Annotated in this window: 97 protein-coding genes and 1 pseudogene (2 of these 98 running past the window's edge); 26 read left to right on the top strand and 72 right to left on the bottom strand. The window is 35.3% G+C overall.

The window, feature by feature from the left end:
• The 5 genes from E4Z98_RS02395 to E4Z98_RS02375 all read right to left on the bottom strand — a co-directional run.
• Nucleotides 1-638 carry the 5' end (the start) of an APC family permease gene (locus E4Z98_RS02395; protein ID WP_135254261.1) on the bottom strand. 715 nt of this gene lie to the left of the window's left edge, so the window shows 638 of its 1353 coding nt (coding positions 1-638); the start codon lies at nt 636-638; its stop codon lies off the left edge, out of view.
• A gap of 126 nt (nt 639-764) precedes the next feature.
• A complete protein-coding gene (locus E4Z98_RS02390; protein WP_135254260.1) occupies nt 765-1712 on the bottom strand; it encodes an L-threonine 3-dehydrogenase in 948 nt (315 codons plus the stop codon).
• 43 nt (nt 1713-1755) lie between these two features.
• Complete coding sequence (locus E4Z98_RS02385; RefSeq protein ID WP_135254259.1) at nt 1756-2946, bottom strand: glycine C-acetyltransferase; 1191 nt, start codon at nt 2944-2946, stop codon at nt 1756-1758.
• A gap of 415 nt (nt 2947-3361) precedes the next feature.
• A complete protein-coding gene (tnpA, locus tag E4Z98_RS02380) occupies nt 3362-3835 on the bottom strand; it encodes an IS200/IS605 family transposase (RefSeq protein WP_135961157.1) in 474 nt (157 codons plus the stop codon).
• A 199-nt stretch (nt 3836-4034) separates the two neighbouring features.
• Nucleotides 4035-5342: an APC family permease gene (locus tag E4Z98_RS02375; RefSeq protein ID WP_135253967.1), complete on the bottom strand. Its 1308-nt coding sequence runs from the start codon at nt 5340-5342 to the stop codon at nt 4035-4037.
• A 345-nt stretch (nt 5343-5687) separates the two neighbouring features.
• Between E4Z98_RS02375 and E4Z98_RS02370 the strand changes: the two genes are divergently transcribed.
• Nucleotides 5688-7211, top strand: coding sequence for a class I adenylate-forming enzyme family protein (locus E4Z98_RS02370; protein WP_135253965.1), 1524 nt, complete (start codon nt 5688-5690; stop codon nt 7209-7211).
• A 184-nt stretch (nt 7212-7395) separates the two neighbouring features.
• Here E4Z98_RS02370 and E4Z98_RS02365 read toward each other — a convergent pair whose 3' ends face one another.
• Nucleotides 7396-8904, bottom strand: coding sequence for a flavocytochrome c (locus tag E4Z98_RS02365; protein ID WP_135253964.1), 1509 nt, complete (start codon nt 8902-8904; stop codon nt 7396-7398).
• A gap of 114 nt (nt 8905-9018) precedes the next feature.
• Nucleotides 9019-9387: a PaaI family thioesterase gene (locus E4Z98_RS02360; RefSeq protein ID WP_135253962.1), complete on the bottom strand. Its 369-nt coding sequence runs from the start codon at nt 9385-9387 to the stop codon at nt 9019-9021.
• A 119-nt stretch (nt 9388-9506) separates the two neighbouring features.
• On the opposite strand from E4Z98_RS02360, the gene menB reads away from it, so the two are divergent.
• The 6 genes from menB to menC are packed head-to-tail and all read left to right on the top strand — an operon-like array spanning nt 9507 to nt 16838.
• Entirely contained in the window at nt 9507-10322 is an 816-nt protein-coding gene (gene menB, locus E4Z98_RS02355; protein WP_135253960.1) for a 1,4-dihydroxy-2-naphthoyl-CoA synthase, read from the top strand.
• A gap of 11 nt (nt 10323-10333) precedes the next feature.
• On the top strand, nt 10334-11806 hold the full coding sequence (locus E4Z98_RS02350; RefSeq protein WP_135253958.1) for an o-succinylbenzoate--CoA ligase: 1473 nt from the start codon (nt 10334-10336) through the stop codon (nt 11804-11806).
• On the top strand, nt 11790-13172 hold the full coding sequence (locus E4Z98_RS02345; protein WP_167790887.1) for an isochorismate synthase: 1383 nt from the start codon (nt 11790-11792) through the stop codon (nt 13170-13172). Before E4Z98_RS02350 ends, E4Z98_RS02345 begins: the two co-directional genes overlap by 17 nt.
• Nucleotides 13156-14877, top strand: coding sequence for a 2-succinyl-5-enolpyruvyl-6-hydroxy-3-cyclohexene-1-carboxylic-acid synthase (gene menD / locus E4Z98_RS02340; protein ID WP_135253955.1), 1722 nt, complete (start codon nt 13156-13158; stop codon nt 14875-14877). The genes E4Z98_RS02345 and menD overlap by 17 nt, the downstream gene beginning before the upstream one ends.
• Nucleotide 14878: 1 nt before the next feature.
• A complete protein-coding gene (gene menH / locus E4Z98_RS02335) occupies nt 14879-15739 on the top strand; it encodes a 2-succinyl-6-hydroxy-2,4-cyclohexadiene-1-carboxylate synthase (RefSeq protein WP_135253953.1) in 861 nt (286 codons plus the stop codon).
• The gene (menC, locus tag E4Z98_RS02330; RefSeq protein ID WP_135253951.1) at nt 15729-16838 is read left to right on the top strand and encodes an o-succinylbenzoate synthase; all 1110 of its coding nucleotides are present in this window, start codon (nt 15729-15731) and stop codon (nt 16836-16838) included. The genes menH and menC overlap by 11 nt, the downstream gene beginning before the upstream one ends.
• 71 nt (nt 16839-16909) lie before the next feature.
• On the opposite strand, the gene E4Z98_RS02325 is transcribed toward menC, so the two are convergent.
• Nucleotides 16910-17110, bottom strand: a complete 201-nt coding sequence (locus E4Z98_RS02325) for a cold-shock protein (RefSeq protein ID WP_135253950.1) — start codon at nt 17108-17110, stop codon at nt 16910-16912.
• Between the two features lie 129 nt (nt 17111-17239).
• Nucleotides 17240-18496 (bottom strand): hypothetical protein, encoded by a 1257-nt coding sequence (locus E4Z98_RS02320; RefSeq protein WP_135253948.1) that lies wholly within the window; start codon nt 18494-18496, stop codon nt 17240-17242.
• A gap of 150 nt (nt 18497-18646) precedes the next feature.
• On the opposite strand from E4Z98_RS02320, the gene E4Z98_RS02315 reads away from it, so the two are divergent.
• Both E4Z98_RS02315 and E4Z98_RS02310 read left to right on the top strand, forming a co-directional pair.
• Nucleotides 18647-19651: a DUF1002 domain-containing protein gene (locus E4Z98_RS02315; RefSeq protein ID WP_135253946.1), complete on the top strand. Its 1005-nt coding sequence runs from the start codon at nt 18647-18649 to the stop codon at nt 19649-19651.
• A gap of 139 nt (nt 19652-19790) precedes the next feature.
• Nucleotides 19791-20396, top strand: coding sequence for a DsbA family oxidoreductase (locus E4Z98_RS02310; RefSeq protein WP_167790886.1), 606 nt, complete (start codon nt 19791-19793; stop codon nt 20394-20396).
• A 117-nt stretch (nt 20397-20513) separates the two neighbouring features.
• Here the strand turns inward: E4Z98_RS02310 and E4Z98_RS02305 are convergent, their stop codons facing one another.
• The 3 genes from E4Z98_RS02305 to E4Z98_RS02295 form a co-directional block, all read right to left on the bottom strand.
• Nucleotides 20514-20753 (bottom strand): type B 50S ribosomal protein L31, encoded by a 240-nt coding sequence (locus tag E4Z98_RS02305; RefSeq protein ID WP_135253944.1) that lies wholly within the window; start codon nt 20751-20753, stop codon nt 20514-20516.
• Between the two features lie 109 nt (nt 20754-20862).
• A complete protein-coding gene (gene rho, locus E4Z98_RS02300; protein ID WP_135253942.1) occupies nt 20863-22143 on the bottom strand; it encodes a transcription termination factor Rho in 1281 nt (426 codons plus the stop codon).
• A 16-nt stretch (nt 22144-22159) separates the two neighbouring features.
• Complete coding sequence (locus E4Z98_RS02295) at nt 22160-23422, bottom strand: UDP-N-acetylglucosamine 1-carboxyvinyltransferase (RefSeq protein ID WP_135253940.1); 1263 nt, start codon at nt 23420-23422, stop codon at nt 22160-22162.
• A 295-nt stretch (nt 23423-23717) separates the two neighbouring features.
• Between E4Z98_RS02295 and E4Z98_RS02290 the strand changes: the two genes are divergently transcribed.
• Nucleotides 23718-25022: an ISL3 family transposase gene (locus E4Z98_RS02290; protein ID WP_135961155.1), complete on the top strand. Its 1305-nt coding sequence runs from the start codon at nt 23718-23720 to the stop codon at nt 25020-25022.
• Between the two features lie 115 nt (nt 25023-25137).
• Here the strand turns inward: E4Z98_RS02290 and E4Z98_RS02285 are convergent, their stop codons facing one another.
• The 12 genes from E4Z98_RS02285 to uvrC form a co-directional block, all read right to left on the bottom strand.
• Nucleotides 25138-25998, bottom strand: a complete 861-nt coding sequence (locus tag E4Z98_RS02285; protein ID WP_167790885.1) for a VOC family protein — start codon at nt 25996-25998, stop codon at nt 25138-25140.
• A 98-nt stretch (nt 25999-26096) separates the two neighbouring features.
• Nucleotides 26097-26708, bottom strand: coding sequence for a DUF1054 domain-containing protein (locus E4Z98_RS02280; RefSeq protein WP_135253937.1), 612 nt, complete (start codon nt 26706-26708; stop codon nt 26097-26099).
• Between the two features lie 307 nt (nt 26709-27015).
• Complete coding sequence (gene rlmD, locus E4Z98_RS02270) at nt 27016-28380, bottom strand: 23S rRNA (uracil(1939)-C(5))-methyltransferase RlmD (protein WP_135253935.1); 1365 nt, start codon at nt 28378-28380, stop codon at nt 27016-27018.
• A 156-nt stretch (nt 28381-28536) separates the two neighbouring features.
• Entirely contained in the window at nt 28537-29556 is a 1020-nt protein-coding gene (locus E4Z98_RS02265; protein ID WP_135253933.1) for a diacylglycerol kinase, read from the bottom strand.
• Nucleotides 29557-29573: 17 nt separating this feature from the next.
• Entirely contained in the window at nt 29574-31004 is a 1431-nt protein-coding gene (gatB, locus tag E4Z98_RS02260) for an Asp-tRNA(Asn)/Glu-tRNA(Gln) amidotransferase subunit GatB (RefSeq protein WP_135253931.1), read from the bottom strand.
• Nucleotide 31005: 1 nt separating this feature from the next.
• Complete coding sequence (gene gatA, locus E4Z98_RS02255; protein WP_135253930.1) at nt 31006-32472, bottom strand: Asp-tRNA(Asn)/Glu-tRNA(Gln) amidotransferase subunit GatA; 1467 nt, start codon at nt 32470-32472, stop codon at nt 31006-31008.
• Nucleotides 32472-32777, bottom strand: a complete 306-nt coding sequence (gene gatC, locus E4Z98_RS02250) for an Asp-tRNA(Asn)/Glu-tRNA(Gln) amidotransferase subunit GatC (protein ID WP_135253928.1) — start codon at nt 32775-32777, stop codon at nt 32472-32474. The genes gatA and gatC overlap by 1 nt, the downstream gene beginning before the upstream one ends.
• Nucleotides 32778-32800: 23 nt before the next feature.
• Nucleotides 32801-33886 carry a CamS family sex pheromone protein gene (locus tag E4Z98_RS02245; protein WP_135253926.1) on the bottom strand — a complete coding sequence of 362 codons (1086 nt, stop codon included), beginning with the start codon at nt 33884-33886 and terminating at the stop codon, nt 32801-32803.
• A gap of 2 nt (nt 33887-33888) precedes the next feature.
• Nucleotides 33889-35898 carry an NAD-dependent DNA ligase LigA gene (gene ligA, locus E4Z98_RS02240; protein WP_135253925.1) on the bottom strand — a complete coding sequence of 670 codons (2010 nt, stop codon included), beginning with the start codon at nt 35896-35898 and terminating at the stop codon, nt 33889-33891.
• 14 nt (nt 35899-35912) lie between these two features.
• Complete coding sequence (gene pcrA, locus E4Z98_RS02235) at nt 35913-38210, bottom strand: DNA helicase PcrA (protein ID WP_135253923.1); 2298 nt, start codon at nt 38208-38210, stop codon at nt 35913-35915.
• A gap of 188 nt (nt 38211-38398) precedes the next feature.
• On the bottom strand, nt 38399-38683 hold the full coding sequence (locus E4Z98_RS02230; protein ID WP_135253921.1) for a hypothetical protein: 285 nt from the start codon (nt 38681-38683) through the stop codon (nt 38399-38401).
• Between the two features lie 146 nt (nt 38684-38829).
• Nucleotides 38830-40617, bottom strand: a complete 1788-nt coding sequence (uvrC, locus tag E4Z98_RS02225) for an excinuclease ABC subunit UvrC (protein ID WP_135253920.1) — start codon at nt 40615-40617, stop codon at nt 38830-38832.
• A gap of 108 nt (nt 40618-40725) precedes the next feature.
• On the opposite strand from uvrC, the gene E4Z98_RS02220 reads away from it, so the two are divergent.
• Together E4Z98_RS02220 and E4Z98_RS02215 are read left to right on the top strand one after the other, a co-directional pair.
• Nucleotides 40726-41298, top strand: a complete 573-nt coding sequence (locus tag E4Z98_RS02220) for an A24 family peptidase (RefSeq protein ID WP_135253918.1) — start codon at nt 40726-40728, stop codon at nt 41296-41298.
• A 95-nt stretch (nt 41299-41393) separates the two neighbouring features.
• Nucleotides 41394-41864 carry an arginine repressor gene (locus E4Z98_RS02215; protein ID WP_135253916.1) on the top strand — a complete coding sequence of 157 codons (471 nt, stop codon included), beginning with the start codon at nt 41394-41396 and terminating at the stop codon, nt 41862-41864.
• 47 nt (nt 41865-41911) lie between these two features.
• Here E4Z98_RS02215 and E4Z98_RS02210 read toward each other — a convergent pair whose 3' ends face one another.
• The 25 genes from E4Z98_RS02210 to E4Z98_RS02090 all read right to left on the bottom strand — a co-directional run bounded on the left by E4Z98_RS02210 (nt 41912) and on the right by E4Z98_RS02090 (nt 69400).
• The gene (locus tag E4Z98_RS02210; RefSeq protein WP_135253915.1) at nt 41912-43363 is read right to left on the bottom strand and encodes a YfcC family protein; all 1452 of its coding nucleotides are present in this window, start codon (nt 43361-43363) and stop codon (nt 41912-41914) included.
• 46 nt (nt 43364-43409) lie between these two features.
• Nucleotides 43410-44105, bottom strand: coding sequence for a Crp/Fnr family transcriptional regulator (locus tag E4Z98_RS02205; RefSeq protein WP_135253913.1), 696 nt, complete (start codon nt 44103-44105; stop codon nt 43410-43412).
• A 19-nt stretch (nt 44106-44124) separates the two neighbouring features.
• On the bottom strand, nt 44125-45057 hold the full coding sequence (arcC, locus tag E4Z98_RS02200; protein WP_135253911.1) for a carbamate kinase: 933 nt from the start codon (nt 45055-45057) through the stop codon (nt 44125-44127).
• A 140-nt stretch (nt 45058-45197) separates the two neighbouring features.
• The gene (argF, locus tag E4Z98_RS02195; RefSeq protein WP_135253909.1) at nt 45198-46220 is read right to left on the bottom strand and encodes an ornithine carbamoyltransferase; all 1023 of its coding nucleotides are present in this window, start codon (nt 46218-46220) and stop codon (nt 45198-45200) included.
• A 32-nt stretch (nt 46221-46252) separates the two neighbouring features.
• Nucleotides 46253-47476: an arginine deiminase gene (arcA, locus tag E4Z98_RS02190; RefSeq protein WP_135253907.1), complete on the bottom strand. Its 1224-nt coding sequence runs from the start codon at nt 47474-47476 to the stop codon at nt 46253-46255.
• A gap of 324 nt (nt 47477-47800) precedes the next feature.
• Entirely contained in the window at nt 47801-49510 is a 1710-nt protein-coding gene (locus E4Z98_RS02185; protein WP_135253905.1) for a proline--tRNA ligase, read from the bottom strand.
• 23 nt (nt 49511-49533) lie between these two features.
• Nucleotides 49534-50817 (bottom strand): RIP metalloprotease RseP, encoded by a 1284-nt coding sequence (rseP, locus tag E4Z98_RS02180; RefSeq protein ID WP_135253903.1) that lies wholly within the window; start codon nt 50815-50817, stop codon nt 49534-49536.
• Nucleotides 50818-50857: 40 nt separating this feature from the next.
• Entirely contained in the window at nt 50858-51667 is an 810-nt protein-coding gene (locus E4Z98_RS02175) for a phosphatidate cytidylyltransferase (protein ID WP_135253901.1), read from the bottom strand.
• A complete protein-coding gene (locus E4Z98_RS02170; protein ID WP_135253899.1) occupies nt 51668-52465 on the bottom strand; it encodes an undecaprenyl pyrophosphate synthase in 798 nt (265 codons plus the stop codon).
• Nucleotides 52466-52686: 221 nt separating this feature from the next.
• Nucleotides 52687-53691, bottom strand: a complete 1005-nt coding sequence (gene tdcB, locus E4Z98_RS02165) for a bifunctional threonine ammonia-lyase/L-serine ammonia-lyase TdcB (protein ID WP_135253897.1) — start codon at nt 53689-53691, stop codon at nt 52687-52689.
• The gene (ald, locus tag E4Z98_RS02160) at nt 53691-54800 is read right to left on the bottom strand and encodes an alanine dehydrogenase (RefSeq protein WP_135253895.1); all 1110 of its coding nucleotides are present in this window, start codon (nt 54798-54800) and stop codon (nt 53691-53693) included. Before ald ends, tdcB begins: the two co-directional genes overlap by 1 nt.
• Nucleotides 54801-55052: 252 nt before the next feature.
• The gene (locus tag E4Z98_RS02155) at nt 55053-55865 is read right to left on the bottom strand and encodes a WxL domain-containing protein (protein ID WP_135253893.1); all 813 of its coding nucleotides are present in this window, start codon (nt 55863-55865) and stop codon (nt 55053-55055) included.
• Between the two features lie 57 nt (nt 55866-55922).
• Nucleotides 55923-56657, bottom strand: coding sequence for a WxL domain-containing protein (locus tag E4Z98_RS02150; protein WP_135253892.1), 735 nt, complete (start codon nt 56655-56657; stop codon nt 55923-55925).
• Nucleotides 56644-57072, bottom strand: a complete 429-nt coding sequence (locus E4Z98_RS02145; RefSeq protein WP_135253890.1) for a hypothetical protein — start codon at nt 57070-57072, stop codon at nt 56644-56646. Before E4Z98_RS02145 ends, E4Z98_RS02150 begins: the two co-directional genes overlap by 14 nt.
• An 11-nt stretch (nt 57073-57083) precedes the next feature.
• Nucleotides 57084-57509 carry a hypothetical protein gene (locus tag E4Z98_RS02140; RefSeq protein ID WP_135961166.1) on the bottom strand — a complete coding sequence of 142 codons (426 nt, stop codon included), beginning with the start codon at nt 57507-57509 and terminating at the stop codon, nt 57084-57086.
• Nucleotides 57497-60355: a leucine-rich repeat domain-containing protein gene (locus E4Z98_RS02135; RefSeq protein WP_168182761.1), complete on the bottom strand. Its 2859-nt coding sequence runs from the start codon at nt 60353-60355 to the stop codon at nt 57497-57499. Before E4Z98_RS02135 ends, E4Z98_RS02140 begins: the two co-directional genes overlap by 13 nt.
• Nucleotides 60339-61358 (bottom strand): WxLIP family cell surface protein, encoded by a 1020-nt coding sequence (locus E4Z98_RS02130; RefSeq protein WP_135253886.1) that lies wholly within the window; start codon nt 61356-61358, stop codon nt 60339-60341. Before E4Z98_RS02130 ends, E4Z98_RS02135 begins: the two co-directional genes overlap by 17 nt.
• A 284-nt stretch (nt 61359-61642) precedes the next feature.
• On the bottom strand, nt 61643-63085 hold the full coding sequence (locus tag E4Z98_RS02125) for a helix-turn-helix domain-containing protein (protein ID WP_135253885.1): 1443 nt from the start codon (nt 63083-63085) through the stop codon (nt 61643-61645).
• A 148-nt stretch (nt 63086-63233) separates the two neighbouring features.
• Nucleotides 63234-64682: a helix-turn-helix domain-containing protein gene (locus E4Z98_RS02120; RefSeq protein ID WP_135253883.1), complete on the bottom strand. Its 1449-nt coding sequence runs from the start codon at nt 64680-64682 to the stop codon at nt 63234-63236.
• A 157-nt stretch (nt 64683-64839) separates the two neighbouring features.
• Nucleotides 64840-65397 (bottom strand): ribosome recycling factor, encoded by a 558-nt coding sequence (gene frr, locus E4Z98_RS02115; RefSeq protein ID WP_135253882.1) that lies wholly within the window; start codon nt 65395-65397, stop codon nt 64840-64842.
• Nucleotides 65397-66122 (bottom strand): UMP kinase, encoded by a 726-nt coding sequence (gene pyrH / locus E4Z98_RS02110; RefSeq protein WP_135253880.1) that lies wholly within the window; start codon nt 66120-66122, stop codon nt 65397-65399. Before pyrH ends, frr begins: the two co-directional genes overlap by 1 nt.
• A gap of 131 nt (nt 66123-66253) precedes the next feature.
• Nucleotides 66254-67132, bottom strand: coding sequence for a translation elongation factor Ts (tsf, locus tag E4Z98_RS02105; RefSeq protein ID WP_135253878.1), 879 nt, complete (start codon nt 67130-67132; stop codon nt 66254-66256).
• A gap of 118 nt (nt 67133-67250) precedes the next feature.
• The gene (gene rpsB, locus E4Z98_RS02100) at nt 67251-68033 is read right to left on the bottom strand and encodes a 30S ribosomal protein S2 (protein WP_135253876.1); all 783 of its coding nucleotides are present in this window, start codon (nt 68031-68033) and stop codon (nt 67251-67253) included.
• Nucleotides 68034-68225: 192 nt separating this feature from the next.
• A complete protein-coding gene (locus E4Z98_RS02095; RefSeq protein ID WP_135253874.1) occupies nt 68226-68831 on the bottom strand; it encodes a class I SAM-dependent methyltransferase in 606 nt (201 codons plus the stop codon).
• Nucleotides 68828-69400 carry an SGNH/GDSL hydrolase family protein gene (locus E4Z98_RS02090; protein WP_135253873.1) on the bottom strand — a complete coding sequence of 191 codons (573 nt, stop codon included), beginning with the start codon at nt 69398-69400 and terminating at the stop codon, nt 68828-68830. The genes E4Z98_RS02095 and E4Z98_RS02090 overlap by 4 nt, the downstream gene beginning before the upstream one ends.
• 92 nt (nt 69401-69492) lie before the next feature.
• On the opposite strand from E4Z98_RS02090, the gene E4Z98_RS02085 reads away from it, so the two are divergent.
• The 3 genes from E4Z98_RS02085 (at nt 69493) to guaA (ending at nt 72598) form a co-directional block, all read left to right on the top strand.
• Entirely contained in the window at nt 69493-70017 is a 525-nt protein-coding gene (locus E4Z98_RS02085) for an acyl-CoA thioesterase (protein ID WP_135253871.1), read from the top strand.
• 82 nt (nt 70018-70099) lie between these two features.
• Nucleotides 70100-71029 (top strand): type I pantothenate kinase, encoded by a 930-nt coding sequence (gene coaA, locus E4Z98_RS02080; RefSeq protein WP_135253869.1) that lies wholly within the window; start codon nt 70100-70102, stop codon nt 71027-71029.
• Between the two features lie 21 nt (nt 71030-71050).
• Nucleotides 71051-72598, top strand: coding sequence for a glutamine-hydrolyzing GMP synthase (gene guaA / locus E4Z98_RS02075; protein WP_135253867.1), 1548 nt, complete (start codon nt 71051-71053; stop codon nt 72596-72598).
• Nucleotides 72599-72659: 61 nt separating this feature from the next.
• On the opposite strand, the gene E4Z98_RS02070 is transcribed toward guaA, so the two are convergent.
• Nucleotides 72660-78989, bottom strand: a complete 6330-nt coding sequence (locus E4Z98_RS02070; protein WP_135961164.1) for a Cna B-type domain-containing protein — start codon at nt 78987-78989, stop codon at nt 72660-72662.
• A 552-nt stretch (nt 78990-79541) separates the two neighbouring features.
• On the bottom strand, nt 79542-79742 hold the full coding sequence (locus E4Z98_RS10110) for a hypothetical protein (protein ID WP_135961163.1): 201 nt from the start codon (nt 79740-79742) through the stop codon (nt 79542-79544).
• A 577-nt stretch (nt 79743-80319) separates the two neighbouring features.
• On the opposite strand from E4Z98_RS10110, the gene E4Z98_RS02060 reads away from it, so the two are divergent.
• Entirely contained in the window at nt 80320-81147 is an 828-nt protein-coding gene (locus tag E4Z98_RS02060; RefSeq protein WP_135255026.1) for a CPBP family intramembrane glutamic endopeptidase, read from the top strand.
• A 71-nt stretch (nt 81148-81218) separates the two neighbouring features.
• On the opposite strand, the gene E4Z98_RS02055 is transcribed toward E4Z98_RS02060, so the two are convergent.
• From E4Z98_RS02055 to E4Z98_RS02045, 3 genes are all read right to left on the bottom strand, one after another.
• On the bottom strand, nt 81219-82427 hold the full coding sequence (locus E4Z98_RS02055; RefSeq protein ID WP_135255027.1) for a M20 metallopeptidase family protein: 1209 nt from the start codon (nt 82425-82427) through the stop codon (nt 81219-81221).
• 25 nt (nt 82428-82452) lie between these two features.
• The gene (locus E4Z98_RS02050; RefSeq protein WP_135255028.1) at nt 82453-83661 is read right to left on the bottom strand and encodes an MFS transporter; all 1209 of its coding nucleotides are present in this window, start codon (nt 83659-83661) and stop codon (nt 82453-82455) included.
• 164 nt (nt 83662-83825) lie between these two features.
• On the bottom strand, nt 83826-84563 hold the full coding sequence (locus tag E4Z98_RS02045) for an NADPH-dependent oxidoreductase (protein WP_135255029.1): 738 nt from the start codon (nt 84561-84563) through the stop codon (nt 83826-83828).
• Between the two features lie 204 nt (nt 84564-84767).
• Between E4Z98_RS02045 and E4Z98_RS02040 the strand changes: the two genes are divergently transcribed.
• Nucleotides 84768-85757 (top strand): hypothetical protein, encoded by a 990-nt coding sequence (locus tag E4Z98_RS02040; protein ID WP_135255030.1) that lies wholly within the window; start codon nt 84768-84770, stop codon nt 85755-85757.
• A 58-nt stretch (nt 85758-85815) separates the two neighbouring features.
• Here the strand turns inward: E4Z98_RS02040 and E4Z98_RS02035 are convergent, their stop codons facing one another.
• From E4Z98_RS02035 to gdhA, 8 genes are all read right to left on the bottom strand, one after another.
• Entirely contained in the window at nt 85816-86466 is a 651-nt protein-coding gene (locus tag E4Z98_RS02035) for an NAD(P)-dependent oxidoreductase (protein WP_135255031.1), read from the bottom strand.
• A gap of 60 nt (nt 86467-86526) precedes the next feature.
• Entirely contained in the window at nt 86527-87417 is an 891-nt protein-coding gene (locus E4Z98_RS02030; RefSeq protein WP_135255032.1) for a DegV family protein, read from the bottom strand.
• 93 nt (nt 87418-87510) lie between these two features.
• Complete coding sequence (locus E4Z98_RS02025; RefSeq protein ID WP_135255033.1) at nt 87511-88719, bottom strand: NAD(P)/FAD-dependent oxidoreductase; 1209 nt, start codon at nt 88717-88719, stop codon at nt 87511-87513.
• Between the two features lie 471 nt (nt 88720-89190).
• Nucleotides 89191-89625, bottom strand: a complete 435-nt coding sequence (locus tag E4Z98_RS02020; RefSeq protein ID WP_135255034.1) for a hypothetical protein — start codon at nt 89623-89625, stop codon at nt 89191-89193.
• 155 nt (nt 89626-89780) lie between these two features.
• Nucleotides 89781-90551 (bottom strand): ABC transporter ATP-binding protein, encoded by a 771-nt coding sequence (locus E4Z98_RS02015; RefSeq protein WP_135255035.1) that lies wholly within the window; start codon nt 90549-90551, stop codon nt 89781-89783.
• Complete coding sequence (locus E4Z98_RS02010) at nt 90552-91559, bottom strand: FecCD family ABC transporter permease (RefSeq protein ID WP_135255036.1); 1008 nt, start codon at nt 91557-91559, stop codon at nt 90552-90554. It abuts the gene before it with no gap.
• On the bottom strand, nt 91552-92526 hold the full coding sequence (locus tag E4Z98_RS02005) for an ABC transporter substrate-binding protein (protein ID WP_135255037.1): 975 nt from the start codon (nt 92524-92526) through the stop codon (nt 91552-91554). The genes E4Z98_RS02010 and E4Z98_RS02005 overlap by 8 nt, the downstream gene beginning before the upstream one ends.
• A 69-nt stretch (nt 92527-92595) precedes the next feature.
• Entirely contained in the window at nt 92596-93945 is a 1350-nt protein-coding gene (gene gdhA / locus E4Z98_RS02000) for an NADP-specific glutamate dehydrogenase (protein ID WP_135961162.1), read from the bottom strand.
• 124 nt (nt 93946-94069) lie between these two features.
• Between gdhA and E4Z98_RS01995 the strand changes: the two genes are divergently transcribed.
• Nucleotides 94070-95344 (top strand): BaiN/RdsA family NAD(P)/FAD-dependent oxidoreductase, encoded by a 1275-nt coding sequence (locus E4Z98_RS01995; RefSeq protein WP_135255038.1) that lies wholly within the window; start codon nt 94070-94072, stop codon nt 95342-95344.
• 70 nt (nt 95345-95414) lie between these two features.
• A complete protein-coding gene (locus E4Z98_RS01990) occupies nt 95415-95948 on the top strand; it encodes a hypothetical protein (RefSeq protein ID WP_135255039.1) in 534 nt (177 codons plus the stop codon).
• A gap of 24 nt (nt 95949-95972) precedes the next feature.
• Here the strand turns inward: E4Z98_RS01990 and E4Z98_RS01985 are convergent, their stop codons facing one another.
• Nucleotides 95973-96497 carry a TetR/AcrR family transcriptional regulator C-terminal domain-containing protein gene (locus E4Z98_RS01985; RefSeq protein WP_167790954.1) on the bottom strand — a complete coding sequence of 175 codons (525 nt, stop codon included), beginning with the start codon at nt 96495-96497 and terminating at the stop codon, nt 95973-95975.
• 140 nt (nt 96498-96637) lie between these two features.
• On the opposite strand from E4Z98_RS01985, the gene E4Z98_RS01980 reads away from it, so the two are divergent.
• Nucleotides 96638-98407 (top strand): oleate hydratase, encoded by a 1770-nt coding sequence (locus E4Z98_RS01980; protein ID WP_135255041.1) that lies wholly within the window; start codon nt 96638-96640, stop codon nt 98405-98407.
• Between the two features lie 40 nt (nt 98408-98447).
• Here the strand turns inward: E4Z98_RS01980 and ybaK are convergent, their stop codons facing one another.
• Together ybaK and E4Z98_RS01970 are read right to left on the bottom strand one after the other, a co-directional pair.
• Complete coding sequence (gene ybaK / locus E4Z98_RS01975) at nt 98448-98936, bottom strand: Cys-tRNA(Pro) deacylase (RefSeq protein WP_135255042.1); 489 nt, start codon at nt 98934-98936, stop codon at nt 98448-98450.
• A 20-nt stretch (nt 98937-98956) separates the two neighbouring features.
• Nucleotides 98957-100132, bottom strand: a complete 1176-nt coding sequence (locus E4Z98_RS01970; RefSeq protein WP_135255043.1) for a class I SAM-dependent rRNA methyltransferase — start codon at nt 100130-100132, stop codon at nt 98957-98959.
• Between the two features lie 223 nt (nt 100133-100355).
• Here E4Z98_RS01970 and E4Z98_RS01965 point away from each other — a divergent pair, with 223 nt between their 5' ends.
• Nucleotides 100356-102443 (top strand): LTA synthase family protein, encoded by a 2088-nt coding sequence (locus E4Z98_RS01965; protein WP_167790955.1) that lies wholly within the window; start codon nt 100356-100358, stop codon nt 102441-102443.
• A 153-nt stretch (nt 102444-102596) separates the two neighbouring features.
• On the opposite strand, the gene E4Z98_RS01960 is transcribed toward E4Z98_RS01965, so the two are convergent.
• The 3 genes from E4Z98_RS01960 to E4Z98_RS01950 all read right to left on the bottom strand — a co-directional run bounded on the left by E4Z98_RS01960 (nt 102597) and on the right by E4Z98_RS01950 (nt 107212).
• Nucleotides 102597-103886, bottom strand: coding sequence for an ISL3 family transposase (locus E4Z98_RS01960; protein WP_135961161.1), 1290 nt, complete (start codon nt 103884-103886; stop codon nt 102597-102599).
• 194 nt (nt 103887-104080) lie between these two features.
• On the bottom strand, nt 104081-106282 hold the full coding sequence (locus E4Z98_RS01955; protein ID WP_135961160.1) for a glucosaminidase domain-containing protein: 2202 nt from the start codon (nt 106280-106282) through the stop codon (nt 104081-104083).
• Between the two features lie 375 nt (nt 106283-106657).
• Complete coding sequence (locus E4Z98_RS01950; RefSeq protein WP_135254988.1) at nt 106658-107212, bottom strand: recombinase family protein; 555 nt, start codon at nt 107210-107212, stop codon at nt 106658-106660.
• Between the two features lie 272 nt (nt 107213-107484).
• On the opposite strand from E4Z98_RS01950, the gene E4Z98_RS01945 reads away from it, so the two are divergent.
• Nucleotides 107485-108105, top strand: coding sequence for an FMN-dependent NADH-azoreductase (locus tag E4Z98_RS01945; protein ID WP_135254987.1), 621 nt, complete (start codon nt 107485-107487; stop codon nt 108103-108105).
• A gap of 28 nt (nt 108106-108133) precedes the next feature.
• Here E4Z98_RS01945 and E4Z98_RS01940 read toward each other — a convergent pair whose 3' ends face one another.
• Nucleotides 108134-109315, bottom strand: coding sequence for an AI-2E family transporter (locus E4Z98_RS01940; RefSeq protein WP_425330218.1), 1182 nt, complete (start codon nt 109313-109315; stop codon nt 108134-108136).
• 10 nt (nt 109316-109325) lie between these two features.
• Nucleotides 109326-109682, bottom strand: coding sequence for a PTS glucitol/sorbitol transporter subunit IIA (locus tag E4Z98_RS01935; protein WP_135254985.1), 357 nt, complete (start codon nt 109680-109682; stop codon nt 109326-109328).
• Between the two features lie 127 nt (nt 109683-109809).
• Between E4Z98_RS01935 and E4Z98_RS01930 the strand changes: the two genes are divergently transcribed.
• The 4 genes and pseudogenes from E4Z98_RS01930 (at nt 109810) to E4Z98_RS01915 (ending at nt 114627) form a co-directional block, all read left to right on the top strand.
• Nucleotides 109810-110832, top strand: a complete 1023-nt coding sequence (locus tag E4Z98_RS01930) for a lactonase family protein (protein ID WP_135254984.1) — start codon at nt 109810-109812, stop codon at nt 110830-110832.
• Between the two features lie 137 nt (nt 110833-110969).
• The gene (locus E4Z98_RS01925; protein WP_135254983.1) at nt 110970-112136 is read left to right on the top strand and encodes a galactokinase; all 1167 of its coding nucleotides are present in this window, start codon (nt 110970-110972) and stop codon (nt 112134-112136) included.
• A 14-nt stretch (nt 112137-112150) separates the two neighbouring features.
• Nucleotides 112151-113628: pseudogene (gene galT / locus E4Z98_RS01920) on the top strand (UDP-glucose--hexose-1-phosphate uridylyltransferase).
• Nucleotides 113629-113646: 18 nt separating this feature from the next.
• Nucleotides 113647-114627, top strand: a complete 981-nt coding sequence (locus E4Z98_RS01915; protein WP_135254981.1) for a LacI family DNA-binding transcriptional regulator — start codon at nt 113647-113649, stop codon at nt 114625-114627.
• 34 nt (nt 114628-114661) lie between these two features.
• Here E4Z98_RS01915 and E4Z98_RS01910 read toward each other — a convergent pair whose 3' ends face one another.
• Both E4Z98_RS01910 and E4Z98_RS01905 read right to left on the bottom strand, forming a co-directional pair.
• Nucleotides 114662-115018 carry an iron-sulfur cluster biosynthesis family protein gene (locus E4Z98_RS01910; RefSeq protein ID WP_135254980.1) on the bottom strand — a complete coding sequence of 119 codons (357 nt, stop codon included), beginning with the start codon at nt 115016-115018 and terminating at the stop codon, nt 114662-114664.
• A gap of 26 nt (nt 115019-115044) precedes the next feature.
• Nucleotides 115045-115343: the end of a DUF3114 domain-containing protein gene (locus E4Z98_RS01905; RefSeq protein ID WP_135254979.1), read on the bottom strand. The gene runs 754 nt beyond the window's last position; 299 of the gene's 1053 nt are visible here — the last part of the coding sequence; its start codon lies beyond the right edge, outside the window; it ends in the stop codon at nt 115045-115047.

Here is a 115343-nt window from a genome sequence, read left to right as displayed (position 1 = left end):
CCTGCTCCTAACGCTGGGAAAAAGCCGCCTGAAATATTTTTTCCTGCCTCAATTGGAATTAAGCTAACATCTACATCTCCTTGACGTAATAAACCAAAAATAACAATTAAAGCTAATGGAATTAACTTACATACTAACGAAATTGATTGAATTCGTCCGCCTGCTTTTGAACCTAAGAAATTTAATAGCATTATAGAAACTGCTGAAATAATACCAATCGGTAAAACTAATTTACTATCTAGAGCAAATAAATTAACAAATTGTGTTCCAAAAATAATTGCCAACGCTGCAACATTTGCTGGGAAATAAATAATAACCTGTGCCCAACCTAACAAGAAAGCTGCAAATTTTCCATAAGCACGTTCAATATACTTAATCATTCCACCAGTCTCAGGAATAGCTGCGGCTAATTCTGCGGCTGTTAATCCCGCACATACACTAATTAGTCCTCCTAAGAACCAACTAAACATATGTAAGCTTGAGTCTCCTGTTACAGCAGCAACACTAGCTGCTTTAAAGAATACCCCAGCTCCAATTACGGTTCCCATTACCGTAGATAAAGCCGGGAAAAACGTCATTGTACGTTCAAGTTGTTCATTGTTTTGTACTTCTTGTGACATATTTATATTCGCCTCCATTATTAATAAAAAGCGATTGAGCTAAATAACCCTAACTCAAAAGTTTTTAACTAAAAGAGTTATCATAAAATTGGGTAAACTCAATCGCTTAGTAATTAGTATTTTAAGATCTACTTAAAATAAATATTATAATTTTTCAGATAGTTTTTCAATCATATCACGAGTCATTGCATCTAAATCATATTTAGGTGCAAATCCCCATTCATTTTTAGCACACGTTGAGTCGATAGAATTTGGCCATGAGTTAGCAATACCTTGTCTTACAGGATCTACATCGTATGTCATAGTGAAATCTGGGAATACTTTTTGAATAGATTCTTTAATTTGTTCAGGTTCAAAGGCCATTGCTGAAATATTAAAGGCATTTCTATGTACTAGTTTTTCTGGATCAGCATTTAATAATTTAACGATAGCATCAATAGCATCTGGCATATACATCATATCCATGTATGTTCCTTCACCGATAAAGCTTGAGTAGCTACCTTTTTTAATTGCTTCATAATAAATATCCACAGCGTAGTCTGTTGTACCGCCACCAGGTAATGTTTTATATGAAATTAAGCCTGGGAAACGTACGCCACGAGTATCTACACCAAATTTAGTATGGTAATAATCACATAATAATTCTCCAGATACTTTCGTCACACCATACATAGTTGTAGGACGTTGAATCGTATCTTGAGGTGTATTATCTTTAGGTGTGTTTGGACCGAATGCACCAATAGAACTCGGCGTGAAGAATTTTAAGTTAAATTCTCTTGCTACTTCTAATGCATTAACTAATCCTCCCATATTTAATTCCCAACCTAATTGTGGTTTTGCTTCTGCTACAGCTGATAATAAAGCAGCTAGATGAATTAAGGTATCCACTTCATATTTGCTAGCTAATGTTTTCATTGCTTCATAATCCATAACATCTAATGTTTCAAAAATACCATTTTCTACAGTAGGATTTCCTTCAGGTTTACGAATATCTGTTGCAATAACATTTTCTACGCCTAAATCATTACGTAAACGTTCCACTAATTCCGATCCAATTTGGCCTAAGCAGCCTGTTACTAATACTTTCTTCATAAAATAATCCCTCTATTCCTTTTTATTTTATCTATTTTTATTTTTAGATGATACCTAGATTTTTACCAACTTTTTCATACACTTCAATAGCTTGATCAATCATTTCTTTCGTATGACCCGCATTTGGCATATTTCTAACTCTTCCTGTGCCAAGTGGAACAGTTGGGTAAACAATTGGTTTTGCATAAACACCATGAGCGATTAATTCTTGAGAGAATTTTTGTGCTAATGATTCATCACCAACGATAACTGGTGTAATTGGTGTTTCAGAAACCCCAATATCATAGCCAATTTCTTGTAATTTTTCTTTGAAGTAATTAGCATTTTCCCATAATTTATCCACGTAGTTCGGATTTTCTTGCATTAATTCAATTGATTTCAAAGCTGCTGCTGCTGCTCCTGGAGTCAATGATGTTGAGAATAAGAATGGACGTGCTTGTGATTTTAACCATGTAATAAGTTGTTCAGAACCGGCTACGTAACCACCTACAACACCAATTGCTTTAGATAATGTTCCCATTTGGAAGTCAATATGATCTTGCATATGGAAATGCTTCACTGTTCCAGCTCCGCCTCCCATAACACCAGAACCATGTGCATCATCAACATATGTAATTAAGTTATATTTTTCAGCAATTTTTACAATTTCTTCAATTTTAGCTACATCGCCATCCATAGAGAATACACCATCTGTAATATACATTACTTTGTTGTACTCGCCACTTTCAGTTACTTCTTTAGCTTTTGCTTCCAAATCTTCCATATCTTGATGCTTCACTCTAATAACTTTAGCACCAGATAAACGACAACCATCGATAATTGATGCATGGTTTAACTCATCTGAAAGGATAGCGTCACCTTTTTTCATGACAGCAGAGATTGCTCCCATATTACAGTTGAATCCTGATTGAAAGGCAATAGCAGCTTCAGTTCCTTTAAATTCAGCAATTTTTTTCTCAAGGCTACGGTGAATATCAAGTGTTCCGTTAATCGTTCTAACCGCTCCTGCACCAACCCCGTATTTGTGTGCTGCTTCAACTTCAGCTTCAATTAATTCTGGATGTGTAGCAAATCCAAGATAGTTATTTGAAGCGAAATTAATTAACTTTTTACCGTTTATTGTAATTTCTGGCCCATTTGCACCTTCGATCACATCAATTGTATTTAGTAAGCCTTTCTCACTAAGATCTTCAAGATTATTGGTTAAAAAATCATTTAAAACTTTATTACTCATTGTCTTCCTCCTTTAAATCTTTGTTTTATAAACGTAAGACTTGAACATCTTTATTATAAACCTTTTTGGTAACCGTTTTCAACACTATTAAAATAACAATTTGATTGATTTTAGATGAGTTTTTTCTCATAATATTAGAATCTAATCTTAATCCATACCTTTTCAACGAATTATCGACCTATATATAACAAGCTATCATTTTTACCACTTATTATATATAGACTGACTTTATAGACTAATTAAAAACAATTCCATATCACTAATATTTTCTCATTCAATATAAATCAAAACCTCCAGTGTGAACTGGAGGTTTGCTCTGCGGCTGAAAGCCTCTTTTACCGGCCTGGGCCTAAAAGGCCTACCGATTGGTCTCCCTTTTGCACCACACTTACTCACTGATTCTTAAAGAATCACTTTATTTTCTCTTATTTTTTTGTCCTGTAAACGGATCGTATTCTTCGAATAAGGTTAATTGATCCGCTACATAATCTTCCGTTATTTGATTTCTAATATATTCTTCTATCTGTTTTTTATTTCGACCTACCGTATCTACATAATATCCTCTACACCAAAATTTTCTATTCCCATAACGATATTTCAACTCGGCATGTCTATCGAATATCATTAAACTACTTTTTCCTTTTAAATATCCTATAAATTCCGAGACACTCGTTTTTGGTGGAATACTTACCAACATATGGATATGATCTTTACATGCGTTAGCTTCAATAATTTCTACACCTTTTCTGTCACATAATGCTCTTAATATTTCTCCGATACTTTTTTTATACTTCCCATATATGATTTGGCGTCGATATTTCGGTGCAAATACTATATGATACTTACATTTCCAGGTTCTATGTGATAAACTTTGATTGTCTTTTCTCATAAAAGACACCTCCTAAATGATTTGATGTTGTGGTCGGGAAACCAACTTTATCTTATCATTTTAGGAGTTTTTTTTGTTACCACGCTGGAAGCTCCCTGAACCACCCGCATAGCAGGTGGTTTTCAAAACATATAAAAAAAAAGGAGTTGTGACAAACGTTTGTCACAACTCCCTAATACCGAATAAACAAGATTAACACTTAAGATTTAAAATAATAAACTGGGGCACCAATAAGCGTCAAACCTAAACCAACCATTGCTAATGAGAACTGATTAATTAACATCATTGTAATAATAAATATCCCACCTAGTATCGAAATGATTGGTAAAAGTGGATATAAAGGCACACGATAAGGTCTTGGTAAATGAGGTTCTGTTTTACGCAATTTAATTACTGCCATAAATACTAACGTATAAAAAATCCAAATCACAAACACCAGCATGTCCGTTAGAAGATCAAAACCACCTGTAAACATCATAATCACAGCAATTCCTGTCATAAAAACCCCTGAAACATAAGGCACTTTATATTTATTTAATTTAATTAAATAATTAGAAAAAGGTAGCTCGTTATTCAATCCCATTGCATAAGGTAAACGCATACCTGTCATAATATAGCCATTAATCGCACCATAAACTGAAATCAAAATACCTATAGTGACTAACTTGCCACCCATTTCCCCAAATATCTTTTGTGCAACAATCATTGACGCATTTTCATTTCCAGCCAATTCAGAGATACTTAGATTTTTTAAAAACACAAAATTAACAAATAAATAAACAAACATGATGCCAATAATTCCTAGTGAAATAGTACGTGGCAAATCTTTTGATGGATTTTTTAATTCTCCAGCTAAATTTCCAACATGAATCCAGCCATCATAAGCATACATCGTCGCTAATAGACCTGCGCCTAACGCTGGGAAAAAGCCACCTACATGTTCTCCAGACTTAATCGGAAACAAACTCACTTCCACCGTTGTATGACGCAATAAACCAAAAACGACAATAATGGCAAGTGGAATTAGTTTTCCAATCAACGAAACAGACTGAAGAGAGCCTGCAACTTTTGATCCTAATAAATTTAAACATAATATAGATAAAACGGAAATAATTGCTACAGGAATTATTAATGTCTCGGATAAACCAAATAAGTTTTTTATTTGTGTTGAAAAAACGATAGATAATGCTGCGACACTTGCAGGAAAATAAATAATAACTTGTGCCCAACCTAATAAAAAGGAAGCAAATTTTCCATAAGATCGTTCAATATATTTTAACATACCGCCTGTTTCTGGGATTGCCGCTGCTAACTCTGCCGTGGTCAAGCCTGCACACACGCTAATTATACCTCCTAATACCCAGCTAACCATGTGCAAACTAGAATGGCCTGTTACAGCCGACACACTAGCTGCTTTGAAGAAAACCCCACCTCCGATAACGGTCCCCATTACCGTAGATAATGCTGGAAAAAACGTCATCGTTCTTTCTAATTCACGATGTTCCATCTTTTTTGATACTTGTTTCACTTCTGCTTCCAAATAATCGCCTCCAGAAAATTAGTTTTCTACCAATACCCCACTAATTTTTTATTTATCCTTTAGCTCGTAAATATTTCGGTTGATTTCTCACTTTCATTATTATACATAATAATGACTTATTGTGAACTGGCTTTTATGAAAAAAAATCATGTTTTTTCATATTATTTAATACTTTAAAAAAACAAATTGTATACGTTTACTAATTATATATTTTCAATTTCGCTAATACACCATCATTTATTCATGTTATAATACTTGTTAGTTATTTCACATTATTATGTGTTATAAATTATTTATGAAAGAAGGATTAAGATGAACGTGTTAGAATATCAACCATTAAACTTATATAGCAACTATGAATTATCTGCTAAAAACTACCCTAATACACCCATTATTTTTGATGCTGTCTTACGCTCATTTCCTGAATTAGGAACTGAAACAACTTATCAAGAAAGCTTAGATATCATTAAAAAACGTGCCTATCAATTAGCGAGTCTAGGCGTAAAAAAAGATGATAAAATAATCATCTTTAAAAGTCCTAAATTTGATACTTACTTACTAGCAGTTGCTGCTTCGTATCTTGGGGCAATTCCTGTGATGATTTCTTATCATTTTCCTAAAGAAACAATGGAAGTTTTTGTTGAGCGATTAGAAAATCCCTTTATTTTATTCGATGAAGAAACGAAAGCAGTCGTTGAATCAATCAGTAATAGTGCTTCAGATCGTAAAATTGCTGTCGACTACTTACTAGAACAACCTGCAACACCTGTTGAGCCATCATGTTTAGCCTTAGATCAAATCAGCTATATGACACATACTTCTGGTACAACAGGCATTCCTAAACTCATTTGTCATTCGGCTAATTCAATGGGATGGCGTACATTATGGCAACGCACGATTTTTACACGTATTCAAGAAAAACGTTTAGTTGCTTTCCATATTTCTCCTGTTCACTCACGTTTTAATATTGGCGTTTCTTCTTTAATGGCAATGGGATTTCCTATGATGCCAATTAGTAGTTCTGACAGCCAAATAGTCGCTGATATGGTTGAAAAACATCAACCGATTGCTATGGAGACACATCCTAACAACTTTGTTCAATGGACCTTTACTGCAAAAGAGCGACCTGAAGCTTTTGCTAGCTTAAAATATTTCCATTCAACCTTTGATGCTATCAATAACGGTACCATGAAAACATTCTTAACTGCGGCAAAAAATAATGATCCTATTTTCTTACAAGTATATGGACAAAGTGAATGCGGTCCAATGATTTTGAAAGCTCATACTTTAGAGACAATCGATTCAAACAATGCCAGAAATATGGGTGTTGGACTAGAAGGATTAACTCGAGCACGCATTACTGATCCAGAAGGTAATGAATTACCAGCTAATACCGATGGACATATTCATTTCTTATCTAAAGGTCGCGCATTAACTTACTACAAAGAAGACGACCGCTTCCAATCAACTGTTCATGGTGAATGGTGGGATAGTGGCGATTGGGGCATGATTGATGATGATGGTCAACTTTACTTAAAGGATCGTCAAGTGGATTTGATTAAAAATATCAATAGTAACTTAGCATTAGAAGACTTATTATTAGATAATTTGGATTTCTTAGCTGAGGTGGTCATTGTGAGAGATAAAGACAATTTACCACAACCAATTATTGCCTTAGGCCCTGATGAAGAAATGGACTGGGATTCATGGTGGAAACAAATTGAAGACCTTCCACACCTAAACCACCCGATTATCAAACCGTTTGATGAAATCCCTAGAACCGCTACTATGAAAGTCCAACGATTACAAATTGAAAAAGCATTTAAAAATCAATAAGACTACATATTAAAAATGAGCTGTGACAAATGTTTGTCACAGCTCATTTTTTCCGATTAAACGGTGTTTCAAAAGCAGAAGCTTTGGAATTAAATCAAAATATACCAAACAATTAAAGCAATAATTTTTTGGCATTTCTTCTCACTTCTTGATGCTAAACACTTTTGTACAACTTCTTTTAATACTATTTGTTTACATATTTAGCCGATTGTTCTCCTGCTTGACGACCAAATACAATAATATCGGCCACTGCATTCCCACCGATACGATTTTTTCCGTGAACACCACCAGTTACTTCCCCTGCAGCGAACAATCCTGGAATAGCTTTTCCATCTTTGTCTAACACTTGTGTGTTTGCATTAATTTTCAGTCCACCCATTGTGTGATGAATACCTGGCGCAATTTTAATAGCATAAAACTCACCAGTTGATAAATCGTGTTTCATTCCTGTTTCGCGACCAAATGCTTTATCTGTTTGATCTGCGACACTTTGATTCCACTCTTTAACAGTTTCTTCTAATGTTGATTTATTTAGGCCGATAGCTGAAGCTAATGCTGCTACAGATTTAGCTTTAGTTGTTAAGCCTGCTTCTTCGTAGAAGTTAATAGCTGTCACACGTTCTTTAACTCCCCCATCAAAAATAAGATACGCACTTGGCTGAGCCAATTCTAAAATAGCTGCCGATACATTATCACGTGTCTCCATTTCATTAACAAATCGTTTGCCTTCATCTGAAACTAAAATTGCGCCTTCTCCTCGAACAGCTTCTGTAATTAACATTGCCGTATCTTGTTCTACAGTCGGGTGAATTTGAATTTCGGCCATATCAACTACATCCGCACCATCAGCTTGTGCCATCTTAATACCGTCACCTGTACTACCTGGCTGATTAGTTGTAACAAATTTACCTAATGATTTATTATAACCGGTTAACATATCAAAATTAGCTCCGAACCCTCCAGTTGCTACTATAACAGCATCGGCTTTTATTTCTTTGTCTTCCTTTTCATTCAAGTTTACTTCAACGCCTGAAACTTTACCGTCTTTCATTGTAATTTCTTTTACATCTGAATAGGTATATAGTGGAATGGCACGTTCTTCAAGGTTTCTCAATAGTCCAGCAACTAAATATTGACCAACTGCTGAACCATCTGCTGGTCGATGTGTACGCTCAACACTCATTCCACCAGTTGTTGTTATATTGCTAAGTGTAATACCCATTGAATCTAACCAATCAATTGCAGATGCTGAATGATCTACTAAATAATGAACAAGCGTTTCATCATTTGTTTCTTTACCACCTTTCATTGTATCTTTAAAGAAGGTTTCGTTTTTATCTTCAATTCCTGCTTGTTTTTGGAATTTTGTCTCTGAAGCGTTCATACCTGCTGATGCCTTTAGTGTATTACCACCAGCTACTGGCATTTTTTCAAAAATAACCGGGTCTAATCCTTTTTCTTTTGCTTCAATTGCGGCAGACATACCACCACCACCTGCTCCAATAATTACGACGTCATATTTGTCCTTTAGTCCTTCGAAATTAGCTGTACCAGTTGCTGAAGCGCCTGACGTGACCTCTGTTGATTCTTTTGTTGTGCTACTTTCACTCGCTGTTTCTTTATCTTGTGATCCACATGCCCCCAACAATAATATGGTTGATAAAGATAATATTCCCAATAATGTTTTTTTCATTTTATTTCCCCTTTTTTATATCTTTTTTCTAACAAGTGAATAATATCACAATAACAATAATAAATGAACCTTTTTTCATCAAAAAAAACATAGCTGCATAGCTATGTTTCTCTTTTAACTCAACACTTTGTTTAATAACGTACATCTTCCTGTACTAGTTAATTGTTCCTCTTGATAAATATCGGCTTGCCAAACTTGTGTCTGTTTACCTATATGAATGGGCGTTGCTAGAATGCGTAATTCACCTTGTGTTACACTTTTCAAGTGATTCACTTGTAAATCAATACCTACTGCCACTACTTTTGGGGGATCCAAATGTTCAAGTGCCCCAATACTACACGCAGTTTCAATCAAAACACCATTCATACCACCATGCATGATACCAAATGGTTGTTTATGGTAATCACTGATGGGCATCACTAGCTCAACTTGTTTTTTATTTTTAGACACCACGCTAATATTTAAATACGATAGTAAATCCATCTCAAGCCCTCCACCACTCTATTATTTTGTAAAAAGTATAACATATTTAAAACAAATTTTAGCCATTTAAGCCTGTTTTTATGTATAATAGGTGTAATGAATTTGAGGAGGTCTCGTAAATGAGAAACTGGGTAACAATCAAAGAATATCAAGAAATTTTATTTGAACAAGAAGGTAAAGTAGCAAAAATTACAATTAATCGTCCTGAAGTACGTAATGCATTCACACCATTAACTGTCATGGAAATGATTGATGCATTTTCAATCGCTCGTGATGACATGTCTATCGGACTAATTATTTTAACAGGTGCTGGCGACTTAGCATTCTGTTCTGGTGGTGACCAAAAAGTTCGTGGTCACGGTGGTTATGTTGGTTCTGATAATATTCCTCGTCTAAATGTTTTAGACTTACAACGCTTAATTCGTGTTATTCCAAAACCCGTTATTGCGATGGTTAAAGGTTACTCAATCGGAGGCGGTAACGTTCTACAATTAGTTTGTGATTTAACGATTGCCGCGGACAACGCAATTTTTGGGCAAACAGGTCCTAAAGTAGGTAGCTTCGATGGTGGTTACGGTTCTGGTTACTTAGCTAGAGTAGTTGGTCATAAAAAAGCCAAAGAAGTATGGTTCATGTGTAAACAATACAGCGCACAAGAAGCATTAGATATGGGATGGGTTAACACCGTGGTTCCTCTTGAAGATGTGGAAGACGTGACAATGGAATGGGCCGAACAAATCTTAACGATGAGCCCATTAGCTCTACGTATGGTAAAAGCATCAATGAATGCTGATACTGACGGATTAGCTGGTATTCAACAATTAGCCGGTGATGCAACATTACTTTATTACACAATGGATGAAGCAAAAGAAGGACGCGACTCATTTAAAGAAAAACGTCAACCAGACTTTGATCAATTTCCAAAATTCCCATAGGAGTGAGTTAAATGTTACGTTTATTAAATGAAAAAATAAACGAAATGCCAAATAAACCTGCTCTCTACTGGAACAATCAAACCATTAGTTTTAAAGAAGTTGGTGAAGAAGTTACTAAATGGATGGACTATTTAGCAACTTCTCTTCCATCAACCGAACAAACCATCGGGCTAATGAGCCAAAATTCTGATGAAATGTATTACGTCATTTTAGCATTGTGGTCACTTGAAAAAGATATCTTGTTCCTGAACACTCATTTGAGTCAACATGAACTACTTTTTCAATTACAAGATGCTAAAGTGGCGTTCGTTGTGTCTGAGAACAAATTTCATCATAAATTAGACGCTATCAGCCATATTGTTCCCCTAGACGGCACCTTACGAACATCTCGTATGAAAATTACACCCTTGGTAGATGAACGCCAGTTGACCTCTATCATGTATACATCTGGCACAACCGGTCGTCCAAAAGGCGTCGTCCAACGTTTCACCAATCATCAAGCAAGCGTCAAAGCTGCCCAAATCAATATGGGATTAACAGCCGATGATTGCTGGGCATGTGCCGTTCCGCTTTTTCATATTAGTGGACTATCTATTATATTGCGTCAACTCATAACAGGTTGTAGCATTAGCCTCTACCCTAAATTTGATGCTGACCAACTGACAGCCGATATTATCTCTAAGCGTGTGACAATTGCTTCTGTCGTAACCTATATGTTAGAAAAAATGATTGAAAAATTCCCAACTGAAACGAATTATCCGACCACCTTCAAAACTTATTTATTAGGGGGTGGCCCCATTGCTAAAGATACCTTGATCATTTGTCGTGACTTAAAGATTCCTGTCATTCAATCTTACGGTATGACAGAAACTTGCTCACAAGTTGTTGCCCTTTCAGCAAACGATGCGTTGACAAAAATTGGAGCAAGTGGCGTCCCTCTATATGGCATGTCTTTACGAATTGTCGATGAACACAATCAGCTACTACCTGCTAGTCAAACTGGAGAAATCCAGCTCAAAGGCCCACAAGTTATTTCGCATTACTTAAATGAAACAGCTAGCCATTTAGCTAAATGGACGCACGATGGCTGGTTCAAAACGGGGGACTTGGGCTATCTTGATGAGGAAGGTTACTTATTTGTTATCAGTCGGTTAAGCGAATTAATTATATCGGGTGGTGAAAATATTTATCCTCCTGAAGTGGAAAGTATTTTAAAACAACACCCTGCTATAACTGAAGTTGCAGTAATTGGCGAAGTGGATATAAAATGGGGGCAAATCCCTGTCGCCTATGCTGTAGTCAATCAACCTATTACACTAGAAGCATTACAACTATTTACAACCAAACAATTAGCCAAATATAAAGTACCTAAAAAACTCTATTTATGTAAAAACTTACCTAAAACCGCCAGTGGCAAACTAGCCAAACATCGTTTATTAACCAATGAAAGAGAAGTGTTTATTCACCATGATGATACCAAGTGAACTTTTAACCACTACTAAACATGATTATTATAGTTGGATCATGCCACTTGACTGCACAGACACACCCTTTACTTTTTACCAAAAAGTTAGCAAGAAGAAACTAACGCCAAACATGTATTGGGAAACCCCTGACCAAGCAACACAATTTTGTGCTTGGGGCACTGAAATATTTATGAGTGAAGAACAAGCCAGTCTGACGGCGATAAAAGAATTTTCCGAGCGCTTGTCTATTTACCAAAGCACAACTGAGGGGTTATTGCCTGAAGCAACAGGCTGTCTTTTAGTCGGTGGTTCGGCGTTTGATCAAACAGATAATGAACCATCTGAAACGTGGGGCAACTTAGCGCAAGGCTATTTCTTCGTGCCTACCATTATTTTAACGAAAACACACGGCCAAACTTATTTAACGATTAACATCAAGCATGATGACCACCTAGATTTAGCAACAGCTTTTGAAAAACGTTTTTCTCAATTTGAAGCATTACAAAAGCACCCTATTCCTAGTTATCAAACGGATAGCACGTTAGAAACGGAGGAAGTGTCTACCCAAAATTGGATGTCATTAGTGAACGAAACAGTCGCTAAAATCAAAGCACAACCTGATTTAACAAAAGTAGTCTTAGCTCGTGAAACAGCTGTCAAACAAGCACAGGCATTTGAGCCGGGGAAAATAATTAAGCAATTAAAACAGCAACAAGCTTCGACTTACTTCTTCGGTCTAAGTTCGGGTGACTACACGTTTATTGGCGCTACACCTGAACGTCTATTAAAGGCAACCGAAAATGAATTAGTCACTGCCAGCATCGCGGGGTCAACACCACGTGGGGCAACAGAACTAGAAGATCAAAAATTAGGTAACGCCCTACTTCATGATCAAAAAAATCGCGAAGAACACTTAATTGTTGTGAAGCGAATAATTCAAGAGTTAGAGCAAATCACTCAAACTGAAATTCATGCTCAGGACCCCGTCTTACTAAAAAATCGTGACATTCAACATTTACATTTGCCAATTGTCGCTAAAAGAACCAACGCCATTCATTTCTTAGAAGTCGTCAACCAACTTCATCCAACACCTGCCTTAGGCGGTGAACCAAAAGCGTTAGCTTTAGAATGGCTCCGTCAAAAAGAACCGCTACAACGTGGTTTATATGGTGCCCCAATTGGTTGGTATCAGCTCACAACCGATCAAGGAGAATTTGCCGTGGGGATTCGTTCAGGTGTCTTTCATGGTGAAACAGGCCGGTTATTTGCAGGTTGTGGGATTGTCGCAGACTCGCAAGCTGAGTTAGAACGCATTGAAACAAAAGTAAAATTTAGACCTATGTTAAGAGGAATTGGAGGACAGCTAGATGACATATCAAAGTGACATGACAAATTATTTGCAATCATTTATTGAAGGATTAGTGGTAGGTAACGTTAACTATGCAGTAATTAGCCCTGGTTCACGTTCCACTCCCCTAGCTTTACTACTCCATCGTGAAGCAGACATCAAAACATTCGTAGAAGTCGATGAACGTTCGGCAGCTTTCTTTGCTTTAGGATTAGCCAAAGCAACCTTAAAACCCGTTGTCCTTGTTTGTACGTCCGGAACAGCCGCTGCGAACTACTTTCCCGCTATATGTGAAGCGCAAGCTAGTGGTATCCCCTTAATTGTGTTAACGACGGATCGCCCACATGAATTACGCCAAGTTGCAGCGTCACAAACGATGGATCAATTGAATTTATTTAATCAACAAGTGAAATTTTTTGCCGAAATGGCCTTACCGGAAGCGAGCGAATCAATGCGTCAATATGCTTTTTGGCAAGGACGTCGCATGCCTGAAATTGCGACCCAAACACCAAGTGGCCCGGTTCATTTGAATTTTCCATTACGCGAACCTTTGTTACCTGATTTATCACAAAAAAAACATCATCATCCGCACTATATAAGTCACTTAAAAGGACAAATGAAACTTGACGATAACGACTTAGAATACTTAGCCGATATGCTCGATCAGCAAACCGGCGTCTTTGTTTTAGGAGGCGGCTTAACCGTTGAAGAAACTGCGCTATGGGTAAAATTAGCCATCAAACTAAACTGGCCAATAATGGGTGACCCGTTGTCTAACCTGGATAATTGTGGCGTTCAATCTGATTTGATTATGTCACAAGCCGATTTATTCATTAATGAATTAAATGATGATGAACCCACCTCTGTTTTCCGTGTTGGACGTTTACCAGTTTCTAAAAACATTATGTTGTGGTTAAAAAGGTTATCACTTGAAGAAACGATTGTGATTGAAGTTGATGAAAAAGGTTACTGGGAAGATTCATTGCGCCAAGGTCGCTTAATGATTACAAGTAACTCACGCACATTGGTGGAGCAATTAATTACCAACCCTTATCCATCAGAAGCAGCAATGGATTTTTGGACTGATAGTTGGATTAATGCTCAAAAGCAAGCGCAAAAAATCGTCAAAGAACACCTTCAATCCAAAGACTTATCTGAAATAACAGCTAGTCGTCTCGTTCATGAAGCGATGACGAAAGATGGCAACTTGTTCTTATCAAATAGTATGGCGATTCGTCATGTCGAGCGTTTTAGCCAACCTGCTAAAAAAGCCTTCAATGTTTATGGTAACCGTGGTGTCAACGGTATTGACGGCATAATTTCAACCGCACTCGGCATTTGCGCAGCTCATCCTGATAAACAAAATGTCTTGTTAATTGGTGATTTAGCCACTTACCACGATATGAACGGATTACAGCTCGCAAAAGCATACAACTTGCCATTAACGATTGTGCTTTTAAATAATAACGGCGGTGGTATCTTCTCATATTTATCACAAAATCAATTAGAAGCAAGTGACTTTGAGCCATTATTTGGCACACCGCTTGAAATGGACTTTCGTTTAGTCGCGCAACTCTATGGAGCTGATTACTATTTAGCTGATTCATACAACGAATTAAAAAAACGTTTAATAAGTACTCAACACACGCCACGTTTCCAAATTATAGAAGTCCAAGATGACCGCGAACGCAATGTGCAACTACTTGAAGAGATTACTCAAGCAATTAAAGGAAGTCTCTAATATGAAACAATTAATAAACGGGGTAGCCTATCATTACGAATGGCTAGCCCCTTTCGTTCAAACACAACCGACACTCGTCTGTCTCCACGGCTTTACAGGAACGGGTGAAACGTTCCGCTTTTTAGCTGATGACAAAAAAGACACCGAACTTCTCCAAGTGGCTCCCAGTTATAATTATTTACTGGTTGATATTATTGGCCATGGACAATCAAGTGTTTACGTTCATCCATATCACTATCAATTCAAACAAGTGTTACATGATTTAGAGCAATTACTCGATAGATTAGCCTTGCAACGAGTAAGTTTACTCGGTTATTCCATGGGCGCTCGTTTAGCACTCGGCTTAACGATTCAAATTCCTAGTCGAATCGAGCACTTAATTTTAGAAAGTGGTTCGCCTGGTTTAAGAACTGAGGAAGAACGCAAGGTGCGCCAAATGAGCGACCAACGTTTAGCTGGACGCTTAATGAATCAACCTTTAGCTGATTTTGTTGACTTTTGGCAAGACATTCCATTGTTTAATACTCAAAAGCAACTATCGCTTGATGTACAACAAGCCGTACGTAGCGAACGATTAAGTCAGCAAAATTTTGGCTTAGCTTGTAGCTTGCAGTATATGGGGACTGGACGTCAGCCTTCATACTGGGAGGCCTTATCAAATTTATATGAACCAAACATTCATGTTATTGTCGGAGCGTTAGACAGCAAGTTTGGGAAGATGGCTAATGAGATGAAACATATCCAACCACAACTACAAGTTACAACAGTTGCTGATACTGGACATTGTGTTCACCTTGAACGTCCAAAAGTATTCAAAAAAATCATCCGCCAATTACTTCAGGAGGGGCCTCATGAAAATTAAACAAATTGATTGGTATCAACTCGCGCTTCCTCTAAAATCTCCTTTCAAAACAAGTTACGGGGAGATAAAAGAAAAAGCCTTTGATTTGGTAGTTTTAACCGATGAACTTGGCACACAAGGCTACGGAGAATTAGTCACCCTTGCCACGCCTGAGTATACTTACGAATCCCTTGTCAGTTCAAGACTAGTCGCCCAACAGTTTTTAGTTCCCTTGTTAAAAAAGACCTCGCTTGATCATCCAAGTGACGTAGCTGAACTATTTAAATCAATCAAAGGAAATGAAATGGCTAAATCTTCTTTAGAAACAGCCGTTTGGGATTTATATGCGCGACGAACCAATCAAAACCTAGGGGAATCTTTCATGATTGAACCGGTGCACGATGATGTGGCAGTCGGCGTGAGCATCGGCATTATCGAAGATATGGCTCAGCTCGTTCATACAGTCGAGGGGTTTGTCACAGAAGGCTATACAAGAGTTAAACTTAAAATCAAACCAGGCTACGATATTAAAATGGTTAAAACCGTTCGTGAACATTTTCCTGATTTGAAATTAATGGTCGATGCTAACTCTGCTTATTCATTAGTAGATTGTGAGCTATTAAAACAACTTGATCAGTATCAATTGGAGATGGTTGAACAACCCTTTGCGGATAATGATTTTCTCGATCATGCTTACTTACAGCAACAATTAACGACCAGTATCTGTTTAGATGAAAACATTAAAAGCCTAAAAGATGTTGAATTGGCCCATCATTTGCACAGTTGTCGCGCCATAAATTTGAAAATCCCGCGAGTTGGTGGACTGACCGAAGCATTAAAAATCTTAGACTATTGTCGTAAGCACCACTTGCTCGTCTGGCTAGGTGGCATGTATGAATCAGGAGTTGGGCGGGCATTAAATCTACAATTTGCCGCGCAAACAAGTTTAATCTTTCCAGGTGACTTATCTGCTACTGATCGTTATTTTTATGAAGATATTATCGAACAACCTTTCGAAATAGACGATGGAAAATTATTACGACCAACCGCACCGGGTATTGGCATAGAATTAAACCATGATGTTATCACGCGTCATCTCATTCATCATCAACGCTTATAAACAAAAAAAACCGTTCAATCCTCAGGGAGAATTGAACGGTTTTATTATTAATTTAATTTTAAGTTTTAAAATTAAGCTTTAACGATGTTCACTGCTTGTGGTCCGCGATCTGATGATTCAACATCAAATGTTACTGCTTGACCTTCTTCAAGAGATTTGAATCCTTCTCCTTGAATAGCTGAGAAATGAGCGAAAACGTCTTGACCATTGCTTTGAGTAATGAAGCCAAAACCTTTTTCAGCGTTAAACCATTTAACTGTACCAGTTTCCATAATGAAATTACCTCCTATAAATTATTGTAAAAATCTAAAAAATTCATTAAGAGATAACATCAAAAATATTGGCTCTATGACTTTTAAAAAATATTACTCTCTTATAATAGCATATTAATTATCATATAGCTAGCTTTTATTGATTAATTCTAAAAATTCTTTTAAAACCGCCTCTTGATCCTGATGATCAATACGTTCCCACAAGGTTAATAACTCTTTTGTTTCAGTCTTTAGCACGGTGTTTTTCTTTGTTGAAACATTGGTAGGAGCTACTTCTTTTTTTTCAGGTTTTATTTCTTTTTTCGTCACTTCTTTCCCTCTGATTGCACGTAATAAACCATTGCGGTAGACTTTAGGAATACCCAAAAAGAAATTTTGATTGAAATGATATTTTTTGAATTTGGCATACATCATCCAATATAAATCAATATCCATCACGAGACGTTGATTATGTTTAAGGTAAGACTTAAATAAAACAATGCCTGTTTCATCACCTGCCTGTTCAATTTGTTTCAACACATCCAATAACTCTTTAAAATCTTCTGAAACCAATGCCACACGCTTACCTTTTTTAGTAGAATCATCCACAGGTTGAAACGTAAATTTACGATTAAAAAAATAATCTGGCTTAAAATAGCTTTGCTTCATGTCTCCTGTTAAATCTTCATAATATGCTTCAAATATCGCTTGATTTGCTACAAAATTACGCTCATCTGAATCAAACACTTGTTTATTTACCTTAGCAATTTCATCTAGTAACGCTCGATAATCGGCAATAAAAATTGGCATATTAATATCACGAAATTCTAAGACACGCTGTGCTAAACGTTGGTTAAAATGGACGGGACGTTTCAATGTATTATTACGGTATAATGCAAATGCATACTTTTTCCACAAATCTTCAGGAAATTGGTACCCTCTATCTTTTAACCATAATAATTCATCTAAAGCGATATCAATATGGTTAACTCCTGTTTTAATTTCATTGGCAACGACTTGAGAGATTCCTAAATGATCAGCAAAATGAGAAATCCCTAGTTTAATTCGGCGCTTACTTTTAATTGACTTTAACACAAATTGATATTTTAGCGCTTTACCGCAGTCACAAAATAAATGATAGCTTTTTTCCTTACGATCATATGACCAATCCGTATTAACCGTTTCAAAGGTCCAATCAGAATCTTGTAAATAATTATTTTTCAAAAACAATGAACGAATTTTAAATTTACGATGCTTATTAAGTAACGCTTGTTGGTCGTCAGTTAACGTTTGATAAATCTCTGTCCGCTTACTAACCGATAATGCAGTGGTACTTTGCATCGGATAATAACTCAATTGATAAGTTGTTGGATACCAGTTGGCATACATTTCTAAATAATTATCCATTTTTACTTTTCTCCTTCTATACTAACCTCCCTATTATAACGAAATCCAATCGATTTTGCTTGAACAAAACATTAGGATTTTTTTAAGAAAGATGCGATTTTTTTGTATAATAAAAAAGTTGACGTATAATAACAAAAGGAGGAATATACAATGACATTAAACAAATCATTACTAGCCTCAACTGCGATAATCGCAAGTTTATTGGCTTCAAACGTCGCTTTAGCAAGTGACACCACTTCAGCTAAAGCAAAAAATGAAGGTTGGAACGTGCCCAATGTTGCATTAGGTAACGGCTTAACAAACGATGAACAAAAAAGCACTTTAGAACTTTTGGGCATTAACGAAAAATCTTCTTATAATTCATTTATCGTCAATGGCGATGACTTAGTAAAATACGTAACAGATGTACCCGAATTTACAAGTGATTCAAAAGCGTATAGCAGTGCCTATATCGTAAGAACCAATGATGGAGATGGGGTTAACGTGGAAATAGCAACGCCTAAAAACATCACCGCTAGAACCGAAGCTAACTATCGTAACGCGGCCATCACTTCAGGTATTTTTGATGCTGATATTAAAATTGCTAGTGTACGTGTTATGGACGGTAGCGGGGCCTTAGCTGGTATTTACAAAATTTATGATGAAGTAGAGCCTGCCGCTACTGAAGAAGAACAACAAGAACGTGATCAAAACCGCGAAGTGGCACAACAAGAAAGTGCTGTTACTGCAGATATTACAAATTCAAATAACGACAACAAGCAATTCTCTGATGAAAATCTTGCTGTTGCCATGGCCGATATCAAACTAGAACTGCAAAAAATCAACGATACATTAGATACAATGAACACAGAACAAGCAAAAGAAAAAATCAAGAGCGTCGTTGACAAAGAACTGGCGAGTCAACAATTAGAAGACTTTGTCACACCAGAACAAAAGGATAAAATCATTGAAACTATGATGGCCTTCCAAAATTCTCCTTCGATTGATAACGAACAATTAAAAGAACAATTAACGCATCTAAAAGATGATATCATGGATAACGGAAAAGAATTTTTAAATAACGCGAAAGATAAATTAACAAACGAAGAAGCACGAGGTTTCTTATCAAACCTATGGGATAAGGTCAGCAACTTCTTTACTAATCTATTTAATTAAGCTAAGGTGTGACGCTCATCGTCACATCTTTTTATTTTGCTATCACTTTAAACTTACAATTAATAAGCATATCGTTTGCTAAATGACACACTATCTTCTATAGTTAGTTTATAGACTATAATATATGGAGGTTTTTTTAATGAGTGATTTAGAAATTCATATCGACTTTGCTTGTCCCTTCTCATACCTTGGAGGAGAAAAATACTTACAATTTTTAGAAAAAAATAACCAACCACTTGATAAGTTTCGTTTCAGAAGTTTCCAATTACAACCTAATGATAATAATCAAAACCCAAGCTACCTTGATAATCGTATGAAAGGCTCAAATTTCAATTCTAAAGAAGAATATATTAGCTTTTTCAACAACGGTATCGGGAAAGCTGCAAATGAACTAGGCTTACATTACGATGTTGAACACATCGTTTCAAAGAATTCTATAAATGCACATCTTGGCCTACAATTCGCTATTGAACAAGGCAAACAAGCTGAATACTTCCGTGAAGTAATGGCTGGACATTGGGAACAAGGAAAAGATTATTTTGATATAACTTATATTGAAGGCGTTCTTCGTTCATTGAATTTAGACGTTGAGTCATTCCATCAACATCTCGAACAATACAAGCAAGGTGTGGCCGATGATATAATGTTAGCTAATCAACGAGGAATTCATTCCGTACCAACTTTCTATAAAGACCGTGTTTTATTGAACGGTACTGGTAGCGATGACATTTTCGAAACATTTTAATCGATTAAATTAACCATCAAACGTTAGCGCATTCGTCTAACCTTTGATGGTTTTTTCATTTCTATATAATAAAAAAACGATTCTCTTTCGAGAATCGTTTGGCTTCGTAAAAAAATATTAGATACCGTATTTTTTGTTGAAGCGATCCACACGTCCGTCTGCTTGAGTGAACTTTTGACGTCCTGTGTAGAATGGGTGAGAATCAGAAGTAACCTCAACACGGATCATTGGATAAGTGTTGCCTTCAAATTCAACAGTTTCTTCAGAGTACTTAGTAGAACCTGATAAAAACTTGAACCCTGTAGTAGTATCCATGAATACTACTTGTCTGTAATCTGGATGAATTCCTTGTTTCATGTGTTTTCTCTCCTTTGCCCTGAATCATTTGCTGAATCAGAGTTATTATTGTCTTCACAACATTACTATATTAGCATGATTAAATCAAATCTGCAATAAATTTTATCCTTTAACGACGTCCTTTTTTACCGAACGTCACGTCTTTAAAGGCTTTATATAACTCTTCATTTGTTTTGGTTTTTTTCAAGAACGTTAATAGTTGCTCGGTATAATCTAACGAATCACCTTTCATATTTCGACGAATATGCCAGATTTCTTCTAATTTATCAGCACTAATCAACAATTCTTCGCGTCTTGTTCCTGACTTTTTAATATCAATGGCTGGGAAGATTCGTCGTTCTGCTAATTCACGAGATAAGTGTAATTCCATATTACCTGTTCCCTTGAATTCTTCGTAAATAACATCATCCATACGACTCCCAGTGTCTACTAGTGCCGTTGATAAGATGGTTAAGCTACCACCTTCTTCAATATTACGCGCAGCACCAAAGAATTTTTTAGGGCGATAAAAGGCCGCTGGATCAATTCCTCCACTTAACGTGCGACCACTTGGTGGAATCACTAAGTTATAGGCACGTGCCAAACGCGTGATATTATCCATCAAAATCACAACGTCTCGTTTATCCTCAACTAAACGCATTGCACGTTCTAATACTAATTCAGAAATACGCGTATGATTTTGAGGCTGTTGATCAAAAGTTGATGATACAACATCTGCTTTGACACTCCGTTCAATATCGGTTACTTCTTCTGGACGTTCATCTAGTAATAAAACGATTAACTCAACTTCAGGATAGTTTGTTGTAATACCATTGGCAATTTCCTTAATTAATGACGTTTTACCAGCTTTAGGTGGTGCGACTATTAAGCCACGTTGACCAAAACCGACTGGCGCAAAAATATCAATCATTCTTGTCCCTAAACGTCCTTGTGTTGTTTCTAATAATAATTGCTTGTCAGGGTATGTTGCCGTTAGCGCTGGGAAATGTGGACGTTCTTTTGCTTCTTCTGGATTTTTTCCATTGACAGTCTCCACATGCATCAGACCATAATAGCGTTCGCTTTCTTTTGGTGGTCTAGCTTTACCGCTAACTTTGTCCCCATTTCTTAAACCAAATCGTCTAATTTGTGAAGAAGAAATATAAATATCTTCTGCACTTGATGAATAGTTAATAGGTCTTAAAAAGCCATAACCATCTTGCGAGACAATATCTAATATACCTTCCATCATAAAGAATCCTTGTTTTTCTGCTTGTGCTCTAATGACGGCTAATGACAATTCCTTCTTATTCATCTGACTGTAATAAGGTATTTTAAATTGTCGGGCATATTCGTAGATTTCTTTCAGGGTACTATTTTCAAGTTCCCCCATTGTTAAATAATCTTTCAAGATGATCCCTACTTTCCTAATCTTCTTCGATTAATTGGATATCCGCTCCTAGAGTGGTTAATTTTTCGATAAAGCAATCATAACCTCTTAAGATATGGCCAATATTTGAGACTTTTGTTTCTCCCTGTGCCATAATACCAGCAATCACTAAACAAGCACCCGCTCTTAAATCACTCGCTGCAACTTCTGCTCCGTGTAATTCATTGGGACCTGATAATACAATCATATTGCCTTCAACTTTTGCTTTTGCACCCATACGAGCTAATTCTGGAATATGGTTAACACGTTGTTGGTAAATAGTATCCTCAATAATACTTTCACCCGTTGCTTTTAATAATAATGGTGTAATAGGTTGTTGTAAATCCGTTGCAAATCCAGGATATGGATAAGTTCTAACATTTGTTGGTTTTAATTCATTCGTTGGATGAACAAAGATGCTTTCTTCGTAAATATCCATTTTAACGCCCATTTCTTCAAGTTTTAACATAAAACTATCTAAATGTTCACGAATAACATTTTTAACTAATATCCCTTCTCCCGCTGCTGCTGCTAACGATAAATACGTTCCTGCTTCAATACGGTCAGGAATAATGGTATGACGACATCCTGAAAGTTTCTCAACACCATCAATTCTAATTTCATCAGTTCCAGCACCACGAATTTTAGCACCCATATTATTTAATAATGTCGCCACATCAATAATTTCTGGTTCACGCGCCGCATTCTCAATTACTGTACGTCCTTTAGCTGTTGTCGCTGCTAACATCACGTTAATAGTTGCTCCGATAGATACAACATCCATGAAAATACGGGCTCCAACTAGGCCACCTTCTGGCGCTTTTAAATACATAGCCCCATGTTCAGATTTCACTTGAGCCCCTAATGCTTCAAACCCTTTAACATGTAAATCGATTGGACGAGGTCCTAAGAAACAACCACCAGGAAGACCTACAACTGCTTCACCATATTTAGCAAGCAAAGCCCCCATGAAATAATAAGACGCTCTTAAACTATTAATTTTTCCACTTGGCATGGGAATTGATACCATCTTTGTTGGATCAATGGTCATCGTATTGTCTTCAAATGTGACACCTACACCCATGATTTCCAATATTTCTTTTAATGAATAAACATCTGCAATATCCGGCACACCTTCTAAAACAACTGGTGAATCTGCCATAATAGCAGCTGGAATTAATGCAACTGTACTGTTCTTAGCCCCATTGATAGTCACTTCGCCCTTAAGCTTCGTGCCACCTTTGATCAAAAATTTTTTCATTACTCTATTCATTCCTTCTATTTGGTTTCTCACTCAAAACGCTTCATTTTATGTGCAATCTAAATTATTTTACCATATACTGAGATATTTCTAAAGATATTATTCACCGTGATTGCTCGATAAACAAAAAAGAAATGACAGTAAGTTGCCATTTCTTTTCTGGCTCTATAATAAATAGGACTGATGAAGGTTTATTCCTTCTTCAGCCCTATTTTTGTATTTAATCTTAAAAAAACATATCGCCTTTTGTTAAAATTAAGTTACCACACAAAACAAACAAAAGGAGCGATATGCTATGATTAATGATATCAAAAAAATTTATGGAATTGAAGACTCTAATCTAACAATTTCTAGTGTTTCCGAAGGAACCTATCGTAATAAGCCTGCGAAAATTATAAAAGCGAGCTATAAACCTAAAACGATAGCTTGCCCTAATTGTGACTCTTCTCCAAGAGAATGCGACGGCAAGTACGTTATTGTTAAGAATGGTTCTAAAGAAGTAGAGATTCTATTAACACATGAGAACACAGGAATTGTCTCTATGAAGCTATCTAAGCAACGCTATCGTTGTCGCAACTGTAATAAGCACTGGACTGCTCAAATTGATTTAGTTAAACCTTGTCACAATGTTTCAAGGATAATTGAAGGCAAAATTATTGAGTTATTAGGTGAAAGAATATCTCTAAAACTAATTGCTAAATTATGTAGTGTTTCAATAAGTAAAGTGATTCAGGTATTAAAATCGTTAGAAACTTACCTTCCTAGTCCAAAAAAACGTTGGTTGCCTGAGGTTTTAATGGTTGATGAATTCCGTTCGCATACAGCCATAGAAGACTCTATGAGTTTTATTTGTGCTGATGGTGAATCAGGACAATTAGTTGAAATATTGGAAAGCAGAAGATTAAATTATCTTATACCTCACTTTAATCGCTATCCAGATGAAGAACGATTCAGAGTCAAATACCTTGTGACAGATATGAATGCAGCTTATTTCCAATTAGTGAAGGATATCTTTCCAAATGCTGAATTAATCATTGATCGTTTTCATATTGTTAAACATTTGAATGAAGCCTTTAATAGTTTCAGAGTACGGGAAATGAAAAAACTCAAGGCATCGGGACATAAAGTAGAAGCAAGTAAACTTAAGAAAAATTGGCGCTTCCTACTTAAAAATAGATTAGACATTAATATCTCTGAATACAAAAGATGGCCGAGCTTTCGGTCAAATAAGTATCCTTATTTGACCGAACAGATGATGATTGATCGGTTATTAGATTTTTCCGAACCTCTAAAATTAGCCTATGGCTACTTCCATGATTTATTAGATTCATTTAGAAGAAAAGAATATGAACGATTCTTTGAATTATTGAATACTTTACCAGATGAATTAGATGAAGAGTTTAAAGGACAAGTACAAAACCTGATACGTCATCAGGAAGGAATTACCAATGCTTTAATACATCCCTATTCAAATGGGAAGATTGAAGCAAAGAATACACACATCAAAACATTAAAACGAGTTTCTTATGGATTCAAATCTTTCAGCAATATGAGGATTAGAATCTTTTTAACCGAAGGTTTGATAGAAGTTAATCATTAAATAACAAAAAACCATGAAATCAGAGAATGTTTTCTCCATTTTCATGGTTGGCTAAAATTACTCATCAGTCCAATTTGACAAAGAGCCTCTTTTCTTTGATCTTTTCAATATTTTACTACACCGTCATCTCTATCACTCTAAACCAAATATGCATACCATCTGGATCATCCACATTCAAAATACGTTTGCCTTTATTGTAGAAATAATCCATCTTCATGTCATCAAGATGCATTTTTAATGCTTCTAAGGCTTCTTCATTACGTAGATAAAATGTCACATAATCTAATCCCATATGTTCATCATCTGGTTTATCCACTTCTAATATCTGAGAATGTCTTAGTGAAATATGGTGATGATAGTCGTTACCTGATAAATATCTGACACTACGAAAATCTGTTTCTCTTAATCTCAGTCCTAAAACTTCTTTATAAAAAGCTTCGCTTTTCTCAATGTCTGATACATTTAATTGAACATGTCCCACAACTGTTTTAACACTTAATTGCTCTAATTTGTCGGACGATACACGTCTTAAATCTTCAACATCTAATGGACGATTTTCTTGTGTGAACTTTTCTGTTTTGATTTCTTTGTCCCAGTAAATTTTTATCACATTATATTCCGGGTCTTTAATCACTAATACTTCAGCGTAGCCATAATCTAATGTTTCTAATACAGGATAATTAACCGCTTCTAGATGATTCAAAAATTCACTTAATTGTTGTCTTGTTTTCACTTTAAACCCAATATGATTTAATCCGTTATGCGTATAAGGACTTGGTAAGGCTCCTGGTTCTTCTAATAAGGCAATTAAAGGGGCTTTTCTTCCCTTAATACCTAAAAAAGCCATGTCATTTTCTTCATTCAAAATATCTAATTTCAATACATCAGTGTAAAAAGCTAATTGCTTTTCCATATCTCTAACTTTTAACGCCACAGATCCAATAAATGTTTCTTGATCTATCAAAAACTTCTGCATGAACATTTACCACTCTTTCTATATTAAATAACTAACGATAGTGTAACATTATTCATCAAAAAATAGAAGAAATATCCCTTTAAAAAAAATAGAAATGGTTATTTTCTAACTTTATATGCTAAATTGTACAAAGGAAGCAAAGCTTGATATGTGCTTAACATATATGATAATTGTGCATCAGGTTGTAGCTGTTTATCCTCTTCTTTGTGAATGATTCGGCCAACCATAAACTCACCTTTTTTGACATCTCGCCATCTGATTAATCCTTTTTCCAGATCCATTTCTTTTAATTTCAGAACATCTGGTTTCGTGTGATCTAGTGATACAACGAATGTTTCATCTAGCGTTTGAATCAATGATTGATGATCAATAAATGCTTGGGCGATTTCTTTTTCAAATTCTGGATTATCAATAAAACTTAACCACATCCCAATATAGTCTTCATTGATCGTTAACTCAAAGTGAGGAAATTTTTTATAACCTCGCTTATTACCACCAAAAGCCGCCCAAGTACTTTCCGGTGCATAGGCTGTGCGACGTCGGTGCTGTGCAATATGAATCATTAATTCCTCTTCTAATTCAGACGTAAGTGCGGACACCACTTCTTCACCAATCGCTTGAAAAACAGGCTGGATTTTTGCTCTGATCGCTTCCATACGCGCGTCCAGTCCTTCAATTTCAAATACATCAAAACTTTCTTTTGTAAACATTTATTTCCTCCTATTAACTAACTCTTTTGTCATAATACACCTAGTATTTCCCCTAAACAATACGAATATATTATTCTCCAGATAATTTTTACCACTCATCTCTAGTAATCGCATAAACATCTGATAATACCTCATATAACGCATCAAAATCAACTAGTCCATACTCTCTCAATATTAACCGAGTCGTCTCAATCATGTGTGGTCTCCTCTCACGTTTGGCTCATTCACTTTATTATACCAATAATTTTATCTGAAAATTCATTAAATAAAAAGACGCTTCTTATTAAGAAACGTCTTCATTATAGTATTAATTCATTTTTGTTAATAGACCTACCACTTCAACATGTGGTGTTTGTGGGAACATATCAACCGGTTGAATTTTTGTTAATTCATAACCTAGACCTGCATAAATCTTCACATCACGAGCAAAGGTACTTGGGTTACATGAAACGTAAACAATTTTTTCTGGTTGCATTGCGGCAGATGTTTCGATAAAGCTTTCTTTCAAGCCTTTACGTGGTGGATCCACAATAATAACATCAGCTTCAATTCCTTTTTCTTGCCACTCTGGCAAGACATATTCAGCTGCACCTACTTGGAATGTTACGTTCTCAACATCATTGATTTCTTGGTTACGTTTTGCATCTTTAATTGCTTCTGGCACAATTTCCATACCATAGACATGTTCTACTTTATCTGCAATCGTTAAACCAATAGTCCCTGTTCCACAATAAGCATCAATCACTGTGTCTGTTTCTTTCAAATCAGCAAAATCAATGGCTACTTGATATAAAACTTCTGCTTGTTTGGTATTTACTTGGAAAAATGATTTAGCTGATATTTCATAACGTTTGCCTAACAACTCATCAACAATCACATCTTTACCATAAAGTGTTCTTGTCCATTCACCTAATATAACGTTTGTTTGATCACCATTGATATTTTGAATGATTGATGTAACATTTGGTAAAGCTTCTACGATTTCAGCTACTACTTTATCGCCTTGGAAAATTTTACCAACACGTGTCACTAAGACTACCATTAATTCACCCGTATAATGTCCGTGACGAACAATAATATGGCGAATTAAGCCGGTATTGTCTTCTTCGTTATAAGGTTTAACGTTGAACTTACGTAATACTTCTCTAACCGCAATAACAGCTTGATCAATTACTTCATCTTGAATATAAAACGATTCAATCGGCACTAAATCATGGCTGTTACGACGGTAGAAACCTGTTTGTAATTCTCCGTCAATTTTTCTTACAGGGATTTGTGCTTTATTACGATAATGTGTTGGATCTTCCATCCCCATTGTCGGTAATACTTCGATTTCAGGCATCTTTGCCACTTTACGCATAACATTTTCAACTTGTTTTTGCTTGAAGTCTAATTGTGCTTCATAGCTCATATGTTGTAATGGAGCAATTCCGGTACGAATTAATGTTTCATCTTCTAATGCGACACGGCTATCTGATTCTGTTAATATATTTAATACTTTCGCAAAAGCAAATTTCTTACCGACTTTCATCACATGAATTTTTACTTGCTCGCCTGGTAGAGCATTTTCAATAAAAATTGGGTAACCATCTACTTTTGCAACACCGCGTCCTTCGTGGGTTAAATCAATTACATCCACCACTAAACGGTCATTTTTACTTACTGGTAACATTGTACACTCTCTCTTTCTTGTTTGAACCGTACATAACAAAGGGAACTAAGACTAGTGTCTCAGCCCCCTAAAATATTTCATTTTATCCGCTACTACGTCCAATACTTCTTTACTACTTTATAGTATCTAACGCTTAAAAGCAACTTTTTTCATTGCTTAACTAATTTTACCATCTTCATTTAGGTCTTCTTGTGTTAAGACTTCCATCTCTTTCACAAAAGCATCACTGACTTCTTTCATCTCATTGTCACCGGCATACGAATCTTCAGACATCTCATCTAAATTAACATAAAATTCAATATGTTGCGGTAATGCTTTGAAACGCATCGGCGCATCGCCACCATATTCACCATCTAAGTTCATCATCAAACGAACATCTTCATCCATAGGCGCAACATTCAACTCAGAGGTCTTCGTATAAATTATTCCGGCATCATTTACGTGCTTACCACCATTTAATAATTTAACAATCAATCGCAAGATTTCAACTAAGTTAGCTGTTTTGACAATAATCAGTGAGAACTTACCATCGTCAAGTTGGGCATCTGGAACAATTGTTTCAAATCCACCGACTGAATTAGTTAAGCCTACAAAGAACATTGACGCTTCTCCTTCGTAAACCCCATCATCGTATTCTAACCGCATATTGATTGGTTTAACTCGTGGCAACATTTCTGCGCCCTTAACAATATAGGCTAAATAACCAAAAATACTCTTTAATTGTGATGGAACTTCGTATGTCAATTCTGTCAAATAACCGCCTGCACCAATGTTGATAAAGTAATGATCATCAGCTTGACCGACATCAATCTTAAGCGTTTGTTTTTTTAACATAACGCGAGCAGCTTCTAGTACATCATTACGAGGGATTTTTAACGCTCGAGCGTAGTCATTTGTTGTCCCTCCAGGAATAATCCCCACTCTAGGTCGCTTCTCCAACGGTGCGATACCATTAATCACTTGGTTGATGGTACCATCTCCACCTGCTGCGACCACTAAATCAAACCCATCAATTGCTGCACGACGCGCTTCAGTCTCTGCTGAATTTGGTTCAGGTGTTGTGGCGTAGGCACTTGCCTCATAGCCGGCCTCTTCTAAAATCATTAAAATATCTGGTAAATGACGCTTTAATAATTCTTTTCCTGAAGTAGGATTATAAATCACTCTTGCTCTCATGTTACTTCCTCCACTTATTAACGTTTCGCAAGCTCTTCCATTAATAACTTATTAACGATTCCAGGATTTGCTTGTCCTTTAGTAGCTTTCATTGTTTGACCAACTAAGAAACCGACTGCACGGTCTTTACCGTTTTTGTAATCTTCAATCGATTGTTCATTGTTGTCTAAAATCTCCGTAATAATTGGCAATAATTGACTTGGATCAGATAATTGAACCAACCCTTTTGCTTCAACTACTTGTTTAGCATCCCCGCCATTTTCAATTAATTCTTTGAAAACTTTCTTCGCCATCTTAGAACTAATTGTGCCATCATTTATTAATTGAATCATACCCGCTAAGTTATCAGGCGTCAATTTTGTCTCATGTAATTCTAATTGTGCACTATTTAAATGTGCAGATACTTCTCCCATTAACCAGTTAGATGCAGCTTTTGGATCCACCTTATTAGCAATTGTCGCTTCAAAGAAATCTGACATTTCTTTTGATAATGTTAAGACCATTGCATCGTATTCAGGTAATCCTAATTCTTCAACATAACGTGTACGACGTACTTTTGGCATTTCAGGAATTTGTGTACGTAATTCTTCTACCCATTCAGGTGAAATTTCTAATATTGGAATATCAGGTTCTGGGAAATAACGGTAGTCACTTGCGCCTTCTTTGACACGCATTAAAATAGTTTCACCAGTTGAATCGTCAAAACGACGTGTTTCTTGTTGAATCATTCCACCTGATAACAATACTTTTTCTTGACGTTTGACTTCATACTCAAGACCTTTTTTCACATTACTGATAGAGTTAATGTTTTTAATTTCTGCTTTTGTTCCGAATTTTTCTTGACCATATGGGCGTAAAGAAATATTTGCGTCACAACGCATTGAGCCTTCTTCCATTTTTACATCACTTACGCCTGCGAATTGAATCATTGAACGAACCGCTTCTAAGTATGCATAGGCTTCTTCAGGAGATCTCATATCCGCTTCTGATACAATCTCGATCAATGGTGTGCCTTGACGGTTTAAGTCAACATAAGAATAGCCATCTGTTCCATGAATATTTTTACCTGCATCTTCTTCTAAATGCACACGTTCAATACGAATTTTTTTTGTTTCTCCATTAACTTCGATTTCAATCCAACCATTCGCTCCTACTGGATAATCAGCTTGAGAAATTTGGTAAGCTTTTGGATTATCAGGATAGAAATAGTTTTTACGGTCAAAATGTGTATACTCAGCAATTCCACAATTTAGTGCTAAGGCTGCTTTAATCCCGTATTCAAGTGCGCCTTTATTCAATACTGGCAACACACCAGGGTAACTAAAATCAATCTCGTTTGTGTTTACATTTGGTTCTGCTCCAAAATGGGCAGGTGATGGAGAAAAGATTTTAGAATCAGTTTTTAATTCTACGTGGATTTCTAATCCAATAACTGTTTCAAAGTTCATATTAATTTCCTCCTAAAATTACTGGTAATTTTTTATGATGGTCCGTTGCTTGCTCAAAGGCATAAGCAGCTTTATACATTTGTGCTTCACCAAATGGTTGACCAATAATTTGCAACCCTACTGGTAATCCTTGTGAGAAACCACATGGAATAGACATTCCTGGTAAACCAGCCATATTAGTCGGAATGGTTAACACGTCAGACATATACATAGTGATTGGATCATCAATATTTTCACCTAAACCAAATGCAACAGTTGGTGTTGTTGGTGCCATAATTAAGTCGTAATCTGCAAATACTTTATCAAAATCTTGAATCATTAAGGTTCTTGCTTTACCAGCTTTACGGAAATAAGCATCATAAGAACCCGCACTTAATGAGAATGTTCCTAACATAATACGACGTTTCACTTCTTCTCCGAAACCTTCTGAACGAGATTTCACATAAACTTCTTCTAAGTTTTTCGCTTCTGGTGAACGGTAACCATAACGGATACCATCAAAACGTTGTAAATTTGATGACGCTTCAGCTGAGGCAATAATATAGTAAGCAGCTACACCGTATTTAGTATGTGGTAGACTCACTTCTTCAACAATAGCCCCTAATTTTTCGTAAGTTTTAATTGCTTCCTTAACTGCTGCTACAACTTCAGGATTAACACCTTCTCCGAAATATTCTTTAGGTACTGCAATTTTCATGCCTTTGACACCATCATTAATTGTTGAGGTAAAATCGGGTACCTCTAATTGTGCGCTTGTGCTATCTTTGACATCATGTCCACTAATAGCGTTCAACACTAAAGCATTGTCCTTAACAGTTCGTGTCATTGGTCCAATTTGGTCTAAACTTGATGAAAAGGCAATTAAACCATAACGAGAAATACGACCATATGTTGGTTTCATTCCAACAATCCCATTAAAGGCCGCTGGTTGACGGATACTTCCTCCAGTATCTGAGCCTAATGAAACAGGTACTTGTCCGGCAGCAACTGCTGCTGCTGAACCACCTGAAGAACCACCTGGTACTTTTGTTTGATCCCAAGCATTTTTTGTTTTTTTATAGTAAGAAGTTTCAGTACTTCCTCCCATCGCAAATTCATCCATGTTTAATTTTCCAACGCTAATTAAACCTGCCTCATTCACTTTATCAACCACTGTTGCATCATAAACTGACATAAAGTTTTCTAAAATTTTGCTGGCAGCTGTTGTTGGCATTTCTTTAGTCACGATATTATCTTTAATCCCAATCGGAATCCCAGCTAATACATTACCTTCAGCGATGCCGATGTTATCTAATTTTTCTGCACGTTTAAGTGCATGGTCTTTATTTAGTGCTAGAAAAGCCTCTACATTTGGTTCAGTTGCTTCTATTCTTTCAAATGTTTGTGCTGTTAATTCTTTAGCAGACAACTCTTTTGAGACTAATAATTGATGTAACTCTTCAATATTTTTTTTGAATAATTCAGTCATTATGCGCCTGCCTCCCCATCATCCATAATTGCTGGTACTTTAATGTAGCCGTCCTCTGTTTCAGGAACGCGTGCTAATAATTCTTCTTTCATATTGGCTTGAAGCGCAACATCTTCACGGTAAACAGAGCGATTGTGTGCCACTGTAAATGTTGCCTCTACTCCCTCACCATCAATTTCTTCTAAAAGTTCTACCATGCTAATCACTGATTGTAGTTTTTTTGTAAAAACTTCTGATTCAGCGTTAGACAATTCAAGTTTTGATAAACTTGCTACTTTATTTACTTCTTCAGCATTAATTGGCATCTTACGACCACTCCTTTTATTTATTATTGAAAGACTTGAGCTGTAATCTCTGATTCACCGGTTGGTTTAATTACAACAGCCTTCGTATTATTTAATTGATTGATTTGAACCGTTACACCTGCTTCAATTTTAAAAATTGATGACAAGCTACTTCCGACAAATTGCGTGAAACTTTCTAATTCAGAAACACTATAATAATTTGATTCAATAACAATACTTAATTGCTGTAACTCATCATTACGATAATAAGCCGTTCCTGAGAAACCACTTAAATTCGGGAAAAATCCTTGGACATTTCGTTTGAAATCTGTGTACTTAGTTTCTAAGCCATCATCTAGTGATTGACTACTATCAGTCGCTAAAGAAATATACGATTCATTAACTTCTGTCCAGTCATCTAGCTTGTCGCCTTTTTTACTCGTCGCTGTAGCAAAGTAAGTACCACCTGCTACACTTGTTTTAGAGGCTTGTTTGAATAAGCCTATTTTAATAGGGGTATTTTTACCTACGCCTTCAATTGCACGCACGCGTTTGATGACTTGAGCCGCAATCTTTTTGCCTTGTGTTTGAATCACTTCATCACTAATTTCCGTTGCAGGATCTGTTGAATAATCTACACTATTTAAGGCAATCCCTAAGCTTATACCACCTAATTTTTGTGAATCCATTGCTAAAAAGTTTTTTTCTATTATTTGTTGCAAAACTAATGGTTCTTTCTCACTTTTTGGATTTAAACCTAATTTATTAGTTGACGTTTCACGGCTTAACCAGCTTTTTAAGTCTTCTGACGTTAAATACTGCCCTTCTTGTAAGTAATAGTCTTTTGTTTTAAAACTTTCTTTTGATAATTCAATTAAGCCTCGATCAAAATTTTCTAAATTATAATTACTATTCAAACGATTAGCTGCCATCGTTCTAGCAACACTCGTCTTATAAGTTCCATCTATCAATAACGCTTGATAGCTGTCGTCACTCACTGTACCGGTTGTTACCACTTTATCATTAGTCGTTTTTTTCGTTGTGACTTTACCGCCACTTTCTTCTAAATTGCCACAAGCACTTAATACTAAAACACTCAAGGCTAACATACTAACCATATATTTTTTCATTCTTATTCACCTCTTTCAAAAGCATCGACCATTTGAGCTTCTGTCCAGACTGTGACACCTAATGCCTGTGCTTTTGTTAATTTACTACCCGCTTCTTCACCAGCAATAACCAAATCTGTTTTTTTCGATACACTTCCTGTCACTTTTCCACCTAATGATTCGATTAATTTCTTCGCATCATTTCGTTTGTAAGTTGTTAATGTTCCAGTCAGCACTACCGTTTTCCCTTGAAAAACAGAATCAACCGTTGCTTTTTCAGCCGTGGTCAATCCTTTATAGGTTAAGTTAACCCCCACATCTTCTAACTCACGAACCAACAATTTTGCTTCTTCTTTATCAAAATACGTCACTAAACTATCGGCAATAACTTCTCCTAAAGAATCAATCGCTGTTAATTCTTCACGTGTTGTCTGTTGTATGGCAGCCATAGTACCGAAGTGTTCTGCTATTAACTGAGCAGCCTTGGCGCCTACATGGCGAATACCTAAACCAAATAATAAACGTTCTAAAGAATTTTGCTTGCTTGCTTCAATTGCTTGTAGTAAATTATTGGCTGATTTTTCTTTGACTTTATCCATAGTTAGCAATTGTTCTAATGTTAGTTTATATAAATCCGCTACGTCTTTGATCAACTCTTTTTCAAATAGTTGTTCAATCACTCGTGGTCCCATACCGTCAATATTCATCGCATTACGTGAAACAAAATGAATCACGCCTTCTTTAATTTGTGCTGGACACATGGGATTAATACAACGTAAAGCAACTTCTTCATCTAAATGAACCAACTCACTATGACATTCAGGACAATGTGTTGGTGCTGAATAAGGTTGGCTATCATGATCACGCTTGTTAGCAAGTGAACGTGTCACTTCAGGAATAATGTCTCCTGCCTTATGAACCATGACCTCATCATTCAAACGAATATCACGTGCCACAATTAAGTCCATATTATGTAAGCTTGCACGAGCAACTGTCGTGCCTGCTAACTGTACAGGTTCCATAACAGCAGTTGGTGTAACGACGCCTGTTCGACCGACTGTCCACTCAATGGCTAATAATTTTGTTTGAGCTTCTTCAGCTGGAAACTTATAGGCAATGGCCCATTTTGGCGCTTTGACCGTATAACCTATTGCCTCTTGTAACGTAAACTCATTCACCTTTATCACAATGCCATCAATTTCGTATGGTAAGTCATGACGTAGCTCTTGGTATTTTTGAATATAAGCCCACACATCATCGATTGATGCACAAACAACTGCTTCAGGATTAATATGAAAACCTAAGGCTGACATTTTCGACAGCCCGTCCGATTGTGATGTTAAGGCTAATACTTCTGGTGTAGCAATCGCATAAATAAAACTACTTAAATTACGTTTAGCCACCACGCGTGTATCTAGTTGTCTTAAGCTCCCTGCTGCTGCGTTACGTGGATTAGCAAAAATATTCTCTCCTTGTGCTTCACGTTCTTCATTTAATTCGACAAATGAAGATTTAGGCATAAAACACTCGCCACGAACTTCTAGCGTTAAAGGTTCTGGCAATACTTGAGGAATGTCTTTGACTTGTTTTAAATTCTCTGTAATATTTTCACCGATTTTACCGTCACCACGTGTCGCTCCTTGAATAAATTTACCTTCTTGGTATTTCAACGAAATGGCTAGTCCATCAATTTTTAATTCACAATTATAATGAATAGGTCCTGATACGAGTTTTTTAATTCGTTCTTCAAATGCAACTAAATCTTCATAGCTAAATGCATTACCCAGACTCAACATCGCTGTTTCATGATGAACTTTTTCAAAACCTGATGAAATTTGTCCTCCCACAACTTGTGTGATGGAATCTGCTAATGTCAACTCTGGAAAGGCATCTTCTAGTGTGACCAATTCCTGGTATAAACGATCATATTCTGCATCGGTGACAGAAGGTTGATCTTGCTCATAATATTCTTTAGCATATTGTTTTAACAAACGATTTAATTCGAGCATTTTAGTTTGTTGATTTTCTGTCATGATGTTTCGTTCCTTTACTTTTTCTTAATTGGTGCAAAAGCAGCCATTAAACGTTTAATCCCTTGTGATGGAAAAGCAACATCTAGCTCCAAGTCTTGGCGTGAACCATTCACCTTCACAACTGTTCCTTCTCCCCACATTTTATGGATCACTTTATCTCCTAAGCGCCAATCAGCCTGATCACCACCTGTTTCTTTTTTATCACTAACTGGCTTAGTTGTTCTTTGTCCATATATACTACGGTTAGCCGTTGTATTGGTTGGAACACTTCGTTGTGAAAAACCTCTTGGGGCACTGGTAGAACGTTGACTTGCAAAGGTTGTAGCATTCCCACCATAATAAGTAGCTACTCCTTGTCCTTCACTTTCTAGTAAGTCTTGGTTGATTTCACGAATAAAACGAGACGGACTATTGGTTTGCGTACGGCCATACAGCATACGAGATGAGCTGTTTGTTAAAAATAATTTCCGCTCTGCTCGAGTAATACCGACATACGCCAAGCGACGCTCCTCTTCTAAGCCCTCTGGTTCATCCATCGTACGTTGAGAAGGAAACAGACCTTCTTCCATTCCGATTAAAAAGACTACTGGAAATTCCAATCCTTTTGCGGCATGCAGAGTCATCATCGTTACTTGAGACTGTTGCTCTTCTTCCAAATTATCAATATCAGAAACTAACGCTAAATCATTTAAGAACAACGTTAATTTCATTTCATCAGGTTCTTCTTCAGAAGCCACAAATTGTTTGTCGAATTCCTTAGTTACTGTTAAGAATTCATCCAAGTTTTCTAAGCGGGTTTCAGCTTCTAAATTATTTTGTGCAACAAGGCTTGCCGAGTAACCACTGCGTTTTAGTATTTCTTCAACTAACTCTGTCACCGTCATATAAGGAATCATCTTCTGGCAGTCTGCGATTAACTGCGAAAATTTATACAGCTCCGTTGACGCTTTTCCTGTAATATTGGTCAAATCAACATTTGTTGCTGCTTCTAATAAACTCCATTCATGGATAGAGGCAAAGTCTCTTAACTTATTAATCGATGTTGCTCCTATACCACGCTTTGGTTCATTGACCACACGTTCAAAACTTAGCGAATCCATTGGGTTAGAAATCAAACGCAAGTAAGCCATAATATCCTTAATTTCTTTACGATCATAGAATTTATGACCGCCGACCATCGTATAAGGAATATTAGATTTTACAAACATATCCTCAACGGCACGCGACTGAGCGTTCGTGCGATAAAGTACCGCAAAATCACCATTGGTATAGTTTTCTTGTACTTTTAGTGTTTGGATATTTTCCACAATGAAACGCGCTTCATCTCGTTCTGTTTGTCCACGATAATAAGTGATTTTTTCACCATCTGAATTTTCTGTCCATAAGTCTTTTTTACGACGATTGTCATTATTATTAATCACATTATTGGCCGCTTCTAAAATATTTTTAGTTGAACGGTAATTTTGCTCTAATAGTACGACTTTTGCTTGTGGATAATCTTTTTCAAAATCCAAAATATTTTGCATATCCGCACCACGCCAACCGTAAATACTTTGATCAGCATCTCCAACGACACATAAATTTTTAAAGCGTGCCGCTAACATGTTAACTAAAGTATATTGTGCATGGTTCGTATCTTGATATTCATCGACATGGATATAATGAAATTTATTTTGATAAAATTTCAAAACATCTGGATGCTCATTAAACAAACGAATCGTTAGCATAATCAAATCATCAAAGTCCATTGACTGATTCATACGCAATTCTTTTTGATACATTTTATAAGCTTTAGCAACAATTCCTTGGAAATAATCTCCTTGGAAATCATCATAGCTTTCAGCGGTCTTTAATTCATTTTTTGCTTGGCTAATTTTACCCAAAATAGCTCTTGGTTCAAACTTTTTAGGGTCCACATTTAGTTCTTTGACAATTCGTTTCATCAGAGTTAGCTGTTCAGAACTGTCTAAGATAGTAAAATTACTGTTATAACCAATCAAGTCAACATCACGTCTTAAAATACGAACACACATTGAGTGAAAGGTTGAGACCCAAATAGCCTCACTGTCTTCCTTCACAATTTTGGCAATACGCTCTTTCATTTCACGCGCTGCTTTATTGGTAAAGGTAATTGCCAAGATATTCCAAGGATTGACCTCTTTTTCTTGGATAAGATAAGCGATACGATGTGTTAAGACACGCGTCTTACCACTACCCGCGCCCGCCATAATTAATAACGGCCCTTCGGTAATTTTTACCGCTTCTTTTTGTTTGGGATTCATCCCATCTAATAAAGAGTGGTTTGATAACATTGACAACGTCCTCTCTGAATTTACAATCCTTCTTATTATATCAAAAAATCATCAAAACTTCTCTTACGATTCACTACTATTTCATGCTTTTTTAGTTTTTTTACAAAAAAATAATAAAATACATAAATCAAAAAATCACGAATCCGTTCTAGACGTACTCGTGACTTTTATTATGCTTAATTAATTGATTATTTAGATAATTTTCTTTGATAATAAATGATGCCAAAAACATGTATGACACAAACAAATGCAACATTAATAAAAAACGCGGCAATTAATTTTTTTACCGTCATACCTGATGTTTGACAATACAGCAAATACACAGCAAAACTTAGCAAATAACAGCTAAATGTCAATTGACTGGCGTTAGACAACACCTTTTCTGTTAGCTTATTTTGCTTTAATTTCGCCAACAACACTAAGTAGCCAATACTGCTTCCAAAAATTAACAAACTACAAACAATTTGTACCATAATTATTCCTTTTCTTTCATTTATCTCTCGATTTTTTTACTGAATGATTATAGCATGAATCATTTAGGTTGTCATCTCAATAAAAAACAGACTTCATTCTTCTCATAGTAGACGTGAATCATACACTGTGGTAACGCTACTTCTTCCTAACTATTCAGCTTTTCATGTAATTGTTTAACTACTTCTTGAGCCACTTTTAGCGGTACGCCCACTTCATTTATTTCTTCAGCAGTTGCCTGCATGATATTTTTAACCGACTTATAATGCTTTAATAATAATTGTTTGCGTTTTGGGCCTAAGCCTTCTATCCCATCCAACTTAGAAGCAAAACTATTTTTACTTCTAACTTGTCGATGGAAAGTGATGGCAAAGCGATGGACCTCATCTTGTATTCGCTGTAGTAAGAAAAACTCATTAGATTGACGCTTTAAAGGAACAATTTCCAATGGTTGCCCATATAATAATTCACTCGTTTTATGTTGCTCATTTTTGGCTAACCCCGCAATAGGAATATCTAACCCTAATTGATTTTCCAGTACATCTCGTGCTGCTTCAATTTGTCCTTTCCCTCCATCAATAATAACCAAATCAGGAAACGGCAAATTATCTCGTAAGACTTTTGAATAGCGACGGTAAATCACTTCTTTCATCGTAGCGTAATCGTCTGGTCCTTCTACTGTTTTTATTTTATATTTTCGGTATTCATTTTTTGCAGGTTGACCATTTAAAAACACTACCATAGCCGATACTGGACTTGTTCCCATAATGTTAGAGTTATCAAAGGCTTCGATGCGAATAGGAACTGGAATATTTAATGCTTCGCCTAATCCTTCGACAGCGCCCATCGTACGCTCCGTTTTACGCTCAATTAATTCAAACTTCTGTTCTAAAGAAACGCGAGCATTTTTATTTGCCAACTCCACTAACTGTTTCTTTTCACCTTTTTTAGGTTGTATCACCTTCGTTTGTAATAATACTTGTGCACTTTCTTGGTCAATTGTATCTGGAATAAAGATTTCTTTTGGCTTAAAGTGCTGGTTTTCTAAGTAAAACTGACCCAAATAAGTTAAAAAATCTTCCTCAGCTTCATTATAAAATGGAAAAATCGACACATCTCGTTGAATCATTTTCCCTTGACGGATAAAGAATACTTGAACACACATCCAGCCTTTATCCACATGGTAGCCAAAAATGTCACGGTCCACAAAATCTGTTAAGGTCATTTTTTGTTTCTCCATTACTCCTTTGATTGCGGCTATTTGATCTCGCAATTCAGCCGCACGTTCAAAGGCCATGCTTTCAGCAGCATCTTGCATAAAAGATTCTAGCTGACGGATGACCTCCTTGTAACCATCTCCTTTTAAAAAATGTTTAATATCTTGAATCATCCCTTCGTATACCTTGGGATTAATATCATATACACATGGTGCTAAACATTGCCCTAGATGATAATATAAACACACTTCTTTCGGCAGTTTCTGACATTTTCTTAATGGATATAATTTATCTAGAATTTTTTTTGTTTCATTAGCCGAATGAACGTCTGGATATGGACCAAAATAAAGAGCTTTATCTTTTTTAACTTTTCTTGTGATTAATAAGCGTGGGTAACGCTCATTAGTAATCTTAATAAACGGATAGTACTTATCATCTTTTAACATGATGTTATATTTTGGTTGATTCTCTTGAATTAAATTAATTTCCAATACTAAAGCTTCCGTATTGGATTCCGTCACGATGTATTCAAAATCGACAATTTCACTCACTAAGCGCTCGGTCTTTGTATCATGGCTTCCTCTGAAATATGACTTTACCCGATTTCTTAAATTTTTAGCTTTTCCTACATAAATAATCGTTCCATGCTTATCTTTCATCAAATAACAGCCTGGATTAGTTGGCAGTAACGATAATTTATGATTGATCGTTTCATTCATCCACTCACCTCTTTGTCTACTATAAGTATACATGAAATGGACCTATAAAAACAAAAATGACTCTCTTTGTTATTCACGTATTATATTTTAACAAAAGGAGGTAATTTTTTGGCTACATTTGGTTTAATTATTGGTTTAACGTTATTACCCATCGTGTTAATACCAACAGAATTCAAATCGGAAAGATGGACTCTTTGGCTATCTGAACCTTTCCTCTTTATTACTTGTTTATCCACAAGTATACTTTATAGCCTTTGTTCCTATCCACAAATATTTGGAATAACTCTAGTGATTTACTTGTGTTATACACAGGCGATTTCAGATCTTTATTATCAAGTTGTTTCTCCTATCATCCTTCTTACTCAATTATTAATTAGCTTATTATGTGTGCCTCATAGTTTATTTCAATTAAGCGTGATAACCATTGCTTATCTTGTGATTGCCACACTTTCAACATGGGATTATTTCCCAACTATCGGCTTAGGGGATATTAAATTATTATTCATTCTATTTTTACAATTATCGCTTATTCAATTTACCTATCTCTTATTCTTTGCTAGCAGTCTTGCACTTGTCTATTTACTTAGTCTCACTATTATCAAAAGGAGTGCCACTACACGTGCTATTCCTTTTGTTCCATTTATCTTCATGGGACTGCTTCTTTCATTATGGTATTATTAAAGTATTTTTATGCCACTTTATTTGCATTAATTAATAAATATTAAATTTACCAACGCTCTATTTGTTGTTATAATATACAAAAGGAGTGAACGTAATTGAGAAAAGCTGAGAGACATAATATTATCAAAAAAGTCATCACTGAACACAACATTGAAAATCAACAACAATTAGTTGAATATTTAGAGAATGAACATGTAGCGATTACGCAAGCCACTATTTCAAGAGATATTCGTGAATTAAATATTGTTAAAAGTCATAATAATGATGGTAAGTCATATTACCGAATCCTCAACACTACTACCAAAGCAAAAAAGAAAATTTCTGATGAAGAAAAATTAATCAATGTACTATCTGAATCAGCAACTGACATTACACAAGTTGAATTTATGAATATCATTACTGCCTTTCCGGGCAACGGACAAATTATCGGTGTATTAATCGATAGCTTACGTTCAATCTTCAAAGAAATTGTCGCTTGTCTTGCAGGAGACGATACTGTTTTAATTATTTCTAAAAGCAAAGAAGAAGCTCAAATTGTTAACGAATATTTCAAACAATATATTTAAAAAACATGAACTTAGAAGGTTGCTCTAAGTTCATGTTTTTTTTGCTATTATTTTGCCATTAACATCGCAATTATTAAGACAATTAAATTCATTGCTGTAATAACCACGATGTGTTTAAACATAAATTTGGTCCACGTTGTATAATTAACTTTTGAAACTTCTAATCCCCCCATAACAACACCAGATGTTGGCGTAATTAAATTCACAACACCACATGCTGAAACAAAAATCATAATCATGACATCTGCACTCAATCCTACTTTATTAGCTAACGCACCCATAACTGGAATGGAAACGTAGGCTAATCCAGAAGTAGACGGGATTAAGAAAGATAACAGCACATAGATTATATAGGCACCTATAACAAACAGAATAGGTGATAAGCCCTGTAATAAGTTAGCTGATTTATCTAAAATATATAAATCTAAATGCGTCGTTGACATTAATACTGAAGCGCCACGTGCCACTACAATAATCAGTACGACGGATAATATATCTTTTGAACCATCAATAAATGTCTCAATAATATCTCCTTCTGACATCCTTGAAATCAATGCGATAACAATGCCCATAATGAAGAACCACATGGCTAAATCACCAAAATACCAAGCACCAAATGGCTCACCTGTTAAAAAGGTTGTCCATTTATCAAAAATAGTAATACCAAAATCTCCCCACGGAATCAATGACACAATCATCACTAAGAATGTGATAGCAAAAACAGATAAAATCATTTTATGCTTACTTGTAAAAACAACCTTATCATCAAAACCTTTTGCAAAGTGTTCTTGCATATCATCTTGTTCTTGTAAGGATAAAATAGTAGAACCTTTTTCATTTTTCACTTTTTTAGCATAACTCATTACCACAAAAATAGCATACGCTGTTGTTAATGCCCATAAAACCAAACCAATCAGCATGATTAATCCTGTCTTAGGTTGAATATTAATGCCCTTTAAAGCATCCATCGCCACACCTGTGGCAAACGGATTAACGGTTGAACCAATTACACCAGCTCCGGCACCTAGCATCACGGTTCCTACAGAAACTATCGTATCAAACCCCGCAGCTACCATTGTCAAACCTAATAAACCATAAAAAGGAATCGTTTCTTCTGCCATGCCATAAGTAGAACCACCAACTGAAAACAGGAACATTAAAATAGGAATAATAACTAACTCATTGCCTTTTAGTTTTTTTACAACATTTTGAATACCAGCTTCTAATGCACCTGTCTTCGTCACAATATTCAAAAAACCACCTAGAACTAAAATAAATATACAAATATCAATCGCATCTTTAAATCCATAAAAAGGAGACATTACGACATCAAATACGTTTGCCCCTATTACTTGACTAACTGTTTCCCCTGTATCCCTTAGTTCCATTGGTGTAAATTTAGCTCCATCTAAAAATTTTGTGATAATCCCCAACACGATAATAATAATGAACAGGATACTAAACGACGATAGCGATTTCCGTTGTTTTTTTTCTTCCATTTCTTTTTTAGGCGCTACCTTTGTAACGCCACTCCTCTCTCATCAATTAATCATTGAGATATTCCATAAAATAATTTGTATCCATAAAAACTAGTCTTTTTTTGTAATAGTTTATTCTGCCCTGACATTCTAATTGTTTAATAATTGAACTGGCGGTTTCTCTTGTTATTCCTGCAAGTTTCGATAAATCATTAATTGTAATAGGAAAACCAACCTCATATCCACCTTCATAAGAAATAGTCCCAAAATCTTCCAAAATAACAGCCAATGAAAAGGACAAACGATGAATCGCATTATTGGCAATACCTTTTTGATTTTTCAACATTTGCCGTTTCATACAATCAGATTGGCTTCTAATATAATTCATTAATTGGGAAGCGTTATGCTGAATTAATTTTTCATAAATCTCTTTGGGTAAGTAGTACACCTCAATGTCTGTATAAGCAACGGCAGAGAAATAATAATCTTCATCAAATAAAAACCCTATTTTCGGAAACAACGTTCCTTGATTTAGAAAGTCGATATACTCAAATTCTCCGGTAAAATCAATTTTTTCTATTTTTACAACACCTGACTTCAACAAATACATGCGATTTCTTTCATCACCTAAATCAAACAACACTTGTCCCTTTTTGTATGATCGTAAATAAGTATATTTTTCTATTTCCATAAATTCTTCTTCTGTAAAGTAACAAAAATCTTTGTACCTTTTCAGAAAAGTGATTTCTCTGCTTTTTTGCATACTAACACTCCTTAATCAACTAGTGACTGATTATGGTTCCTACTCCTTTGTTCCCTAAAAACGCTAAATTTTCCAATGAGGTAATGACTGCTTGACTACTTGGATTGTTGTTAACATAATCAATCGCAGCTTCAATTTTTGGCAACATACTTCCTGGAGCAAAATGTCCCTCTTCTTTATAGCTTTCTAACTCTGAAACACTTACCTTCTCAAGTTTTTCTTCATTTTCTTGACCAAAATTAATTGCTACATTAGCCACACCTGTTAAAATTATTAATTGATCTGCCTTCACTAACTCAGCTAATTTAGCAGAAGCATAGTCTTTATCTATCACTGCTTCGACTCCTCTTAATTCATCACCTACAACTGGAATTCCACCACCACCAGCGGATATTGTGATCATATCTTCTTCCACTAGATGATTGATTACTTTATATTCGACAATCATTGTTGGTTGTGGGCTCGCAACCACCTTGCGCCAACCACGACCGGCATCTTCTTTGAATGTAGCACCTGTTAACGTCATCTGCTCCTGGGCTTCTTCTTTTGTTAGAAAAGGACCAATTGGTTTTGTCGGATTTTTAAAGGCAGCGTCATGTTCATCTACTAATACTTGTGTTACCACAGTCACCACTTCTTTTTCAATTCCTGCAGCTTTTAACTCTTTAATCATGGCGTTAGTTAACCAATACCCAATACTACCTTGCGTCATCGCGACACATGTATCTAACGGCATTGCTGGATTTTTTTTAGAATCTGCCGCTTGTTGTTGCAATAATAAATTACCAACCTGTGGACCATTCCCATGAGAAATAATCAGTTGGTTGCCTTTTTTTACCAATTCTACTAATTGACGAGCTGTTTTAATTAAAGCTTCTTGCTGAGATTGTGCACTTGCATTGTCTGATAAAATAGCATTGCCACCTAATGCTACAACTATTTTTTTATTCATACATTCCTCTTTCTTTAATTATAAGTATTTACTTAATAAATAATTGACAAATTCACCACAGATTTTTGCCAATTGATAGTAATAATAAAGGCAACATGAACATCTATTCATGCTGCCTTTATCCACTCTAATGCTAGTTATTATGTGCGTGGAATAAACAAATTACCTAACGTCGCAGCCATGATAGCTTTAATTGAATGCATTCTATTTTCTGCTTCTTCAAATTGACGAGCGTACTTACTTCTAAATACTTCATCAGTAATTTCCATTTCTTTTACACCAAATTGCTCTTCTACCATTTTTCCATATTGCGTATTGGTATCATGGAATGCAGGTAAACAATGTAGCACAATTAATCTATCTGTTTCTTGATTACCTGTTTTATTAATCATCTCCATGTTTAATTGATAAGGTTGCAACATCTTCACACGTTCTTCAAATTTATCTTCTTCCCCCATTGAAACCCAAACATCTGTATATAATACATTGGCACCTTTCACACCTTCTTCCACATTATCAGTAATCATCAATTCAGCTCCTGATTCTGCTGCAAATCCTTCTGCATAATCAACGATTTCTTGTTCTGGGAATAAGGCTTGAGGTGCACAGATTCTAACATTGACACCTAAAATTGCACCAGTTACCAATAAACTATTTGCCATATTATTCCTTCCATCGCCAACATAGACTAACGTAACATTTTCTAAAGAACCAAAATTTTCTTTAATCGTCATAAAATCAGCAATCATTTGTGTTGGGTGCCATTCATCTGTTAAACCATTCCAAACAGGGACACCTGAAAATTCGGATAATTCTTCTACCATTTTTTGACTAAAGCCTCTAAATTCAATACCATCAAACATACTGCCCAATACTTTAGCAGTGTCTTCAGTCGTTTCTTTTTTACCTAGTTGAATATCATTTGCTCCAAGATATTCTGGATGTGCGCCTAAATCAACTGACGCTGTTGTAAACGCTGAACGGGTCCTTGTAGATGTTTTTTCAAATAATAAGGCAATATTTTTTCCTTCTAAGTAGCGATGAGGAATATTATGTTTTTTCAATTCTTTTAAATGAATACTAAAATCAATTAAGTATTCTAATTCTGATCGTGTAAAATCCTTTTCTGCTAATAAGCTACGTCCTTGAAATACTGATGTCATATTATTTTCTCTCCATTCCATTCTATTTTTTATTAAATATCTTCACGATATAACGGCATGCTCATACAACGAGGGCCTCCACGTCCACGTACTAATTCACTTCCACGTAATTTATGTAACGTTAGTCCTGCTTTTTCCAGTAATTCATTAGTTACTACATTGCGGTCATATACAATAACTTCACCTGGTGCAATAGTTAACGTATTGGACCCATCATTCCATTGTTCACGTGCTGCAGCTGCAACATCTCCACCACCACAACGAATTAATTCAACCGCTTCAAGTTGTAGATACTTTGCCAAAATACGCTCCAATTGATCTACTTCTTTTTTGATAACTAAATCGTCTTCTCCCTTAGTAATAGAATAGACTGTTAAGTCCCCTTCAATTTCAGGATGAATCGTGAATTTATCATAGTCCACCATAGTAAAAACTGTGTCTAGATGCATAAATTTCCGATACTCCCCAATATCAAAAGCCAAAATTGTTTCAAAGCTCATCTTTTCTTTAAAAATATTACGTGCTAATTTTTCGACTGCTTTAGCATCTGTTCGTTGAGAAATACCCACTGCTAAAACTTTCTTTGAAAGGATTAATTCATCTCCTCCTTCAAGTCGGTGTTCTTCATCTCGATGATATAAATAAGGAATATCTTGGTCTTTAAATCTGGGATGATTATCAAAAATATATTGTGCATAAATCGTTTCTCTATTTCTCGTTTCAGAATACATATGATTTAAGGAAATACCATTACCAATAGTCGCAAAATTATCACGTGTAAAGTATAAATTAGGCATTGGATCGATTGCAAAAGGGTAATCATTTCCCATTAAATCAACTAAACTGTTCTTTTCATGATCCGGTAATTCTGTTACTTGCATGCCTGTCATAGTTTTGTCTACCAATTCACGGTTGTCTTCAATATTCATTAATAGTTGCTTAATAGTCGCAATCGTTTCTTCGCTTTCAATATTAGCCTCAGATAAATATTCATCAACGAATGCCTCTTTAACGTCTTCTGATACTAATGATTCCGCCATTAAATTTTCCAAGTACAACACTTCTACACCGTTTTCTGTTAATACTTTAGCAAACTGATCATGCTCTTGCTGAGCATCTTTTAGAAACGGAATATCATCAAATAATAACCGTTCCAAATAGTCTGGCATTAAGTTTTCTAACTCTTTACCCGGTCGATGAAGTAACACCGTTTTCAATTTACCAATTTCAGAATACACATTAATTGGACTACTCATAGTTCATTTCCTCCTCATAAATTTTGTTTACATCTCCATCTTAGCAAACCCCTAATATTAAACAGTTAAATTCCTGGCTTCTTAAGCGCCAACTATTAATCATTATCTCTTCATGTTACTTATATTTATGAAAACGCTTTATTTATTGACCGTTTTTTATTCATATTACTTATTAAAATACAAAAAAAAATTAGTCTTTTTATGCATACTAATATTTTTTCCTTCGAAATAATTGAATACCTACAACTTAGTTCACAAAAAAAAGACGATTAACAAGTAATCGTCTTTTTTCAATTTATTCAATATTTCATCATTCTCATCAATTTACAAGATAGATGTCTTTAAGATATCAATAGTCGCAATCAGTTCATCTTTTCTAACTTCAATGGATTCTCCTGATTCTCGTAATTTAATTTCAACCACATTTTCAATCGCTTTTTTACCAATAGTTACCCTAATTGGAATACCAATTAAATCTGAATCATTAAATTTTACACCAGCACTTTCGTTTCGATCATCCACTAATGTTTCGTAACCTGCCTGTTGTAATAATTCTTCAACCTCAACCGTCAACTGCCACTGGTGCTCATCGGTTACTTTGATAGGCAATAAATGAATATCAAACGGAGCAATCGCTTTAGGCCATATTAAGCCTTTTTCATCCGATGTTTGCTCAGCAACAGCTGCGACTAAGCTAGAAATATCTAGATGATACGCTGCCATTTGAATAGGTGCGGTTCTCCCGTGACGATCAATTAGCTGTGCATCCATCTGTTCGCTTAATTCTGATCCTAAGCTTTCAATATGACCAATTTCAATCCCTTTAGTAAAAATAAGGGTTCCTTCGCCATCAGGTGAGCGTTCGCCTTCTTTCACAATTCGAATATCTGCAAATTGGGTTGGAGAAAAATCACGTTCTAAGTTAACATTAATAAAATGAAAATTGGTTTTATTGGCCCCAACCACACCATTCTCAATATCTTGAACATATTCATCCGCAATAATTTTTAATTTATCACTCAGACCAACTGGGCCAATATAGCCTACCTCAGTTTGCGTAAATTGTCTAACCTCTTGATCTTCGGCTGCTCTTAAATTTTTACAATTAAGAAGTTTTTTTAGTTTAAATTCGTTAACCGTATAATCGCCACGAACTAACGCTAATACCGGCTCTTCATCCGCCATAAATAAAATGGACTTGATCACCTTTTCTTCTGCTATCGATAAAAAACTAGATAATTCTTTAATTGTTTTGATATTAGGTGTCTCTATTTCTTCTAATTCAGCTAACGTTCCTCTTTTAAGTTGAGGTGTATAAAGACTTGTTGCTAATTCTAACTGCGCAATATAGTCACTTTCTGAGGAGAAACAAACTGTTTGATCCCCTACATCTGAAAGTGCTATAAATTTTTTTGCATCTGCTCCTAAATCATCAGAAAAACGACTAACCAATGTTCTGAACTCTAAACCAAATCGCTTCAAAATACGTCGGTACATCGATTCCATTTGCTGATAACTGTCTAATAAATCTTGCTCTGTCTCATGAAAAGAGTAAGACATTTGTGCAATACCTTCACGACTTTTTAATAAGCCATACTTTGGTCTTTCCTCGTCTATAAAAACCACTTGTGTCGTATAAAGGATTAATGGAAGTTTCTTATAAGAGGTCACTTCTACTGTAAACAAGCTTAAAACCGCTTCTTCATATGAAGGTGACAAAACAAATGAATGTTCATTACGATCATGTAATTCAAATAATTTATCTTCAATTGTTTCTAACCGGTGGCTCTCTTTTACTATACGATTTGGTAATAAATAGGGTAATTGCATCTCAAGTGCTTCCATTTGTTCCAACTCTTCATGAATAATCGCATTCATTCTATCCATGACACGTTTAGCAAGCGGTAAATAGCTATAAATACCACTTGCGACTTGTCTAATATAGCCTGCCCTTAATAATAATCGGTGGCTAAGAATCTCTGCTTCACTTGGATTTTCTCTTAAAGTAGGTAGAAATATACTTGACTGTTTCATTTTTCATCCCCCAGTCCCAAATACTAGCGTCCTAAAAATCTCATAATATCATTCCATGTGACTAATACAATTAAACCGATTAACAAGATCGCACTTGCTAAAGTAATTTTCATTTCTATCTCTTGATTTAAAGGTTTGCGACGAATGCCTTCAAAAATATTAAACAATAGTTTACCGCCATCTAACATAGGAATCGGTAATAAATTCATAATTCCTAAGTTCACACTTAACATCGCAATAAAGCTTAAAATAGTCACAAAACTTTGATTTGATAATTCTGATGAAGCTTGATAAATCATCACAGGTCCACCTAATTTATCTAAACTAAAACCAGCAATCAAGTCTTTCAAGGCATTAAAAATAGTTAACGCACTATTTTTTGTTTGAACGGCTGCTTCTTTAAATTTTTCCCCGAAAGATAATTTTTTCAGTCTAACCGCACCTTGAATCCCCAAAATGTAACGGTCTTTTCCATTTTCTGTTACTTTTTTAGGTGTTAAGGTTAAGGTTTTTTCTGCCTTTTCACGCTCAACAACCACGTTGATTGGCTTATCTTTAGTTTTTTCTAACAGTTTGCCAACTTCAGCAAACTGTGTGACTTTTGTTCCTTCAATTTCAAGGATACGATCATCAGGCTTCATACCTGCTTTATCGGCTGGACTATCTGCCTGAACACCACCAATTAAACTTGATGTATCATTTGCTGCTACGCCACCTTGCATAAATAATACTAATAAAAACAACACGAACGTCAAAATAAAATTAAATAGAGGGCCTGCAAAATTCGTTAACATACGTTGGTATAATTTGGCTGATTGAAATTGAACGTCTCGTGGAGCAATTCGAACTTCTGTGCCATCTTCTTCAATAATGGTCGCATCATGATCAACTGTGTACGTTGTCTCGTTTGCTTCTTCGCCGTTTACGTAACCTTTTAAATACAGCTTATCTTCTAAGTCCGCTTCTAATAACTCCAATGGAATCCCATTGGTTAACGTCACTTTATGACTCGTGTTAATTCGGCTAACATCTCCCTTATCATTTAGCTCGACTGACAGCGGTTTACCCGGAGGAAGCGCTACTTCTTCTTCACCCATACCCGCCATTCGGACATAACCACCCATTGGCAAAATTCTAATTGTATATAACGTTCCCGATTTATCACGGTGACTAAAAATCTTTGGTCCCATGCCAATGGCAAATTCACGAACTAAAATACCTGAACGCTTGGCAAAAATAAAATGCCCTAGTTCATGGATGACCACAATCAACCCGAAAACAAAAATAAATACTAATAATGTTTTCATACGTAACTTCCTTTCTTTTTATACAGTAAGAGGGTTATTTTTAAGAAAATAACCCTAGAATATACATTAATGGAAATACAAATAACAAACTGTCAAAACGGTCTAAAATACCGCCATGACCTGGTAATAGTTTTCCTGAATCTTTCACGCCATAGAATCGTTTAAAAGCTGATTCTACTAAATCTCCCATTTGACCTGCAATAGATAGAATAATGGTAATGGGAATCATGACTGCCCAATTATAAGCTAATGTTGTCCCACTAGGATTTAAGACAATAACTAGTAACGCAGCAACAACCGCACAAATGATCCCTCCAATTGAACCTTCGATTGTTTTATTAGGAGAAATATGAGGTGCTAGTTTATTTTTACCAATTTTACGTCCCACCATATAGGCCCCAATATCTGTACTCCACACAACCGCTAAACCATAAATAATAAACAAGAACTGAGCATCATTGCCTCGTGCCAGTACAAAGTTTTGAAAACCAACTCCCACATACAAACTCGTTAATACAGGAAATGCAACATCTTCAAAGGTAAATTCATTCTTAGAAAAAACTGTCACACATAACAATAGCATGACCATAACAAAAAACAGATGGAAATTGTTAATATTATAAGGTAAAAATTCAAACCAATTTTGTCTTGGTAAGATTAAAAAAATTGTCGCTAAAGCTGATAAGACACCTTGAACACTAACAATTGATAAGCCTTTCATCTTGAATAATTCATAGACACCCACTACTCCCATTAATGCAACCACTAATTGGAATAAAGCACCACCGTACCAGACAACTGGAACAAAAAACAGCAACGCAACGATCGCTGTTATCACACGTTGTTTCATTTACTTATTCTCCTTCGTTTCATTTAAACCACCAAAACGGCGATTTCTGGCCTGGAAGCTACCAATAGCTTCTTCCAAATGACTCTCACTAAAATCTGGCCAATAGACTTTAGAAAAGTATAACTCACTATAGGCAATTTGCCATAGTAAAAAATTACTAATTCGTTCTTCGCCACTCGTACGAATCACTAAATCAGGATCTTGATACGCTTTGGGCAATACAGATGTCATCAAATAATTGGAAAACAGCTCTTCAGTAACCTCTTCAGTTAATTCTCCTGATTTTGCTTCATCAATTAATTGATTAATACCTGTCAGAATCTCTGCACGACTGCCATAGTTTAATGCAAAGTTCAAAATCATCCCTGTACAATGAGCCGTTTGTTCAATAGCTGAATCAACAGCTTGTTTCGTATGCGCTGGCAAGGCATCTGTATAGCCTATTACTTGGACTTTTACATTTTCTTCAATTAATTCTGGGACAAATGTATCAAAGAAGTCCACAGGTAACTGCATTAAGAAACTCACTTCTGAATCTGGACGTCTCCAATTCTCCGTTGAAAAAGCATATAACGTCAACACTTTAACCCCTAATTGACTTGCTTTTTTTGTTATTTTTTTGACATTATTCATGCCTTCTTTGTGTCCCGCTACGCGTGGTAAACGACGATTATTCGCCCAACGACCATTACCATCCATAATAACTGCAATATGCTGTGGAACAGGTAATTCGCGATTAAATGTGTTAAGCATCTCTTCTACATGATATTTATTTTTTTGAGGAAAAAAACGGAACATCACACAACATCCTTCCATTAATTACTATCTATACTATTGTAGCAAAAAGTAAGGAAAAAACCTACAGAAAGTGTTAATTGAGCTGATGAAGATTCTTTTACTAGCTATCTTAATCTATAAAAAAAATAAAAAATCTGAAACAAGCGAAAAAATTCTCACTGTCTCAGATTTTTTATTATCATTGATTTTGTCGATGGTTTATCATTACAACTATTATATTTTTAAACTTTTTCTGTCGCTACGATAAAGTGGTCAACTGTTTCTTTAATACGAGCTAAGTCTACATTACCGCCAGAAACAATGGCTACAGTTTTTTTGTTTGGTAATAAGTGATCTATTTTACCACTAATTATTGCAGCAGAAGCCAGTGCGCCTGCACCTTCTACTACAACTTTACAACGTTGAATTAAATCTTTCATAGCAATTTCAATTTCTTCTTCACTTACTAAAATCATTTCATCTACTAATTCATTTACTACTTCAAATGTTAAGTTCCCTGGTGTTTCTACTGCACAACCATCCGCAATGGTTGCTGCTTCTTTATGAGGGGTAATTTTTCTTTCTTTAAATGAAGAAGTCATTCCATGAATATTTTCTGATTGAACACCTACAATTTTAATATTAGGATTGAATGTTTTTAGAGCAACAGCTAATCCAGAAATCAAACCGCCTCCGCCAACAGGGACAATCACGTTATCCACATCCCAAATTTCATCTAAAATTTCAAAGCCAATAGTTCCTTGTCCAGCCATTACAAACTCATCATCATAAGGATCAATAAACGTTACTCCTGTTTCTGCAACGATTTCTTCACATTTCGCTCTAGCTTCATCAAATGTTTGTCCAAATAAGATGACTTCTGAACCGTAACCTCTTGTCGCATCAACTTTTGCTTGTGGTGCTGTAAGAGGCATAACGATTGTACTTTTTATTCCTAATAATTTAGAGGTTAGTGCCACTCCTTGTGCATGATTACCTGCAGAGCAAGCGATCACGCCTTTTGCTTTTTGCTCATCGGTTAAATGAGAAATTTTATTAAACGCTCCTCTAAATTTAAATGAGCCGGTTAATTGCATGTTTTCTAATTTCGTAAACACTTCTCCACCAGTAATTGAGCTCATATAATAAGATTTTATTAAAGGAGTAACACGAGCGTATTCAGAAATAATACTTTTAGCTTCGTAAACGTCTTCAATAGATACGGGTAAGTTATTAATTCTAGTCATTATAAAACACTCTCCATTTCAACAAAATTCATTTCTATAGAATCTGCTAATGCTTCGGATACAATCTTCCCTTCGTACATACTAACGCCGGATTTTAATTCTTCACTATCCTTAATTGCTTTTTGTACACCTTTATTTGCAATATCAAGTAAGTAACTAATATTTCCTTTTGCTAAAGCCATAGTAGCGGTTCTAGGTGTAGCACCTGGCATGTTTGGCACGGCATAATGAATAACCCCATATTTTTCAAATACTGGATCAGCATGTGTTGTTGGTGTATCAATTGTTTCAACTGTTCCACCTTGGTCAATAGAAATATCAACTAACACACTACCTTGCTTCATTGATTTAACCATATATTCTTTAACTAATTTTGGTGGTTTTGCTCCTGGAATTAACACTGTTGAAATGAAAATATCTGCTTCCTTAATATATTTCTCAAGATTCTCAGTAGTAGATTCAATTAATTCTACATTTTTACCAGAGTATCTCTCTTCTAATTGTTTCAATCTATTCTCATTTAATTCTAGAATGATCACGCGACAACCTAAGCTAGCACCAATATCAGCAGCGTTTTCAGCGGCATTTCCTCCACCAAGAATGACAATTGTTCCTGCTTCTAAACCAGGAATACCTGGTAATAAAATACCTTCTCCTCCATGCTGTTTTTCTAAATAGTATTGCCCCATACAAACAGCACGTCTACCAGCGATAGCACTCATTGGTTTTAATAATTCTAATACACCATTCACACTAATATTTTCCCCTGAAATCGCTATCATTTCTTTATCAACCATTTGTTGAACGCATTCTTTGTTAGCCGCTAAATGAAGAAAGCCCCAAATGATTTGTCCTTTTTTAAAATAATGATATTCAGATGGCATCGGTTCTTTTACTTTTACTATTAAATCTGCCTCCCAAGCTGTATCGGTATCAACAATTTCTCCTCCAGCTTGTGTGTACATTTCATTGGTAAAGCCACTGCCTTCTCCTGCATTATTATCCACTAGTACAGTATGCCCTGCTTCTGTCAGAATTTTTACATTTTCTGGTGTCATTCCAACACGAGCTTCGCCTTGTTTAGGATCTTTAATAACTCCAATTTTCATAATTATTCCCTCACCTTTCTTTTTTTATATGACAAATATATCATACAAAAACCAAAAAACAAGGGTTTAACGAAAAATATATCTAATTTTCATTTACTCATGTGAATAACTTCACTTTCTTTTAATGTTTTCTCACCTTTTACTCATTATCTACGAATTATCTGGGACCCACACCGTAAATCATTCATTTTATAAAAAATTGACTTGTTAAAATAAAAAAAGATTTAGCTAATAGCTAAATCTCAATAAGGCTTATACAGATGTTTCTAATTCCCAAGTAATAGTTCCTGAATATTCTGTATTATTTGTTACTGTGTTGCGTGGGATTTCAATTCTTACCCCGTCAGTTATCTTATACGTCACATCTTCTAAAATAGACGCATCATCTTTAGTAGGTAACTGAGTGGTAAACTCTTTAACATTTCCTAGCGCCATTGACCATTGTCCAGCACCTGTATCGGCTGTTGTATCGGCTAATGTTTGTTTACCTTCACTAATATTTTTATTTTCACTAAATCCTTTAGGTGCTAATTCTCCACCTGTATAGTGACCATTTGATAAAATAATTTGTGCCCCTTTTAATTCGTTATCTTTTTCATCTGTTAATACTGAGGCTGTTGCTGATAACGTCCATCCTTCTCCACGCTCTGTCCCACGATTGTCAATTGTTGAGATGAAAGGTGCGACATCTTTTACTTTACCGTTTGTCAAATAGATTGGCTGTGCTTTAGCGTATGCTTTAATTGCATTACTTGTGCTTCCCCATGTTCCAAAATCAAAATCAGAAACATAATTAATACGCAATAAGTTATTACTAGGATTTGGATTTGGATTTGGATTTTCTGGATGAGTTGGATCAACAATCTCTGGATCTTCTGGATCAATAACTTCAGGATCTGGCATACCTGGAATTTCTACTTCTTCTTCTTCTAATGATTTAACAAAGTTAATTGTAGCTTCAGAATCTACCGCATCATATGTATTACTTTCTGCTAATGTTACTGTGCCTCCCAAAGCTACTGTGCTTAATAATGCAATTGTCATGATATTTTTCATTGTTTTCATAATTTATTTCTCCCTTGATTGTTATATTTTTTGTTTTACATTTCTTTACAATTTATTCTATGGAGTTGTTGCCATTTCCCAAGTAATGGTTGATGTGTATTCTACTCCCTCATTTATAACGATGTTAGAAGGAATACGAAGTTCCACACCATCTGTTTCTAATTCATCATTTGTTTTATACCCCATTGCAAGTGACCAACTTCCCACACCTGTATCCTGTGTGCCTTCTCCTGAATAGGCTGTTGCAGTTGCTAATTTTTGAGCACTAGTTCCTAACGTAATCTTACCTGTTTCTGCTTTAGGAGCACGTTCAGAATCTCCAGCATAGTTTAAATTATATAATGTAATTTCAGCACCACGTAAAACGTGTCCATTACCATCTTCAAGCGGAGTTGCCGAAGCTTTTAATTCCCAATCTGAACGTTCCGTTGAATTTCTCATATCATATGTTGTAACCCAAGGGACACGTTTTGCTACACCTTCACTTGTTGTTGTAACCTCCGATGTTTGAGCTTTAACAATCTGCTCTTTAGCTGTTACTACTACCTCTCCAAATTCTAAATTTGAAGCATGAATGACTTTAAAACGACTTCCTTCTGGGTTAGTAATTTCTGGATCTGTAATTTCTCCTCCACCTTCTGGATCGGGATTTTCTGGAAGTTCTTCCGTTAGCGTACCCACACTTACTTTACCTATACTTGTCGCACTGCTGTCTGTATCTGCATTGACTAATGTTCCACCTAACACACTACTTGCTAATAAAGCGACTGTTAATAAATTAATTTTTTTCATTTTTTCTTCCTTCTTTCTTTTTTATTATTACAGCGATTATGATAAATAATATTCCCATCACAATGGCTAACTTAGGTTGTCTAAAACCTGTTTGAGGCAACCTTCCTGTCGATTCTTTTATCCCTTTAGAAGTTAATGTATCTTTTACATCATTACTTGACTCTACTACGGGATTTCTATTATTTGTAATAGAATGTTCAGCAATTTCATTGTCCTTAATGACATCATTACTTGATGTTTCTTCATCCAACAGATTTTCTTCAGGAACAATCGTTGTCTGCTCTTCCTCTATTGGTGCTTTGTTTTCAATATAAAATTTTATAGAACTTTTACTTTCAGTGGCACTTACCATTGGAGAAAAAATATTAAACAATAGAGAGACACCTACTAATACTAGACTCATTTTAAGTTTCATCTTTTCTCCTCCTAAGGTGCATCTATCAAGTTAAATTCCATCTCTACTTGATAGTCGCTATTCTCTTTAAGTCCGGTAATTTGATTTAACATGATACCTAGCTTTTGCTCTTCTCCAATAGTAACCACTTGATCTTTAGAGCTTAATGGCATTTCTCTAATTGGAATATGTTTATGAAGCGTTACGCCATCCTTGGCATTATGCCAGGTGCCATCAGCCGTTTTTCCTAGTAATTGTTGTAAGCCACTATCTGTTTTATTATCCTTATCGATAAAATTATTATCTGTAGAAACTTCTACTCGCCATGCGGAACGATTCCCTTTAATTTCATTTTGAGCAAAATTATTAGATCCTCGTAAGTCTTCTATTTTTAATTCAAAGTGAGATGCTTGCTCAGTAATTGATCCTAAAGTTAGAGGATTATCTATTCCCCCCATGATTTGAACTCGATAACTTCAGGAGGATTTGACGTGAATTTCAACACACCATTTTTTACTTTTATACGATTAGCTCCTGCCCAGATATGTTCTTCTGAAGTTTCTTTCCCAACCTCATGTAAAATAACTTCAATATTATTTTCAATGGACTCGTTATTTATACCTATTACTTGATAATCAATAGTTAAACTATCATCTTTAGGAATCGTTAATTCCCCAATACTAGAAGCATCTGTTAATACGATTTGATTATTGATTTTAACCTTAATACTTCCCTCAACTAGCTCGATACCTCCCAGTAAGCCATTTACCAAATCAACATTAACCTTAACATCTCCATAACCTGTAACATTCTCAATTGTTGTTGTTACATTAGTGGTTTCACCTATTGTAATTTCTGGTTGTCCAACTTCAACACCCACTTCTAATTCATTGGTATAATTGACAACATCTATTTGGACACTGTTAGTTTTATTATGAAACAACTCATCCTTTGCTTCAGAATGATGAATGTTCAATGAACGATAATACGTTCCAGTATGCCAAGGCATTACTTTATTAATTTGTAATTCATCTCCAAATGTTACTGGCGCTTCATCATGATGCCAAACATAAGCCACATCCGCTTTTACATCTGAATAATTTTCATTAATAATAATGTCAGAAACAACTGGGATTGATAAACTATCTCCTACTTCTAACTCTATCTTATCTTCACTATCTAAATATTCTATACCGTCAGTAATCACGGCAATAATACGATCATTTTTATCTTCTAGTAACGGCTTAATGACTTCTTGACTTTCTTTAGTAGTCTTAATTAATTCTATTGATGATTTATTCAGTACCGACGTATCTATTCCATGAATCATCGGCATGCTAATTTCCATTTCATAAGGAGCACCTGTCATATGAAACATGCTGTCTACGTTTTGAATTGTTTTTACTACTGGAAGGTTTAAACTTTTTAAATTAAATGCACATTGGAAGGCAACATTATCTATATTTGTTAACTTAGGAAAATCTAAATGTTCAACTCCCGAGTTAAAGAATGAAAATGATTTAATATGCCAAACTTCAGGTATATTTAATTTTTTTAAACTCTTTGTATCCGAAAAACTATTTGAGCCAATCACTTCTACTTTTGGCATTAGCACTTCTATCAATCTTGTACACTTTTCAAATGATTTAGAAGGTAATTCAGTCACCTCCGGAATACTTACTTTTTCGACTCGTGATTTATAAAAAGCATTACTACCTAAAGAGGATAATTTATTTAATTTAACCTCAGTTAACTCATTAGTTTCAGCAAATACTTGATCTTCCATCGTTATTAACTCTGGAAAATTAACTTTTTTTACTCCTGCACTTTTAAAAGTTGCTGTTCCTAACTCCTGTAACTTAGGTGCAGTAATCACCTGTAAGTTTGTTGTAGAAGCAAACGTTAAATCCCCTATTTTAGTGGTGTTAGCTAGGTTAATTTCCTGCAAGTTATTGTGATTTTCAAACATGTTACTACCTAACTCTAGTAGTGAGTTAGAACTAAAAACTTCTAAGTTAGGAACATATTGTGTCACTGAACTGTTATAAATAGCCTCTTGTTGAATATCTAGTCTAAGTTCTCTTAGGTTTGGAATTGCTCTAAATGCTTCGAAATTTAGATAAAAACTATTAGTTGAACCATTCAAAATTTCAATCTTTTCAAGATTAGTATAACCGTCGAAAAAATTATCATTAATTGTAGGAATATTACTAACTCCCGCGTGTCCAGAAAAATGAATTTCTTTTAAATTAGTACTTCCTTCAAATTGATCGGACATAGAAGCATTAGCATGGTCCGTTCCCGAAGAGCTAAAATTTAACATATTAAATCCATTAAATCTTTCTAAGTTAGGCATCTCAGCAAATATATGGCCATCGCTGAAACTATTCTTACTGATTGAAATGCCATGGTTAGCAGCTAATGCTAATTCTCTTATTTTGGTTTTTTTAAAAACGAAACTTCCTCTTTGTTTATTTTTGGAGTCAGAACTCAATTTTAAAGAGGGGACAAACATTTCTAATGCACTACATTCAGCAAATAGGTAATCACTACCGAGAGTTAATTGAATATCCCCTTTAACTTCGGTTAATTTTTTTAAACCATAAAAACTTTTAGTTCCACTTAATAATGTATTATTAGTAAATGTTAGAGACACTAACTGCTCTAAACTTGAAAATGATGTGGCAATCTCTGGTAAATTTTGAAATGTCAGATGTTGTACATCAAGCATTCCTTTGTCTTGAATAATCTCCAAAACATTCTCACTCGTACCTCCACCAGCGTTGAACGTTAATGTCTTTAAACTATTGTCCCAATTCCATGAATAAGTAATACCATCGATTGTTTCACTGTTAGATCTAACTTCTTTTGTTTCTTCTTTATCTTCTGAAGTTTCTTCAAAAGATTCATGACTACTTTCTTCAGAAGCTGATGTTTCAAGAGTTCCTTCTTCATTACTCTCCATCACTCTCTCTTCTTCCGAGCTATCTTCAATATTTTCAAATACCAGCTCAGTTTCTGATGATTGACTAATCGGTTCATTTAAATTCGGTTCTATCTTGCTGTTTTCAATCTTCTCTTCATAATCTACTACTTCTTCAATTTCTTCAGATACTATTGTTTCTTCACTTGTTTTATTCTCAAGTAGTTCGGTTGAGTCAAGAGTTTGTTCGATAACTGACGCGTCTGTTTCTGTTATTTTTATTTCATCATCGGTTGTTGATAGTTCATTTGCTACTACACTCAATGGAGCAGTTTGCAAAAGTAAACTCGCAATAAGGCTATAACTAATTGTTCTTTTCATTAATATCTTCCTTTCTCTCATTTGTACGTTTCTTTGTTGTCCAAATCACTATACTGACACTAACAATTACCGCTGCTATTGCTATCCACATCCATAGATTATTGCTATCATCTTCAATTAAAATGGCTTCTTTGTTGTGTTCTTTAGCTTCTTTATTTGATATTTCAAAATCCTTACGCCAACTAAATTCCTCACCATCAGCATTAGCTGTTAATTCTAATGTATAACTACCTGGTTTAAATGCTGTTTCTTGAGTAGAAATACCATAATTAAATGATGAATTAGGTGCCATTCTTAATTGACTCCTTTCAGAAATAAATACCGGATTTTCACTATTTTTTTCATAAATTTTCGCCTCAACAGCCATGTCGTCAATAATTCTCGGCATATCATTTTGCAAGTTAACTAAGACATGATTACGATAATTAATCTGACCTGTTGTAATATCATTTAAATTCAAATTAACTGGAATATCTTCTTCTGAATTGCTTAATACGATACCCACTGTATAAGCAAAGCGATTCTCAATGCCTGTAACTTCTTTGTCACCCTCAGCTAAGCTGAAGCGAAAGCCTCCTAATAGAATCCCTTCAAACGCTTCTTTAGGCATTTGAATCTGCCACTTTACTACCTCAGATTCTTTTGGAGCCAATGTGATGCTTTCAACATTATTCGTTACAAATTCTTCAATATTATAAATTAAACTGTCATCAACTGTCTGGCTTGCTAAGTAATTGATATTACCTACATCCGATGTTGTGGCTCTATTAAGTTCTGGAATGACTTCAATTTCTTCATTAGAATCATTAAATACCTCAATTTCAACTGTTTGTTTTTCATTAGGCTTTAACTCTAAATCAAAATAACTTGTACTACTTTTTTGATTTTCAGGAATTTTTGGTTGAACAGAAAAATTGGCACCTGATGATGCAAATGTTACTTCTTCTGTTACAAATACTCCTATACCTATCACTGCTACCATCAAACCAATCAATTTTTTCATTGTTCTTATCTTCCTCTCTATATCTGTATCACTTAACTACTTAACAAGTATAACCTCTTACGATTCTATAAAATTTTATGTTTTATCTCTTTTGGATAGAATATAAAATGAATTATTTGACTATTATTTAGAACCGGCTCTTTACTACTAATCAACTATAACATGCTAAAGATAGTCTAGATTTTACGTTTTATCCTGAAGTGATAAAAAATAAAACGAGACATAAAAAGCTAATCAAAAATGATACTCCTTAATCGTTTGGAATATCATTTATAATTAGCTATTTATTTCATTAAAACCATTTGTTCAAATTCTTGCCAAAATTTATTGCTAGGATAACGTGAATAGTATAGATATTTACCTTCAAAATCTTCTAAATAAATATCAGAAATAATCACATCATAGTTTTTTACTTGAAAATCGTTATATAAAATATTGATATAATCAATATTTATTTTATATTGATTTTCATATTTATCTTTCAAAATACTTTCAAAAATTTCTGAGTAAATATTATTTTCTGAATAATATAGTAAGATTCTAATACTTTCAGATTGATTCATGCCAAAGTAATCTTTACGTACCTCATCAATAATTGTTAAAAAGAAGATACAAAATTCATACTTTAAACTCTCTCTATCTGTTAAAAAAAGCGCTGAACTGGCTATCAATTGATATAAAAATGATGATTTTTCTAAATTGATTTCAGCCAGTTTTTTATAGTTAATATCAAAATCTCTTAAAATCACCTGATTAATCGGACCAATTGTCACCAATTGATTAGTTAAGTATTTAATATATCGCTCTTGTTTATTGAGCGGAATGCATAAACCGTACTTCCTTAAATAACATTTTAGAATATCTGATATTTTATGTTCTTTATCATCATTTAACATATAACCTTTTTTAAGATATAAAATCTCTTCTATATACTCTATTGGGATTATATTGGCAATTAAATATGGAGAGAATGTCACATTGTAAGTTGACTCAATAAAATTCACAAAAGGTTTTTTTTGAACTAAAGTATTATAAATTATCATTATTTCTGTTTTAATCTCACCATCAAGTTGTTCTAAATCATCATGTAAATAATAATGTTTCGACACACGATTTAATGCAATTAATAAATAGGTATCGATCACCAATGATTCATGCCTCGTATGATAGTCACGATAATTTTTTTCAAAAAAGAGATGCACCTCATTAAAGATTATTTGATTTTCTCGAAGCACTTCATAATCATCCATTTCAAGAAGCAAGACTCTAAAAAAATGTCTCACTATTCTCTCTCTACCAACAATCTCATAATAATCATTGTAAATAATTTTGATTGAGAGTTCTTCATCAGCAAAGTATTGATTAATTTGGTTAACTTTATACAAAACTGTTGACTTCGTTACATATAAATACTCTGAAATTTCCGTTAAATTGTATTGATGAAAAAAAATTAAAATCAATAACTGAAGATTAGTCGAGTCATTTAGTATCCTCTTCGATATTAAAATAGAATTTTGTCGATAATTAGAATTTAGGCGAATACTATTACCTTTAATCACTATTTCATAGCTATCCGTCAAAGTATTTATTTCTTCAATATATTTTTTTAATGTTACAATTGTTGTATCTAAAAACTTCACAACTTCTTCCGTGGCTTCTATTCCCCCGTTGGCTTCCAAATAATACATCAAGTCAATTTTTTTGGAAATGTTATTCTCAATAAACACGTAATTCCTCCTTTAACAATTCTCAACATTCAAAAAACTCTCCGTATAATCTATCCCCACTTAAATATAGCATGTATATTTTTTCTCATATTTTTATTTTTTTATAATCAATAAAATAAAAAAAACACATGAAAATAATTCATGTGTTTCATTTCCCTTTAATTAAATCCTCAAAGCTCTTCCAAAAAAATGTACTTGGCAATTTTGTGAAATATAAATACTTATCCTTAAAACTATCCAAATAAATATCCGAAATAATAACGTCATAATCATCGACATTATATGTATCATGTAAAACGTCTTTATAATCCACCACCACCGAAAAATAGGCACTGTAACGATCTTTCAAAATATACTCAAGTACTTCCGAATAGACATTATGTTTAGCAGAATAAAGTAATATTCTAATTTTTTTAGACGGACGAATATGAAAATAATCTTTCCTCACTTCAGATACTACAACTAAAAAATAGATAATAAATTCTTGATAAATACTTGGGACTTCATAGGTAATAATACCTGACTCTTGTACTAATTTATAAAGATAATCTAATTTTTCTTCATTTTCTCTTCTCAAAGCACGATAATGAATCTCGTAATCTTCGAGTAGTATTTGATTAAGTGGTCCGTACATAAGAATCTGAACGGATAACAGCTTGACATAATAATCAAAATCATTTGTTAGCATATCGATATTATACTTATCTATATATTGTTTAAGAACATTTCCAACTGATGATTCTAAAGGATCTCCAATTTCAAAATTCCCATCTAAATACATGATTTCATACAAATATTCTATCGGAATTATATTGGCTAATAACAAAATATCAAATGTCACCAAATACTTACTTTCTAGAAAACTTACAAAAGGAGTCTTCTTTTTTAAATGCTTAAATAGATATTCTAACTCAATTCTGACTTCTTTAGGAACTTCTTCAAAACTTTCAAATAAATAAAAACCACGTGCAGCTCTTCTTAGACCAATAAAAATATACGTATCTACTGTTAGTGCTTCATTTTGAGTGTAATGTTGATTAAAATGATTATCTAATTGTTCATGAATTTCTTTAAAAATGGGTTTGTTTTGTAAATAAATATCATAGTAATCAACTTCCAATAATAAAATTTTAAAAAAATGTCTAATTTCCCATTCTTCTCCAACTATTTCATAACTTTCATTATCAAGATAAACAATTTCAATTTCTAATTCTTGATTTTTAAAGTACTCATTCAACTGTTCAACTTTGTAAATAACTGTTGATTTTGTAATAAACAAACGTTCTGCTAATTCTGACAGATTATATTTTTTATATAAAATACTTAGTAAAAGAGTGATATTAAGAGACTCCCCAATGATTCTCTTAGCAATCAACAAACTATTTTCCCTATGGTCACTTTTTAATTCTATACTGTTGCCTTTTATAATTATTTCATACTCTTGTGCCATTTCATTGATTTCTTTAACATATTTTTTCAACGTCATTTTAGAAACATCTAAAAAATCTAATAATTTATCAACAGTAATATCATTTTCAAAAAATTCTAAATAGTACAATAGATTTAGTTTAGTTGTAATATTTGTTTCAGCAAACAATACGAATCACTCCTCCATGAGTTTTAATCTCTAATGTTATTCTAATACAAAAATATCCAACTAACTACTATTTAATAGTTTTAAATTAATAAAAAAAAGCATTGAAACAGAATTGTTCCATTTTAATCGGACAATTCCATTATCAATGCTTGTTTTATTATACTTCTAATAATTCTTGCTCTTTTGCTTTAGTAATAGTATCAATTTTAGCAATACTGTTATCAGTTAATGTTTGAACATCTTTTTCGTATGTACGTAACTCATCTTCAGAAATTTCTTTATTTTTTTCTAATTTTTTCAATTCATCAATAGCATCACGACGAATATTTCGAACAGCTACTTTAGAAGATTCAGCAATTTTACCTACTTCTTTTGCTAATTCTTTACGGCGTTCTTCTGTTAATTGAGGAATCACTAAACGAATAACTGAACCATCATTAGCCGGACTTAAACCTAAATCACTTGCCATAATAGCACGTTCAATATCTTCTAAAGCTGTTTTATCAAATGGTGTAATCATTAACATACGTGCTTCAGGAATATTAATTTGAGCAATTTGGTTTAATGGTGTCGGTGCTCCATAATAATCAATTTGAATACGATCTAGGATACTAGCGTTCGCACGTCCTGCACGAATGTAGCCTAATTCACGTTGTAAATTTTCTTCTGATTTGATCATTCTTTCTTTTGTACTATTTAATACTGCTTGGACCATTATTTTTTCCCCCTTACTGTTGTTCCGATATTTTCACCTTCAACAACACGTTTAATATTTCCAGGTTCATTTAAGTTGAAAACAACTAATGGAATATCATTATCCATACTTAATGAGCTTGCTGTAGAATCCATTACAGCTAATCCTTTAGCAATCACATCTAAGTGAGTTAACTCTTCAAATTTAATCGCATCAGCATCTAATTTAGGATCTGCAGAGTAAACACCGTCTACGTTATTTTTAGCCATTAAGATAACATCCGCATTGATTTCAGCAGCACGTAATGCTGATGTTGTATCTGTTGAGAAGTAAGGATTACCTGTACCCCCTGCAAAAATAACAACGCGACCTTTTTCTAAATGACGTACTGCACGACGACGGATATATTGTTCAGCGATTTGGCGCATTTCGATTGATGTTTGAACACGAGTTGGTACCCCAACGTTTTCTAACACATCTTGTAAAGCTAAAGCGTTCATCACCGTTGCAAGCATTCCCATGTAGTCAGCTTGTGCACGTTCCATGCCCATTTGTTCGCCGACTTGTCCACGCCAGATATTACCACCGCCAACAACGATTGCAATTTCAACACCTAACTCATGAACTTCTTTGATTTCTTTACAAATTTCTTCGATAACTGGTGGTTTAATTCCAAACCCAACATCTCCAGCTAATGCCTCTCCACTTAATTTTAATACCACGCGTTTAAATTTTGGTTCCGCCATGATAACACCCTCCATTAATTTCTGTCCTTATTCTAGCATAAATATGACCAATCGACCATATTCTAAATTTGCCTAAAAAAAGGGAGCGCACTTTTTACAGTTGCGTTCCCGACTATCAGATGATAGATTTATTATTTCATTTGGCTTCTTACTTCGTCAGCAAAGTTTTCTTGACGTTTTTCGATTCCTTCGCCTACTTCAAAACGAACGAATGCTTTTACATCAGAGTTTTTGCTTGCTAAGTATTTAGAAACTGTCATATCTGGATCTTTAACGAATGGTTGGTCAACTAAACAAATTTCAGCTAAGAATTTTTGCATACGGCCAATAACCATTTTTTCAACGATGTTAGCTGGTTTGCCTTCGTTTAATGCTTGCTCAGTTAACACTTTTTTCTCGTGTTCTAATTCTTCTGCAGGCACTTCTTCTTTTGTCATGTAACGAGGGTTGATAGCTGCAACGTGCATTGAAACGTCTTTAGCTACTGCTTCGTCAGCACCAGTTACTACTGATAATACAGCGATAGTTCCGCCAGCATGTAAATATGCGCCGAATACTTCATCATCAGATTTTTCAACGATTTGGAAACGACGGAAAGCAATTTTTTCTCCGATAACTGTAGTAGCTTCTAAGATTTCTTTCTCGATAGTTCCGTTTTCTGTTTCGATAGCTAAAGCAGCTTCTAAGTCAGCTGGTTTGTTTTCAGCAACTAATTTAGCAACGCGAATAACTAATTCTTTGAATTGATCGTTTTTTGCAACGAAGTCAGTTTCTGAGTTGATTTCTACGATTGCAGCAGTGTTGCCATTGATGTATACGTTAGATAATCCTTCAGCAGCGATACGGTCGCCTTTTTTAGCAGCTTTTGCTAAACCAGATTCTCTTAAGTGATCGATTGCTTTGTCCATGTCTCCGTCTACTTCTACTAATGCGCGTTTAGCGTCCATCATACCAACGCCTGTTTTGTCGCGTAATTCTTTTACCATAGCTGCAGTAATTGTTTGTGCCATTTTATATGTGCCTCCTAGAGTGTATTTTCTTTGTAAAAAAAGTCTCAAAGGTACAAGACGGGCTACTTTGTTCGCCTACTACTTCATAGCCTTTGAGACATTTAATTATTTAGCTAAATTATTCAGCGTTGCTTCCTTCAACAACTTCAACGATTTCTTCCATTGAATCTGCTGCTGGAGCTGCTTCAGTTGTGAAAGTTTCTTCAACAACTTCATCTTCACCTTGACGGCCTTCGATGAAAGCGTCAGCCATTTTACCAGCGATTAATTTAACCGCGCGGATAGCATCGTCATTTGATGGGATAACTACATCGATCTCATCTGGATCACAGTTAGTATCTACCATAGCAACGATAGGAATGTTTAATTTATGAGCTTCTTGTACCGCAATACGCTCTTTACGAGGGTCTACGATGAACATTACGTCTGGAATTCTTGGCATATCAGCGATACCGCCTAAGAATTTTTCTAAACGTTCACGTTCTTTGTTTAATACTGAAACTTCTTTTTTAGGTAAAACAGAGAAGATTCCTTCTTCTTCCATTTTGTTGATTTCTTTTAAGCGAGAGATACGTTTTTGGATAGTATCCCAGTTAGTTAAAGTTCCACCTAACCAACGGTGGTTAACGTAGAATTGTCCTGAACGGATAGCTTCTTCTTTAACTGCTTCTTGAGCTTGTTTTTTAGTACCAACGAATAAAGCGATACCGCCGTTTTCAGCAACATCCTTCATGTAGTTGTAAGCGTCGTCTACTAAACGAACTGTTTTTTGTAAGTCGATGATGTAGATCCCGTTTCTTTCAGTGAAGATATATTTCTTCATTTTTGGGTTCCAACGACGAGTTTGGTGACCAAAGTGTACACCTGATTCTAGTAATTGTTTCATTGAAATTACTGCCATTTTTGTTTCCTCCATTTGGTTTTAAATTTTTCCTCTCCACTATTCAACTTCACAGAGAACTTTGTCAGACAAAGCACCACTCTGAAAATCGTAATGGATGTGGTTTTTGATTATTTGCATAACCTCAGATAGTATATAATAAATATCTATTTAATTCAAGTGTTTTGCTATATTTTGTCGTTAAATCTGTAACTAAGCTTCTTTCACACTTCTTAAAATAAAGTATCCTTTGTCTTTTGTTACTACTTCAACATTACCAAAGACGTCTTTCATTTTCTTTTGAGCACTCGGTGCGCCTTGTTTCTTTTGAATGACTACGGTCAAGCTTCCGCCTTCTTTTAATAGTGAATAAGCGCCTTCTAAAATCCCATGAACAACCTGTTTACCTGCCCTAATTGGCGGGTTACTGACAATTCCAGCATAACTTTCTTGATTGGTCACTTCATATATAGAAGATACATGAATATCCACTTGATCAATACCATTAACCACAGCATTTTCTTTTGCCAGCCCTAGTGCACGCTCATTCACATCAACCATCTCAACAAAACGTCCTGTACTATAAGCTAACGATAACCCCATTGGACCATAACCACACCCAACATCTAGTAAGGCCCCTTCTGGTAATTGGCTATCATCAAACGCTTCAATTAACACACGACTTCCAAAATCAATCGTACTCTTAGAAAAAACATGACTATCTGTATTAAAAGTAAACGTCTTTCCTTTTAATTCAAATGTAAATTGTGCTCGTTCATGAGCTGTTTCTGGTGAATTAGTAAAATAATGCTCTGTCATAAAACGTCCCTCTTCTTTTTAATTTCTTGATTAAATAATTGCGCTAGTTTTTCATAGCCATAACTTGAAAAATGCAAGCCATCTTCTTGAAACCAGTCATCTCTTCGATCATCGTCCATCATAATCGTTGCTAAATTGACAAATGGCACTTGATAGTTATTAGCAAGCTTCTGCGCGGCTTCTACAAACGTCATAATAGTCGTTAGCGGACGATCCTGACACCTCATTGTTTGATTAACATACGGAGCTGAAAACATAATGACTTTTCCAGGTGTAATGTGTTTAATGATAGCGGATAAATTGTCTATATATTCAACTAACGAAACGTCTCTATGACGTGCTAAATCATTTGCGCCAAAAAACACCGTCACAATATCTGGTTCATATTTTAACACATGTGCCTCTATTCTATGAAGCCCTTGTTCAGCAGTATCACCTGGAATACCAGCATTTATTACATGATCGTCAAAAAAAACATCTTGCACACGACGGGTCAATTCATCTGTAAACATTTCTTCCGGATTATAGCCTGCTGTCAAGCTATCACCAAATAAAATAATCTTTGCCACTTAGTGCCTTCCTCTCTATATTATCCCCCTTTTTATGATATAATCAGGGTGCTATTTTTATCTATCATAGCACGAGAGGGAGTTTTTTTTATATGAATGAAGTTACACCAAACGCAAAATTTTGTCATGAGTCACGTACGGTTCAAACACATTTAGTGCTGCCTCAAGACACAAACAGCCATAACACCTTATACGGTGGACAATTAATGTATTATATTGACAGCTGTGCAGCGATGGCCGCTATCCGCCATACACGTCAACCAGTTGTCACAGCATCTACTGACCGCTTAAATTTCTTAGCGCCAATCCCAGCTGACTATGCCCTTACATTAGAAGCTTTTGTGACGGGTACTGGTAAACGTTCTTTAGAAGTTTTTGTCAAAGTAACCGGTGAAAATTTAACAACAGGCGAGCGCTATTTAGCCGCTACTTGCTTTATGACGTTTGTCGCAGTTGGAAAAGAAATTGGAGAAGACTACGTTGTACCTAAAGTCATTCCAGAAAGTACGGAAGAAATAAGCATTTCAAAAGATTATTCAGAACGCAAACAAAATCGTCTACGTGATTTAGCACTGGAAAAGACCTTTGCAGCTGATATTTCTTTAACCACTTTCTAATTTTTACCATTTATATCTATGAAAAAAAAATAAATGTGGTATAATTCTTTTTACACCCTATTCTTAGGAGGAAATAACTATCGTGCAAGCGAAGGAATCAAAGAAGTATCATCACTTCTCACGATCTGAATGGGAAAGCTTTTATCGAAATGGTATACCTCTATTAACTGAGGAAGAACTACAAGAAATCAAAAGTTTCAACGATAAAATTTCTTTGCAAGACGTGCAAGACATTTATATGCCATTAACGCATTTGATTAAATTGTACATGAACGAATATGAATCATTGCAACAAAGTAAAGGGTTATTTATGCAGAAGTACCAAGAAACTCCACCGTTTATTATCGGAATTGCTGGAAGTGTGGCCGTTGGAAAAAGTACCACAGCTCGTGTTTTACAAATGATGCTGTCACGTATTTTCAAACGTCACAACGTTCATTTAATTACGACGGACGGCTTTTTACATCCTAATGATTATTTAATTAAGCACGATATGATGGATCAAAAAGGGTTTCCAGAGAGTTATGATATGGAAAGATTAATCGGCTTTTTAGAAGACGTTAAACGTCGTAAATCGCCCTTGCAAATCCCTATTTACTCTCACGAGGTGTACAACATTATTCCAGGTGAATTTCAAGAAATTGATGAACCTGATATTTTGATTGTAGAAGGCATCAATGTCTTACAATTACCCGCCAATCAACAAATTTATATTAGTGATTTTTTCGACTTTTCCATTTTTGTTGACGCAGAACCTGAAACAATTGAGAAATGGTACTTAGATCGCTTCGAAGCACTTCTAGATTCTGCCTTCTTAGAACCTAATAACTATTATTACTCATACGCAACCGGCCCTCGTGAGGAAGCTCTCGAAATGGCACGTGACGTATGGAAACGTGTGAATTTACGTAACCTAGAAGAATATATTTTACCCACTCGGCACCATGCAGAGTTAATATTACGTAAACAAGCCAACCACCAAATCAGTGATGTCTATTTGACTAAATATTAATTATAAGAAAGAGGGAACAACGTGACAACTAACCCAACAATTGAAACTATCATCGTATTAGATTTCGGTAGCCAGTACAACCAATTAATTACTCGTCGTATTCGTGAGTTTGGTGTATTTTCTGAATTACTAAGCCACAAAACAACTGCCGAAGAAATCAAGGCTATGAATCCTAAAGGAATTATTTTTTCTGGCGGACCAAACAGTGTTTATGAAGAAGATTCTTTCAAAGTAGACCCTGAAATTTTCAACCTAGGAATCCCAGTTTTTGGTATTTGCTACGGTATGCAATTAATGACTGACCACTTTGGTGGCGTTGTTGAACCTGCAGACAAAAAAGAATATGGACAAGCCTTTATTGACGTACAAAACACAACATCAGGTCTTTTCCAAAACTTACCAGAACAAGAACAAGTTTGGATGAGTCATGGTGACTTAGTAACTAAAATGCCTGAAGGTTTCACTGTAACTGCAACAAGCGCAGATTGCCCTGTAGCTGCAATGGCTAATGAAGAGAAAAACTTCTATGGCGTACAATTCCATCCAGAAGTTCGTCACTCATTAAATGGTAACGACTTACTAAAAAACTTCGCCTTTGAAATCTGTGGCTGTAAAGGCGATTGGTCAATGGAAAACTTCATTGAAAATGAAATCGCAAAAATTCGTGAAACAGTTGGCGACAAAAAAGTCTTACTTGGTCTTTCAGGCGGAGTAGATTCAAGTGTTGTTGGTGTTCTTTTACAAAAAGCTATCGGCGACCAATTAACATGTATCTTCGTTGACCATGGTTTATTACGTAAAGGTGAAGCTGAGCAAGTAATGGAAAGCTTAGGCGGAAAATTTGGCTTAAACATTATCAAAGTAGATGCTAAAAAACGCTTCTTAGATAAATTAGCTGGAGTTTCTGATCCAGAACAAAAACGTAAAATTATCGGTAACGAATTTATTTATGTATTCGATGATGAAGCAACTAAATTAGACGGTATTGAATTCTTAGCACAAGGTACGTTATACACTGACGTTATCGAAAGTGGTACTGACACAGCTGAAGTTATCAAATCTCACCATAATGTTGGTGGTTTACCTGACGATATGCAATTCAAATTAATTGAACCATTAAACACATTATTCAAAGATGAAGTTCGTGCTCTAGGAACTGAATTAGGTATGCCTGATTCAATCGTATGGCGCCAACCATTCCCAGGACCAGGATTAGGTATCCGTGTGCTTGGTGAAATCTCTGAAGAAAAATTAGAAATCGTTCGCGAATCTGATGCTATCTTACGTGAAGAAATCGCAAACGCTGGCTTAGACCGCGATATTTGGCAATATTTCACTGTCTTACCAGGCATTCGTTCAGTTGGTGTGATGGGTGACGGACGTACTTACGATTACACAATCGGTATCCGCGCTATCACATCTATCGACGGTATGACAGCTGACTTTGCACGAATCGATTGGGATTTATTACAAAAAATCTCAGTTCGTTTAGTAAACGAAGTCGCTCACGTTAACCGCGTCGTGTATGACATTACCTCTAAACCACCTGCGACAGTTGAGTGGGAATAAAATAACAACCTATTAAAAAGCGCTAATATCCCCTTAAGAGAGGATACTAGCGCTTTTTTTACTACTCAAATTTTCGTCTGAAAACAAAAGCAGAAACTCCTAATGAAAAAATACCAATCAAAATGTAATAACCTTCTCTTTTATTACCAGCTTTCGGTAAAATATGAGTTTCGTTATTATTTACCACTCTATAGTTTTTAGGTGGATTTATGTAAGTAAAATTAGTTTGTATAGGTAATTTTTTTTCATCATTTTTCATTGTATTAATAATAAAACTAGCACTTCCACTGCGCACTACTTTTGATTGATAGCCAGCAGGAACGTCTACTTCTTTAACCGTATATGTAATGTCTTGTTTATCGCGTTTTTGATGTAAGTTATCCCACGTGTGTTGCCAATTGTTTGCTTCACTTAATTGGATCACATCGCCTTCGGCTCGTCCATCCGCATACAGCTGGACGTCGATACTTGTCGGACGAATGCCATCTTGGTTATCGTTGTCTTCCCATACTTTCGTGACACTGTAGCTTCTTTTACCTGGGGTATACGTGTTCGTGAGGTCATATCCCTCAACTGTTGACGTGTAATCAGGTACTGGCGACTCGCTCACACGATAACTGATGGCTTTGCCGTCTTTATATTTTGGTAGCTCGTTGAAGCTATACTGCCAGTTGTCTTCGGCTTTCACCTCTTTTTCTATGACCACTTCATCGTTTGCCCATAAATTCACCGTTATCGTTTCCGGACGTTTACCATCTCGATCATTCTCGTCTTCCCATCTTTTACTCCCTGATAGGTTGATTGTTTCAGGCGTGTGCTTATTGGTGATTAGTACCTGTCCCGCTTGAACTTCTGTCATCGTTGCTTCGTAACCTTTGGCTACGTCTACTTCTTTAACCGTATATGTAATGTCTTGTTTATCGCGTTTTTGATGTAAGTTATCCCACGTGTGTTGCCAATTGTTTGCTTCACTTAATTGGATCACATCGCCTTCGGCTCGTCCATCCGCATACAGCTGGACGTCGATACTTGTCGGACGAATGCCATCTTGGTTATCGTTGTCTTCCCATACTTTCGTGACACTGTAGCTTCTTTTACCTGGGGTATACGTGTTCGTGAGGTCATATCCCTCAACTGTTGACGTGTAATCAGGTACTGGCGACTCGCTCACACGATAACTGATGGCTTTGCCGTCTTTATATTTTGGTAGCTCATTGAAGCTATACTGCCAGTTGTCTTCGGCTTTCACCTCTTTTTCTACGACCATTTCATCGTTTGCCCATAAATTCACCGTTATCGTTTCCGGACGTTTACCATCTCGATCATTCTCGTCTTCCCATCTTTTACTCCCCGATAGGTTGATTGTTTCAGGCGTGTGCTTATTGGTGATTAGTACCTGTCCCGCTTGAACTTCTGTCATCGTTGCTTCGTAACCTTTGGCTACGTCTACTTCTTTAACCGTATATGCAATGTCTTGTTTATCGCGTTTTTGATGTAAGTTATCCCACGTGTGTTGCCAATTGTTTGCTTCACTTAATTGGATCACATCGCCTTCGGCTCGTCCATCCGCATACAGCTGGACGTCGATACTTGTCGGACGAATGCCATCTTGGTTATCGTTGTCTTCCCATACTTTCGTGACACTGTAGCTTCTTTTACCTGGGGTATACGTGTTCGTGAGGTCATATCCCTCAACTGTTGACGTGTAATCAGGTACTGGCGACTCGCTCACACGATAACTGATGGCTTTGCCATCTTTATATTTTGGTAGCTCGTTGAAGCTATACTGCCAGTTGTCTTCGGCTTTCACCTCTTTTTCTACGACCATTTCATCGTTTGCCCATAAATTCACCGTTATCGTTTCCGGACGTTTACCATCTCGATCATTCTCGTCTTCCCATCTTTTACTCCCCGATAGGTTGATTGTTTCAGGCGTGTGCTTATTGGTGATTAGTACCTGTCCCGCTTGAACTTCTGTCATCGTTGCTTCGTAACCTTTGGCTACGTCTACTTCTTTAACCGTATATGCAATGTCTTGTTTATCGCGTTTTTGATGTAAGTTATCCCACGTGTGTTGCCAATTGTTTGCTTCACTTAATTGGATCACATCGCCTTCGGCTCGTCCATCCGCATACAACTGGACGTCGATACTTGTCGGACGAATGCCATCTTGGTTATCGTTGTCTTCCCATACTTTCGTGACACTGTAGCTTCTTTTACCTGGGGTATACGTGTTCGTGAGGTCATATCCCTCAACTGTTGACGTGTAATCAGGTACTGGCGACTCGCTCACACGATAACTGATGGCTTTGCCGTCTTTATATTTTGGTAACTCATTGAAGCTATACTGCCAGTTGTCTTCGGCTTTCACCTCTTTTTCTACGACCACTTCATCGTTTGCCCATAAATTCACCGTTATCGTTTCCGGACGTTTACCATCTCGATCATTCTCATCTTCCCATCTTTTACTCCCCGATAGGTTGATTGTTTCAGGCGTGTGCTTATTGGTGATTAGTACCTGTCCCGCTTGAACTTCTGTCATCGTTGCTTCGTAACCTTTGGCTACGTCTACTTCTTTAACCGTATATGCAATGTCTTGTTTATCGCGTTTTTGATGTAAGTTATCCCACGTGTGTTGCCAATTGTTTGCTTCACTTAATTGGATCACATCGCCTTCGGCTCGTCCATCCGCATACAGCTGGACGTCGATACTTGTCGGACGAATGCCATCTTGGTTATCGTTGTCTTCCCATACTTTCGTGACACTGTAGCTTCTTTTACCTGGGGTATACGTGTTCGTGAGGTCATATCCCTCAACTGTTGACGTGTAATCAGGTACTGGCGACTCGCTCACACGATAACTGATGGCTTTGCCGTCTTTATATTTTGGTAGCTCATTGAAGCTATACTGCCAGTTGTCTTCGGCTTTCACCTCTTTTTCTACGACCATTTCATCGTTTGCCCATAAATTCACCGTTATCGTTTCCGGACGTTTACCATCTCGATCATTCTCGTCTTCCCATCTTTTACTCCCCGATAGGTTGATTGTTTCAGGCGTGTGCTTATTGGTGATTAGTACCTGTCCCGCTTGAACTTCTGTCATCGTTGCTTCGTAACCTTTGGCTACGTCTACTTCTTTAACCGTATATGCAATGTCTTGTTTATCGCGTTTTTGATGTAAGTTATCCCACGTGTGTTGCCAATTGTTTGCTTCACTTAATTGGATCACATCGCCTTCGGCTCGTCCATCCGCATACAACTGGACGTCGATACTTGTCGGACGAATGCCATCTTGGTTATCGTTGTCTTCCCATACTTTCGTGACACTGTAGCTTCTTTTACCTGGGGTATACGTGTTCGTGAGGTCATATCCCTCAACTGTTGACGTGTAATCAGGTACTGGCGACTCGCTCACACGATAACTGATGGCTTTGCCGTCTTTATATTTTGGTAACTCATTGAAGCTATACTGCCAGTTGTCTTCGGCTTTCACCTCTTTTTCTACGACCACTTCATCGTTTGCCCATAAATTCACCGTTATCGTTTCCGGACGTTTACCATCTCGATCATTCTCATCTTCCCATCTTTTACTCCCCGATAGGTTGATTGTTTCAGGCGTGTGCTTATTGGTGATTAGTACCTGTCCCGCTTGAACTTCTGTCATCGTTGCTTCGTAACCTTTGGCTACGTCTACTTCTTTAACCGTATATGCAATGTCTTGTTTATCGCGTTTTTGATGTAAGTTATCCCACGTGTGTTGCCAATTGTTTGCTTCACTTAATTGGATCACATCGCCTTCGGCTCGTCCATCCGCATACAACTGGACGTCGATACTTGTCGGACGAATGCCATCTTGGTTATCGTTGTCTTCCCATACTTTCGTGACACTGTAGCTTCTTTTACCTGGGGTATACGTGTTCGTGAGGTCATATCCCTCAACTGTTGACGTGTAATCAGGTACTGGCGACTCGCTCACACGATAACTGATGGCTTTGCCGTCTTTATATTTTGGTAGCTCGTTGAAGCTATACTGCCAATTGTCTTCGGCTTTCACCTCTTTTTCTATGACCACTTCATCGTTTGCCCATAAATTCACCGTTATCGTTTCCGGACGTTTACCATCTCGATCATTTTCGTCTTCCCATCTTTTACTCCCTGATAGGTTGATTGTTTCAGGCGTGTGCTTATTGACAATATCATACGCTTCTACATAAGATTCATATCCAGGAACATCCAATTCGGAAACTGTATAATTTATTTCTCTGTGCCCATCAAACTGTGGCAAGTCAGAAAACAAATATTGCCAATGGCTAGCTGCAGTTATTGTCTGCTGACGAACTTCCTCACCATCAGCAAATAAAATAATCGTTATTTCATCAGGACGCAAACCGTCTTGATTATTATTATCTTCCCAGATTTTTTGTCCGCTAACATTAGTTAATGATATTAAGTCATTCGTTGCACGCACAATTATACCTTCTCTATTAGAAGAATTTATAATAAATTCTTCTATATCATATTCAATAGAATTAATATCATAACCATCCGGTGCCACTACTTCTTTAAATCTATAAACCCCTTCAGGCAGATTTTTAAACTCTAAACTTCCCATATCATCTGTTTTCTTAATCTCTTCTCCAGTCAACGGTTGATAATTTTCCCAACTACCAAGAGTGTTTTTCTTTTGTAACCTGAATTGAGCACCCGATAATAATTTTGAAGTATCTTTATCTTTTTTGATTAATTTAGCTGAATCACTTGCTAATGCTGACGAGCTATCAGGTGTAATAGTATTACTAGCAGCACGTGCCTCTAGTAATACTGGTCCTTTTAAATCATTTCCTGTAATTGTAGCAGTGTTTTGTTTTGGTGCTTTTATTTGATCGTAATTAGGGTAGGAAGTTCGTAATTGAATCGCAAAACGCCCGATTTGTCCATTAATTACATTTCCTGAGCCTAATGATGTATTATATATTTTTTCTTGAATTTCATTAATTTTAATAGTAGAAATAGAATGTAAATGTGTACCAATCTCGTTACCATTTGTAAAATCTGTATATCTTAGACCATTGTTCCCTACATCTCCAAATTTAGCTACAATTTTTGTCACACCATTTGTTTCTCGATAAAAACCGTATTGCAGCTCAGTTAAACGATTTTTAAATTCACTGTATGATTCACCTGGCAATTGATCAATCTTTTGGAATCCCGATGTTACAGGCAAGTAGTAAAGTCCATTATTGCCGAATTCCCCTATCTGATCATTTTCATCTTGCATAGTTACTGTAATAGGTGCGCTAATTTGAAACGAAAATATTTCTGCATCACCTTCTAATGTATCTTCAACTACTACATTATTTAATTCACTGTACTCTTTACCTAAACTTCTTCCTAATGTTGATACACCAACCGTATTAACCGAAATAATCCAGCTCACTTGGTTCGTTCCTTCAGATCCTGATTTAGAAATTTGAACATTTGGTAAAGGAACTATAGTAGGCTTAATAAATAAAATTTCTTTTGTTTTATTTCCTACAGTCACATTTGCTGTTTGTGTAATTAGTGAACTAACGCCTCCTATTTTATCACTAGTAATTTTACCATCTGTAATAGAAGTCTTACCTTCTACTTCTTCATTGAAAACGATGGAAATACTTCTTCCAACTAATGTCCATTTTCCAATAATCGTTCTATCATGATCATATAAATTTTGCTCAAATCCAGAACTAGTAATATTAATTTGAGAATTTGAACGATCAGTTGTTAAAACGGGGATAACAACCGTATCTCCCGCACTAAGTGACTGTCCTTCTGGTAATTTAACTTCCCAATCAATAGACAATCCAACTGTTGTACTATGACTAATTCCGTTAGTATTTGAAGCAATAGTATCATCCGATTTTATAATTTGAAAATCACCGACTTTAAAATAACTGCTAATATCAGATTTTGTTGTTAGTTTAAGGTTTTTTGATTTACGTGCAATTTTTGATGATGTTTGTGATTCTTCTAAATAATTCTCATTTGACTGATTATCTAACGAGTTAATAACACTTTCAGATGAATAACTAATTTGATTTGTAGAAGGTGTATTTTTTTCGGGTGACGAAACACTTGACTTTGGTATCGAACTTTTTGTTTTTTCTAGTGACGATTCAGTTATCTTAGTTACTTGTTCAGAATTAGTTGTTGAATCTTCTACTTGTTCTTCATTAGGCACTACATTTACAGAGCTCATATCGTCTGTATTCTCAATATCTTTTTTTTCTTTAAAAACTAACGGATAACTAGATTCCATTATCTCCTCAGCAATAACAACCGAACTGCTGATAAATTGTCCTAATACAAGCAGAGCAACTAATAACAGCGCTAACATTTTTTTAAACCCCATATTACACACACCTTTCTATTTTGTATTCAATACTAGTTATTTTATAATAAAAATTATACCAAATAAGCGTTTTGTGCATTACTTTTACGCTCATTATATTAATTACTTAATATTTCAAAAAAACTATTCTATCTAATATATATGCAGCTAAACTTTTTAGTAACTTAAACAATCTAATAGTCATTTTATACCTCATGACATTTCCAAAAAAAAAATATAACAAAAGCGTATCCTATTAAATCTAATAAGATACGCTTTTGTTATATTTTGATTGTCTTCATCATTCCAAATGTTTAAACTTTTCTTTTGCGCTTTTTTACTAATATACGGGGCAACTTTTTGATTTGAATTATACCCTATCGCTCTTGACGACCACTATTGAATAATTAGGTTATTATTGGTTATTTTAGAAGTCGCTTTAGTAGTTTGCGTAACTAATCGTTGAGCCGCCTAAAAATATTACTCCTGGTACAATATACGTTGATTTTTTTACATAAGTAAACCTTCATAATTCGAACTATAGGAGGAATTTAAAATATTTTAAAATCACAATTATTTTTTCTTGTTCTTATAAAACATATATATAATTGTCAATAAAATTATTAAAATAATAGGCATTATTGAAATACTAGTATACGCATCCAATTCACCTCTAGAATAAGTATAACCATCTTGATTTGGTCTTTTACAAGCAACTAAAAAAATAGTTGTAAGAAATAAAATAAAAGAGTATTTTTTTATATATTTTTTCATTTTTTCCTCCAAAGTAACAATTATTTTACTTTTACATTTATTGCCGCAGATAATCATCCAGTTCCCGACATATTATTCCCCCAAGCTTATCCTTCTGCTGAACAAGTATAGCTTCCTTTAGGATGAACTCCCATCCGTTGTTATACTTGCAGCACTATTCGCCGTCAACACACCTATAGTTATAGGAATACCAAGTAACATTTTCTTCATAAAACCACTCCTTAAATTTGATACCTTCACTATCCCTTATTTCTCTATTTTCCGCTAGCAATCATTGCTTGCACAGGGGGCAATCAAAGTGAGCATCACTATTAAATAAAGGTTTATAAGTAGTATAAATTGCAAAAATTAAGTATGTGATAATCAAAAAGAATAACGAACTATAAGAAGAAAGTAATTAATATAAAAAAAAATTCATTTAGTGTAACCTGAAATTCATATCTTATTATTTTTTAGCATAACAGTCGTATTATTGTTACTTAACGGGGCTAAGTTAAGTCTAGAGGCGGATGCATAAGTATCTTCCTTGCTATATATTACATATAGCAAGGAAAAATCTAATTTAGGAGATTCACCAATGAAAAATCTAATCAAAGTTATAAGTATGTCTCTACTTGGAATAGCTCCTTTATTTCTAGCAAATATCATTTCAAATATTTACTATAATTTAATGGGAAATGGAATTATTCCAAATGTATTATGTAGCATAACCTATGTAATTGTAACCTATCTTTTATTGAAATTGATCATAACAAAATTTTTAAAGCAGCCTTTGAACTCTTTTCTTATGACAAAATTCAAATTAAAAAAAGAATGGGTCTTAATGGGTATATTACTACCTGTTTCAATCATATTCATAATGAGCATCACTTTAAAAGGTGAGTTATATTTCAATAAGAACGTCGATTATATAAATATAATTATAGGCATTTTTATGGGGATGGCTGCTGGAATTGTCGAAGAATTAATATTCAGAGGATTTATAATGAATTATATTAAAAGTAAGTATGGAGTTTTTATTGGAATATTATTGTCTTCGATTTTATTTGGTGCTTTACATATACAAGGAGCATATAACTATACTAGCATGATCTTATTACTTGTTGGTGGAACATTAGTAGGAACTATGTTTTCTGTCATGGCCAACTATCATCATACAATATGGGCTAGCATTACATTACATACTATTTGGAATGCTATTATGTTTGAAAATATATTTTCGATTGGAACGACAATAAACGATAGAAGTATCGCAGGTTATTTAGTTAAAACTAATAACACATTGTTAACAGGTGGAGATTATGGGAAAGATGTTTCTATTTTTGCAATTATAGGTTACTCAGTTGTTATATTATTCATAATCTGCCAATTTAAAAAAAGAAATTCAATAAATAACGTGAATTAAATAGTTGACACGCAAAATTAGATTTTTTTGTCTAACTTTTGAAGGGCAGTATCCTTTTCAGCCACTCTTTTCTATTGATTATCTTCTAACCAACTTAAAGCTACACCCACATATGCTGCCGCTCCGTATGGCATACATTCCTCATCTAAGACTAGTTTTGGATGATGAACGCCGTAAACGCCGCCTTTTCTCAAGTCACTTGCTGCAATCATCATAACGGAAGATGGAATTTCATGTGAAATATAAGCAAAATCTTCTGAACCCATAGCTGGGACATCCATTGGCATTGGTGGCATATACATCTTACCTAAGTACTGTGGTAGAGCTTTTTTAATATGATCCGCTACTTCTTTACTATTATCAAAATATGGCGCACCAGCTGGAAATTCAACTGTTGCTTCACAACGGAATGCTTTTGCAATATGCTCACTAATCTCTACCATTCGATGTTTAATTAGTTGACGATGTTCTTCATTATATGAACGAATCGTACCACCCATCGATACATTATCAGGAATAACATTAGACGTTTCACAACCATGAATACCTGTTACGGTTATTGCTGTAATAGCATTTGGTGGTAACTCACGAGATTGTAACGTATGTAAAGCATTTTGAATAGCATTCATCGGCACAACAGGATCGATTGCAGTATATGGCATTGAACCATGTCCACCTTTTCCTTTAATGCTGATATCAAACCAGTCAACCGAAGCCATCATCGGACCCGCTTCTGCTGAAATAACGGTGCCAATATCTAATGGTAATCCTGGCATCACGTGAATCATTAGACCTGCATCGGGTCTTGGATTTTCTAAGATACCATTCTTAATCATATCAGCGGCACCTTTCATCACTTCCTCGCCTGGTTGGAACATAAACTTAATTATTCCAGGAATTTGCTCTTCATATTTTTTTAAAATTTTTGCAGCACCAAGTAACATGGTCGTATGCATATCATGGCCACAAGCGTGCATTCGGCCTTCTATTTTAGATTTATACGCCAACTCATTATCTTCAATAATTGGTAAAGCATCCATATCGGCACGAAGTAAGAAAACTTTTCCATCTCCTTTACCTACTGTAGCTGTCAAGCCGTACTCACCGACACGTTTTACATCTGTATAACCCATTTCTTTAAGTTTATTTTCTACAAATAAAGAGGTATTAGGTAAATCCATTCCTAATTCAGGATTTTCATGAATATGACGACGATTACTTACCATTTCCTCTTTTAATGTAATCGCTTCTTTTAATATTTCTTGATCTAATAATGCCATGTTTTTTCCTCCAACTTTTTTATTATTATATGCGTTTTGCTTTGATTAACATTGTAAATATACCTGAACAAATTAAAGTTGCCATGATGAATAAAAATGCTGAACTATAGCCACCCGTAGCTTCTACCATAGCCCCCATAACGGTTGGTGCCACGAATCCACCAGAAACACCAATAGCATTAATCGTTGCATATTTTGATGATACTTCATAATTAGAAAATAGTTTGACTGGTAAACTCATCAAAGTTGAAAATGCAACAGTTGAACAAATTGTACATAAAGTGATAAGCACCACACTTATTACGACAGAATGAGATTTTGATACCATAAATACAAATAATGCACCTAGTAACGCTGCAATTAAAATAACACGCTTTTCTTTCCCTCTAAAATAACTATTAACAATAATACCACCTAGCATTCCTGCAGCAAGCGTTCCAACTCCCATCAAAACAGAAATCACAGATACCATTGACATTGATAAACTGAATTCTTCACTTAAGTATGAAGGCAGCCAACTATTTAAACCATATAGTCCAGCATTAATAAAGAATGCCGCACAAATCATAATCCAAACGGTTGAATCTTTTAGTACTTGCCCAAAAGATAAGCTCTTTTGATTTCCTTCTTGCACAATTGGCTGACCAACATCTTTAGGAATAGCAAACATCATGTAAATACCGACTAAGACGACCATACAACCTAAGATTAAATACGTGGTATTCCAATCAAAGACACCAAATAAAATAGCAATTAACGGTGGTCCAATAATAGCTGCAAATCCTGATGAAGCGATCATTGTAGATTGTACAGAACCCTTTTTCTCATCAGATACTTCTTGCGAAATAAACGAACTAACAGCCGATGGATAACCTGCATGAGCAAATGACCCAGTAAAAAAACGAATAAGGATTAAATATAATACCGATGTTCCAAAACCAAATAATATCATAAAAATCCCAACACCAATAATTGATGTAATTAATACTTTTCTTGAGCCTATCTTATTACTTAAATAACTATACGGTATTTGAAAAATAGTATAGCCCAGGAAAAAAATACTTAAGATTAACCCTTTTTGACTAGCGGTCATGTTTAATGATTCACCGATACTAACCATTGATAACGAAATAGCTGTTTTATCAAGGTATATACAGGAATAACCAATAAATATGGCTAGAAGCATATAAAAATTTTTCTTGTTTTCCTTTGTTTTTTCTAATTCATTTTCCATAAAACACCTCTATTTTTAATTTAATATTCATTTATTGACATTATACCTAGGTTTTTTATAAAAGGAAAGCGTTTTTATTAAAATTTATTAATAACTAAACCTAAACCTAACGATAGCTATGTTTAGGTTAGTTTAAGAATTTAACAACTATTTTTTACTAATATTTACTCCAATGTGAATCCTTGCTCTTTCAGGAAAATGGCCACTTCTTTCCTTCTTACTTCTCCAAAGAATTCAGCATTTTTAAATGACCATGATGTCTCTTGAGCGTTACTTGTACGGCTACCGTAGTACTGACGTGTGATGTCTTCATAATCTGTTAAATCCGTTAATTTTTCACGGTCATACGTATTTTCTGACATTTGATTTTCAATTGGCAGACGTGGTTTTACTTGATTTTTAGTTTTGGGAATTCCAACACTTAATCCGAATAGTGGCACGGTAAATGGTGGTAAATCTAAAAGATTAGCGACTTGTTTGATATCGTTACGAAGACCACCAATATAACAGATACCTAAGTCCATCGATTCAGCAGCAACTGTCATATCTTCAGCCGCAATTGTTGTATCAACAACTGCAACCAACAAACTCTCCATGTTTTTAATAGCATCTAGCGGTTGTTGGTAGGTTTCTAAAATTTTAGCCTGACGATATAAATCAGCTACAAACATATAAAATGTACCAGTATTTTTGACATACTCGGCACTATTGGTAATATTAGCCAAGGCTTCCCGTTGTCTTGAATCTGTTATTTCAATAATCGAAAATGCTTGAACAAAATTAGAAGAAGAACCACTTTGAGAGGCTTCTAATAAAGCTTGTTTCTCTTCACTTGAGAGTGGGGTTGTTTCGAATTCTCTAACTGAGACATGTTCTTTCATTTTTTTTATGACTTTGTTCATCTCCACACTTCCTTATACGTTTTCTCACTAATATTATACCTTTTTAAACAATATCTTCATATTCAAATACCTGATTAGTCACAGACCTGCTCTTTTCAATCTTTATAGTGGTTATTTTATTAATTAATGATAGACTCAAAGTAAATAAGTCCAATTATTGTTCACATTAATACACTAATGTAATTATTTATAAGGAGGAATAGTATGAAAAAATTTGGTTTTACTAAAAACGTCGAAAAGCTAGTTGATCCGATAAACGTCGGCTCTATTCATTTTTTACAACAATTTTTGACGATGTTGCCCACCACGTATCAAAATAAAATCATTGAAAAAAACGCGGATAAAACACCTCATATGGGCTTTGTAGTCGAGCCCTATAGTTCATTTTTATGCTATGTTGTAGAAGATGTGGAAAAAGCGAATAGCTTACTACCTGATAACTTTGAAATGGTAAAAAGTAATGTTATCACAGACGAAGAGCCTGAATATTATGCCCTTTTTGGCTCTTTTAACGTACATACTAGTGCCTTTTGGGGACAACGGATGGAATTTTACTTAGTCGCTCGTGATAAAACAACTGGTCTATTGACTTGGATCATTGTTGACTATGATACCAATACTATTAGCTACGACAAAAAAGGTGGTTTAATAAGTCCTACAACAGAACGCTCGATTATCACAACCGATTTTGACGGAAATGTCATCGTCGATATTAAACGAGCAAACGCTCACAATGAACTCGTCTACGACTGTAACATCACAAAAGGTGTCATGACGAAAATGGCCGACGAACTTTGGCTTTATGGTAATTTATCTATCGGCTACGGCAAAGAATTATCTCATAATAGTCCCGATGTTTTTTCATTGAAGTTCGATCCTAAAGAAGTGGAGCAAGCTCTTAAAATACCAAAAAATAACTATACAATAGATGTGAATAATTGGTATTCAGATATGTTGAATACTGAACCTAAACATGTTTTAGTCTTCCCTTATGCTCAACATATGTTATCAGACTCACCAGGAACCTCCAGCTTATTAAAAGATGTTGAGACGATGCTAGCGGCCAAAGATGCGATTAATTTCGAGAAAATGAATGTCTATAATCCTAAAGAGACGACTAACCTAATGAAAAAAAGTAGTCTTGCATTATTCTTCATTATCATCGGACTTATTATTGCACTTATTCTTAAATAAAAAATAACTACCCCTCAGCCTTACGCTCATAAAAGAGCGGCTCACTGAGGGGTAGTTATTATAGTTTAATTTTGGTGTTTGAAGAGACAATGAGCTCTTTAGCGTAAGTATTCTTATCATTGAGTATGTTTAACATCACTTGTGCTACATCTGATCGATTAGTTGAAGAATTAACTGGCATTTGGTAACCGCTATTAGCTAGCACAACAAAAGGAGTCGTCGTTTTGTCTTTATCTGTCAGTATCCCCGGATGGATGGTTGTCCAATCAAGTTCTGTTCTCCATAATCTTGATTCACCTAGTAAATGATCTTTAAATGCACCTCTTAAAAATGTTTTGGCCGCTAATTTATAGTGTATAGGCGCATTACGATAGGTGTTACCTACCCCTAATGCCGACATAATAATCAGGCGTTTAACTCCTTTGTCTTCCATAAGACTTATTAACATGGGGATAACCCATTCAAATAATGAAACATTTTTATCTGCTTGAGGATTACCTAATGTCACCAGAATTGCTTCAGCTAAGGAAATAGCTGATGCTAATTTTTTCTGATCTGTAAGTGGGGCTTGAATAATTTTGAGATGTTTATGGTGTCTTAAAGAATCGGCATTTCTAACATACACTATCACATCATGTCCTGCTTCCAATGCTTGTTTTACAAGTTCTTGCCCCGTACGTCCAGAAGCTCCTAAAATTAAAAGTTTCATGTGCAATATCCTTTCATTGACTTCATGACAATCATTTAACAAAAAGCAACGACAACTTACTTATTCACCACGTTCATTTCCATAAAAGAATAACGCCACTGTTCCTGGTCCTGTATGTGAACCGATAACTGTTCCTACACTATTTATTTGAACCTTACCATTTAGATTAGGAAACGTTGCTTCCACTAATTCAGCCACTTCTTTTGCATCTTCATAACAGTCAGAATTTGAAATAAAACATTTCCCTGAATAGTTTTCACCATCTTTGGCGTGTTGCTTCATCTCATTCACAATCGCTTTAATAACTTTTTTCTTACCACGAATCTTAGTACGAGGAATTAACTTTCCTTCATTATTCATGTTCATCAACGGACAAATATTTAATAAACCACCGATTGCAGCTGACGTTGCACTAATACGTCCCCCACGTTGATAGTGTGTTAAATCAGTTGAGAAAAACCAATGATGTAACGTTAAACGATTTTCTTCTACCCATTTAGCCACTTGTTCAATGGATTGTCCTTGATCACGCATATCAGCAGCCGTATCTACTAATAAACCATAGCCTGAAGAAGCACCTAATGTATCCACTACCATAATCTTTCGTTCAGGATATTTTTCCACTAATAATTCTTTTGCAATACAGGCTGATTGATAATCTCCTGAAAGCCCTGAAGAAAAAGATAAATGCAGAATGTCTTGTCCTTCTGCTAAAAATTGTTCAAAGAATTTAGTATAGTCATCGGGATTTGATTGTGATGTTATTGGCATTGAACCTTCTTTTATTTTTTGATAAAAAACATCAAACGGCATTGACTGTCCTAAATCATCCAAATAGCCTTCCCCATCCATCGTAAAATGAAAACTTGAGTAATGAATCCCTCGTTCTTCAAAAAATTCTTTTGACATATCTGCAGTTGAGCCACATGTCAATGTAAATAGTTGTTCCATTATATTAATACTCCTTATCTATTGATCCATTCATCCACATATAAAAGGCATCCGAGATCGGATGCCTTTTATCATACAACTTTTTTGGTTATTTTAGTGATATAAATCAAAGCGTCCTTTAGCAAACATTTGTTTCATTCCACCAGTTGCCGCAAGTGATTTATTCATGATAATTTTCTTCAAGAATGACGCTGGGTATCCTTTAACTGATACTTTACCTACTTGTCCTAAACCAATAGTATTACCAATTGAAGCTACAGAACCTTGTGATTCAAAAGTGAACGCTTCAGTTGCTTGGTTATTCAATTGACGTACAATATTCTTAGCTGCAAAGTCACCCATTTTTAATGCGATTTGAGCAGTTGTTGGATATGGACGACCTGATGCTGGATCCATTACAGCAGATACATCTCCAATAATGTAGACATTCTCATGGTCAGATGAACGTAAATCATCAGCTACCACTACACGTCCACGACGTTCTGCAAATCCTGATTCACCCATTACAAAGCTTCCGCTAACACCTGTTGTCCAGATAATAGTTGCAGCTTCTAATTCAGCCATTTCTTCTGTTTCAGCGTTGTCTTGGTAAACAACTGTTTCAGGTTTAATCGCTTTGATTGGTTTACCTGTTAATAAAGTAACACCTAAACCTTCTAATTTGTTAATCGCATAGTTAGCTAACTCTTCATTAAACATTGGTAACAAACGAGTGGCAGCTTCTACACAGTAGATTTCGATATCTTCTGGTTTAACACCCGCTACTTTGGCATATTTAGGTTTCATTTCAGCTAGTGAACCTAATAGTTCAATCCCTGTGAACCCTGCACCACAAACGACAAATTTCAAGTATTTTTTATCTTTTGTTTCTTTGTATTTTTTAAGCATGGCATTGATGTGGTTATTAATGTTAACAGCTGAGTCAATGTTAACCATTTCTAACGCATTTTCTTCTGCACCTGAAATACCAAATGTTTCAGAACGGAAACCTAAAGCAACTACTAAGTAGTCATATTTTAATGCCGCATTGTTTTCTAATTCAACTTCTTGTTGATCCGTATTGATTTTTACCACACGATCTTGTAAGAAAGTTGTCACTTTTGAGTTTACAACTTCTTTAATTGGGTAAGTGATTTTTTCTTTTGGTTGTGTACCGGCTGCTACTTCATGTAAGTCAGTTGCTTCATAATGATAATCATTTTGATCAACTAATGTAATATGAAAATCTCCTGCTTTTTTTTGTAGAGCTTTTAGTGTGCTTAAACCTGCATAACCTGCACCTAAGATAACTACTTCTTTCATAACTGAATTCCACTTCTTTCTATGTTATTAATAGTGTTATTAAATCCTTAAATCTGTTAGAGTCTTTTCAGAAACTTCTCCAAAAATAGTCTAGTTTGCTTACTTAATATTTTGCTACCTATATATATAGATAAACATAAACAAAACGCTATTTAATCTACCTAAATATTTTTTCACAAACTTTCACATCATCAATTCGTCAGCAATCCACACTATATTTGGCAAAGCACTAACTATATTACTAAATTGATCTAGTAAATTCAACTTAAATGCTTCATATTGTGTGAATAACTTACTCTTTAATCAATTAAACGTTTACATTAAAGATAGATATAATTAACATTCTTTTTCTTAACAAGTACCTCCAAAAAGTATCTCTACTTTCTATCTTCTATTATACGATAAACGACCATATTAATTAACTGTAACGTACCGAATGAACACTATCATTTGGCTAAACTTCTAAAACGATTAGCTCTCAGCTGATATCCACTTGTCAATTACTTCTTTTAACTCTGGATACCCCTTATCACGACAAAGTTTCCATAGCTTATTAAATCGCTTAAATACTTCTTCCAAATGCTCAAGCATCTCATCACTTGAACCAAGAGACAATAGTTGTTTAAATAAATATCTCGAAGAAAAGAAAGCAATGTCATATTCTTTATGTTCTATAAGGTGATTAAATTCATCCGTAAATAATTGTGTAATCGTCACCGATAAGTCTTGATAATTACTTATTGTCCACGGCCCCTCCAATTCTACAAACTCTTCTAATTCAATATCAATCCGTTCTCTCATTTGTTCTAAAGACAGATTAGAATCCGAGAGCTCAAATAATTCCGCATATCGATTAAACATCTCTAACGCTTCCTTTAACTCTTTTTCAAAACTTTCATCCATCATTCATCACTCCTCGTTTATTATCAATTAGATTATAACCTATTCACTCTATATATTAGTTTTATAACCAATGTTTCATGAAAAAAATTAATAAAAATATTGATAATTTATAACAAATAAGGAGCAGATTTCTCCACTCCTCATAACTAGACGAAAAATTACTTCAGTAGTTGTTGCCATTTTTCTAAACTAGCTAGATAATACTCCACAAGTTGCGTCTCATAAAGGGTTTGGAAATTAGTTATTGTCCCAATTTCTGAAAAAGAACCTTTAGCCAATATACGTCCTTCCTTCAACATTAGTAAATGATCTGACAAATGCAACGCTAAATTAACATCATGAAACACGCCAAGAATTCCTGATTCTCGTTGATCTCGCCATTGCTTCAAGAAAGCAATCATTTCTAATTGATACTTGATATCAAGATGGTTACTTGGTTCATCGAGTAGTAATAATCGAGGATTTTGTGCCATTATCTTAGCTAAAAAGACTAATTGCTTTTGCCCTCCAGAAAGTTTAACTACTTCTTGTTCTTTTAATTCCCACAACCCTAAATCAGCTAATAACGTATCGACATAATCAAAATCCACTTTAGAATACCCATTGAACAAACCTGTTTGTTGATATCTAAAGCGTCCCATCAAGACGATATCTTGAACCGTATAACCACGTTGAACAACTTGATGTTGACTCAACAAAGCCACTTCTTTAGCTAACGTTTTACGTGGATACTTTTTAACCGATTGACCATTAATCAATATTTCACCGCTAAAAGGCACTAAATTTAATATCGTTTTTAAAAGTGTAGTTTTCCCACTACCATTTGGTCCTAGCACACATACTATCTCGTCATCATCTAATTGAAAGGAAATGTCATCTAAGATTTGATGATTGCCATAACGAACAGAGACACCTTGGATATCAATCATTTAATCAGGTCCTTTCTTTAAAAATAAGTAAGCAAAAAACGGGGAACCGATTAAAGCAGTGACTGCACCGACTGGGATTTCTCTAGGCGCGATGATTGTTCGCGAAATAAGATCTGCAAATACCATCAAGATACCTCCCACAAGTGCTGAAGACGGAATGACCCAACGATGATGATGACCAAATACCTTACGAACTAAGTGAGGGGCTACTAAATCGACAAAACCAATAATCCCGACAAATGAAATCGCTGAACCAGTTAATAAGCAACACAGCCCAATAAAGAATACTTTTAGTTTTTGAGTTTCAAGACCTGTTGTCATTGCCTGCTCATCTCCTAATGTCAAGATATCTAATTCACGTGAAAAGCGTATAAATACTACTAATCCAAGTACTAAGAGCAGCGCTAGCCATAATATTTGAGCATAATGACTACTAGCAAAACTTCCTAGTTGCCAGTAAACAATCGCTTTTAAATAATCATCTGAAAAAACCGATAATAAAGTCAGTAAAGCATTGATAAATAAACCCACGATCATCCCAACCAAAATAATCGTCTGATTATCCATTTGATGAGCTGTTTTCTTTGCAAAAAGTAATACGATTAACACTGTCAAGCAACCAAAAACAAAGCCATTCACAGGGACTAAATAACTAGATAAACCAAGCAACGGCACGCCAATTGTTAACATTAACGCCGCGCCAAAAGATGCCCCTGAAGAGATACCTAATGTATAAGGTGAGGCTAAGGGGTTATTTAATAAGGATTGCATAACGGTGCCAGAAACTGCAATCATCGCACCGACAATAAAACTCATTAGGACACGTGGCAAACGGACATCGAGAATAATCGTTGGCATGATGCCTGCTTCTGAGCGCCCCATTAGTTGGTTCATGATCACTTGACAGACGTCAGCAAAACTAGCTGACGCGCTCCCTATACTGATTCCAATTACTATCACTACTATCGCTATAACCATTAAGCCACTTAATTTCATTCCCTTAGACATGGCTAAACTCCAATTGAGCATATGCTTCTGGATAAAGAATATTTGCCATTTCTTTCATAGCCTCAACAATATGGTGATTAGGAAGGGAACTTGTCATATTATCAATACGATACACCTCTTTTTCTTTAATTGCTGTTACTTGGGCCCAACCTTTACGAGCAACTATTTCATCTATTGGGTCCGGAATATACGTTACATTAGTAAAAATAACATCCGGATTACGTTCAATAGCTGATTCCTCTGTAATAGCCAACCAACCACTTTGATCATGATAAACATTTTTAGCACCAATGGTCGTGATCATTTCATCTAAAAACACACCGCTACCGCATGAATAAATCTCTGGTAAAGCTGCCACTTCAAAGGAGACTGTTTTTCTTTGCTTAATACGGTTGCCCATTGCTTTTAATTGCGCAATGTCTGCCTGCATATTTTCTACTAAAACTTTCCCTTGATTGTGTTGGCCTACGCAATCTGCCACAAATTGGACATCCGCTTGAATACTTTCGATGGTATCACTCGTTGGAATATTAATGACGGTGATACCTACTTGTTTTAGTTGTTTCAAAATTTTTGCCTCGGCATATACATTAATGTCACTGACAAATACCACTTGTGGTTCTAATGCTAACAACATTTCTAAGTCAATCGTCATCATATCAAATCGAGACACCTTTTGATTGGTTTCTTTTAACTGACTTTGATTATCGATACCAACTAATTTCTCACTCTGGCCTAAATCATCTAATATTTGTGTCACAGAAGGCACTAACGACACGATTTTAGTTAAGTTTTCTGGAATCTTAATAATCTCACCCGAACGATCTTCTGTTGGTAATGGATTCGTTGAAGATACTGATAAAACGTCTGAAGTCGTTGGATTTTCGCGGGTTGATGAATCAGAACACCCTACTATCAAACTACTAATAGCTATTAAGCCGGTACTAATTAAATTGTTTTTTTTCATTCCTACTCCCTGTTTACAAAAAGCGACTCTAATCAATAGAGTCGCTTTATTTTAAGTCACCTATTCTTACTACACTAATCCTTGCGCCAACATGTTATTAGCAACTTTTGCAAAACCTGCAATATTAGCGCCAGTCACTAAATCACCTGCTGCACCGTACTTATCGGCAGTATCGCGACAATTTTCGTAAATATTTTTCATAATGGCATCTAATTTGGCATCTACTTCTTCAAATGTCCATGGTAAACGTTGTGAATTTTGACTCATTTCAAGTGCAGATACAGCCACACCACCGGCATTAGCCGCTTTAGCTGGTCCAAATAATATACCCTGTTCGCGATACAATTCAATCGCTGCTAAATCAGATGGCATGTTCGCTCCTTCTGCGATTAAAAAGACACCGTTGGCTATCATTGTTTTCGCTAACTCAGCATTGATTTCATTTTGCGTCGCACAAGGAAGCGCAATATCATACTTAGTAGCAATTGACCAAATCGATTGCCCTTCAAAGAACGTCGCGTTTGGACGCTCGTCTACATAAGACGAAATGCGTGCACGTTTCACTTCTTTAAGGTCTTTAATGATTGCTAAGTCTAAACCTTCTGGATCGTAAATATAACCACTTGAATCACTACAAGCTAAAACAGTTGCCCCTAAAGCTTGTGCTTTTTGAATCGCATAAATCGCCACATTACCACTACCAGAAATGACAACTTTTTTCCCTGCAAAAGAATCGCCACGATCAGCTAGTAAATGCTTTACAAAGTATACAAGACCATATCCTGTTGCTTCTGTACGTGCTAAACTTCCCCACATATCCACCGGTTTACCCGTTAAAACACCAGCACTAAATTGATTTAAACGTTTGTATTGACCATACAAATAGCCAATTTCACGATGCCCTACTCCAATATCGCCAGCTGGCACATCAGTATCAGCTCCAATATATTTTTGTAATTCGGTCATAAAACTTTGACAAAAACGCATGATTTCGGCATCTGACTTACCTTTAGGATCAAAATCACTACCACCTTTGCCACCGCCAATTGGTAGTCCAGTCAAACTATTTTTAAAAATTTGTTCAAACGCTAAAAACTTCATAATACTTAAATTAACCGTTGGATGAAATCTTAAACCACCTTTATACGGACCTATTGCTGAATTATATTGCACGCGGTAACCACGATTGACTTGCCATTTTCCTTGATCATCTTGCCAAGGCACTCTAAATTGGATGATGCGTTCAGGTTCTAATAATAAGTCTAATAAATTATTGGCCTCTACCTGAGGATTTTGCTCTAAATACGCTGCAATCGTTGGCAAAAATTCTTCCACTGCTTGAATGTATTCATTTTGTCCTTCATTTAACGTACGAACTTTTTGACGGATTGCGTCAATATAATGATTTTCTACAACCATATGCTCATCCTTCTTCCTATAAATAATAATAAAAGTATACGTTATTCTTTGAAAAATACCAACTCATAACCTACCAACTTCCTAAAAAAATATGGTACACTACATTAGAATTGGAGGTAATTATATGAACGTAGATAAAGAAGTTATTGTCATTGGCGCTGGAACAAGTGGCATGATGGCAGCTATTTCTGCTGCTACACACGGTGCGCGTGTTATGTTAGTAGAAAAAAATAAACGCCTTGGAAAGAAATTACTGTTAACTGGAGGTGGTCGCTGTAATGTTACTAACAACCGACCAAGTGACGATGTCATCAACCACATTCCTGGTAATGGAAAATTTTTATACAGTGCGTTTTCTCAATTTGATAATCATGACATTATTCGTTTTTTTGAAGATAAAGGCATCAAATTAAAAGAAGAAGATCACGGTAGAATGTTCCCTATAACTAATCGCTCAAAAACCATTGTCGAAGCGTTAACTAACGAATTAAATAAGCAACAGGTACACATTGAACGAGAAGCTGAAGTTGAAAAACTACTTAAAGAAGACAATCGTGTGATAGGCATTCGTTTAAAAGACGGCCGTGAATTCACATCTCACTGTGTCATCATTGCTACAGGTGGTAAAACTTATCCTTATACAGGCTCAACTGGTATTGGTTACCGCTTAGCAAAAAAAGCTGGCCACACGGTGACACCCCTTTTTGCGACAGAATCACCTATTAAATTAGCCGATCCCTTTGTACAAAAAAAAGTCTTACAAGGCTTATCCTTACAGGATGTCACGTTATCTGTCTTAAATGAAAAAGGTAAAATCCGTGTTAGTCACACGATGGATATGTTATTTACCCACTTTGGTGTTTCAGGACCTGCTGCACTACGTTGTAGTATGTTTGTCAACCAAGCATTAGAAAAGCACAAGGAAGCAATTGTTACTCTAGACGCTTTACCGGAAAAAACACTCAAACAATTAATTCATGAATTAACAACATTAAAAGAACAACAACGTGATAAATCAATAAAAAATGCGTTGAAAGGCCTACTACCAGAGCGTTACTTAGAATTCTTATTAACAGAAGCTGACATCGATGGTTCCCGTCCATTCCGACAAGTCGAAGGTCACGAATTAGAACGTTTCGCGCATTTGATTAAAGATTTCCGTATGTCAGCGATTGGTACCTATCCTATTGAAAAATCATTTGTCACTGGTGGCGGCGTTAATTTAAAAGAAATCGATCCAAAAACACTGGAAAGCAAGTTAGTGGAAGGATTATTTTTTGTAGGAGAATTATTAGATATTAATGGCTATACAGGTGGCTATAATATTACGGCGGCGTTTGTAACCGGCTATGTTGCGGGTAAAAATAGTGCCCAAATCGCTAGTTATTTCCGTTATTAAAAAGAAAAGCATTGAAGTATCGTATTAAACTTGGCTATAATAGTATTATCAACTAAACGAGGTGACGAATATGTTTCCACAAAAGAAAATTTTTCAAGCTGAAAAAAATCGTGACTATACCGCTGATTCATTAGCCCATGAGCTAACATTATTAAAAGAAAAAGCCTTTGACGATGTCTCTTATACAGGATTAAATTTAAATCTTGATATGCTAATGAGCCAGAACATTCGTGACAATGAGTTCAAACTGATCCAGACACATGACGGCCTAGCAAAAAAACGTTATGCTGATTGGCATCATGATTTAGTTCTATCTATTGATATTTACAATGCATTTGCAGCCTACACTTCTGCTCATTATCATGACTATCTCCATGAATATGACGAATTCGAGAAGCGTACAGGCTTAGATAAATCAAGCAGTGATTATAAAGACTACTTTGAACAAGGTAATTCTATGTATTTCCACGATGTTTTACACAGTGTCTTTGATTTATCTCGTCGACTAGATTTATCTATTAACAACTTCAAAGAAACATTATCTTTTGAAAATTATTCTTTAAGTGATTATCCACTTCCTGAAAAAATTATTTTTAACAATTAATAACATGAAATAAATAAAAGCGAATTAGTTTACCTTAACTAATTCGCTTTTTACTATATAAAGTAATTTTCCACATAATTCTTCTGTAGATAAATCAATCGTTCCTTCTAACCAATCTACAATAAAACCTGTAATACCATACACATAAAATTTAATTTGCATTTCATTGTGTTCAAATGAACTCTCAACAAACAAATAACTTACCAACCATTGTTCGATATGGTGATTAATGTAACGTTCCGCTCGCTCTTTTCCGACAGAACGATACACATTTAAACTAAACGCCTTATGTTCATCAACATAATCACTCATCGTTTTCAAGTTTTTTGTCAAATTATCCTCTTGCATAAACTGTTCAAACTTTTTTAAAAAATTTTGTTCAATTATCCAATCTACCAACTCATAAATATCTCGAAAATGATAATAAAAGGTTTGACGATTCACTTGGCACCTGTCTGCTAAATCTTTGACCGTAATTTTATCAAGTGGACATGTTTTAATCATCTCTTTTAATGTTTCGGCTAGCGCTGCTTTTGTTAAATTTGTCATCATTTCACTCCAATTTGTTAGACAATTAGGTTACTTTGTCTGAATTTTCAACATTTTCATAAGTTTGTTTATGGTTCTTTTATTATAACAAGGCTACACTTAGTTTGTCACAAGATATGGAATCTTAAGGAGGTTTTTTTATGTACTATAGTAATGGAAACTATGAAGCTTTCGCTCGTCCAGTAAAACCTGAGGGAGTTGAAAACAAACATGCTTACTTAATTGGATCAGGACTAGCATCACTTGCAGCTGCTGCCTTTTTAATCAGAGATGGCCAAATGAATGGCTCACAAATCACCATTCTAGAAGAACGCGATATCGCCGGTGGCGCGTTAGATGGTATTTATGATGATGGCAAAGGGTTTATCATTCGTGGTGGCCGTGAGATGGAAAATCATTTCGAATGTTTATGGGACTTGTTTCGATCAATCCCTTCACTTGAAGAAGAAAATGCTTCCGTTTTAGATGAATTTTATTGGTTAAACAAACGTGATCCTAACTATTCATTACAACGTGCCATCGTTAACCAAGGTCAAGATGCCCATACTGATGGAAAATTTACCCTTTCTCAAACAGCGTCTGAAGAAATTATTAAACTCTTTTTCACACCAGAAGAGAAATTAGCTGATTTAACAATTGAAGATGTCTTTACTGATGAATTTTTCGAGTCTAATTTTTGGTTGTATTGGTGCACCATGTTTGCTTTTGAACCTTGGCACAGTGCGATGGAGATGCGCCGCTATATTACACGTTTTATTCACCATATTGGCGGACTTCCAGACTTTTCAGCCTTAAAATTCACAAAATATAACCAATACGAATCACTTGTCTTACCTCTAAAAAACTACTTAGAATCACACGGTGTTAGCATTCAATATAATACAACTGTTACTAACGTATTATTTGATATCAGCAATGACAAAAAAGTCGCCAAACAAATCGAATATACTATTAATGCTAGTAAACACGCCATCAACCTAACAGAAGATGATTTAGTTTTCATTACAAATGGTAGTAACGTAGAAAGCGCTGATGAAGGGGATCACCACACACCAGCAAAACTAAATGTCGAACTAGGTGGTAGTTGGAACTTGTGGAAAAACATTGCCATGCAAGATAGTGACTTTGGTCATCCAGAAGTATTTTGTGGCAATATTAAACAAAGTAGTTGGGAATCTGCTACCTTAACCACTCTTGACGATAGAATCCCTCCATATATTCAAAAAATTTGTAAACGTGATCCATTCAGCGGAAAAGTAGTAACTGGTGGTATTGTTAGTGTTAAGGATTCCAATTGGTTAATGAGCTTTACCCTAAATCGTCAACCTCACTTCAAAGCACAACCTAAAGATCAATTAGTCGTATGGATTTACGGATTGTACTGTGATGTACCAGGTAATTATGTTAAAAAAGCTCTACAAGATTGTACAGGAGAAGAAATTACACAAGAATTTTTATACCATATTGGTGTACCTGTCGATCAAATCGATGAGATGGCTAAAAATAGTGCGCGATGCATTCCTTGTATGATGCCTTTTGTTACTTCTTACTTTATGCCAAGAAAACCAGGCGACCGTCCACTTGTAGTACCAAAAAATTGTGTCAACGCAGCATTCATTGGTAACTTTGCTGAAACACCTCGTGACACTGTCTTTACAACTGAGTATTCTGTCAGAACAGCGATGGAAGCTGTCTATACCCTGCTTGATATTGACCGTGGCGTACCAGAAGTTTTTGCTTCAGCTTACGATGTTCGTGTTCTATTAGACTCTACTGAAAAAATGATGGACGGCGCTAAATTAAGCGATTTAAAATTATCTTTCTTGAAAAAAGCATTATTAAATAAAGGGGTACATAAGATAGAAGATACTGTCATTTACGATTTAATTAAAGAATATAAATTATTATAAAATCATGAGCCTAGACACTACGTCCAGGCTCATATTTTTTCTATTCAGTGATGGATGCAAATGTTGCGCTAATCAATTGTTGGACATCATGAGGATTAACTTTCATCTGCAAACCTCGCTTGCCGGCTGATAGATAAAAATACGCTAAACTATCCGCAGCTTCTTCAATATAGGTTGGAAACTGTTTTTTCATTCCAATTGGTGAACAGCCTCCACGAATATACCCCGTTGTACTTTCTAACTCTTTTAAATGAAGTAGCTCAACCTTTTTATTTCCACTCACTTTAGCTAATTTTTTAAAATCCACCGTTTGATTACTCGGTATAACAGCGACAATTGGTCCTGTTTTGTTACCGACAACGACTAATGTCTTATAAATTAATTCAAGCGGTGTCCCTAACTGGCGTGCGACATCTACAGCACTCATATGTGCATACTCTTCAATATCAAAGGCACGTTCTTCGTAATTAATATTCTGTTGATCAAGTGTGCGTAATGCATTGGTTTTCGTTACTTTTTTCTTTTTCACCTTGCCTCACAACTCTTTCATTAAAAAATTTGATAAATTAAAACTTTTAGGTAATTGCCTTCTTTAAATGTGCTTGCCGTCACAAAATCACTTGGCAAACGATGTTCTTCTACTTTTTTAAAGCGACGTCCTTCGCTATGAATTCCCTCTTCGACCATTTCTTTGAATTTATCATAAGGTAAATTAGCCACATTCGTTGAAGCAATCAAATAACCATCTGGACGAATTAATGGTGTTACTTCTGCAACTAGTTCTCCATAATTTTTCACGACTGAGAACGTACGCTTTTTATTACGAGCAAAACCAGGTGGATCTAAAATAACCATATCATAGGTTAACGATTTTCGATTAGCATAACGAATATAATCAAAAATATCCATTACCACTATTCTATTGTTATCTAAAGACAACTGGTTAACTTCAAACATTTCTTTTGTTTTTTCTAAACTTCTTTTCGCCAAATCAACACTTACCGTGCTAGCAGCGCCTCCCATGGCCGCTGCGACCGAGAACGCGCCTGTGTAACTAAATGTATTCAATATATCTAAACCGCTTGCTAGACCATCTGCTAAGCGTCTACGGACGTTCTTCTGATCAAGAAAAATTCCTGTCATCATCCCTTCGTTTAAATAAGTCGCATACGTTACGCCATTTTCTTTCACCATTAATGGTTCAGGTGCTTCTAACCCAGCGATATGCTGTGTTTCAGGTAAGCCTACTTGCTCGAAACGATTTTTCTCATAAATTCCTTTAATCATTGGAAAAGCAGCCATGAGTGACTCAATTAGCATGGGTTTGAATGTATAGATAGTTTCGTTATACCAAGAAACCACCGCATACTCTCCGTATCTATCAACCGTCATGCCACCTAATCCGTCTCCCTCACCATTAAATAAGCGATACGCATTGGTTAACTCATTATGTTCAAATCCTTCGCGCTTTTCTCCTGCTTTCAAAAACAAACGCGTGAAAAATTCAGCATCCATTTTTGTTTCCTCTTGGGCAACCATCCAACCGATCCCTTTGTTTTGTTTCCCAATATAACCCGTCCCTATAAATTGCCCTGTATCAGTAACGAATTCATGCCATTCTTTTGTTTTTAATTGATCTTGTGATTTCACTAAATCCCCTTCTATTACTAAGGGATAGCCTGCCATCATTTTTTTTGAGGCTTGTTTTTTTAATTTTATTTTCATGTTGAACACCTTTCTACTATTATATGCTTTTCTATTTTAACATATTTTTTTTGATAAAACCCTTTCTCACTGTTTCTTAATAAACAGTCCTCCTTGAGACTGATTTATCGTGATTTAGATTGACTTTACTCTCATTTATCGGTAAAATATTTTCGATAGTTCATTAATTAACATTTTTTAGAATATACACTTATGAAAACAAACATGAAAGGAAGTCATAATGTTGAAAAAATCCTACAAAGAGTCATGGATTAACACACGTATGGGCTTTTTCTCTCTACTTGCCATTTTATTTTGGTTTAAAACCATTGTTGCTTATATTACAGCATTTAACCTTGGAATTGAGAGTATTACACAGTATTTAATCTTATTAATTAATCCAATCGCCACAACTATTTTTATTCTCGCCATTGGATTGTATGTGCGGAATGAAAAAAGAGCATACACCACCACCTTGGTTTTGTACCTTTTAATGACGTTGTTACTATTTTCAAATGTCGTTTACTACCGAGAATTTTCAGACTTTATCACGATTAACACTATTTTAGGTGTGGGTAAGGTATCCTCAGGCTTAGGAGAAAGTGCTCTTAAACTTTTCTCAATCACTGATATTTTCTATTTACTTGATTTAATTGTTATCGGTGGATGTCTAGCTACTAAAAAAATTAAACTTGATAAAAATCCTATTAAAGGGCGTTATGCCTTTGCGGTAACATCATTTTCAATTTTAATGTTTGCGCTAAATTTAACCTTAGCGGAGGCAGATCGACCACAATTATTATCACGTACGTTCTCTAAAGATCATATCGTGAAATACCTAGGTCTAAACTTCTTTATGGCTTATGATGGGGTTCAAACCTACCAGACTAACCAAATACGTGCTCAAGCTAGCGAAAATGATTTAGTTAGTGTTGAAAAATATGTAAAAGAGCATCATGCAGATAAAAATGATGCCATGTTTGGTAAAGCTGCCGGACGTAATGTTATTTACGTTCATTTGGAAAGCTTACAACAATTCATGATTGATTATAAATTAACCGATAAAGACGGTGTTGAACATGAAGTAACACCTTTCTTAAACAGCTTATTCCATGATAAACAAACATATGCTTTTGATAATGTATTCCACCAAGTAAGCGCTGGTAAAACAAGTGACGCTGAAACATTAATTGAAAATTCATTATTTGGATTAACACAAGGTGCTTTATTTACACAATTAGGTGGTAAGAATACTTTCCAAGCGGCACCGAGTATTCTAAGTCAAACAGAAGGTTATACGACTGCAGCTTTCCACGGTAATGTCGGATCATTCTGGAATCGTAATGATACATATAAAAACTTTGGTTATCAATATTTCTTTGATGCAAGTTACTATGATGTGACCGATGACAATTCCTTCCAGTACGGCTTACATGATAAGGAATTCTTTAATCAATCGGCTCAATATTTAGAACATTTACAACAACCATTTTATGCCAAAATGTTAGCAGTATCTAATCACTATCCATATGCAAAAATTCAAGGTTCAGATGATGAATTACCACTTCCTGAAACAGCAGATGAAACCATCAACGGTTACTTTGCAACAGCACACTATGCTGATCAAGCGATTGAACAATTCTTCAACTATTTGAAGGCAACTGGAATTTATGATAATTCTCTTATCATCTTATACGGTGATCACTATGGTATTTCTAATTCTCGTAACCCTGAATTAGCAGAGCTATTAGGCAAAGATAAAGCAACTTGGAACGAATATGACAACGCACAGTTACAACGTGTACCATTAATGTATCACATTCCAGGAGAAACAAATGGTAGCATCAGCCATACTTATGGCGGACAAATTGATATGTTACCAACATTATTACATTTATTAGGGATTGATAATTCTAAATACCTAATGTTAGGACAAGACTTATTCTCTAAACAACACGAACAAGTCGTTGCTTTCCGTAATGGAGATGTCATGACACCTGATTACACAATCATCGGCGACAACGTCTATGATAATCAAACAGGGGCAATCAAAACAACCATTAGTCCCGGCGAACAAGAAACCATTGATAAGCTAAAAGATGACGTACAACAGCAACTATCTACATCAGATGCTATCAATAACGGGGACTTAATGCGCTATTACAGCGCTAGCGGTTTGCAAGAAACTGATATCACAACTGTTAATTATCGAGATCAACTTAAACAATTAGAAACCATTGAAGCAAAAAAATCAACGAGCCTTTACTCTAAAAACAATAATAAAACAACCGTTGATAAATATGTCAGAGATGATGAAACAATAAATAAATAAAACTAACTAAAACTATCCCTCTTCTATTAAACTGTAGATGAGGGATAGTTTTTTATAATATAGCCTATAATAAAGGCTCTTCGTCAAATAGTGTTGATGGGCTCAAATTCGCTAAAATAAGTGACTAGGTGAAGTGTAAAAGCTTCACCTTTTTTATGTGATATTTTGGAAAATTAATCCTTGCGAAATATAAATTCTATCACGTAAGTTTCTAAAGTTACGATAGCCGTAGGAAACGCGTTTAATTAATTTGATTTTATTGTTGATACCTTCGGTAATACCATTAGAATAAGGCAGAATCAAGGCATTATAAATGCCTTGATTCTGTCGATTGAAGAAGGTTAATTTCTTTCTAAACCAGTTAGGAAGCTCTTTAGATAAGTCATTTATTATATGAAAGAAGTTCTCTACATCGGATTTCTTGCGATAGTGATGTAAGAGCTGGATGGTATCGTATGCTAGTCGTAGACGCTCATCATAAGTTAATAGTTCATCAATAATTTCCTGTTGGAAAAGTTCACGTTTAAACAAATAATGATAATGTGAATGCTTATTATCTAAAGTATCAGTATCTTTTAAAAGGAGTTTCCAGTAACGCTTCAATCTGCGATATTTCTTCATATCTTCTGAATGATGATTTCGGAAGGTATTCATGATATTGATACGTAATTGATTAAAGCTACGGTTAATGTGTTGGACAATATGAAAACAATCCGTGACAATTTCAGCACAAGGAAAAACTTTCTTGATTAGTTGCGCATAGCTACCATTCATATCCATGACTAAGTATTTAACGGATTTGCGTACTTTAAGAGAAAACTTCATGAAATAACTAGCCAACTTCTCCAATCGTCTGTCCTCTAAGAGGACAAACAGCTTATTCCTAACGCCGTCAACGCAAATAAAGCTCATAGAGCCTTCACATGATTTCATTGATTTAAATTTATCAATACATAGAATACTTGGTAGGTGATTGTAGTTAATTGTCCGTTGTTTAGCTAACTCTCTTTGTATACGTAACACAGTTACATCAGAAACAAAGTACCGTTCCGCAATATCTTTACGAGATACAATACGCTTTAATTCCATCATGATTTGATAGTTTAATTCACGGGAAATATGATGATTGCGTTCAACGGTAGGTGTTGAGGCGATAAAAGTAGCACCACAGGTGTAACATCGAAATCTTGAACGATGCAGCTTTAGATACGTCAGTCTATTTCTAAAGGGCAGTAATTGTGTTTTGGTCGTTCTATATCCGTTTTTAACGATTTTTGAGCTATCTAGTTCACCACATTTTTCGCAGCAAGTCGGGCGATAGGTTAATACACCTTCAATAATATAAGCCAGAACATCTTTTTTCTTTTCTTCTTTTAACCAATCTTCTGCAAAATATATATTTTTATCTTCCAATCCAAGTAATTTTCTAGTATGCTTATCCATAAGCGACCCCTCCGATATATTTGGTTTTAGTCGACTTTAATTTTATCAGGTTGAGGTCTCTTTTTTTGTCTAAAAATCAAAAAAAGTGTTAACAGAAAATCCTAATTGGATTTTCCATCAACACCAAATATTATACAGCCATAAAACGCCTCTCTGTCATTTCAACAGCGAGGCGTTTTGGGATAGTGATCTATTTACTTGTGTTTAGCTTCAATATATTTCACTTGTGTTGAGCGTGCGATATCGTTTGAAATAATACGATAAGAAACACGTGTACCACCTAAGACATTTCCTTCTGAAATTAATATACCATCTTTTGTGACTGCTTCAACAAACGCCACATGTCCATATTCACTGCTAGATCCTGCAACTCCTGGTAAGAATGAAACTAAATAGCCGGCTTTAGGTGTATTGCTTACTTTATAACCTAATTTAGCTCCCTTAGTTCCCCATTCACCACCATTACCCATATAATCATCTACCGTCATACCTAGTTGCGCCACACGGTTAAACGCATACCATGTACACTGACCAATTGGATAAGAACCTGATGTGTTATAATTTTTTTGGTTAAAATCAGGGAATTTCATCAAACGACGATATTCTTTTGGAATCTCATTTCTAGATTGTAAAATGCCTGATGTTGTTCCAGTATAAGTTTTATCTAATTTTGGTTCATCATATTGTGTTAAATCATACGCAGCAATTAAACTAATGATTTTTTTATCATATTGTGTATCCGTTGCGTATTTACCTGTTAAACTTTGCGCAGCTGAAATATAGTTATTAGCTTCTGATCGCCATGCTTCTTTATAAAAATCTGATTGCCATCCTGTACCACTCTTGATTAATGACACATAATCTTTAAGAGATTCTTGATAACTAGGATATTTTCTAAACGCTGATTGGATAGCATAAAGATTTCCTTTACCATCGTCTTCATTTGTTGCCATTGAAACGCTCTGACTTTGGTATTGTCCTTTTATGCCAAATAAATTATGGTTAGGTGCTTGTGCTAAACCACTTGTTCCAGAGGCACTTTCTAACAATGCTTGTGCAATCATAACAGAGGCAAAAACATCATATTTTAAACCTAATTCACGCGCTCCTTCTCCAATAGATTTTACAAATTTTTCTGTTAACGGATTGGTTTGAAAATTTAAAGAAGCAGGGTATTGTTTTAATAATTTTTCCCCTTCTTTATTTAAAGTTAGCTTTTCATTTCGATAGATAGTTTGATCATCACTTTCGACATAGTACTGAGTTACCACTTCATAGTGATCATCACCATCTTTTTCTACCGTGATTAACAAATCATCGCCGATATATAAACCATACTGCGTTTGATTCATATAATTTGTCCAAACAACAATATCGCCTACAGCAATTGTTTCTGAAGCAGATAATGGCTTAGTTTGTTTGGTCAATAAATCTTGGTCAAAATATTCATTACCTAACCATGTCATTAAAGCTCTTGAGGTAATAGGAGTAGGCTTAACCTTATTTTCTTTATTTTCTTCATGCTTTTTATGTTGTTCATTTTTTTTGTCTTTTGTTGAAGGTTCTTCAAACTGCTCTTTGCCTACCAACAATAAACTACCATAAATAAGAACAGCTTCTTGCTCTGACTTTAGTTCAGATAATAAAGGTAAACGGTAATTTAATAGATTAGACGTTGCAAATTCTTCAGACTGTTCACCTAAGTCGATCTGCGTATTAAATGACGGACCTGAAGTGGCTGCTTTTGTGCTTACTCGATTATCCGTTGTTGATTGCTTATTATTTTGTTTCGTTTTAGAAGCTGCTACTGGTTGATTATTTCCTTCTTTATGAGGTTTTATTTCGGCTTTACCTGGTTTTAAATTATTCACTGGCTTCTTCCCCGGATTATTATCTTTGCCGGGTTTTTGATTAGCTACTGGCTGTTCACCTTTGTCTACGGATGATGAACTATCTACTTTATTAGGCGACTCTTTACTTGTCTCAGTTGTTTCTGTCGAATTTTCACTTGTTTCAGTGGTTGTATTAGTCACAGAACCTTCTGATTCAGTAGATGACACCGTCTCCTCTGTACTTTCTTGAGTGTCAGAAGTAGTAGTTTCTTCGGTTGTTTGAGATTCCTCAGGTAATGTCTGACTAGAATCAGTTGTTGATTCTGGAATATTTTCTTCCGTTGTTTCAGTCATTTCTGTTGTTTCCGTAGTCACTTGATCTGTTGTCTCAACAACAGATTCTTCGGTTTCAGAACTAGTTTGTGCACTTGAATTTTCTGTTATTTCGGTCATTTCTGTTTCATTTTGTTGTGCCGCTACTAATGGAATAATAGGCCCGCCTAGTGTAAAGGTACTATACATCCCCACCGTAAACACTAAAAAAGTGTTCATTGGTTTTTTCATACTAAATTCCTCCTTTATCAAACTATAATACTTCTCCTTATTTATTATAGTCACAATTTAATTATGAATTTGTTTATATTCGTGTCCTAACACTAATTACGTCATTCAATTAATTAAAGACGAATATTCTCCCAAAAAAACAACGTCACAAATACTAAACAAAACTCACTCTACTTCATACAATACGTACATTTAATATTATACACCATTTTAATGAAATGTATCCACAATAACTTTTTAATATCATTATATAACAAAAAAGACATAAGACCTAAGATATTCTCTTAGACCTTATGTCATCTTATTGATTAACTATTCAGTATCACATATTTGAAGATTACTTATCTAGCGATACTTTAAATAACTATTAAAAAATTATTTTTGTTCTTGTGTATATTTGTATGCTGTCCCTAAAGAAATTTGACATTCTTCAGCAATTTGTCTCAATGTATATTTATTATTGTTATATAAGAATTGAATTTTTTCTACTGTCTCTTGTGAAATTTTTGGACGTCCACCAATACGGCCGTTTTTACGGGCAAACTCTAAGCCACGAGACGTACGTTCGCGAATGATATCTTTTTCCATCTTAGCAAAGCTTCTAATTGCTCGTGCATAATCTTCATCAGATAATTCACTTAATTCTGTTGCTTTTTCTACAACGACTAAACTTGCGCCTTTTTCTTCTAATACGGTTAAAAAGTCTGCTAATTGAATAATTGATTTTCCAATACAAATTAAACGTTGTACGACTAACTGATCACCAGTTTCCAATGAAGCCACTAAATCATTTAAGTCCGCATGAACATTATCCACACTTTCCATAGAACTTTCAATGATAATGTTTTCTACCCCATATTTTTTCAATGTTTCTACTTGCTTTTCTAGGCTATCTCCCGTAGCTGAATAAGCATACCCATATTTTGTCATACCAATCTTCTCCTTTTAGTGAACGTACAATTAACGTTTCTTTTATTATACTTAAATTATAATTAATGTATGATAAAAAGACTAGTTCACTAATTGCACCTTGATGTGAAAAATATGAAAAAAACTTACGTTAACTAATAAAGAATACTATAATAGCACTCTATATACGACTATTATTCCCTCTTTAAAAAACAAAAATATTTTTCAATTGTTTTACTTACTTTTTTTATGTATAATAATAACTATCAAAAAGTAAGGTGGTAAAATAAATTATGGCAAATGTTTTATTTGTAAAAGCTCATCCATTAACAGGAGAGCAATCAAAGACTTTAGCAGTAACAGATGTATTCTTCAATAAATACAAAGAAGTAAATCCTACAGATACAATCGAAGTATTGGATTTATTTGATTCATATATCCCAGAATTAGATGGTACATTATTATCAGCAATGTACGCTTTAGGTGGCGGTACTGAATTTTCAGCATTAACAGCTGAACAACAAAAAGCAATGGCCGGCTTCAGTGAATTAACTGAACAGTTCCTAGCTGCTGATAAAATTGTTATCGCAAATGCTTTATGGAACTTAAATATCCCTACTAAGCTTAAGGCTTGGTTCGACGCTATTAACGTTGCTGGTAAAACTTTCCGTTACACTGAAAATGGGCCAGTACCTATGACTGAAGGTAAAAAAGTTGTTCATATTCAATCAGGTGGCGGTAACTACGATGGTGCTGACTTCTCTAGCCAATACGTTAAAGCAATGATGAACTTCGTTGGTGTAATGGAGCACACATTGGTTCCTATCGAAGGAATTGATCATCATCCAGAACAAAAAGAAGACATTATGGCAGCAGCTAAAGCTCATGCAGAAAAAGTTGCAGAAACTTTCTAATTAAACAGACAATGCAAAAAACCAGAAGCTAAGCTTCTGGTTTTTTTATTAGACGTTCTTTGTCTTCTACATCATACAACCTTGAATGTGCAATATACCAGCTAAAGGCATGTGTCACAATAACTTTAATAGCAGCATAACCAGGAACTCCTAAAATAACTCCTGCAACACCAAATACTTTTCCTGAAGTAAGTAAAACGAAAATAATCGTAATTGGATGAATCTCTAACTGATTACCTAAAATTAAAGGAGACACAAATCGCCCCTCAATAAACTGCTCAACTGAAAAGACAATTAACACCTTAACTATCATCATCGGTCCAGCGACAATTGCCAAAATAATGGCAGGAATCATCGCTAAAAATGAACCTAAATAAGGTATAAGATTCATAAATCCAGCCAGTATCCCTAATGTCACACCATACTCAAGACCGACTATTTTAAAACCAATCATAAATAAGATAGCAACAACAAACGCTACAACCAATTGCCCTCTAATATAACTTGAAACTTTTTCGTTAATATCAGTCAAGACTTGCATAATCGGCTTTTTTGATTTACTTGGCAAAAACTTCTCAATATAAAGGCTTAATTGCTTACCATCTTTTAATAGATAAAACAGGATAATTGGTCCTGTTGCTATTGTTAAGAAAATAGTGGTCATCACACCAATCAAGCTACCAATACCTGATACTGTGTTTTTAGAAAATTTTTGAATCATTGAACCGAAAGAATCGAAGAAGTTCTTACTAACTTTTTCAATTTGATCCGCATATTGTGCAAGCAATGGATGCTTCAAAATATCGCTTCCTTTATTTTGAATCGTTTCCCAATAGTCCGGCCAATTGTTACTAAAGCTGATAATCTGTTCTTGTAACATCGGGAATAAAATGACAATTCCCCATACCAATAACGCTACAATTGCAACGAAAATCAACGATATGCTCCAAACTCTTGATAAACCTTTTTTTTCTAGGAACGACACAACAGGCTCTAGCAGGTAATACAGTATCCCTGCAAACACTAACGGTGCCCCAATAATACCAATAAATTGGAAAATCGGCGTAAACAAATACGAGACCTTATTAAATAAGAAAATAGCGAGTAATACGAGAATTAAAATAATCAACCCTGTCACTGTTTTACTATTTAAAAATAATTTCCAAAACCATGACGGGCTTGGGCGTTTAAATTTTTCCATACCATTCACTCCTCCTTTATTAGTCAAAGATTAATGACATACCTGTTTTAATTTCAGGAAGATTATATGGTGATAGATAGAGTGCATTTGGTAATAAATCTTCATCAGATCGTTCTTTAAAGAGTAACGTAGCATGCCCCATCATGGTTAACGATCCGTTAACCCTTTCACCCATTTCTTCTATAGCGTAACATTGCTCACCAAATTTAATCGTTGTACCGACTGATAATTGATATGTCACTTCTTGATTGATTGGTTGATGTATCACAGCAACGTTCTTAATGTCATCTGTTGCTGTTTCATCAAATAAAATAATCATATTATCTTTACTAGAAACAGCATTTTCTCCCACTGATATAATCGTATTTTCTTTCATAAAATCCCTCTTTCATATAAAAATTACTTGTTTCTATTGTATCACATAACCTTATATTAATAATACCTCTCTACTCAATAAGCTCTATGTTATAATATTATCATGAAACGAAAGGCAGGTATTATTAATGGAAACTATTTTATTAGGAACTTATACAAAAAAAACTAGCCAAGGGATTTACCAACTATCACTTGATACAGAAAATAAAACATTAGAAAACCTAAAATTGATAGCGGTTGCTGATTCCCCAACTTACTTAGGAACAAGCAAACAAAACTTTTTATATGTGGTTTCAAAAGATGAAGCCTTTGGTGGTGTAGCTGTTTATGAATTAGTAGATGGCGAATATGTTTTACGTCAACAATTATTAGAAGAAGGCGCTCCACCATGCTATATTGGAGTGGACAACGTGCGTGGTTTCGTTTTCGATGCTAATTACCACCGTGGGTTAATTCACGTATATAAAATATTAGAAGATGGCACACTAGAACTACGTGACACAGCCATTCATACAGGTAACGGACCTCATGCTAATCAAACAGCTCCTCACGCTCACTATGCAGATTTAACACCTGATAACCGTTTAGTCTCTTGTGACTTAGGAACAGATGACGTTCATGTATATGATATAAACGACGAAGGAAAATTAACTGAAGCCTCAGTTTTCAGAACAACGCCTGGTGCTGGTCCACGTCATATCGTATTTCATCCAACGCTTGATTTAGCTTATATTATTGGGGAATTAAACAATACCATTACAGTGGTTGACTATCAACGAACAGATGGTTCAATGACCGAATTGCAAACAATTTCTACTTTACCTGAAAATAATACTACTCAAAGTAGTGGCGGTGCGATTCGTATCTCAAGTGATGGTCGCTTCCTTTATGCTTCAAACCGTGGACATGACTCACTTGCTATCTTCTCTGTAAGTGACAATGGCGAAACATTAGCATTAATAGACATCGTTTCATCAGAAGGCGATTTCCCTCGTGACTTCACTTTAAATAAAACAGAAGATTTCTTAATTTGCTCTCACCAAGAATCGGATAATCTTGCTTTATTTGAACGTTCAAAAGAAACAGGTAAGTTGAGCTTAATTAGTCGTGACACATTAGCACCTGAATGCGTCTGCACGTATATTAACTAAATCCATCATACGAGAAGCTGTGACAAACTTTTGTCACAGCTCTTTTCTTTAGTTAAAAAAATTTCTTATTCCTATTGAAATAGTTTAGTAAATATTTTACAATATATTTACTAAACTATTTATTAGGAGGCACTATCATGAACACAGAACAATTGACTCAGCAATTTGAAACTATCTTTGGAACGAAAAATGAAGGCGTTTACTTTTCTCCAGGACGAATCAACTTAATTGGTGAACATACCGATTATAACGGCGGACATGTTTTCCCAGCAGCTATCACGATTGGAACCTACGGATTAATTAAGAAGCGTGAAGATCAACTATTACGTTTTTATTCTGCTAACTTCCCAGAATTAGGTATCATCACTGTCTCATTAGATGATTTAAACTATAAGAAAGAAGACAATTGGACGAATTATCCAAAAGGCATGATTCACTATATGAAAGAAGACGGCCATCAAATCCCTTATGGACTAGATATCTTTTTCTATGGTAATATTCCAAATGGAGCCGGTCTGTCTTCTTCTGCTTCTATTGAATTATTAACAGGTGTGATTATTAATAATGAATTCCAATTAGATATTCCACAACTTGAATTAGTAAAATATGGTAAAAAAACTGAAAATGACTTCATCGGTGTAAACTCAGGCATCATGGACCAATTTGCTATTGGTATGGGGAAAAAAGATCAAGCGATGTTGCTAGATACTAATACCTTAAAATATGAGCTAGTGCCTGCTGCATTCGGTGACAATGTAATCGTCATTATGAATACCAATAAACGACGTGAATTAGCTGATTCTAAATACAACGAACGTCGTAGCGAATGTGAAGAAGCATTGAGAAGACTTCAAACAGACTTACCTATCCATGCACTTGGCGATTTAGATGAAGAAGCATTCGAGAAAAGCCGACACTTAATTAACGATGACACACTAGAACGACGTGCCAAACACGCTGTCACTGAAAACCAACGCACACTAAAAGCCAAAGAAGCCTTAGTCAGAAATGATCTTGAAACGTTTGGTCGATTATTAAATGCTTCTCACGAATCGCTTCAATTTGATTACGAAGTCACAGGAATCGAACTAGATACTTTAGTCGCAACAGCGCAAAAACAGCCAGGCGTCTTAGGTGCTAGAATGACCGGTGCTGGGTTTGGTGGTTGTGCGATTGCCTTAGTTAACAAAGATATGGTAGAGGCATTTAAAGAACAAGTAAATAGTGTCTACACCCAAACAACCGGCTATCCAGCTGATTTCTACATTGCTTCAGTCGATGACGGCGCTCGTCAACTAAATTAAAAGAGGTTAAATACATGACATTAACAAACACTATCAAAGATTTTGTAACCATTGCTATCCAACATGGTGGCTGGACAGAATTAGATCGTATCTACTTAGAAAATCGTGTTTTATCTTTAATTGGATCAGATACGCTAGAAAAAAACGATCCTAATACAACACAACAACCATTACCCGCAATCGAACTAGTCGATACACTAGTCGCAAATGCAACAGCGGCTTCAAACAACTATGAAAAAGAAATATTAGCGACACAATTGATGGATTTAATCACTCCTCCGCCATCAGTCATTAACGCGTTTTTTGCCAAATATTATGACAAAGAGCCAAAACTGGCAACAGATTATTTTTATGAACTTTCTAAAATGAACGACTATATCAAAACACGAGATATTGCTAAAAATATTGAGTTCACTACTCCGACAGAATACGGAGAATTAGAAATTACCATCAATTTATCTAAACCAGAAAAAGATCCTAAACAAATTGCAGCAGAAAAAAATGCCCCGAAACAAATTATCCTGCTTGTTTATTATGTATGGAAAATGAAGGCTATCGTGGTCGTATTAACCATCCCGTCCGTTCTAATCATCGTATTATTCGTTTGAATTTAGATAATCAAGCGTGGGGCTTACAGTATTCACCTTACGCTTACTATAATGAACATTGTATTTTCTTGTCAGCAGAACACCGTCCAATGAAAATCAACCGCCAATTGTTTGAGAATCTACTACGTATTGTTGAGATTTTCCCACACTATTTTGTTGGTTCAAATGCTGATTTGCCAATTGTTGGCGGTTCAATCTTAAGCCACGATCACTATCAAGGTGGACGTCATGAATTCCCAATGGCCAAAGCACCTATCATGAAGTCATTTGACTTATTAGGCTTTCCAAATGTCAAGGCTGGGATCGTCAAGTGGCCAATGTCGGTCATTCGTTTAGAAAGTTCTAATAAAGCAGACCTAGTTCGTAGCGCTGAATTTATTTTAGCTGCTTGGCAACAGTACTCTGATACATCTTTAGATATTCGTGCTTTTTCAAAAGATGGCACCCCTCACCACACGATTACACCAATCGCTCGAAAAAATGGTGACAGCTTCCAATTAGATATTGTCTTACGCGATAATAATGTGTCGGAAGAACATCCTGATGGTATTTTCCATCCACATAAAGAATTACATCATATTAAAAAAGAAAATATTGGCTTAATAGAAGTGATGGGCTTAGCTATCTTACCGCCACGCTTAAAAGAAGAATTAGAAGATGTCAAATCATACCTTTTAGATGACACACACGCTATTGCCGAGTATCATTTAGATTGGGCAAATCAATTAAAAGAAACAACTACTATCACCAAAGAAACGGTTAATCAAATAGTTGAACAAGGGGTAGGTAATATATTCCTACATGTTCTAGAAGATGCAGGCGTCTTTAAACAAACAGCGGATGGTTTAGCTGGATTTGACCGTTTTATTCAAACACTTAGTTAACAAAGAAATGAGGTATATATGGCTACAATAAAAGACATTGCTCAACAAGCGGGTGTTTCTCCTGCAACGGTTTCGCGTGTTTTAAATCATGATAACGATATCTCAGTCGCAGAAGTAACAAAAAAACGTATTTTCGAAACAGCTGAAGCGCTCAATTATACGAAGCATCACAAGAAATTACAAAAGCAACGGTTAACCTTTAAATTAGTTCAATGGTTCGATGAACAAGAAGAATTGGAAGATTTGTATTACCTCTCCATTCGATTAGGCATTGAAAAACGGGCAGAAGAATTGGGCATTACCCTTGTTAAAGAAACACTTCACCAACTATCTGATGAAAAAGTTCATGGGATTATCGCTCTTGGTAAATTCGATGCAACCGAAATCAACCAACTAAAAGAACATCATGAAACATTAATTTTTGTTGACTTTGACGGTTTTCCTTACGGTTATTCTTCCATTACAGTAGACTTTGAATCAGCCGTCAGGAAAGTCGCTGCCATTTTACAAAAAGAATCAATCAAAAAAATTGGGATTATTTCTGGTGAAGAGTTTACAAAAACAGAACAACGGCCACTGGAAGATTTGCGTTACAAACATCTGAAACGTTCATTAATCGAAAATCGTTGTTTTTACCGAGAGTGGCATCTTACTTCTCATTTTTCTGTTGAGGATAGCTACCAGAAGGTCTTATCTTTCCTAGCACTAGATATCCCACTTCCTGAAGCTTTTTTCTGCTCAAGTGATGCCATTGCTATTGGTGCTCTAAAAGCCTTTAAAGAAGTAAATATTCGCGTTCCTGAAGATGTAAAACTAATTAGTTTTAACGATATTAGTACAGCAAAATATTTAACTCCCGCATTAACAACTATCCATGTTCCTACTGAATGGATGGGGAAACAAGCGGTCGACTTACTTCGCTCTATTCTCTTAGATGATGAAGCCATTGCTATTCGTATGCAAGTCGCTACACAATTAATCAAAAGAGAATCATTGTAACTAAAAAGCCGTTCCTAAAGGAACGGCTTTTTAGTTACATGCTTTCAATTAATACATTCTCAGACAAAATACCGCTATTCCCTTTTAATTGAAAGCGAAAGAGACTTGCATTAAAATCCAAAGTCATTTCTTCTTCTAAATATCTTATTGAACTCTCTTTTATCCCAATATTCCCCATATTACTTTCTACTTTTGTTTGATATAAATCAAATGCCTTTAATTTTTTATCTGTTGAGACAATTAATAAACGATACGCAACGGCTAATGTACAACTGATTGCTCCTTCATAACCCGGACTATCTCCATCGATAAAATCCAAATAGACATCTACTCCGTCGACTAATTTATCTTGTAATTTTTCTAAAGCTGCGTTTGTTACTGTTAATTTCATATATCCCACTCCTTCTCATCGCTTGGCTAAAAACCTCGTCGATAATACTTTGTCTTTGCACGATCTTTTTGACGCCATTTATATTCTTTAAGTCCTGGACTGCGCCATTTTTTAGCTATTTTCCTTCTTATCGGATAATCTAATCGCCTAGTAGGATAAACATCTAACTGACGATGAATCTTACCATTCCAACTAGCATAATTAAAAGACTCACCATTAATAATCTGTTCTTCAAAATAATCGAGTTTATCTCGATAGACAGTCTGATAATATTGCCAATCACTTACCACACGATGGTTAAAATCCCTATGTAAAACATTCCATT

Source organism: Vagococcus xieshaowenii (genome assembly GCF_004792515.1).
Lineage (GTDB): Bacteria > Bacillota > Bacilli > Lactobacillales > Vagococcaceae > Vagococcus_A > Vagococcus_A xieshaowenii.
Note: the sequence above shows the minus strand (reverse complement) of the source record. Positions and strands in the feature narration are given on the sequence as shown.

What these genes read in the sequence shown, in the direction of transcription:
- E4Z98_RS02390 (WP_135254260.1), bottom strand. Translation starts at nt 1,712, where the DNA reads ATGAAGAAAGTATTAGTAACAGGCTGCTTAGGCCAAATTGGATCGGAA.
- E4Z98_RS02385 (WP_135254259.1), bottom strand. Translation starts at nt 2,946, where the DNA reads ATGAGTAATAAAGTTTTAAATGATTTTTTAACCAATAATCTTGAAGAT.
- tnpA (WP_135961157.1), bottom strand. Translation starts at nt 3,835, where the DNA reads ATGAGAAAAGACAATCAAAGTTTATCACATAGAACCTGGAAATGTAAG.
- E4Z98_RS02375 (WP_135253967.1), bottom strand. Translation starts at nt 5,342, where the DNA reads ATGGAACATCGTGAATTAGAAAGAACGATGACGTTTTTTCCAGCATTA.
- E4Z98_RS02370 (WP_135253965.1), top strand. Translation starts at nt 5,688, where the DNA reads ATGAACGTGTTAGAATATCAACCATTAAACTTATATAGCAACTATGAA.
- E4Z98_RS02365 (WP_135253964.1), bottom strand. Translation starts at nt 8,904, where the DNA reads ATGAAAAAAACATTATTGGGAATATTATCTTTATCAACCATATTATTG.
- E4Z98_RS02360 (WP_135253962.1), bottom strand. Translation starts at nt 9,387, where the DNA reads ATGGATTTACTATCGTATTTAAATATTAGCGTGGTGTCTAAAAATAAA.
- menB (WP_135253960.1), top strand. Translation starts at nt 9,507, where the DNA reads ATGAGAAACTGGGTAACAATCAAAGAATATCAAGAAATTTTATTTGAA.
- E4Z98_RS02350 (WP_135253958.1), top strand. Translation starts at nt 10,334, where the DNA reads ATGTTACGTTTATTAAATGAAAAAATAAACGAAATGCCAAATAAACCT.
- E4Z98_RS02345 (WP_167790887.1), top strand. Translation starts at nt 11,790, where the DNA reads ATGATGATACCAAGTGAACTTTTAACCACTACTAAACATGATTATTAT.
- menD (WP_135253955.1), top strand. Translation starts at nt 13,156, where the DNA reads ATGACATATCAAAGTGACATGACAAATTATTTGCAATCATTTATTGAA.
- menH (WP_135253953.1), top strand. Translation starts at nt 14,879, where the DNA reads ATGAAACAATTAATAAACGGGGTAGCCTATCATTACGAATGGCTAGCC.
- menC (WP_135253951.1), top strand. Translation starts at nt 15,729, where the DNA reads ATGAAAATTAAACAAATTGATTGGTATCAACTCGCGCTTCCTCTAAAA.
- E4Z98_RS02325 (WP_135253950.1), bottom strand. Translation starts at nt 17,110, where the DNA reads ATGGAAACTGGTACAGTTAAATGGTTTAACGCTGAAAAAGGTTTTGGC.
- E4Z98_RS02320 (WP_135253948.1), bottom strand. Translation starts at nt 18,496, where the DNA reads ATGGATAATTATTTAGAAATGTATGCCAACTGGTATCCAACAACTTAT.
- E4Z98_RS02315 (WP_135253946.1), top strand. Translation starts at nt 18,647, where the DNA reads ATGACATTAAACAAATCATTACTAGCCTCAACTGCGATAATCGCAAGT.
- E4Z98_RS02310 (WP_167790886.1), top strand. Translation starts at nt 19,791, where the DNA reads ATGAGTGATTTAGAAATTCATATCGACTTTGCTTGTCCCTTCTCATAC.
- E4Z98_RS02305 (WP_135253944.1), bottom strand. Translation starts at nt 20,753, where the DNA reads ATGAAACAAGGAATTCATCCAGATTACAGACAAGTAGTATTCATGGAT.
- E4Z98_RS02295 (WP_135253940.1), bottom strand. Translation starts at nt 23,422, where the DNA reads ATGAAAAAATTTTTGATCAAAGGTGGCACGAAGCTTAAGGGCGAAGTG.
- E4Z98_RS02290 (WP_135961155.1), top strand. Translation starts at nt 23,718, where the DNA reads ATGATTAATGATATCAAAAAAATTTATGGAATTGAAGACTCTAATCTA.
- E4Z98_RS02285 (WP_167790885.1), bottom strand. Translation starts at nt 25,998, where the DNA reads ATGCAGAAGTTTTTGATAGATCAAGAAACATTTATTGGATCTGTGGCG.
- E4Z98_RS02280 (WP_135253937.1), bottom strand. Translation starts at nt 26,708, where the DNA reads ATGTTTACAAAAGAAAGTTTTGATGTATTTGAAATTGAAGGACTGGAC.
- rlmD (WP_135253935.1), bottom strand. Translation starts at nt 28,380, where the DNA reads ATGTTACCAGTAAGTAAAAATGACCGTTTAGTGGTGGATGTAATTGAT.
- E4Z98_RS02265 (WP_135253933.1), bottom strand. Translation starts at nt 29,556, where the DNA reads ATGAGAGCAAGAGTGATTTATAATCCTACTTCAGGAAAAGAATTATTA.
- gatB (WP_135253931.1), bottom strand. Translation starts at nt 31,004, where the DNA reads ATGAACTTTGAAACAGTTATTGGATTAGAAATCCACGTAGAATTAAAA.
- gatA (WP_135253930.1), bottom strand. Translation starts at nt 32,472, where the DNA reads ATGACTGAATTATTCAAAAAAAATATTGAAGAGTTACATCAATTATTA.
- gatC (WP_135253928.1), bottom strand. Translation starts at nt 32,777, where the DNA reads ATGCCAATTAATGCTGAAGAAGTAAATAAAGTAGCAAGTTTATCAAAA.
- E4Z98_RS02245 (WP_135253926.1), bottom strand. Translation starts at nt 33,886, where the DNA reads ATGAAAAAATATATGGTTAGTATGTTAGCCTTGAGTGTTTTAGTATTA.
- ligA (WP_135253925.1), bottom strand. Translation starts at nt 35,898, where the DNA reads ATGACAGAAAATCAACAAACTAAAATGCTCGAATTAAATCGTTTGTTA.
- pcrA (WP_135253923.1), bottom strand. Translation starts at nt 38,210, where the DNA reads ATGTTATCAAACCACTCTTTATTAGATGGGATGAATCCCAAACAAAAA.
- E4Z98_RS02230 (WP_135253921.1), bottom strand. Translation starts at nt 38,683, where the DNA reads ATGGTACAAATTGTTTGTAGTTTGTTAATTTTTGGAAGCAGTATTGGC.
- uvrC (WP_135253920.1), bottom strand. Translation starts at nt 40,617, where the DNA reads ATGAATGAAACGATCAATCATAAATTATCGTTACTGCCAACTAATCCA.
- E4Z98_RS02210 (WP_135253915.1), bottom strand. Translation starts at nt 43,363, where the DNA reads ATGGAAGAAAAAAAACAACGGAAATCGCTATCGTCGTTTAGTATCCTG.
- E4Z98_RS02205 (WP_135253913.1), bottom strand. Translation starts at nt 44,105, where the DNA reads ATGCAAAAAAGCAGAGAAATCACTTTTCTGAAAAGGTACAAAGATTTT.
- arcC (WP_135253911.1), bottom strand. Translation starts at nt 45,057, where the DNA reads ATGAATAAAAAAATAGTTGTAGCATTAGGTGGCAATGCTATTTTATCA.
- argF (WP_135253909.1), bottom strand. Translation starts at nt 46,220, where the DNA reads ATGACATCAGTATTTCAAGGACGTAGCTTATTAGCAGAAAAGGATTTT.
- arcA (WP_135253907.1), bottom strand. Translation starts at nt 47,476, where the DNA reads ATGAGTAGTCCAATTAATGTGTATTCTGAAATTGGTAAATTGAAAACG.
- E4Z98_RS02185 (WP_135253905.1), bottom strand. Translation starts at nt 49,510, where the DNA reads ATGAAACAGTCAAGTATATTTCTACCTACTTTAAGAGAAAATCCAAGT.
- rseP (WP_135253903.1), bottom strand. Translation starts at nt 50,817, where the DNA reads ATGAAAACATTATTAGTATTTATTTTTGTTTTCGGGTTGATTGTGGTC.
- E4Z98_RS02175 (WP_135253901.1), bottom strand. Translation starts at nt 51,667, where the DNA reads ATGAAACAACGTGTGATAACAGCGATCGTTGCGTTGCTGTTTTTTGTT.
- E4Z98_RS02170 (WP_135253899.1), bottom strand. Translation starts at nt 52,465, where the DNA reads ATGTTCCGTTTTTTTCCTCAAAAAAATAAATATCATGTAGAAGAGATG.
- tdcB (WP_135253897.1), bottom strand. Translation starts at nt 53,691, where the DNA reads ATGACTAGAATTAATAACTTACCCGTATCTATTGAAGACGTTTACGAA.
- ald (WP_135253895.1), bottom strand. Translation starts at nt 54,800, where the DNA reads ATGAAAATTGGAGTTATTAAAGATCCTAAACAAGGCGAAGCTCGTGTT.
- E4Z98_RS02155 (WP_135253893.1), bottom strand. Translation starts at nt 55,865, where the DNA reads ATGAAAACAATGAAAAATATCATGACAATTGCATTATTAAGCACAGTA.
- E4Z98_RS02150 (WP_135253892.1), bottom strand. Translation starts at nt 56,657, where the DNA reads ATGAAAAAAATTAATTTATTAACAGTCGCTTTATTAGCAAGTAGTGTG.
- E4Z98_RS02145 (WP_135253890.1), bottom strand. Translation starts at nt 57,072, where the DNA reads ATGAAACTTAAAATGAGTCTAGTATTAGTAGGTGTCTCTCTATTGTTT.
- E4Z98_RS02140 (WP_135961166.1), bottom strand. Translation starts at nt 57,509, where the DNA reads ATGGGGGGAATAGATAATCCTCTAACTTTAGGATCAATTACTGAGCAA.
- E4Z98_RS02135 (WP_168182761.1), bottom strand. Translation starts at nt 60,355, where the DNA reads ATGAAAAGAACAATTAGTTATAGCCTTATTGCGAGTTTACTTTTGCAA.
- E4Z98_RS02130 (WP_135253886.1), bottom strand. Translation starts at nt 61,358, where the DNA reads ATGAAAAAATTGATTGGTTTGATGGTAGCAGTGATAGGTATAGGAGTA.
- frr (WP_135253882.1), bottom strand. Translation starts at nt 65,397, where the DNA reads ATGGTCCAAGCAGTATTAAATAGTACAAAAGAAAGAATGATCAAATCA.
- pyrH (WP_135253880.1), bottom strand. Translation starts at nt 66,122, where the DNA reads ATGGCGGAACCAAAATTTAAACGCGTGGTATTAAAATTAAGTGGAGAG.
- tsf (WP_135253878.1), bottom strand. Translation starts at nt 67,132, where the DNA reads ATGGCACAAACAATTACTGCAGCTATGGTAAAAGAATTACGCGACAAA.
- rpsB (WP_135253876.1), bottom strand. Translation starts at nt 68,033, where the DNA reads ATGGCAGTAATTTCAATGAAACAATTACTAGAATCAGGTGTACACTTT.
- E4Z98_RS02095 (WP_135253874.1), bottom strand. Translation starts at nt 68,831, where the DNA reads ATGACAGAGCATTATTTTACTAATTCACCAGAAACAGCTCATGAACGA.
- E4Z98_RS02085 (WP_135253871.1), top strand. Translation starts at nt 69,493, where the DNA reads ATGAATGAAGTTACACCAAACGCAAAATTTTGTCATGAGTCACGTACG.
- E4Z98_RS02070 (WP_135961164.1), bottom strand. Translation starts at nt 78,989, where the DNA reads ATGGGGTTTAAAAAAATGTTAGCGCTGTTATTAGTTGCTCTGCTTGTA.
- E4Z98_RS10110 (WP_135961163.1), bottom strand. Translation starts at nt 79,742, where the DNA reads ATGAAAAAATATATAAAAAAATACTCTTTTATTTTATTTCTTACAACT.
- E4Z98_RS02060 (WP_135255026.1), top strand. Translation starts at nt 80,320, where the DNA reads ATGAAAAATCTAATCAAAGTTATAAGTATGTCTCTACTTGGAATAGCT.
- E4Z98_RS02055 (WP_135255027.1), bottom strand. Translation starts at nt 82,427, where the DNA reads ATGGCATTATTAGATCAAGAAATATTAAAAGAAGCGATTACATTAAAA.
- E4Z98_RS02050 (WP_135255028.1), bottom strand. Translation starts at nt 83,661, where the DNA reads ATGGAAAATGAATTAGAAAAAACAAAGGAAAACAAGAAAAATTTTTAT.
- E4Z98_RS02045 (WP_135255029.1), bottom strand. Translation starts at nt 84,563, where the DNA reads ATGAACAAAGTCATAAAAAAAATGAAAGAACATGTCTCAGTTAGAGAA.
- E4Z98_RS02040 (WP_135255030.1), top strand. Translation starts at nt 84,768, where the DNA reads ATGAAAAAATTTGGTTTTACTAAAAACGTCGAAAAGCTAGTTGATCCG.
- E4Z98_RS02035 (WP_135255031.1), bottom strand. Translation starts at nt 86,466, where the DNA reads ATGAAACTTTTAATTTTAGGAGCTTCTGGACGTACGGGGCAAGAACTT.
- E4Z98_RS02030 (WP_135255032.1), bottom strand. Translation starts at nt 87,417, where the DNA reads ATGGAACAACTATTTACATTGACATGTGGCTCAACTGCAGATATGTCA.
- E4Z98_RS02025 (WP_135255033.1), bottom strand. Translation starts at nt 88,719, where the DNA reads ATGAAAGAAGTAGTTATCTTAGGTGCAGGTTATGCAGGTTTAAGCACA.
- E4Z98_RS02020 (WP_135255034.1), bottom strand. Translation starts at nt 89,625, where the DNA reads ATGATGGATGAAAGTTTTGAAAAAGAGTTAAAGGAAGCGTTAGAGATG.
- E4Z98_RS02015 (WP_135255035.1), bottom strand. Translation starts at nt 90,551, where the DNA reads ATGATTGATATCCAAGGTGTCTCTGTTCGTTATGGCAATCATCAAATC.
- E4Z98_RS02010 (WP_135255036.1), bottom strand. Translation starts at nt 91,559, where the DNA reads ATGTCTAAGGGAATGAAATTAAGTGGCTTAATGGTTATAGCGATAGTA.
- E4Z98_RS02005 (WP_135255037.1), bottom strand. Translation starts at nt 92,526, where the DNA reads ATGAAAAAAAACAATTTAATTAGTACCGGCTTAATAGCTATTAGTAGT.
- gdhA (WP_135961162.1), bottom strand. Translation starts at nt 93,945, where the DNA reads ATGGTTGTAGAAAATCATTATATTGACGCAATCCGTCAAAAAGTTCGT.
- E4Z98_RS01995 (WP_135255038.1), top strand. Translation starts at nt 94,070, where the DNA reads ATGAACGTAGATAAAGAAGTTATTGTCATTGGCGCTGGAACAAGTGGC.
- E4Z98_RS01990 (WP_135255039.1), top strand. Translation starts at nt 95,415, where the DNA reads ATGTTTCCACAAAAGAAAATTTTTCAAGCTGAAAAAAATCGTGACTAT.
- E4Z98_RS01985 (WP_167790954.1), bottom strand. Translation starts at nt 96,497, where the DNA reads ATGACAAATTTAACAAAAGCAGCGCTAGCCGAAACATTAAAAGAGATG.
- E4Z98_RS01980 (WP_135255041.1), top strand. Translation starts at nt 96,638, where the DNA reads ATGTACTATAGTAATGGAAACTATGAAGCTTTCGCTCGTCCAGTAAAA.
- E4Z98_RS01970 (WP_135255043.1), bottom strand. Translation starts at nt 100,132, where the DNA reads ATGAAAATAAAATTAAAAAAACAAGCCTCAAAAAAAATGATGGCAGGC.
- E4Z98_RS01960 (WP_135961161.1), bottom strand. Translation starts at nt 103,886, where the DNA reads ATGGATAAGCATACTAGAAAATTACTTGGATTGGAAGATAAAAATATA.
- E4Z98_RS01955 (WP_135961160.1), bottom strand. Translation starts at nt 106,282, where the DNA reads ATGAAAAAACCAATGAACACTTTTTTAGTGTTTACGGTGGGGATGTAT.
- E4Z98_RS01950 (WP_135254988.1), bottom strand. Translation starts at nt 107,212, where the DNA reads ATGACAAAATATGGGTATGCTTATTCAGCTACGGGAGATAGCCTAGAA.
- E4Z98_RS01945 (WP_135254987.1), top strand. Translation starts at nt 107,485, where the DNA reads ATGGCAAATGTTTTATTTGTAAAAGCTCATCCATTAACAGGAGAGCAA.
- E4Z98_RS01935 (WP_135254985.1), bottom strand. Translation starts at nt 109,682, where the DNA reads ATGAAAGAAAATACGATTATATCAGTGGGAGAAAATGCTGTTTCTAGT.
- E4Z98_RS01930 (WP_135254984.1), top strand. Translation starts at nt 109,810, where the DNA reads ATGGAAACTATTTTATTAGGAACTTATACAAAAAAAACTAGCCAAGGG.
- E4Z98_RS01925 (WP_135254983.1), top strand. Translation starts at nt 110,970, where the DNA reads ATGAACACAGAACAATTGACTCAGCAATTTGAAACTATCTTTGGAACG.
- E4Z98_RS01915 (WP_135254981.1), top strand. Translation starts at nt 113,647, where the DNA reads ATGGCTACAATAAAAGACATTGCTCAACAAGCGGGTGTTTCTCCTGCA.
- E4Z98_RS01910 (WP_135254980.1), bottom strand. Translation starts at nt 115,018, where the DNA reads ATGAAATTAACAGTAACAAACGCAGCTTTAGAAAAATTACAAGATAAA.